The 115,343-nt window shown below is 57.7% G+C and carries 97 protein-coding genes (2 of these 97 cut by a window edge); 54 read left to right on the top strand and 43 right to left on the bottom strand.

Annotation, left to right across the window (positions count from 1 at the left end):
• From ACR0A2_RS15285 to paaZ, 5 genes are all read left to right on the top strand, one after another.
• Positions 1–358, top strand: the end of a protein-coding gene (locus tag ACR0A2_RS15285) for a TRAP transporter substrate-binding protein (RefSeq protein WP_480835888.1). The gene continues 662 nt to the left of window position 1, outside the view; only the last 358 of its 1,020 coding nucleotides appear in the window; the start codon falls outside the window, past its left edge; it ends in the stop codon at positions 356–358.
• A gap of 57 nt (positions 359–415) precedes the next feature.
• On the top strand, positions 416–919 hold the full coding sequence (locus ACR0A2_RS15280) for a TRAP transporter small permease (protein ID WP_152460571.1): 504 nt from the start codon (positions 416–418) through the stop codon (positions 917–919).
• Positions 919–2,271, top strand: a complete 1,353-nt coding sequence (locus tag ACR0A2_RS15275; RefSeq protein ID WP_171118134.1) for a TRAP transporter large permease — start codon at positions 919–921, stop codon at positions 2,269–2,271. Before ACR0A2_RS15280 ends, ACR0A2_RS15275 begins: the two co-directional genes overlap by 1 nt.
• Positions 2,271–3,458 (top strand): cytochrome P450, encoded by a 1,188-nt coding sequence (locus tag ACR0A2_RS15270; protein ID WP_480835886.1) that lies wholly within the window; start codon positions 2,271–2,273, stop codon positions 3,456–3,458. The genes ACR0A2_RS15275 and ACR0A2_RS15270 overlap by 1 nt, the downstream gene beginning before the upstream one ends.
• A gap of 119 nt (positions 3,459–3,577) precedes the next feature.
• Entirely contained in the window at positions 3,578–5,608 is a 2,031-nt protein-coding gene (gene paaZ / locus ACR0A2_RS15265) for a phenylacetic acid degradation bifunctional protein PaaZ (protein WP_480835885.1), read from the top strand.
• A 327-nt stretch (positions 5,609–5,935) separates the two neighbouring features.
• Here paaZ and ACR0A2_RS15260 read toward each other — a convergent pair whose 3' ends face one another.
• On the bottom strand, positions 5,936–6,388 hold the full coding sequence (locus ACR0A2_RS15260; protein WP_171233299.1) for an Lrp/AsnC family transcriptional regulator: 453 nt from the start codon (positions 6,386–6,388) through the stop codon (positions 5,936–5,938).
• 115 nt (positions 6,389–6,503) lie between these two features.
• Here ACR0A2_RS15260 and ACR0A2_RS15255 point away from each other — a divergent pair, with 115 nt between their 5' ends.
• The 10 genes from ACR0A2_RS15255 to ACR0A2_RS15210 all read left to right on the top strand — a co-directional run bounded on the left by ACR0A2_RS15255 (position 6,504) and on the right by ACR0A2_RS15210 (position 21,588).
• The gene (locus ACR0A2_RS15255) at positions 6,504–7,703 is read left to right on the top strand and encodes a methionine gamma-lyase (protein WP_480835883.1); all 1,200 of its coding nucleotides are present in this window, start codon (positions 6,504–6,506) and stop codon (positions 7,701–7,703) included.
• Between the two features lie 14 nt (positions 7,704–7,717).
• A complete protein-coding gene (locus ACR0A2_RS15250) occupies positions 7,718–10,099 on the top strand; it encodes a 1-deoxy-D-xylulose-5-phosphate synthase N-terminal domain-containing protein (protein WP_480835881.1) in 2,382 nt (793 codons plus the stop codon).
• A 383-nt stretch (positions 10,100–10,482) separates the two neighbouring features.
• Complete coding sequence (locus tag ACR0A2_RS15245; protein ID WP_480835880.1) at positions 10,483–12,459, top strand: DEAD/DEAH box helicase; 1,977 nt, start codon at positions 10,483–10,485, stop codon at positions 12,457–12,459.
• Positions 12,460–12,644: 185 nt separating this feature from the next.
• Complete coding sequence (locus ACR0A2_RS15240) at positions 12,645–14,702, top strand: adenylate/guanylate cyclase domain-containing protein (protein ID WP_480835878.1); 2,058 nt, start codon at positions 12,645–12,647, stop codon at positions 14,700–14,702.
• A gap of 298 nt (positions 14,703–15,000) precedes the next feature.
• Positions 15,001–16,584 (top strand): ABC transporter substrate-binding protein, encoded by a 1,584-nt coding sequence (locus ACR0A2_RS15235; protein ID WP_480835877.1) that lies wholly within the window; start codon positions 15,001–15,003, stop codon positions 16,582–16,584.
• A gap of 68 nt (positions 16,585–16,652) precedes the next feature.
• Positions 16,653–17,747, top strand: a complete 1,095-nt coding sequence (locus ACR0A2_RS15230; protein WP_480835875.1) for a M24 family metallopeptidase — start codon at positions 16,653–16,655, stop codon at positions 17,745–17,747.
• Positions 17,747–18,754: an ABC transporter permease subunit gene (locus tag ACR0A2_RS15225; RefSeq protein ID WP_152460561.1), complete on the top strand. Its 1,008-nt coding sequence runs from the start codon at positions 17,747–17,749 to the stop codon at positions 18,752–18,754. Before ACR0A2_RS15230 ends, ACR0A2_RS15225 begins: the two co-directional genes overlap by 1 nt.
• Complete coding sequence (locus ACR0A2_RS15220; protein WP_480446922.1) at positions 18,754–19,656, top strand: ABC transporter permease subunit; 903 nt, start codon at positions 18,754–18,756, stop codon at positions 19,654–19,656. Before ACR0A2_RS15225 ends, ACR0A2_RS15220 begins: the two co-directional genes overlap by 1 nt.
• A gap of 4 nt (positions 19,657–19,660) precedes the next feature.
• On the top strand, positions 19,661–20,638 hold the full coding sequence (locus ACR0A2_RS15215) for an ABC transporter ATP-binding protein (protein ID WP_480835873.1): 978 nt from the start codon (positions 19,661–19,663) through the stop codon (positions 20,636–20,638).
• A complete protein-coding gene (locus ACR0A2_RS15210; RefSeq protein WP_224856341.1) occupies positions 20,635–21,588 on the top strand; it encodes an ABC transporter ATP-binding protein in 954 nt (317 codons plus the stop codon). The genes ACR0A2_RS15215 and ACR0A2_RS15210 overlap by 4 nt, the downstream gene beginning before the upstream one ends.
• A gap of 337 nt (positions 21,589–21,925) precedes the next feature.
• On the opposite strand, the gene ACR0A2_RS15205 is transcribed toward ACR0A2_RS15210, so the two are convergent.
• The gene (locus ACR0A2_RS15205) at positions 21,926–23,710 is read right to left on the bottom strand and encodes an ABC transporter ATP-binding protein (RefSeq protein ID WP_480835871.1); all 1,785 of its coding nucleotides are present in this window, start codon (positions 23,708–23,710) and stop codon (positions 21,926–21,928) included.
• A 429-nt stretch (positions 23,711–24,139) separates the two neighbouring features.
• Positions 24,140–25,078 carry a c-type cytochrome gene (locus tag ACR0A2_RS15200; RefSeq protein ID WP_480835869.1) on the bottom strand — a complete coding sequence of 313 codons (939 nt, stop codon included), beginning with the start codon at positions 25,076–25,078 and terminating at the stop codon, positions 24,140–24,142.
• 84 nt (positions 25,079–25,162) lie between these two features.
• Here ACR0A2_RS15200 and ACR0A2_RS15195 point away from each other — a divergent pair, with 84 nt between their 5' ends.
• The 3 genes from ACR0A2_RS15195 to ACR0A2_RS15185 are packed head-to-tail and all read left to right on the top strand — an operon-like array spanning position 25,163 to position 27,560.
• On the top strand, positions 25,163–25,699 hold the full coding sequence (locus tag ACR0A2_RS15195) for an RNA polymerase sigma factor (protein ID WP_171233357.1): 537 nt from the start codon (positions 25,163–25,165) through the stop codon (positions 25,697–25,699).
• Positions 25,696–26,433: a hypothetical protein gene (locus tag ACR0A2_RS15190; protein ID WP_480835868.1), complete on the top strand. Its 738-nt coding sequence runs from the start codon at positions 25,696–25,698 to the stop codon at positions 26,431–26,433. Before ACR0A2_RS15195 ends, ACR0A2_RS15190 begins: the two co-directional genes overlap by 4 nt.
• Before the next feature lie 38 nt (positions 26,434–26,471).
• Complete coding sequence (locus ACR0A2_RS15185) at positions 26,472–27,560, top strand: helix-turn-helix domain-containing protein (RefSeq protein ID WP_480835867.1); 1,089 nt, start codon at positions 26,472–26,474, stop codon at positions 27,558–27,560.
• On the opposite strand, the gene ACR0A2_RS15180 is transcribed toward ACR0A2_RS15185, so the two are convergent.
• A complete protein-coding gene (locus tag ACR0A2_RS15180; protein WP_480835865.1) occupies positions 27,533–28,423 on the bottom strand; it encodes a LysR substrate-binding domain-containing protein in 891 nt (296 codons plus the stop codon). The genes ACR0A2_RS15185 and ACR0A2_RS15180 overlap by 28 nt on opposite strands.
• A gap of 107 nt (positions 28,424–28,530) precedes the next feature.
• Here ACR0A2_RS15180 and ACR0A2_RS15175 point away from each other — a divergent pair, with 107 nt between their 5' ends.
• The gene (locus ACR0A2_RS15175; protein WP_480835864.1) at positions 28,531–29,532 is read left to right on the top strand and encodes a sterol desaturase family protein; all 1,002 of its coding nucleotides are present in this window, start codon (positions 28,531–28,533) and stop codon (positions 29,530–29,532) included.
• 72 nt (positions 29,533–29,604) lie between these two features.
• Here the strand turns inward: ACR0A2_RS15175 and ACR0A2_RS15170 are convergent, their stop codons facing one another.
• Together ACR0A2_RS15170 and ACR0A2_RS15165 are read right to left on the bottom strand one after the other, a co-directional pair.
• Complete coding sequence (locus tag ACR0A2_RS15170; RefSeq protein WP_480835862.1) at positions 29,605–30,909, bottom strand: UDP-glucose dehydrogenase family protein; 1,305 nt, start codon at positions 30,907–30,909, stop codon at positions 29,605–29,607.
• A gap of 373 nt (positions 30,910–31,282) precedes the next feature.
• Complete coding sequence (locus tag ACR0A2_RS15165) at positions 31,283–32,167, bottom strand: LysR substrate-binding domain-containing protein (RefSeq protein ID WP_480835861.1); 885 nt, start codon at positions 32,165–32,167, stop codon at positions 31,283–31,285.
• Between the two features lie 232 nt (positions 32,168–32,399).
• Between ACR0A2_RS15165 and ACR0A2_RS15160 the strand changes: the two genes are divergently transcribed.
• On the top strand, positions 32,400–33,755 hold the full coding sequence (locus ACR0A2_RS15160) for an MmgE/PrpD family protein (protein ID WP_480835859.1): 1,356 nt from the start codon (positions 32,400–32,402) through the stop codon (positions 33,753–33,755).
• A 191-nt stretch (positions 33,756–33,946) separates the two neighbouring features.
• On the opposite strand, the gene ACR0A2_RS15155 is transcribed toward ACR0A2_RS15160, so the two are convergent.
• From ACR0A2_RS15155 to xdhA, 9 genes are all read right to left on the bottom strand, one after another.
• Positions 33,947–34,684: a maleate cis-trans isomerase family protein gene (locus tag ACR0A2_RS15155; protein ID WP_480835858.1), complete on the bottom strand. Its 738-nt coding sequence runs from the start codon at positions 34,682–34,684 to the stop codon at positions 33,947–33,949.
• Positions 34,681–35,748 (bottom strand): pyridoxal phosphate-dependent aminotransferase, encoded by a 1,068-nt coding sequence (locus ACR0A2_RS15150; protein WP_480835857.1) that lies wholly within the window; start codon positions 35,746–35,748, stop codon positions 34,681–34,683. The genes ACR0A2_RS15155 and ACR0A2_RS15150 overlap by 4 nt, the downstream gene beginning before the upstream one ends.
• A complete protein-coding gene (locus ACR0A2_RS15145; RefSeq protein ID WP_480835855.1) occupies positions 35,745–37,409 on the bottom strand; it encodes a hydantoinase B/oxoprolinase family protein in 1,665 nt (554 codons plus the stop codon). The genes ACR0A2_RS15150 and ACR0A2_RS15145 overlap by 4 nt, the downstream gene beginning before the upstream one ends.
• Positions 37,409–39,505, bottom strand: coding sequence for a hydantoinase/oxoprolinase family protein (locus ACR0A2_RS15140; protein WP_480835854.1), 2,097 nt, complete (start codon positions 39,503–39,505; stop codon positions 37,409–37,411). The genes ACR0A2_RS15145 and ACR0A2_RS15140 overlap by 1 nt, the downstream gene beginning before the upstream one ends.
• A 325-nt stretch (positions 39,506–39,830) precedes the next feature.
• Positions 39,831–40,001, bottom strand: a complete 171-nt coding sequence (locus ACR0A2_RS15135) for a hypothetical protein (RefSeq protein ID WP_480835853.1) — start codon at positions 39,999–40,001, stop codon at positions 39,831–39,833.
• Positions 40,002–40,020: 19 nt separating this feature from the next.
• Positions 40,021–41,622 carry a xanthine/uracil/vitamin C permease gene (locus ACR0A2_RS15130; protein WP_480835851.1) on the bottom strand — a complete coding sequence of 534 codons (1,602 nt, stop codon included), beginning with the start codon at positions 41,620–41,622 and terminating at the stop codon, positions 40,021–40,023.
• Between the two features lie 43 nt (positions 41,623–41,665).
• Positions 41,666–42,544, bottom strand: coding sequence for a xanthine dehydrogenase accessory protein XdhC (gene xdhC / locus ACR0A2_RS15125; protein ID WP_480835850.1), 879 nt, complete (start codon positions 42,542–42,544; stop codon positions 41,666–41,668).
• Between the two features lie 3 nt (positions 42,545–42,547).
• Entirely contained in the window at positions 42,548–44,866 is a 2,319-nt protein-coding gene (gene xdhB, locus ACR0A2_RS15120; RefSeq protein WP_480835848.1) for a xanthine dehydrogenase molybdopterin binding subunit, read from the bottom strand.
• Between the two features lie 15 nt (positions 44,867–44,881).
• Complete coding sequence (gene xdhA / locus ACR0A2_RS15115) at positions 44,882–46,345, bottom strand: xanthine dehydrogenase small subunit (protein ID WP_480835847.1); 1,464 nt, start codon at positions 46,343–46,345, stop codon at positions 44,882–44,884.
• Between the two features lie 155 nt (positions 46,346–46,500).
• On the opposite strand from xdhA, the gene ACR0A2_RS15110 reads away from it, so the two are divergent.
• Positions 46,501–47,403, top strand: a complete 903-nt coding sequence (locus ACR0A2_RS15110; protein WP_152460540.1) for a LysR family transcriptional regulator — start codon at positions 46,501–46,503, stop codon at positions 47,401–47,403.
• Positions 47,404–47,457: 54 nt separating this feature from the next.
• On the opposite strand, the gene ACR0A2_RS15105 is transcribed toward ACR0A2_RS15110, so the two are convergent.
• Positions 47,458–48,690 carry a urate hydroxylase PuuD gene (locus tag ACR0A2_RS15105; protein WP_480835845.1) on the bottom strand — a complete coding sequence of 411 codons (1,233 nt, stop codon included), beginning with the start codon at positions 48,688–48,690 and terminating at the stop codon, positions 47,458–47,460.
• 101 nt (positions 48,691–48,791) lie between these two features.
• Here ACR0A2_RS15105 and ACR0A2_RS15100 point away from each other — a divergent pair, with 101 nt between their 5' ends.
• Positions 48,792–49,712, top strand: coding sequence for a LysR family transcriptional regulator (locus ACR0A2_RS15100; protein ID WP_152460538.1), 921 nt, complete (start codon positions 48,792–48,794; stop codon positions 49,710–49,712).
• A gap of 5 nt (positions 49,713–49,717) precedes the next feature.
• Here the strand turns inward: ACR0A2_RS15100 and uraH are convergent, their stop codons facing one another.
• Positions 49,718–50,071: a hydroxyisourate hydrolase gene (uraH, locus tag ACR0A2_RS15095; protein ID WP_480446942.1), complete on the bottom strand. Its 354-nt coding sequence runs from the start codon at positions 50,069–50,071 to the stop codon at positions 49,718–49,720.
• A 146-nt stretch (positions 50,072–50,217) separates the two neighbouring features.
• Between uraH and puuE the strand changes: the two genes are divergently transcribed.
• From puuE to ACR0A2_RS15080, 3 genes are read left to right on the top strand one after another with little or no spacing between them, the layout of a single operon-like run.
• Positions 50,218–51,630, top strand: a complete 1,413-nt coding sequence (gene puuE / locus ACR0A2_RS15090; RefSeq protein ID WP_480835948.1) for an allantoinase PuuE — start codon at positions 50,218–50,220, stop codon at positions 51,628–51,630.
• Positions 51,627–52,112: an ureidoglycolate lyase gene (locus ACR0A2_RS15085; protein ID WP_480835844.1), complete on the top strand. Its 486-nt coding sequence runs from the start codon at positions 51,627–51,629 to the stop codon at positions 52,110–52,112. The genes puuE and ACR0A2_RS15085 overlap by 4 nt, the downstream gene beginning before the upstream one ends.
• A gap of 53 nt (positions 52,113–52,165) precedes the next feature.
• Positions 52,166–53,590 carry a uracil-xanthine permease family protein gene (locus ACR0A2_RS15080; RefSeq protein ID WP_480835842.1) on the top strand — a complete coding sequence of 475 codons (1,425 nt, stop codon included), beginning with the start codon at positions 52,166–52,168 and terminating at the stop codon, positions 53,588–53,590.
• A gap of 166 nt (positions 53,591–53,756) precedes the next feature.
• Here ACR0A2_RS15080 and bhcD read toward each other — a convergent pair whose 3' ends face one another.
• The 4 genes from bhcD to bhcA all read right to left on the bottom strand — a co-directional run bounded on the left by bhcD (position 53,757) and on the right by bhcA (position 58,188).
• Positions 53,757–54,722: an iminosuccinate reductase BhcD gene (gene bhcD, locus ACR0A2_RS15075; RefSeq protein ID WP_480835840.1), complete on the bottom strand. Its 966-nt coding sequence runs from the start codon at positions 54,720–54,722 to the stop codon at positions 53,757–53,759.
• 116 nt (positions 54,723–54,838) lie between these two features.
• Positions 54,839–56,002 carry a 3-hydroxy-D-aspartate aldolase BhcC gene (gene bhcC / locus ACR0A2_RS15070; RefSeq protein ID WP_480835839.1) on the bottom strand — a complete coding sequence of 388 codons (1,164 nt, stop codon included), beginning with the start codon at positions 56,000–56,002 and terminating at the stop codon, positions 54,839–54,841.
• A 27-nt stretch (positions 56,003–56,029) separates the two neighbouring features.
• Positions 56,030–56,998 carry a beta-hydroxyaspartate dehydratase BhcB gene (gene bhcB / locus ACR0A2_RS15065; RefSeq protein ID WP_480835837.1) on the bottom strand — a complete coding sequence of 323 codons (969 nt, stop codon included), beginning with the start codon at positions 56,996–56,998 and terminating at the stop codon, positions 56,030–56,032.
• On the bottom strand, positions 56,998–58,188 hold the full coding sequence (gene bhcA, locus ACR0A2_RS15060; protein ID WP_171205826.1) for an L-aspartate--glyoxylate aminotransferase BhcA: 1,191 nt from the start codon (positions 58,186–58,188) through the stop codon (positions 56,998–57,000). Before bhcA ends, bhcB begins: the two co-directional genes overlap by 1 nt.
• Before the next feature lie 169 nt (positions 58,189–58,357).
• Between bhcA and bhcR the strand changes: the two genes are divergently transcribed.
• Positions 58,358–59,206 carry an HTH-type transcriptional regulator BhcR gene (gene bhcR / locus ACR0A2_RS15055; RefSeq protein ID WP_480835835.1) on the top strand — a complete coding sequence of 283 codons (849 nt, stop codon included), beginning with the start codon at positions 58,358–58,360 and terminating at the stop codon, positions 59,204–59,206.
• On the opposite strand, the gene ACR0A2_RS15050 is transcribed toward bhcR, so the two are convergent.
• From ACR0A2_RS15050 to ACR0A2_RS15030, 5 genes are all read right to left on the bottom strand, one after another.
• A complete protein-coding gene (locus tag ACR0A2_RS15050; protein ID WP_480835833.1) occupies positions 59,184–60,056 on the bottom strand; it encodes a bifunctional allantoicase/(S)-ureidoglycine aminohydrolase in 873 nt (290 codons plus the stop codon). The two genes, bhcR and ACR0A2_RS15050, sit on opposite strands and share 23 nt — an antisense overlap.
• Before the next feature lie 181 nt (positions 60,057–60,237).
• Positions 60,238–61,371 (bottom strand): N-acetylglucosamine-6-phosphate deacetylase, encoded by a 1,134-nt coding sequence (nagA, locus tag ACR0A2_RS15045; RefSeq protein ID WP_480835831.1) that lies wholly within the window; start codon positions 61,369–61,371, stop codon positions 60,238–60,240.
• Entirely contained in the window at positions 61,368–62,396 is a 1,029-nt protein-coding gene (locus tag ACR0A2_RS15040; protein WP_480835830.1) for an SIS domain-containing protein, read from the bottom strand. Before ACR0A2_RS15040 ends, nagA begins: the two co-directional genes overlap by 4 nt.
• Before the next feature lie 12 nt (positions 62,397–62,408).
• Positions 62,409–63,164 (bottom strand): GntR family transcriptional regulator, encoded by a 756-nt coding sequence (locus ACR0A2_RS15035; RefSeq protein WP_171169957.1) that lies wholly within the window; start codon positions 63,162–63,164, stop codon positions 62,409–62,411.
• Positions 63,151–64,038 carry a glucosamine kinase nucleotide-binding domain-containing protein gene (locus ACR0A2_RS15030; protein WP_480835828.1) on the bottom strand — a complete coding sequence of 296 codons (888 nt, stop codon included), beginning with the start codon at positions 64,036–64,038 and terminating at the stop codon, positions 63,151–63,153. Before ACR0A2_RS15030 ends, ACR0A2_RS15035 begins: the two co-directional genes overlap by 14 nt.
• 158 nt (positions 64,039–64,196) lie before the next feature.
• Between ACR0A2_RS15030 and ACR0A2_RS15025 the strand changes: the two genes are divergently transcribed.
• The 6 genes from ACR0A2_RS15025 (at position 64,197) to ACR0A2_RS15000 (ending at position 70,218) form a co-directional block, all read left to right on the top strand.
• On the top strand, positions 64,197–65,120 hold the full coding sequence (locus tag ACR0A2_RS15025) for an N-acetylmuramic acid 6-phosphate etherase (protein WP_480835827.1): 924 nt from the start codon (positions 64,197–64,199) through the stop codon (positions 65,118–65,120).
• The gene (locus ACR0A2_RS15020; protein WP_480835825.1) at positions 65,117–66,367 is read left to right on the top strand and encodes an ABC transporter substrate-binding protein; all 1,251 of its coding nucleotides are present in this window, start codon (positions 65,117–65,119) and stop codon (positions 66,365–66,367) included. The genes ACR0A2_RS15025 and ACR0A2_RS15020 overlap by 4 nt, the downstream gene beginning before the upstream one ends.
• Before the next feature lie 63 nt (positions 66,368–66,430).
• Complete coding sequence (locus tag ACR0A2_RS15015; RefSeq protein WP_171169949.1) at positions 66,431–67,345, top strand: carbohydrate ABC transporter permease; 915 nt, start codon at positions 66,431–66,433, stop codon at positions 67,343–67,345.
• Between the two features lie 10 nt (positions 67,346–67,355).
• A complete protein-coding gene (locus ACR0A2_RS15010; protein ID WP_480835824.1) occupies positions 67,356–68,195 on the top strand; it encodes a carbohydrate ABC transporter permease in 840 nt (279 codons plus the stop codon).
• Positions 68,192–69,226 carry a Gfo/Idh/MocA family protein gene (locus ACR0A2_RS15005; RefSeq protein WP_480835822.1) on the top strand — a complete coding sequence of 345 codons (1,035 nt, stop codon included), beginning with the start codon at positions 68,192–68,194 and terminating at the stop codon, positions 69,224–69,226. The genes ACR0A2_RS15010 and ACR0A2_RS15005 overlap by 4 nt, the downstream gene beginning before the upstream one ends.
• On the top strand, positions 69,223–70,218 hold the full coding sequence (locus tag ACR0A2_RS15000; RefSeq protein WP_480446959.1) for an ABC transporter ATP-binding protein: 996 nt from the start codon (positions 69,223–69,225) through the stop codon (positions 70,216–70,218). The genes ACR0A2_RS15005 and ACR0A2_RS15000 overlap by 4 nt, the downstream gene beginning before the upstream one ends.
• Before the next feature lie 59 nt (positions 70,219–70,277).
• Here the strand turns inward: ACR0A2_RS15000 and ACR0A2_RS14995 are convergent, their stop codons facing one another.
• Together ACR0A2_RS14995 and ACR0A2_RS14990 are read right to left on the bottom strand one after the other, a co-directional pair.
• On the bottom strand, positions 70,278–72,509 hold the full coding sequence (locus ACR0A2_RS14995) for a CHASE2 domain-containing protein (protein ID WP_480835821.1): 2,232 nt from the start codon (positions 72,507–72,509) through the stop codon (positions 70,278–70,280).
• Positions 72,510–72,566: 57 nt separating this feature from the next.
• Positions 72,567–73,538 (bottom strand): FecR family protein, encoded by a 972-nt coding sequence (locus ACR0A2_RS14990; RefSeq protein ID WP_480835820.1) that lies wholly within the window; start codon positions 73,536–73,538, stop codon positions 72,567–72,569.
• A 510-nt stretch (positions 73,539–74,048) separates the two neighbouring features.
• On the opposite strand from ACR0A2_RS14990, the gene ACR0A2_RS14985 reads away from it, so the two are divergent.
• The 8 genes from ACR0A2_RS14985 to ACR0A2_RS14950 all read left to right on the top strand — a co-directional run bounded on the left by ACR0A2_RS14985 (position 74,049) and on the right by ACR0A2_RS14950 (position 81,120).
• The gene (locus ACR0A2_RS14985) at positions 74,049–74,477 is read left to right on the top strand and encodes a hypothetical protein (RefSeq protein ID WP_152460518.1); all 429 of its coding nucleotides are present in this window, start codon (positions 74,049–74,051) and stop codon (positions 74,475–74,477) included.
• Positions 74,474–75,139 (top strand): MotA/TolQ/ExbB proton channel family protein, encoded by a 666-nt coding sequence (locus ACR0A2_RS14980; protein ID WP_480835818.1) that lies wholly within the window; start codon positions 74,474–74,476, stop codon positions 75,137–75,139. Before ACR0A2_RS14985 ends, ACR0A2_RS14980 begins: the two co-directional genes overlap by 4 nt.
• A gap of 31 nt (positions 75,140–75,170) precedes the next feature.
• Entirely contained in the window at positions 75,171–75,497 is a 327-nt protein-coding gene (locus ACR0A2_RS14975; RefSeq protein ID WP_480835816.1) for an ExbD/TolR family protein, read from the top strand.
• A 4-nt stretch (positions 75,498–75,501) separates the two neighbouring features.
• Positions 75,502–75,879, top strand: a complete 378-nt coding sequence (locus tag ACR0A2_RS14970) for an ExbD/TolR family protein (protein WP_480835815.1) — start codon at positions 75,502–75,504, stop codon at positions 75,877–75,879.
• Entirely contained in the window at positions 75,876–77,024 is a 1,149-nt protein-coding gene (locus ACR0A2_RS14965; protein WP_480835813.1) for an energy transducer TonB family protein, read from the top strand. The genes ACR0A2_RS14970 and ACR0A2_RS14965 overlap by 4 nt, the downstream gene beginning before the upstream one ends.
• Positions 77,025–77,259: 235 nt before the next feature.
• On the top strand, positions 77,260–79,146 hold the full coding sequence (locus tag ACR0A2_RS14960; RefSeq protein ID WP_480835812.1) for a DUF3604 domain-containing protein: 1,887 nt from the start codon (positions 77,260–77,262) through the stop codon (positions 79,144–79,146).
• Between the two features lie 157 nt (positions 79,147–79,303).
• Positions 79,304–80,134, top strand: coding sequence for a peptidyl-prolyl cis-trans isomerase (locus ACR0A2_RS14955; protein WP_480835810.1), 831 nt, complete (start codon positions 79,304–79,306; stop codon positions 80,132–80,134).
• Positions 80,131–81,120, top strand: coding sequence for a HupE/UreJ family protein (locus ACR0A2_RS14950; RefSeq protein ID WP_480835808.1), 990 nt, complete (start codon positions 80,131–80,133; stop codon positions 81,118–81,120). The genes ACR0A2_RS14955 and ACR0A2_RS14950 overlap by 4 nt, the downstream gene beginning before the upstream one ends.
• A 160-nt stretch (positions 81,121–81,280) precedes the next feature.
• Here the strand turns inward: ACR0A2_RS14950 and ACR0A2_RS14945 are convergent, their stop codons facing one another.
• A complete protein-coding gene (locus tag ACR0A2_RS14945) occupies positions 81,281–82,195 on the bottom strand; it encodes an AraC family transcriptional regulator (protein WP_480835806.1) in 915 nt (304 codons plus the stop codon).
• A gap of 90 nt (positions 82,196–82,285) precedes the next feature.
• On the opposite strand from ACR0A2_RS14945, the gene ACR0A2_RS14940 reads away from it, so the two are divergent.
• The 4 genes from ACR0A2_RS14940 to ACR0A2_RS14925 all read left to right on the top strand — a co-directional run bounded on the left by ACR0A2_RS14940 (position 82,286) and on the right by ACR0A2_RS14925 (position 86,193).
• Positions 82,286–82,507, top strand: a complete 222-nt coding sequence (locus tag ACR0A2_RS14940; protein WP_152460509.1) for a hypothetical protein — start codon at positions 82,286–82,288, stop codon at positions 82,505–82,507.
• Between the two features lie 4 nt (positions 82,508–82,511).
• A complete protein-coding gene (locus ACR0A2_RS14935) occupies positions 82,512–84,176 on the top strand; it encodes a sulfatase-like hydrolase/transferase (protein ID WP_480835804.1) in 1,665 nt (554 codons plus the stop codon).
• Positions 84,177–84,319: 143 nt separating this feature from the next.
• Positions 84,320–85,429, top strand: a complete 1,110-nt coding sequence (locus tag ACR0A2_RS14930) for an HlyD family secretion protein (protein ID WP_480835802.1) — start codon at positions 84,320–84,322, stop codon at positions 85,427–85,429.
• Positions 85,430–85,446: 17 nt separating this feature from the next.
• Entirely contained in the window at positions 85,447–86,193 is a 747-nt protein-coding gene (locus tag ACR0A2_RS14925) for an outer membrane protein (protein WP_480835800.1), read from the top strand.
• 258 nt (positions 86,194–86,451) lie between these two features.
• Here ACR0A2_RS14925 and ACR0A2_RS14920 read toward each other — a convergent pair whose 3' ends face one another.
• The 4 genes from ACR0A2_RS14920 to ACR0A2_RS14905 form a co-directional block, all read right to left on the bottom strand.
• Positions 86,452–87,522, bottom strand: coding sequence for a DUF2793 domain-containing protein (locus ACR0A2_RS14920; protein ID WP_480835798.1), 1,071 nt, complete (start codon positions 87,520–87,522; stop codon positions 86,452–86,454).
• A 170-nt stretch (positions 87,523–87,692) separates the two neighbouring features.
• Positions 87,693–89,132, bottom strand: coding sequence for a mannose-1-phosphate guanylyltransferase/mannose-6-phosphate isomerase (locus tag ACR0A2_RS14915; RefSeq protein ID WP_152460505.1), 1,440 nt, complete (start codon positions 89,130–89,132; stop codon positions 87,693–87,695).
• A gap of 69 nt (positions 89,133–89,201) precedes the next feature.
• A complete protein-coding gene (gene galU / locus ACR0A2_RS14910; RefSeq protein ID WP_152460504.1) occupies positions 89,202–90,095 on the bottom strand; it encodes a UTP--glucose-1-phosphate uridylyltransferase GalU in 894 nt (297 codons plus the stop codon).
• Between the two features lie 660 nt (positions 90,096–90,755).
• On the bottom strand, positions 90,756–91,991 hold the full coding sequence (locus ACR0A2_RS14905; RefSeq protein WP_480835946.1) for a lytic murein transglycosylase: 1,236 nt from the start codon (positions 91,989–91,991) through the stop codon (positions 90,756–90,758).
• 200 nt (positions 91,992–92,191) lie between these two features.
• On the opposite strand from ACR0A2_RS14905, the gene ACR0A2_RS14900 reads away from it, so the two are divergent.
• The 6 genes from ACR0A2_RS14900 to ACR0A2_RS14875 are packed head-to-tail and all read left to right on the top strand — an operon-like array spanning position 92,192 to position 98,709.
• Positions 92,192–93,136: a cytochrome ubiquinol oxidase subunit II family protein gene (locus ACR0A2_RS14900; RefSeq protein ID WP_254430180.1), complete on the top strand. Its 945-nt coding sequence runs from the start codon at positions 92,192–92,194 to the stop codon at positions 93,134–93,136.
• On the top strand, positions 93,133–95,223 hold the full coding sequence (locus tag ACR0A2_RS14895) for a cbb3-type cytochrome c oxidase subunit I (RefSeq protein WP_480835796.1): 2,091 nt from the start codon (positions 93,133–93,135) through the stop codon (positions 95,221–95,223). The genes ACR0A2_RS14900 and ACR0A2_RS14895 overlap by 4 nt, the downstream gene beginning before the upstream one ends.
• Positions 95,220–95,852, top strand: a complete 633-nt coding sequence (locus ACR0A2_RS14890; RefSeq protein WP_480835794.1) for a cytochrome c oxidase subunit 3 — start codon at positions 95,220–95,222, stop codon at positions 95,850–95,852. The genes ACR0A2_RS14895 and ACR0A2_RS14890 overlap by 4 nt, the downstream gene beginning before the upstream one ends.
• Positions 95,845–96,171, top strand: a complete 327-nt coding sequence (locus ACR0A2_RS14885) for a cytochrome o ubiquinol oxidase subunit IV (protein ID WP_224856200.1) — start codon at positions 95,845–95,847, stop codon at positions 96,169–96,171. Before ACR0A2_RS14890 ends, ACR0A2_RS14885 begins: the two co-directional genes overlap by 8 nt.
• A gap of 34 nt (positions 96,172–96,205) precedes the next feature.
• Entirely contained in the window at positions 96,206–97,189 is a 984-nt protein-coding gene (locus ACR0A2_RS14880; RefSeq protein WP_480835792.1) for an HlyD family secretion protein, read from the top strand.
• On the top strand, positions 97,186–98,709 hold the full coding sequence (locus ACR0A2_RS14875; protein ID WP_171331477.1) for a DHA2 family efflux MFS transporter permease subunit: 1,524 nt from the start codon (positions 97,186–97,188) through the stop codon (positions 98,707–98,709). Before ACR0A2_RS14880 ends, ACR0A2_RS14875 begins: the two co-directional genes overlap by 4 nt.
• On the opposite strand, the gene crcB is transcribed toward ACR0A2_RS14875, so the two are convergent.
• Positions 98,706–99,068, bottom strand: coding sequence for a fluoride efflux transporter CrcB (gene crcB, locus ACR0A2_RS14870; RefSeq protein WP_152460498.1), 363 nt, complete (start codon positions 99,066–99,068; stop codon positions 98,706–98,708). The two genes, ACR0A2_RS14875 and crcB, sit on opposite strands and share 4 nt — an antisense overlap.
• Complete coding sequence (locus ACR0A2_RS14865; RefSeq protein ID WP_480835790.1) at positions 99,065–99,433, bottom strand: fluoride efflux transporter FluC; 369 nt, start codon at positions 99,431–99,433, stop codon at positions 99,065–99,067. The genes crcB and ACR0A2_RS14865 overlap by 4 nt, the downstream gene beginning before the upstream one ends.
• Before the next feature lie 249 nt (positions 99,434–99,682).
• Between ACR0A2_RS14865 and ACR0A2_RS14860 the strand changes: the two genes are divergently transcribed.
• Positions 99,683–101,263, top strand: a complete 1,581-nt coding sequence (locus ACR0A2_RS14860; protein WP_480835789.1) for an FMN-binding glutamate synthase family protein — start codon at positions 99,683–99,685, stop codon at positions 101,261–101,263.
• A gap of 86 nt (positions 101,264–101,349) precedes the next feature.
• Here ACR0A2_RS14860 and ACR0A2_RS14855 read toward each other — a convergent pair whose 3' ends face one another.
• Genes ACR0A2_RS14855 through ACR0A2_RS14840 form a run of 4 tightly spaced genes read right to left on the bottom strand, consistent with a single transcriptional unit; the run spans position 101,350 to position 105,266 of the window.
• Entirely contained in the window at positions 101,350–102,006 is a 657-nt protein-coding gene (locus ACR0A2_RS14855) for an ABC-type transport auxiliary lipoprotein family protein (protein ID WP_171233239.1), read from the bottom strand.
• On the bottom strand, positions 102,003–103,319 hold the full coding sequence (locus tag ACR0A2_RS14850) for an MlaD family protein (protein ID WP_480619192.1): 1,317 nt from the start codon (positions 103,317–103,319) through the stop codon (positions 102,003–102,005). Before ACR0A2_RS14850 ends, ACR0A2_RS14855 begins: the two co-directional genes overlap by 4 nt.
• Positions 103,320–103,324: 5 nt before the next feature.
• Positions 103,325–104,140 (bottom strand): ABC transporter ATP-binding protein, encoded by an 816-nt coding sequence (locus ACR0A2_RS14845; RefSeq protein WP_480619194.1) that lies wholly within the window; start codon positions 104,138–104,140, stop codon positions 103,325–103,327.
• Between the two features lies 1 nt (position 104,141).
• Positions 104,142–105,266, bottom strand: coding sequence for an ABC transporter permease (locus ACR0A2_RS14840; protein ID WP_224856179.1), 1,125 nt, complete (start codon positions 105,264–105,266; stop codon positions 104,142–104,144).
• A gap of 261 nt (positions 105,267–105,527) precedes the next feature.
• Here ACR0A2_RS14840 and ACR0A2_RS14835 point away from each other — a divergent pair, with 261 nt between their 5' ends.
• From ACR0A2_RS14835 to ACR0A2_RS14825, 3 genes are all read left to right on the top strand, one after another.
• A complete protein-coding gene (locus ACR0A2_RS14835; RefSeq protein ID WP_480835787.1) occupies positions 105,528–107,060 on the top strand; it encodes an alkaline phosphatase family protein in 1,533 nt (510 codons plus the stop codon).
• A 158-nt stretch (positions 107,061–107,218) separates the two neighbouring features.
• The gene (locus ACR0A2_RS14830) at positions 107,219–109,084 is read left to right on the top strand and encodes a PAS-domain containing protein (RefSeq protein ID WP_480835944.1); all 1,866 of its coding nucleotides are present in this window, start codon (positions 107,219–107,221) and stop codon (positions 109,082–109,084) included.
• Entirely contained in the window at positions 109,084–109,785 is a 702-nt protein-coding gene (locus ACR0A2_RS14825; RefSeq protein ID WP_480835785.1) for a response regulator transcription factor, read from the top strand. The genes ACR0A2_RS14830 and ACR0A2_RS14825 overlap by 1 nt, the downstream gene beginning before the upstream one ends.
• A 142-nt stretch (positions 109,786–109,927) precedes the next feature.
• On the opposite strand, the gene ACR0A2_RS14820 is transcribed toward ACR0A2_RS14825, so the two are convergent.
• The 4 genes in view from ACR0A2_RS14820 to ACR0A2_RS14805 are tightly spaced (each overlapping or abutting the next) and all read right to left on the bottom strand, a layout consistent with a single transcriptional unit that may run on beyond the window.
• Positions 109,928–111,238, bottom strand: a complete 1,311-nt coding sequence (locus ACR0A2_RS14820; RefSeq protein ID WP_480835784.1) for an HlyD family type I secretion periplasmic adaptor subunit — start codon at positions 111,236–111,238, stop codon at positions 109,928–109,930.
• Positions 111,222–113,369, bottom strand: a complete 2,148-nt coding sequence (locus ACR0A2_RS14815) for a type I secretion system permease/ATPase (RefSeq protein ID WP_480835782.1) — start codon at positions 113,367–113,369, stop codon at positions 111,222–111,224. The genes ACR0A2_RS14820 and ACR0A2_RS14815 overlap by 17 nt, the downstream gene beginning before the upstream one ends.
• On the bottom strand, positions 113,366–114,709 hold the full coding sequence (locus tag ACR0A2_RS14810; protein WP_480835781.1) for a TolC family protein: 1,344 nt from the start codon (positions 114,707–114,709) through the stop codon (positions 113,366–113,368). Before ACR0A2_RS14810 ends, ACR0A2_RS14815 begins: the two co-directional genes overlap by 4 nt.
• Positions 114,696–115,343, bottom strand: the 3' portion of a protein-coding gene (locus ACR0A2_RS14805) for a SapC family protein (RefSeq protein WP_480835780.1). The gene runs 186 nt beyond the window's last position; 648 of the gene's 834 nt are visible here — the last part of the coding sequence; its start codon lies beyond the right edge, outside the window; its stop codon occupies positions 114,696–114,698. Before ACR0A2_RS14805 ends, ACR0A2_RS14810 begins: the two co-directional genes overlap by 14 nt.

Here is a 115,343-nt window from a genome sequence, read left to right as displayed (position 1 = left end):
GCAAAACGTATATGAAGTTCCGGGTGGCCTGTATCGCGGGTCATTTGCGTTCATCATGAACGAAGACACTTTTGCGGATCTTCCCGCCGATGTGCAGGCCGCTTTGGAAGAACAGGTCTTCGGCGAACCGCTGAGCCGCGAAATCGGTAAAATCTGGGATGAGATCGACGCGATCGGCCGTGAAGCGACCGAACAGACCGAGGGCAACGCGATCAATGCAGCCTCTGCTGAAGATCTGGAAAAGTTCAATGCGATCGCTGCCGATGTGCGCGCCAAGGTCATCGAAGAGGTCAATGGCACCGGTGTTGATGCGCAAGCCGCTTATGACATGATCGTTAACGAAATGGCTGCCCAGTAACGCAGCCGGGCTGGCGGGGTTGACCCGCCAGCCATCTTCACCCGTTGGGGGCCAATCATGCAATCTATCGTGACCTTCGCGCGTCGCGTCAGTATCATTCCGACGGTGCTGGCCTGTGTGGCGCTGTTCATCCTGATGGTGATGACCTTTTTTGACGTCATCCTGCGCTCAGTCTTCAATGCTCCGATCGAGGCGGCAACCGAACTGACGCGGATTCTGATGGCGATCCTTGTGTTCTCGGTTTTGCCGATGATTTCGGCCGGGAAGGGGCAAATCGCCGTTGACCTGACCGATGGAATTTTTTCCCGCCTGCGGCTGAGCAGGGCGCGCGATGCGATAGTCTATCTGGTGTCCGGCATCATGCTGATCTGGCCGATTCAGCGCGTTTGGGTTCTGGCTGAACGTGCGCGGGATTACGGGGATGTCACCGAATACCTGTCGATCCCCGTCTTCTATGTCGGCTGGTTCATCGCCGCCTTCACTGCAATAACGGCCGTTGCGATGGTCATCACCGGTCTTTTGCACATTTTTGCCCCCCAAACCTTGTCGGAGCACGCCTGATGACTGCCGCACTGATCGGTTTCGCCCTTGTCCTGGTTCTTGTGTTGGTACGTTTGCCCATCGTGTTTGCGATGGGCCTCGTGGGGACGCTTGGGTTCGCATATGAACGCGGTGGCAGCATCCTGTCCGAGCGCGGGCTGAAGGCCGCCATGTCGATGGTGGGTCGCCAGATTACGGATACGGCACAGGACTATGGCCTTTCGGTCGTGCCACTGTTCATCCTCATGGGTCTGTTCGTAAACAAGGGCGGGCTCGCGCGCGAATTATACGCGGTCTCAAACGCCTTCCTGGGCCACTTCCGAGGTGGTATCGCCATGGCGACGGTTGCCGCCTGCGGCGGCTTTTCGGCCATTTGCGGTTCCTCGCTGGCAACGGCAGCGACCATGTCCAAAGTCGCGATGCCCGAGATGCGCCGGTACCGCTACTCGGATGAGTTGTCGACCGCGTCGATTGCAGCGGGGGGCACGCTGGGTATCCTGATCCCACCGTCGGTCATTTTGGTGATCTACGGCCTGCTGACCGAAACATCGATCGGCAAACTCTTCGTTGCTGGCATCATCCCCGGTGTACTTGGTATCCTCTTCTATCTGTTCGCGGTGCGCTGGACTGTTTGGCGCAGGCCCGAGGCCGGCCCGGCCGGTGAACGCCACGGCTGGGGCGAACGCCTGTCGGCCCTGCGCTCGGTCTGGGCGGTGTTGCTGCTGTTCTTCCTGGTGATAGGCGGCTTGTACGGAGCGTTCGATTTCTACCCCCTGAACCTGACCTTCAGCCCGACCGAAGCCGCCGGTATGGGCGCGATGGGGGCATTCCTGATCGCATTGTCGCGCGGCGGGCTGACCCTTGGGTCGACCTTTGAAGTGCTGAAGGAAACCAGCTTCACCGCCGCAGCGCTGTTCTCGGTTCTGATCGGCGCGCAGATCTTCTCGAATTTCATCAACCTGGCCGGTCTGCCCGAAGCGTTGATCGCCCTCGTCACCGCATATGAGGTGGAGCCCTTCGTCGTGATCCTGATGATCCTCGGGATCTACATCATTCTGGGATGCGTCTTTGAATCGCTGTCGATGCTGTTGCTGACGGTTCCGATCTTTTTCCCACTGGTCACGTCATTGGGATATGATCCGATCTGGTTCGGCATCGTTGTCGTCGTCGTGACCGAGATCAGTTTGATCACGCCGCCCGTGGGTCTGAACGTGTTCATTCTCAAAGGCGTGGTCGGGGACGTATCGACCGGAACAATCTTCAAAGGGGTCACACCGTTCTGGGTGGCAGACATCTTCCGTCTGGCTCTGATCGTTCTGGTGCCTTGGCTGGTTCTGGTCCTTCCCGAACAAATGGGAGCGATGGGTCACTGATGTTTTCTCTGACTGCGCTTCCGGACGGGTTTCATGCGGATCCCTATCCAACCTACGCCGCGTTGCGCGAAGACACGCCCGTCTGCTGGCAGCCCGATGGTTCGGTGGTCCTGTCGCGGTATGACGACCTGGATCTGGTGTACCGGGATACCGAGCGTTTCATATCGGATAAAAAGGCGGTTTTCGGCCCCAAATACGGTGTCGACAGCCCGCTGTACGAACACCATACCACCAGCCTTGTGTTCAATGATCCGCCTCTGCATACCCGCGTCCGCAAGGTCATGGTCGGTGCGATGAACCCACGGGCGCTGGCGCAGATGGAACCGGGCCTGATTCAACTTGTCGATGGGCTGTTGGACGAGATGCAGGCCAAGGGCTCGGTAGAGTTGATCGAGGATTTCGCCGGTGCCATCCCGATCGAGATCATCGGCAACCTGCTTGGCATTCCCAGATCGGAACGTGGCCCTTTGCGGGATTGGTCTTTGGCTATTCTGGGCGCTTTGGAACCCCAATTGACGCCCGAGCAGGAAGAGTGGGGCAACCGGTCGGTATCTGATTTCAAGGACTATCTTCGGCATGTCATAGAAGATCGCCGGGCCAACCCCGGAGATCCTGCGACGGATGTCCTGACACGTTTGATGCAGGATGACACCGATGGTGGCTTGACCGAGGTCGAGCTGTACCAGAACTGTATCTTCATTCTGAATGCAGGGCACGAGACCACCACCAACCTGATCGGCAACGCATTGGAACTGTTGGAACGGCACCGCGACAAACGGGCCGAGCTTCTGGCCAATCCGGATCTGATCAACACGGCAATGGACGAGTTTCTGCGGCTGGAAAGCCCAAATCAGTTTGGCAATCGTCTGACCACCGAAGACGTAACGTTCCACGGTCAGACCATTCCGGCAGGTACGGACGTTCATCTGTGTATCGGCGCGGCCAATCGCGATCCGCGGCAGTTTGAACGACCTGATGAGGTTGTATTGGATCGGCGTCCCAACAAGCATCACGCGTTTGCCGGAGGTCCCCATACCTGCGTCGGCCTGACCCTGGCGCGTATGGAGGGTCGCGTGGCCGTCGGACGGTTTCTTGCGCGATTCCCGACCTATCGCATCACTGACGGCGCCGAACGGGGCGGCCGCATCCGGTTTCGGGGTTTCGCGCGACTGCCAGCTCAAGTCTGAGATGTTCGGTTTGGGTTGCCAATTCGCCAATTTATTGACCGACCGATCGGTTTATATTATGATTTCGTGAGACGGGCATATGGCCGCGCGAAGTTCACACAACAAATGAGGAGACGCTCATGACAATCCAACAGATTTCCAGCTTCGCGGCCGGTGAATGGGTTTCGCCCGGTGCGGGTGCCCGCAATATTACAAGCGCGGTCACCGGCGAGGTGATCGCCACGGCCGGCAATAGCGCGTTGGATGTGCAGGGGATGCTGGACTATGCGCGCAATGTCGGCGGGCCGGCGCTGCGGCAGATGACGTTCCACCAGCGGGCCAAGATGCTCAAGGCGTTGTCCGTTCATTTGGGTCAGCACAAACAGGCAATGTATGACCTGTCTTTCAGCACAGGTGCGACCCAGTCCGACCACTTGATCGACATAGACGGTGGTATCGGCACGATGTTCGTCTTCGCTTCGAAAGGTCGGCGCGAGATGCCGGACGGACATGTCTATCTGGACGGTGAGGTCGAGCAGTTGTCGCGCAATGGCACCTTCCTGGGGCAGCACATCTGTACCCCGTTGCACGGGGTGGCAGTTCACATCAACGCGTTCAACTTTCCTGTCTGGGGGATGCTGGAAAAGCTGGCTCCAACCCTTCTGGCAGGCGTTCCGGCCATCGTAAAGCCAGCAACGAACTCGTGCTACGTCACCGAACTATGCGTCCGGCTGATGCTGGATTCCGGCATTTTGCCTGCAGGCGCGTTGCAGCTGGTTTCGGGTGGTCTGGGCGATATGCTGGACCGTCTGACCATGCAGGACGTGGTCAGTTTCACCGGATCTGCGGAAACGGCGTCGAAACTGCGTTCCAACCCGGTGATTCTGGAGAATTCAGTTCGTTTCGTGGCCGAGCAGGATAGTCTGAACTGCTCGATCCTGGGCCCTGATGCCGAGCCTGGAACGCCGGAATTCGATCTTTTCGTCAAAGAAGTCCAGCGCGAGATGACCACGAAGGCCGGGCAGAAATGTACGGCGATCCGCCGGATCATTGCCCCAGAGCCTCAGGTGCAGGCGGTGATCGAAGCCCTGTCCGCGCGGTTGGCAAAAACGGTTATCGGCGACCCACGGCTGGAAACCACACGCATGGGCGCGCTGGTCTCGAACGGTCAGAAACGTGATGTTCTGGAAAAGGCGGCAATCATCGGGCAGGAAGCCGAGCGCGTTTTCGGCAACCCTGACGATTTTGAGGTTGATGGAGCAGATGCCGAGAAAGGCGCGTTCTTGCCGCCGATGTTGTACCACTGTGCCAATCCGGATGCGGCCCGACGCGTCCATGACACCGAGGCTTTTGGCCCGGTCAGCACGGTGATGGGGTATCGCGATCTTGACCATGCGATCGAACTGGCAAATCGCGGGCAGGGGTCGCTGGTGGCGTCGGTCATAACCCGTGACGCGGATGTGGCGCGGCACGTTGCCCTGGGGGCCGGGGCCTATCACGGGCGGCTGTATTTCAACAATCGCGACTCGATGAAGGAATCCACCGGCCACGGCTCTCCTCTGCCGCATATGGTTCACGGCGGCCCCGGACGCGCTGGTGGCGGCGAGGAGATGGGCGGTGTGCGTGGCGTGAAGCATTACATGCAGAGGACAGCCATTCAGGGATCGCCCGATCTGCTGACCGCGATCGGGAACAAATGGGTTCCCGGCGCGAACGAGGTCGAAGGGCCAGCCCATCCGTTCACGCGCCGGTTCCACGAGCTGGCGATTGGCGAGACCCTCCACACGGCGCCCCGTACAATCACGATGGAAGACATCGAACACTTTGCCAATTTCACCGGCGATACGTTCTATGCGCATATGGATCAGGCAGCGGCGGAACGGAACCCGTTCTTCCCGGGCCGTGTGGCCCATGGGTATCTGCTTTTGTCATTTGCAGCCGGATTGTTTGTTGAACCGAACGAAGGCCCGGTTCTGGCAAACACGGGTCTTGACGGGTTGCGATTCATGAAGCCCGTCGAGGCGGGTGATACCATCAAGGTGCGGTTGACGGTCAAGGCCAAGACCAAACGGAACGAGGAATACGGCGAAGTCCGCTGGCATGTCACTCTGACCCAGCAGGATGATGAAATGGTTGCGGAATATGAGCTTTTGACGATGGTCGCCTACTAGGCCCGGAACCCATTGAACTTGGCAGGTCAGCGTGTTCACGGTTCGAAAAAAACGAGCGGTGAACATGTCTGATCTTCGGGATGCGTGCCAGAATTCAGGGATGCAAACAGTGCTGGTTGCCTGCAAGGCACGCCAAGCGGCGCAATCGCGTCAAGATCATGATCGACGGGATCAACGGCTGGTGGCACGTCGCAACCCTGTGCGACCGAGGCTCAAAGGTCCTCACGCCCGCGTCGCCATCGACATCTGTTGGCTGTGACTCCTCATCCCAGCGCCCGTCAAACGTGCAGCTCAACCTGAGTTTGCAGATTGGCCGGGCGCGTTCCATCAGGGTGGAAAAACGGCGGTCTTCTTTACCGTTCCATAAACAAAGCTGGTGTCGATCGAAGCAATCCCACCGATCGGGTGAATTCTGTTTCGAATGAACTCTTCATATGCCTCGAGATCCGATACCAACACCCGCAACTGATAGTCCATCGCCCCGGTCAGCACGTGGCATTCAAGAACTTCGTCGATCATCCGAACGCGTTTTTCGAAATTCTGAACGTCCGTTTCATTGTGCCGCTCCAATCGGATCCGCACAAAAACGGTAATGCCTATGCCGTATGCGGCGGCGTCCACATCTGCGCTGTAACCCTTTATGATCCCGCGCGCTTCGAGGTTCTTGACCCGGCGCAGACAGGGCGACGGAGACAGGTTCACCTCGTCGGCAAGGTCCTGGTTCGTCATGCGCCCGTCCTTTTGCAGCGCCCGAATGATCTGTCTGTCTTTATCGTCCATTTCAACCTAAAACTTGGCAGAATCTGCCAATATGGATCGCAGCATTGGTACTATTTGCAAGCAAAAGCCCAAAGTAAAGGTGCAAACTGGCGCCAACTTGAAACAGGAGCTTGCAATGACTCGTTCAACCGGATTTGCCACCCGCGCCATTCACCACGCTTACAACCCTTTGGAAAATGACGGCGCCCTTACCCCACCGCTGCATTTGACGTCCACGTTTGCCTTTGAAACCGCAGAGGCTGGTGGAGAGATGTTTGCCGGTGAACGCGCAGGTCATATCTACAGCCGTATTTCGAACCCCACATGTGACCTTCTGGAACAACGCATTGCGGTGCTTGAAGGGGCCGAGGCTGGACTGGCCCTTTCCAGCGGCATGGGGGCGATCACGGCAGTGCTTTGGACCCTGCTGTCGCCAGGTGACGAAGTCATCGTGGACAAAACACTTTATGGCTGCACCTTCGCCTTCATGCGCCACGGACTGGCAAAATGGGGGGTCACGATCACCCATGTCGACATGACAGACCCTGAGAACCTGAAAGCTGCCGTTTCTGACAAAACCCGCGTTGTCTATTTCGAAACTCCGGCCAATCCGAACATGCGCCTGGTGGATATTGCCGCCAGCGCCGAGATCGCGCATTCGGTCGGCGCAACGGTTGTCGTCGACAACACCTATGCCAGCCCCTATCTGACCCGCCCGATCGAGCACGGGGCGGATATCGTTCTGCATTCTGCCACCAAATATCTCGGCGGGCATGGCGATCTGGTCGCTGGTCTGGTTGTCGGCACCGCCGAACAGATCGCTGAGATCCGCCTTGTTGGGATGAAGGATATGACCGGCGCGGTCATGGCCCCTTTCAACGCGATGCTGATCTTGCGTGGTCTGAAAACACTGAACCTGCGTCTGGATCGTCACTGCGCGTCCGCCAGGGTCGTCGCTGATTTCCTCGAGGCCCATCCCGCCGTCGGCGAGGTTTGTTTTCCCGGGCTGAAAAGCTTTGCCCAGCATGATGTCGCGCAGCGGCAAATGTCCCAACCCGGCGCGATGATAGCGTTTGAGGTCAAGTCCGGCCTGTCTGGTGGGATTGAATTCATGAACCGCCTGAACATGATCCAGCGCGCAGTGTCCCTGGGCGATGCGGAAACGCTGATCCAGCACCCTGCATCCATGACGCATTCGACCTATACCCCGGAAGAGCGGGCCGCGCATGGGATCAGCGATGGCCTGATCCGTCTGTCCGTCGGGCTGGAGGATGTCGAAGATATCCTTGCAGACCTAGAACAAGCTTTGCCCTACCCTGCTCGCAGCGCCGCCTGAACCCGGAGACCAACATGCACATCGATCCCACCCAACTGAAGATCGTCGAACAGCGCCTGTTGTGGTTGTCTCATTGGATGATCCACCATGCCAACCATGTCCGACCAAAGGTGGATGGGATCAAAATCGGTGGCCATCAGGCTTCGTCCGCTTCGATGGTATCGATCATGACCGCGCTCTATTTTTCGGCCCTGCGCCCTGAAGACCGGGTGGCTGTCAAACCCCATGCCTCGCCGGTTTTCCATGCGATGCAGTATCTCATGGGCAATCAAACGCGCGAGAAGATGGAAAATTTCCGTGGTTTTGGCGGTGTTCAAAGCTATCCCAGCCGGACCAAGGATATCGACGACGTTGATTTTTCCACCGGGTCTGTGGGTTTGGGTGTCGCGATCACCTCGTTTGCTTCGATCATTCAGGATTACATCAAGGCCAAAAGCTGGGGCTCGGATGCTCCGATTGGGCGGATGGTGGCCCTTGTAGGCGACGCCGAACTGGACGAAGGCAATGTGTACGAGGCTTTGCAGGAAGGCTGGAAGAACGACCTGCGCAATACGTGGTGGATTATTGATTACAACCGGCAATCCCTGGATGGCATCGTCCGCGAAGGGCTATTCGAACGGATTGAAAAGATCTTCGATGCGTTCGGTTGGGATGTCGTGCGCGTGAAATATGGGGTTCTGCAACGCGCGGCCTTTGAAGAACCGGGCGGCGATCGCCTGCGCGACTGGATCGATGCATGCCCCAATCAGGATTATTCGGCTTTGACCTTCATGGGTGGCGCAGTCTGGCGGCAGCGCCTGATGGACGATCTGGGGGATCAGGGGGACGTGACCGCTCTGATCGAACGGCGGACGGATGCAGAGCTGGCTGCCCTGATGGAAAACCTTGGCGGCAATTGCGTCGAGACCATGGCCCGGACATTTGCCGCCATCGATCATGATCGCCCGACCTGTTTCCTGGCCTACACCGTCAAAGGGTGGGGCACCCCCATCGCAGGCCACAAGGACAATCACGGCGGGCTGATGAACAACAGCCAGTTCGCCGCGTGGCAGTCGCATATGGGCGTGCCAGAAGGCGAGGAATGGGAGCCGCTTGCGACAGTGCAGGACCCAGCCGCATTCAAGAATTTTCTGGCCAAGGCACCGTTCTTTGCCAAGGGTCCGCGCCGCTATTTCGATGACAAGCTGGACGTGCCACGGATCGAGGTCGACACCAGCCGCGAAATCTCGACCCAGATGGCGTTTGGCAAGATCCTTGACGATCTGTCAAAAGGTGATGGCCCGTTGGCCGAACGCATCGTGACAACCTCTCCGGATGTCACCGGCACGACGAACCTTGGTCCTTGGGTGAACAGGCGCAAGCTGTTTGCCCGATCCACGCAAGCCGATGCCTTCATAGAACATCGGATCCCTTCGACGGCGAAATGGGAATTCACGCCGGAAGGGCAGCATATCGAGCTTGGAATCGCCGAAATGAACCTGATGCTGCTTCTGGGTGCGGCAGGTCTGTCGCATTCCCTGTTTGGCAAACGGTTGATCCCGGTCGGCACCGTCTATGACCCCTTTGTCAGTCGCGGCCTCGATGCGCTGAACTATGCCTGCTATCAGGATGCACGCTTTATTCTCGTTGGTACGCCGTCAGGCGTCACACTCGCACCCGAAGGCGGAGCGCATCAATCCGTTGGTACCCCCCTGATCGGCATGAGCCAGGACGGGCTGGCTGCATTTGAACCCGCCTTTGCTGATGAACTGGCGGTGATCATGGAATGGGCCTTCGACTATCTGCAACGCGACGGTGAAGGACAACCGGACGAGCGCACATGGCTGCGCGATGAAACCGGCGGTTCCGTCTATCTGCGTCTGACGACCAACCCGATTGAGCAGCCGGGCAAACGCGTGGATGACGAGTTTCGGCAGGGTGCCATTGACGGGGCTTATTGGTTGCGAAAACCGGGGCCCAATTGCGAAGTTGTAATCGCCTATCAAGGTGCTGTCGCGCCCGAGGCAATCAAGGCCGCCGGTATGATCGGCGAGGGCCGCCGCGATATCGGTGTTTTGGCCGTGACGTCCGCGGATCGGCTGAATGCCGGTTGGACGGCTGCACAACGCGCGCGGTCGCGCGGCAACCCCGCCGCACTATCCCACATCGAAACCCTGATGTCTGGCCTGCCGGCGCATTGCAATCTGGTCACCGTGATTGACGGGAATCCTGCAACATTGTCGTGGTTGGGCGCTGTGCGCGGTCATCAGACCATTCCGATGGGGGTCGAACATTTTGGCCAGACAGGAACGATCGGTGATCTCTATCGCCACCACTGCATTGATGCCGATGCCATCATCGAAAAAGTGAATGGTTTGACCCGTGGCAGAGTACTTCATCGGGCAACAGAGGCTTGAGATTGGGCCAACAAGATCAGGAACGATCCCGCTCGGGCTCTTGTTTGACCCATGTCGCATCGACGACGGCCATGTCATCGAAATGATCGGCGCGATTAAGCGTGCCCGGTGCCTGTCTCCGACGCCCAACGGCAGGCATTTGCAAGATGTTGAATTTTGTTCCCGCGTTGACCCACGCTTGACGCGGCCCGGCCCTGACGGTTGCGTCAGGGTCCGACCTGTCAGGGTGTTCCCTTTTGGGAAGCTTTTCGGCGAAAATGCCCGTTTTCCCGTCTATACAACCGGGATGGCAGCCGGTATGGGGCTGTCTTTACCCTTGGATGAACCGCTGATCGCAATTCCGCACAGCGCCTATCACCTGGCCGATACAAAGAACCACCACCGTGAAACAAACCATTGCAGATGCGCTAGTGCGCAAGGGCTATGATACATTGACCCAAGTTCAGCGAGCCGTCACCCAGCCCGAGCTGGAAGGGCGCGACATGCTGGTGTCGGCCCAGACCGGATCAGGGAAGACCATTGGGTTTGGTCTGGCGATAGCGCACAGGGTGCTGGGCGATGAAGAAACGCTCGGCAAACCCGAAGCGCCGTTGGCGCTGGTTGTCGCACCGACCCGCGAGCTGGCACTTCAGGTGAAACGGGAACTCGGCTGGTTGTATTCCGGAGCGGGAGCGTTTCTGGCCTCGTGCGTCGGGGGCATGGACATTCGGGATGAACGTCGCGCGTTGGCCCGAGGCGCTCATATCGTTGTGGCCACTCCGGGGCGACTTCGCGACCATATCAACCGAGGGTCAATCGATCTGACAGCTATCCGAGCGGTTGTCCTGGACGAAGCGGATGAAATGCTGGATCTGGGGTTCCGCGAGGATCTTGAGTTCATCCTTGATGAAACACCCGCGGATCGTCAGACCTTGTTGTTTTCTGCCACTGTGCCACGCGCGATTGCCAATCTGGCCAAGCGGTATCAGCGCGACGCGGAACGTGTGAGCACGGTCGGCGAACAGACCCAGCATGCGGATATCGAGTATCGGGCCATGACGGTGGCGCCGCGTGATGGTGAAAACGCGATAATCAATGTGCTGCGATATTACGAGGCCCCCAATGCCATCGTTTTCTGCAACACCCGAGCAATGGTTTCGCGCCTGACCGCGCGCCTGTCGAACCGGGGGTTTTCGGTCGTGGCCCTGTCCGGTGAGCTGACCCAGAGCGAACGATCCAACGCGTTGCAGGCCATGCGCGATGGACGGGCCCGGGTCTGCGTCGCAACTGATGTTGCGGCCCGCGGCATCGATCTGCCCAACCTTGATCTGGTGGTCCATGCCGAACTGCCCAACAGCCATGAAACACTGCTGCACCGGTCTGGCCGCACGGGTCGCGCTGGGCGCAAGGGCGTCAGTGCCCTGATCGTCGCGCCATCATCGCGCAAAAGGGCAGAGCGCATTTTGAAATTTGCCAAGCTGACAGCAGAATGGGGATCGGCCCCGTCTGCCGACGAGGTGAACGAGCGTGATCAGGCTCGGATGCTGGCATCAGAGGACTGGCAGGTCGAGATCACGGAAAGCGAACGCCCGTCTGTTGAAAAACTGATTGCTCGCTTCACGCCCGAACAAATTGCAGCCGCTTACCTGAGGCAATACAAACTGCGCCATTCCGCCCCGGAAGAGCTGTCGGCGATCGATCAGAACGCCCCAAAGCCACGCGCATCTTTTGGGCCAGGCGTCTGGTTTTCATTGTCCGAAGGACGCAATCAGAATGCGTCTCCCCGTCATATGCTGCCGATGATCTGCAAGGCGGGCGATCTGACAAAAGACGACATCGGTGCCATCCGGATTGCCGAGGACGTAACTTATTTCGAAATCAGTGAAGCCAGTGTCGACCGCTTTCTGACCGCCATTGGTCCAGAGATGAAAATCGAAGAAACCAAAGACCTTGTGCGGTTGGACAAAGCACCGGACCTGTCGTCAACCGGTCGGTCCGGTCTCAAAAGAAAGTTCAAAGGCAGACCTACGGGACACAAAAAGGAAAACTCTCCGGCTGAGCGGAAAGCCCACCGCCGCCAATCCAAGCCCGAGGTTCAGCCTGCCCAGACCGTGCCCGCGACCGAAACCCGCCGAGCGTCGGATGACGACGCAAAAAGCCAGTTCAGCGCTTCGGGCGCAAAACCGAAAAAGCGCAAACCCGGCAGCGTTGAACAAAAAAGAGGTCGCTCCAAACCAGCCGGAGACGCGCCGAAAGGTCCACCGCCGCCAAAGGGCAAGCCAAACAGCAAGAAGAATCGTGCACGCGCGGCGGCCGTCAAATCCGCCAAGGGTGGCAACGCAGTTCCAAAACGTCGCAAATCCGGACCCAAGGGCAGTTGATTTCCGCCACGGACAAGGTCTGTCCTCTGGGCATTGGCAAGTGACCAGGTGCCGTGGATTTCGGTCACGGCATACACATGTGCTTAACAGTTGCGTGATTTTTCGGGGTTGGAGCAAACTAAGCTTTGCGCTTCTTGCCATCTCAACCGAATACTGTGGTACAGGACATTCTTTTCGGGGTTTTCATGCGGTTCAGTGTCGGCATTGCTGTATCTATGCTGGTCGCCGTATCCATCGGCGTGTCGACCTTCGTTGTTCATTCGCTGTGGTGGACGACCGCGCGTGACAACAGCCGCATGCTTGCCGCTGAGATCAACAGCCAGATCGCAAACGCGGTCCGCATCGAAGTCGGGGCAACCCTCAGATCCGCCGAAGCCGCATGGTCGGCGGTGCGCACGATCTTTGTACAGAATGTCATCGCAACACGGCAGGCCGATAAACGAGAGTTCGTCTTTCTGTCTCAGTTGCAGGCGCAACCGAATATTTCCTGGATTTTCTTCGGTTGGCCGGACGGCAATTTTTTCGCGTCGCATCGTTTGGGCGACAGCGGGCTTGAGATGATAGAGATCGACAAGGACATCCGCGACCGGAACTTGCGGACCGATCGATACATTTTTATTCCCGGGGATATTCAGTTCGAAGAAAGGACCTTTGTTCCGACCTCCTATGATCCTCGCGATCATGCCTGGTTCAACAATTTTATGTCCCTGGACACGATGGGATGGATCGAAGCACGCGATCTTCCGGGCAGTGACAAGACCGTATACGCATTTGCGGGGCCGATCGATGTCAACCGGGCACGGCAGGGTGTTCTTGCGGTCGCAATCGAAACCGACCGTTTGTCACGCTTTCTGGCGACGCTCGAGCCCGGCGAATTCGGAGCCGCCTTTATTCTGGATGCCGATGGCAAAGTAATTGCTGTTCCCGATGCAAAAGCGGACGAAGTTACACCGGCGCGCATGGGCGAGGGTGAGCTGTACGAGGTTGCCAAGATCTCGGGGGAAAAACTGTTGGGCGACCCGGATGGCAATACTGCGGGCAGTTCGACGAAACGCGTGGTGATCGATGGCGTCCCCTATGCGGTGGCCCTGACACCTTTGGGCTTTTACGGGTGGCGCGTCGCTACGGTCATTCCGGAGGCGGCGTTTTTGTCGGGTATCAATGCAACCTTGATAGACCTGATCTATATCCTGATCGGGGTCGTGATCGTCTCAACCGCTCTGGCGATCTGGTTGATCCGTCGAATTGTGGCCAATCCTTTGGCGCGCATTGCCGAGGATCTGAGCAAGATCGAACGCTTTGACGTCGAACGCATTCCACGCCGGCCTTCAAAGCTGTCCGAGCTTGCCAATCTGTCTGCGGCAACGGCCAGCATGGCAGCAGGGTTGTCCGCGTTCCGAAAGTACGTGCCGACCGATCTTGTGAAGATGCTGGTCGCCGAGGGCATCAAAACGCAGCCCGGTGGCGACATGAAGCAGATATCCGTATTGTTTTGCGACGTGACCGGATTCACCGGGCTATCGGAAAAACTCGGCCCCAAAATCATCCAGTTGATGGAGCCTTTTTTCTCTGCGGCCGCAGCAGCCGTCGCGCGCCATGACGGGACGATCGACAAATTCATGGGTGACGCGGTCATGGCGATCTGGGGGGCACCGCGCAAGGATGCGCTCCATGCCGAAAATGCCTGCCGCGCGGCACTGGATCTTGTCGTGACCGTGGAAGATGCGGGCATCAAAGACGAGGCCGGAAATTCCCTGCGTGTCAGGATCGGGTTGAACAGCGGTGAAGCTCTGGTTGGCAACATTGGGTCAGAGCAGCGGTTGAACTACACGGCGATCGGTGACGTCGTGAATGTGGCCAGCCGATTGGAAGGGGCCAACAAGGAGTATGGCACGCGTATTCTGATCGGCCCCGAGACCCGGCGCGAAGCAGGCGACGCAATTGTCGTCCGAGAGCTGGACACGCTCGCGGTCTTTGGCCGGACCGAGGAACTGGTGGTCTATGAGCTGATTGCGATGGCCGACGGTTTTGAAGGTTCCCTTGATTGGATCGAGACCTACGAACAAGGTCTTGCGTATTATCGTTCCGGCCGGTTCGAGCAGGCGATAGATGCGTTTGAGGTCGCGGACAAAATACGGGGCGGGGACCCTGTGTCCGTCGCCATGAAGCTGCGCGCAACGAAACTTTTGACCAACCCTCCCTCGGGGGATTGGCGTGCGGTTACGCATACGGACAAGACGTGAGCGTGCAGGCCATGCGAGCATGCAATCCGCACCCGTGAACAGCAAGGTCTGAGGTCGCGGCAGGGCGTTTCGGGCCGTCGTATCGTTTGCGCAGCGAAGATGAGAGTGAGATCCGGAAATCAGGGTGCAATAGCAGAAAAAGCCTTCAAAGATATCCGCAGAAAGACACTGTTGACATTAGATTTTGTATTTTGGATACATTAGACAGAGGAATCGCGACGACCTGTGCTGTCACTGAATGCTCTGGCGACAAAGAGCCATGCGATTGTCTTTATAAGTCCTTTTCTGGGAGAAAATCATGAACCTCAAACTTCTGGCCGCAACCACTGCGATCGCCCTGACGGGTGCCGTGGCGCAGGCAAATACACTTGTATATTGTTCCGAAGGATCGCCTGAAGGGTTCGATCCTGCGCTGTACACCGCAGGGACGACCTTTGATGCGTCTTCTCATCCGATCTACAATCGGTTGCTTGAATTTGAAACGGGCACGACCAATGTGGTCCCCGGCCTGGCCGAAAGTGTCGAGGCCAGCGATGATGGTCTGGAATACACTTTCAAGCTGCGCCAGGGCGTCAAGTTCCACTCGAACGACGCGTTCACTCCGACCCGCGACTTCAACGCGGATGACGTGATTTTTACCTTCATGCGTCAGAAAGACGAAAACCACCCTTATCATCAAGTGTCAGGCGGAACCTGGGAATATTTTCAGGGTATGGGGATGCCTGATCTGGTCGATTCCATCGAAAAGATCGACGACTACACAGTGAAATTTACTCTGTCCAAGCCCGAAGCGCCATTTGTCGCCAATATGGCGATGGACTTTGCCTCGATCGTGTCGGCGGAATACGCTGCGGCAATGATGGAAGCCGGTACGCCGGAAAAACTGAATACGGCACCCATCGGCACCGGACCTTTCTCGTTCGTGGCTTATCAAAAAGACGCGGTGATCCGATACGCGGCCAATGATGCGTACTGGAAAGACCCGGCGCAGGTCGAAAACCTGATCTTTGCCATCACGCCGGATGCGTCTGTGCGCTATCAAAAGCTGAAAGCAGGCGAATGTCATGTGATGCCCTATCCGAACCCTGCCGACATTCAGGCAATGAAGGATGATCCGGACATCAACATGCTGGAACAAGAGGGCCTGAACGTTGGTTATCTGGCCTACAACACCACGATGGCGCCATTCGACAATCCGAAGGTGCGCAAAGCGCTGAACATGGCGATCGACAAGCAGGCGATCATCGACGTGGTCTTCCAGGGTTCGGGCCAGGTGGCCAAGAACCCGATCCCGCCAACCATGTGGGGCTACAACGACGCCATCGTGGACGATCCCTATGATCCCGAAGCGGCCAAGGCGATGCTTGAGGCCGAAGGTGTTTCGGACCTGTCGATGAAAATCTGGGCCATGCCCGTCCAGCGCCCCTACAACCCCAATGCCCGTCGCATGGCCGAATTGATCCAGGCGGATTTCGCCAAGATCGGTGTGGGCGTCGAAATCGTCTCGTACGAATGGGGTGAATACCTGTCTCGGTCGAAAGAACTGAACCGGGACGGTGCCGTTCTGCTGGGCTGGACCGGGGACAATGGCGACCCGGACAACTTCCTGGCGGTATTGCTGGGCTGTGACGGTGTCGAAGCCTCCAACCGGGCGCAATGGTGCCATCAGCCATTCGAAGACCTGATCCTGAAGGCCAAGCAAAGCACGGATCAGGCCGAGCGGACCAAACTGTATGAAGAAGCGCAGGTTGTGTTCAAAGAGCAGGCTCCGTGGGCAACCATCGCGCATTCGGTCGTTTACATGCCCATGAGCAACAAGGTGCAAGGTTATAAGGTGCACCCTCTGGGCGGTCACATCTTCTATGGTGTGAGCGTCGAATAAACCACCACTCACAAACCGGAGCCACCAGATTGGCGGCTCCGGCTTTCTTATTGAGGAGGTCGGGCAGAATGCCGGATTTGTCCGAATACCGCCAATTGGCAATGGAAATGTCAGTGGACGCAGTGGCCCTGGTGCCGGGTCCGAATTTCACCCGCGCATTGGGCAAATCCTTCATGAGCCACGAGCGCCCTTTTGTCGTGGTGATTCCGGCCCTGGGTGATCCGGCGGCGATCGTGCCCAATCTGGAACTCGCTTCATGGGATCTGGTCGGATTTGAGGGTGCCGTGTTCGACTGGCGCGATCAGACCGGCTATGACAGCGCCTTTTCCGCGCTGGCAGCGCATAGTCCTATCAGATCGTTGGCCGTCGAAGGTCAGGTGATGCGGTTTTTCGTGTCAGACGCGTTTACCCGCGCATTTCCGGATCTGCGGATTGTGGACGGCGAACGCGAAATCTCAGGCCTTCGCATCATCAAAACCGAAGAAGACATCGCCGCGCTGCAAGCGGCCATCGATATTTCGGAACGCGCGTTGGAGCGTGTGATTGCGGGTGTTCGCACAGGTCAGACCGAAAAACAGATCGAGCAGGCGCTGATACAGGTGCTTTTTGCGGAAGGCGCCGAGTCGTTGGCCTTTTCCCCCATCGTGGCTGCGGGGGACAACTCGGCACGACCGCACGGCAAGGCGCGCGCCGACTACCGGATCAAGGCAGGCGACGCCTTGCTGTTCGACTTTGGCGCTCGAAAACATGGTTTTGCGGCCGACATCACGCGAACTTTTTTCGTTCAGGACGTCCCGGACGAAGGCCGGGATGTCTACGACACGGTTTTGCGCGCCAACAAAGCCGGGTTCGAAGCCTGCCGCCCCGGCGTGACAGCGCATGACATCGACGATGCCGTCACAGGTGTGCTTGAGGCCTCGCCCTTTGCCGATCGTATCCGGACCAAGACAGGTCACGGTCTGGGCCGGGATGTGCATGAGGCGCCGTATATCATGCGCGGCAACAGCCAGAAAATCCTGCCGGGCATGGTCTGGACCAACGAACCCGGTCTGTATGCATTGGACAAGTTCGGCGTTCGCATAGAAGATGACGTCCTTGTCACCGGGGATGGCTGTCGGTCACTGACCCGCTTTCCCAAAGAACTTACAATCATAGGTCGCTGATGCTTGGCTATTTCCTCACCCGTCTTGGCCTGTTTGTTCCGACATTTCTGGGCGTGACGCTGATTTCGTTCATGTTCATCCGGGTGCTGCCCGGCGATCCGATCATCGTGATGGCCGGTGAACGCGGCATGACGGAAGAACGTTATCAGGAAATGGTCGAAAAGCTGGGTTTCGACAAACCGGTGTTGCAGCAGTATTGGGATTACCTCACCGGAGTGCTTCAAGGTGATCTGGGCGAAAGCTTTGTCACCAGGAAACCCGTATGGGATGAGTTCTTTTCGCTGTTCCCCGCAACGCTGGAGTTGTCGCTGTGCGCCATGATCTTTGCCGTTGCGCTGGGTCTGCCGGCAGGTGTGATCGCGGCGGTGAACCGAGGGAAGTTCTTTGACCGGGCGCTGATGTCCTCGGCGCTGGTCGGGTACTCGATGCCCATCTTCTGGTGGGCGCTGCTGTTGATCATCATATTCTCGGGCAATCTGGGCTGGACGCCGGTCTCGGGCCGCATCGACCTGTTGTATTACTTTCCCAGCGTCACGGGCTTCATGCTGATCGACAGCCTGTTGTCGGGTCAGGAAGGGGCATTCGGATCGGCCGTGCGCCATCTGATCCTGCCGACGATTGTGCTGGGAACGATTCCGCTGGCGGTCATCGCACGCCAGACCCGGTCGGCGATGCTGGAAGTGCTGGGCGAAGATTACATCCGCACCGCGCGCGCCAAGGGTTTGTCACCAACGCGGATCAATGGATTGCACGCGCTGCGAAACGCTTTGATTCCGGTTGTTACGGTGATCGGCCTGTCGGTGGGCACATTGCTGGCGGGGGCCATTCTGACCGAAACCATCTTCAGTTGGCCGGGCATAGGAAAGTGGATGGTCGACAGCATCTTTCGCCGTGACTACCCGGTTGTTCAGGGCGGATTGCTGATGATCGCGGTGATCGTGATGCTGGTGAACCTGCTGGTCGATGTCCTTTATGGCATCATCAACCCCAAAATTCGGAGGCGGTGATGGCCGAACTATCCTCAACCCCGCCCAGTACGGAAGACCGCCCCAGCGCCCTGCGCGAGTTCTGGTACTACTTCAGCGAAAACCGCGGCGCTGTCATCGGGCTTTGGGTTTTTGCAGCCTTTGTGTTTTGTGCCGCCTTTGCGCCCCTTCTGGCCCCCTATGACCCGACCGAGCAGTTCCGCGATCATATCCTGCAACCGCCTGCTTGGCAGGAGGGCGGAAGCTGGGCTTTCCCGTTGGGTACCGATCCGCTGGGTCGGGACATGCTGTCGCGCCTGATCATGGGCTCGCGCTATTCCTTCTTTGTCGGAATCGTCGTCGTCTGTGTGGCCGTATCGGGTGGCGTGATGATTGGCCTGCTGTCGGGCTTTGCTCCCAAATGGGTCGATACGCTGATCATGCGGGTGATGGATATCGTTCTGGCCTTTCCATCGCTGCTGTTGGCACTGGTGCTGGTGGCCATCCTTGGCCCGTCGCTGACCAACGCGATGATCGCCATCGCCATCGTTTTCCAACCCCACTACGTGCGCCTGACCCGCGCGTCGGTTCTGGCGGAACGTCAGAAGGATTATGTCACTTCGGCGCGCGTGGCCGGTGCTGGCAGGTCACGGCTGATGTTCATCACCGTGCTGCCCAATTGTCTGGCACCCATCATCGTACAGGCGGCGTTGTCCTTTTCGACAGCAATTCTGGATGCGGCTGCCCTGGGCTTTCTGGGCATGGGCGCGCAGCCGCCCACTCCGGAATGGGGCACCATGCTGGCCGAAGCGCGCGAATTCATACTGCGCGCCTGGTGGGTGGTTACTTTCCCCGGTCTGGCGATTCTTGTCACCGTTCTTGCCATCAACCTGATGGGTGATGGCCTGCGTGACGCGCTTGACCCGAAACTGAAACGGAGCTGATGGCATGAGCCTTTTGCAGATCCGCAACCTGACTGTTGAATTCGCCACGGCCTCGGGCAAGTTCCGCGCCGTGGACGGTGTAGATCTGTCGGTCGACAGGGGCGAGCTGCTGGCCATCGTCGGCGAAAGCGGCTCGGGCAAGTCGGTGTCGATGCTGGCGCTGATGGGGTTGTTGCCCTGGACCGCGACGATCACCGCTGACGAGATGCGCTTTGAGGGGGTGGATCTGGCCGGTCTTTCGGCCCGTGAGCGCCGCAAGATCATCGGCAAAGACATGGCAATGATCTTTCAGGAGCCGATGTCGTCGCTGAACCCCTGTTTCACGGTGGGATTCCAGATCAAAGAGGCCCTGCGCATCCATCTTGGTTTGAACCGCAAGGACCGCCACCAGCGCGCGATTGAACTGTTCGACCAGGTCGGCATCCCGGCTCCGGAAAGCCGCCTGAACACCTTTCCACACCAGATGTCAGGGGGCATGAACCAGCGCGTCATGATCGCGATGGCCATCGCCTGCAAGCCCAAGCTGCTGATTGCGGACGAACCGACCACCGCGCTGGATGTCACCATTCAGGCGCAGATACTCGACCTGCTGGTTCGGTTGCGGGACGAACACGATATGGGCCTTGTGCTGATCACTCATGACATGGGGGTGGTGGCCGAAACCGCCGAACGGGTTCAGGTGCAATATGCCGGACAAAAAGTCGAAGAGCAGCCCGTGCGCGACTTGTTCCGCACGCCGCGTCATCCCTATACATCCGCCCTGCTGAGCGCCTTGCCCGAGCGCGCGACCTCCAAGATCCTCCCGACGATTCCCGGCGTTGTGCCGGGCCAGTTCGATCGCCCCGCAGGGTGCTTGTTCAGCCCGCGATGCCGGTTTGCTGATGCAACTTGCGCCGAAATACCGCCGACACCTCATGCCGATGCCTTCGGCAAGGCACGTTGTCACCACGTTGAAAAAATTGCGGCCGGAGAATTGGCATGACCGACCCTATCGTTCAGGCGAAAGATCTGACCCGGTTTTACACGGTGAAGGGCGGGTTGCTGTCCAAGTCAGCGACGGTAAAGGCTCTTTCGGGGGTGGATTTCGAACTGAAACCGGGAAAGACTCTGGCCATCGTCGGAGAGTCCGGCTGTGGCAAGTCAACATTGGCGCGATTGGTCACGATGATTGAAGAGCCGACGTCGGGCAGGCTGACGATTGACGGTGTCGACATTACCCCGTCGCGGTGGAGCAAGATGCGGGAAACGGTGCAAATCGTGTTCCAGGATCCGTATGGATCGTTGAATCCACGTCAACGCATCGGCCAGATCTTGCAGGAACCGCTGATCATCAATCGCCCGGACATGTCCGCCGCAGACCGCGAGGCACAAGCGCGCGACATGATCGAGATGGTGGGATTGCGCCCCGAACATTATGATCGCTACCCACATATGTTCTCTGGCGGGCAGCGTCAGCGGATCGCCATTGCACGCGCGCTTATGCTGAATCCCAGGGTCCTGGTTCTGGATGAGCCGGTTTCGGCTCTGGATGTCTCGATCCAATCGCAGATCCTGAACCTGCTTGTGGATTTGCAGGAACGGCTTGACCTCGCCTATCTGTTCATTTCGCACGATCTTTCCGTGGTTCGGCATTTTGCCGACGACGTGATCGTGATGTATCTGGGGCGTGCTGTTGAAAAGGCACCCAAAGAACAGCTGTTTGCCGCGCCGCGCCACCCCTATTCCAAGGCGTTGCTGTCCACGACGCCCCGGGCCGACCCCACGGCCCGAAAAGAACGGATCAAGCTTGAGGGCGAACTGCCGTCGCCGATGAATATTCCAAAAGGTTGCGCCTTTGCGCAAAGATGTTGGCTGGCTACTGATCAGTGCAGGGCAACATTGCCTGAACTGGCCGGAGAAACGCATCAGGTCGCGTGTCTGTATCCGTTGTGATGCAAAAGGTTTCCGTGTTGGTGTGAGTGGGTGGCAAACAGGGCGGTCGCAATAGAAGCGACGTTGACTTCTTGTGGGAGAACCACCCCGCCAAGGCGCCGGCGTAGGCGACCAAGCCACATGTTTGTGTCGCTACCGACCAAGATCGCCATATTCGAATCCGCGCGCGAGATAGACCCGTTCGTTTCCCGGGATTGGGCCTGAGCTATCTACATTCCTAAAGCGGCTTGGGCCTGATGATTTCGATGCACGGACGCGCGTGATGAGAATACTCTGCCCCTCTTCCGGACAGGTCTTGCCCGGAGAAGGGAGCCATGTGCCAGACCGAATGCAGGGGTTATTCTGCCACTTCCGCCGAGGGTTCGTGTTTTTTGAATTGCTGATCGAACAGGTTGCGGAAGCTTCCGTTCTTTTTCATCAACTCGTCCAGATTGCCCTGTTCCACGATCGAGCCATCCTGAACCACGATAATCTTGTCCGCTTCCAGAACAGTCGAAAGTCGGTGCGCAATGACGACGACGGTCACGTCCTTTGTCAGGGTGTCCAAAGCCTTTTTGACAAGCGATTCCGATTCAGCGTCCAGCGCGCTTGTGGCCTCGTCCAAAAGCAGGATCTCGGAATTTCTCAGTATTGCGCGTGCAATCGCAATTCGCTGTTTCTGACCACCTGACAGGAAGGTTCCGTTTTCGCCGACTTGCGTTTCGTACCCCTCCGGCAGGTCCATGATGAACTCGTGCGCATGTGCGGCTTTGGCCGCGGCAATGACCTCTTCCTCGGTTGCGTCAGGGGCCGAGCAGCGCAGGTTGTCCATGATCGAGGTCGAAAACAGGAACGTATCCTGACCGACATAAGAGATTTTTTTTCGCAGGGACGCAAAACTGACCTCGCGCAGGTCCTGGCCATCAATCTCGACGCTGCCCTGATCGGGATCGTAGAACCGCATGATCAGCCCGAATATCGTAGACTTGCCACCGCCGGACTGACCGACCAGCGCGGTGGTCTTGCCGGCCTCGAACGTGACATTCATGTTTTCAATCACGGGTACGGCACCTTGATAGCCGAAAGTCACATCGCGCAACGTGATCTGGCCGGGGCCTTCGATCAGGTCATGGGCTTCGGGGCTTTCCACCATCGTGTCGTCCTGATCCAGCAGGCCGAACAACATGCTGATACCAACCATGCAGGTTTCGATCTGAACGCGCATTTTCGACAGCCGCTTGGCAGGTTCATAGGCCATCAGCAACGCCGTGATAAAGGACATCAACTGGCCTGCGCTGGGTTGTTCCGTACCTGCGATTCCCATTGTGCTGACCACTAGTACACCCGCCACGGCGAGGCCGGCCAGAAACTCCATGAGAGGGCTGGCAATGGACTGCAACTTGGCGATATCGTTCGACCGCTGTTCAACTTTCCGGATGGCGGTGTCCATGCGGTTGATCATCCGGTCTTCGAGCGAGAAGACCTTGATGACCTTGATCCCTGCCGAGGTCTCTTGCAGCACCCGAATGATTTCCGCCAGTGACTTGAATTCGGCCTGCATGATCGTGCGTACGCTCTTCAGCAGATAGCGAACACCCAACAGGGCAATCGGACCCACCACAAAGAACAAGATGGACAGAACGGGCTGTTGATACACCATGACAGCAACCAGCCCGACCAGAGTCAGAGCGTCTCGGACAAACCCGGTGACCAGCACATCGATCAGGTTTCTGGCTGCCTGCGCGCCATGGGTGGTGCGCATCAGAAGGTCCGACGATTCATTGGTCGAAAAGAACGCGACCCCATGTTTGAGCAGTTTGCGGTAAACCTTGTCCTGTTGTTCCGCCACGATCCGATTGCCTGCGCGGGCAAGGTAAATAGCCTGAATATAGGATGCGACCGCCTTGACCAGAAACAGGAGGACAACCCCCAGCGCAATCACATGTGCCCAACCCTGCAAGTCGGGGCTGGTCATGGCATCGACAATGTATTCCATCATATATGCGGAGCCGGCCGTGGTGACCGCCACGGCAATCATTGCCAGAACCGCAATACCATACAGCTTGCCTTGCGCGTAAAAGCTTTCACCTACAAGGCGGCCCATATAGCCTGATCGCCACTTGTTCCAGGCGCGCTTTATCATTGCGTTCTCCAAATCGTGAAACTGTGCGCACGCTCAGTTAACCTATATTTTGTCGGGCCTAAAGGACAGATGCCAAGCTGCGGCAGAGCGGCCCATCCCGACCATCTGAGCTGTACGCCCGCTAAATAATGGCTGGTTGACGATCGGACAAGAGTTGGAAAGCGCAAGGACAACCGCGATCTGCCCCTTTGTACGCGCGCAGACAGGGTTAGTGGCGCGACAGGATCCGCAAAAAACGCCTTAAAATACGGGCTGTTTTGCCACAAACGAGTCGTGTGTCCGGCATAGATCCGCTGACAGAAGGCTGTAATTCCTGACTTTGAACACGTGTTGATCCGAAACCAGACAGGGGACGAGCACAAGCATCGTATCCGATCCCGGGGCCGGTTGCGTGAAATCGAAATTCAGCAGGTCTCTTGGGTGTTGCCGTCACCCCTCTTCTTGCAAATACGCAAGAAGGTTAACAATATCGTCGTCCTTTTTCAGGCCGCGAAACTGCATTCGATTGCCCTGAAGATACCCTTTGGGATCCGACAGGAACGCGCTCAGGGTTTCATGGGTCCAGACGATGTCGGAACTTTCCAGCGCTGTCGAATACTTGAATCCCTCTGCCTGACCGGCCTTTGTGCCGAGAATGCCGTGCAGGGACGGGCCAACACCATGGCTGCCTTCTTTCAATTTGTGGCAGGCACTGCATTTGCGAAACACCTTTTTGCCGGCCGTCGCGTCCCCCTGAACAGCTGCGGCAGTAACAACCTCTGTCGCTTCCGATGCCGTCGCGGCCTGTTCTTCATCCGTGTGAAAGATCAGCCGGGCGGTAATCGGTACCGTTCGGGTGATGCCGGGCAGGCTTGCCAATTCCATAAGCTTGTCCACGCCGGCGTTCACACCGGCGTCTTCGGTGCTGAGAAACACCATGTCGTTTGTCGAAACAAGCACTGACGTCTCGGACAAGCGTGCGACGAACATTTCCGCGTCAAATTCAACTTCCGTGCCGGCCAGCGAAAGCACAGAAGCAGCATCTACAGTAGTGGTTTCACCCACGGCCAGCCCTGAAACCTTCGCTATGTCGAATTCGGCCGTCAGGCGCGCAGTGGGTGCTTGGCGGAATACAAATTCGATCATCCGTTCGTTGCGAATATCTATGTTGGTCTCGACCGAGGACAGGTCGATCTCGATTTCGGCCACGCCCTCCTGCGTCACGTGTCCGCTCAGGCTGGTGAAGCTGTTGACCTCGCCCACCGCGTTTTTCTTGATCGTTCCATAGGCCAGATGCGAGCGATCGGACTCCAGTGTCCAACCCGCTGCCCATATGGGTGTTGCAACAATTGCCGACGCAAACGTGACTGCCTTCAACAGAAGTTTCATTTCTTTCCTCCGCGGTTTATGTCAGTTTTGGCCCTGCGGGCCGGGTCCGTTTCTGACAAACACACACAGGTCGCGTTTTATTCGATGAGTGCCGAGATGACTTCCGAACAGGCCGTTCGTGACGCCGTACAGATGCACTCAAGACGCGTCTGGCGGTTTGCTCTGGCGTTGTCGGGGGCATCGGATGTGGCGGACGATCTGGTGCAGGCCACATGCCTGCGTGCGCTCGAGCGGCATCATCAGGTAACGTCGCATGATCGTCTGGACAGTTGGCTGATGACGATCTGCCGGTCAATCTGGTTGAACGAAGTGCGGTCTCGTTCCGTCCGGCGGGCACAGGCGCTGTCCGTGACCCCAGAATCGGAACTGGTCGCAACTTTGCCGGATTCAGAAACGAATATTTTTGCGGCTGAAGTGTTTACTCAAGTGATGCAGCTGCCAGAAGCGCAGCGGGAAACGGTCATGCTTGTGTTCGTCGAAGGGTACAGCTACCGCGAAACCGCTGCATTGCTGGACGTTCCCATCGGCACAATCATGAGCCGGCTATCGAATGCCCGGCGGAAACTGAAAATCGTGATGCAGTTTGAGGCGGCAGATGCCGCGCGACGGAGTGGCAAATGACGTTTTCCGACGAGACGCTGTTGGCGTATCTGGAAGGCACGCTGGATGAGGCTCAGAGCCGCGCCATCGAGGCCGCGGTTGAGGAGGATGTCGAGGTTGAACGCCGCCTGATGGCGCTGGATCCGTTTGCGCCTGTCGTTGGGCAGGTCTTTGAGAAACTGCCCACCGCGGCGCCGAAGGTCGATTTGCCGGAACCCGTGGCGCGAAACACCAATGGCGGGTTTCTGCGCCTTCTGGCCGTGGCCGCGGGCGTCGGGGTTGCAGCCGTTGCCCTGACATTCTGGGCGACGCGTCCGGCGGAACTGGGCTGGGCGCAGCAAGCGGCGATCTATCAGTCGCTTTATGTGCCCGAGACGATTGTCTCGCTGGACAGTTCCGAGGCATCGCTGGACAAGCAGTTCGCGATGGCCGAGGCAGCACTTGGCATGTCTCTGAACCGTGAAGCGCTGGACTCCCTGCCAGGGTTGGAGTTGAAGCGAGCACAGGTTCTTTCGTTCAAGGGAAAGCCTTTGGTTCAGGTCGTTTTCGCCGATGAGCAGGGTCAACCTTTTGCCTTCTGTGTTATCCGCCAGGGGCCGAACGCCCCGAAGGCAGAGGTCAAACAGGCCATTCTGAGCGGTTTGGCAACAGCGACCTGGGCACAGGATGGCTATGGTTACATGCTGCTGGGCAGCTCTCCGCAGACCGATTTGAGCAGCGAACTGGGTGTTCTGACCCGAACCTTTGCGGGCTGACGGAATACCCCTTGTGAACCAACGGGAATGCCCGAAGAATGCGGGGTATGACGTCGAAGAAACCCTTGCCCCGTCCTGAAGACGAGGCCGAAGATCTTGGCCCCGCCAGCATCTATGACGGCGATCCGTCCGAAGAGGACGACCTGTGGTTCTTGCCGCCGGATGAAGTCGAGGAAGACGAGGGTTTCTTCCTGCCCGGGCCGCGACGCGAACAGCGCCTGCTGTTCGATCCGCGTGATTGGCGGGCTGCGCAGTCCGACCTTTCTGCGGAACTTGCAGATCTGGCCCTGACTTTTGGCGCGCTGGATGAACGGTTGCGAGCGGGCCCCGAAGGCTGGACGCATCGCTTGGCATTGATGGAGACGTCCGATCTGGGGTGGTGGACCGGAGACCGGATCAGCGTGGATCGATTGGCTTTGTGGACCGGTTTGCGGATCGGCGCGACTCATGATGACGTGCAGGCCCTGTTCCGGGCCGGATGGGCCGTGCGACGCCTGAGTTCGGGCGCGCCGCCTGCTGCCGGCGGTTGGGAACGGGGGCTAACCGCGTTTCTTGACCGACTGGCTCAGGGGGCCGACGCGACCCCGGAATCCATCATTGATCTGGCCGAGGTCATGCAAAACGCCGAAGGGTTGCATCCTGTGACGCAGTCGGCAATTGCGTTTCACGCCTGGCGTGCGGTGTCACAAGGCATCGGACAGGACACGGAAGCAGCCGTCATAGCCGCGCGGCATGCGGCCTCCATGGGGCGTGGCGGTGCGCAGTTCATGCCCTTGGCTTTGTCCGGGCCGCGTGCGTTGCGCGGCTCGGGGGATCCGGCGGAAAAACTGAGCGCATGGATCGGCGGCGCGGGGCAGGCTGCCCTTGCGGCGTTGTTGCACCTGGACCGGATCAGCGCGTGGGAGGCGAAAGCCAAAGACGTCACGCAGGATCTGAGCGGCCGCACCCCACCGCGCCTGATCAGTGCATTGACGGCCTGGCCCATGGTATCCGCCCCCTTGGCAGAAGACCTGACCAAGGCTTCCCGCGCGGCGGTACAGCGCAATTTCGACCTGTTCGCGCAGCGGGGTCTGGTTCGCGAGGTCACCGGGCAGGGGCGTTACCGCGTCTGGACGGCGGCGCTGTAATCGATCAGCCAATCGCGAAACGTACGCGCGGCCGGGCGCAGCGCCGTGCGGGAGGGATAGACCAGATGATAGGCTTCCTGCCCCGGGCAGGAGAAGTCCGGCAGGCAGGGGACCAAACCCGACAGTTTCATAATGCGATCTGACGCGGGCGCGCGCGCCAAGGCAATGCCGCATCCGCTGGCGCAGAGCTCGGCCGCCATGACCGAATTGTCGGCAAAAAAATACCGTGCCTGGCCTGCTGGCAGCCGCTGGTGTTCGAACCAATGCGGCCAGCTTGCCCGATGGGTCGAAACTTCGATCAAGGTGAAGTCGAACAAATCCTTTGCCGTCTCGATCCGGGCAGCAATCTCGGGCGGGGCGATGGGATAGAGATGTTCGCGCATCAACTCGTCACTTTCCGAGCCGAACAGCGCGGGGTTTCCGAACACGATCTGAAGGTCAGTGAACCGATTGGCAAAATCCGACACGACATTGCCGGTCGAAAGCGAAAGGTTGATCTGAGGATGCGCCGCCTGAAAATCGGGAACACCCCCGGCCAGAATGCCATGTGCAAACAGCAGCACCGACTGCACGTAAAGCCTTTGCTCGCGGGTTTCACCGAACAGACCGGCGGTTGCCGTTTCCAGCATGAGCAAGGATTGCTGCACCGACGGCAGATAGGCGCGCCCGGTCTCGGTCAAAGTGACCGCATGCGCGTGACGGTGAAACAAGGGTGTGCCCAGTCTTGTCTCCAGCGCCTTGACCTGCTGGCTGACGGCGGCAGGCGTCATGTTCAACTGGGTCGCGGCGCGGGCAAAGCTTTCGGTTCGGGCCGCAGCCTCGAATACGCGCAGCCAGTTGAGGGAAGGGACGCGGGTGTTCATTCCGACAGGCTAAGCAGAACTTAGCCTCTCCGGCAAGACAATTAGGTCTGAGCTTTTGATCCCACGCCTTAGGCTTGTGATCAGTGAACAGATGAAATGAGCCTTCTATGTCAGACCCCGCCCTGCCGCCACGAGCCAAGCGCAAGATCTGGAATTACACGCCTCAGCTGCCGATTCAGACCGCGCCCTATTGGGATTGGCCGATGAAACCTCTGGCCGCGTTGAAATACCTGCTGCAAAGCTGGAATCCGCTTGCATTGCGGGCGCTGCTGCTGGTCTTTGCGGTCATCACCTGGACCTATCTGACGCCTTCACTGAGCAGGATCGAGACCTTCAGCTGGGATTGGGTTGCGGAAATCTGGTTCCGCAATTTCTGTATCCTTATGGTGGTCGCAGGCGGCTTGCACCTTGCCCTTTGGAGGTTCCGCACGCAGCAGGACGAATACCGCTATGACATGCGCCCGATGATGAAGGGCGCCAAGGTGTTCACATTCAAAAATCAGGTCTGGGACAACATGTTCTGGACCTTGGGCCCGGCGTTGACGTTCTGGACGTTCTGGGAATGCCTGATCCTGTATTCCTATGCCAATGGCTGGATCACGATGATCACGTTAGACGGCAACCCGATCTGGTTCATCGCCATGACCGTCTTTGTGCCGATCTGGGCCGGGTTCCATTTCTACTGGCTGCACAGGCTGCTGCATGTGGGTGTGCTTTATAGAAAAGTCCACGCTTGGCATCACCGCAACATCAATACCGGTCCTTGGTCGGGGCTTGCGATGCATCCGGTCGAAAGTTTCTTTCTGATGTTCGATACGATGATCTTTTTCCTGCTGCCGTCCCATCCGATCCACGCCATTTTCCTGCTGTTCCATCACGGCATCGGCGCTCCGACCTCTCATGCCGGGTTCGAGCATGTGAAGTTCGGCAACAAGGCCAAGTTTCAGGTCGGGGATTTCTTTCACCAGCTGCATCATCGGTTTTTTGACTGCAACTACGGCACCTGGGAAACCCCTTGGGATGAATGGTTCAACACGTTCCACGACGGCACCGATGAAGGCAATGACATGGTCAAGGAACGCCGCCGCAAGATCTGGGCCACCGAATAGCCCGTGAAGGCAGATCCCTGCCGGACCCAAGCGGGTCCGGTGGGCGCGTTTGATCCAACAGGTGGTGTGCGTTCAGCGTCCAACACCGACATAGGTTTCAAAGCCGGATTTCAGCGCCTGTGACTTTGAATAGATATTGCGCAGATCCACCATTCGGGCAGAGTTCATGGAACCGGCCAGCTCGGTCAGGTTCAACGCGCGGAACTCGTTCCACTCTGTCAGCAACACCACAACGTCAGCCCCTTGAACCGCTGCATAGGGATCGTCAAACCATTCGACCCCGGGCAATAATGCATCGCCTTCCGCTTTGCCCTGCGGATCGACGACGCGCACTTTGGCCCCTCCGCCGATCAAAGCGGGAATGATGGACAGTGATGGCGCGTCGCGCATGTCGTCCGTGTTGGGTTTGAAAGTGACACCCAGAACCGCCACTGTCTTGCCGTTAAGGCGGTCGTCGCAGGCGTCGCGGATTTTCTCGATCATCCGCTTCTTGACCTCGTCATTCACCCGAATGACGGTTTCCGTGATCTGCATCGGATATGCATGATCCTGCCCGATCCGCGCCAGCGCGGCGGTATCCTTCGGAAAACAAGAGCCACCATAGCCCGGCCCCGCGTGCAGGAATTTGTTGCCAATTCGTCCGTCCAGACCGATGCCGCGGGAAACTTCCTTGACATCCGCACCGACCTTTTCACACAGGCCCGCGATTTCATTGATGAAGGTGATCTTGGTCGCCAGAAACGCGTTGGCGGCGTATTTGATCATCTCGGCGCTTTCCAGATCGGTGGTCAGGATCGGGAAGTCACGCAGATAAAGCGGTCTGTAAATCTCGGCCATCACTTCGGCGGCGCGATCGTTTTCCACACCGACCACGACGCGATCGGGGCGCATGAAGTCATCTATTGCAGCGCCTTCGCGCAGAAATTCAGGGTTCGAGGCCACGTCGAATTCGGCTGTGGGGTTGGCGGCCGCAACGACCTCTTGAACTTTTCTGTTTGTTCCCACCGGCACGGTCGATTTGGTGACGATGACCGTGTAACCGGTAACCGCTTGGGCGATCTCTTCCGCCGCGGCCATCACATAGGTCAAATCCGCGTGGCCGTCCCCTCGTCGGGTCGGAGTTCCGACCGCGATGAAAACCGCATCGGCGCCATCAACTGCTGTTTTCAGATCGGTTGAAAAACTCAGGCGACCGGCAGCAACGTTTTTTGCCATCAGCACATCCAGGCCCGGTTCATAGATCGGCACTTCTCCGGCCTTGAGCATGTCGATCTTTTGTTCAGCCTTGTCGACGCAAATCACGTCATGACCAAAGTCCGAAAAGCATACACCGGACACTAAGCCAACATAACCGGTGCCGATCATTGCAATACGCATCCAAAAATCCTTTTTACCAATTACCACGGACGGCGTGGGCACAATCAAAGAAACTGACGCCGGTTTCAATGGCCGTCAGCAGTTGCGTGATGCATCCCATAGATTCTTGCGGATATTGAGGCAATAGAAGCGCAGATGGTGCAAAGCCCTTCGAAATCGCGATCATGTCGGCTTTGTTCAGCGGAACCGAGGATCAGGAAGAACCGGTTGGCGTCGAAACTCGGTTGCGCAGAGGGTGCTGTTGAGGGCTGGAAGAGCCCCTGCCTTGGGTATTGATGACACGCGGAAGTGATTGCGCGTTCTCGCCACCAACAAGCTGGCTGGCAAGGGAAAATAGGGGCCGCGTGACATGCCTCGGCAAATGACCGGTTGATCAGCCGTCCATTTCAGCGGCGGCTTGCAACAGCCAGTTCTGAAACAGGCGGACCGGTGGCGAAACCGGTTTTTCCTTGAGACGCATGAAATAGGTCCAGGGACTGTTCAGATCAAACCGGAAAGGCTCGATCAGCAGCCCCCGCTCGACATAGGACCGGGCCAGCGACCGGGGCAGGGCGACGCATCCCAGTGACTTGGCGGCCATTTCCATCGCCAGATTCGAGACATTCGTCCGCAACCCGCCCTTCTGGCTCAGATCGGACAACCCGAAATGCCGCGCCGCGTGCTCCCAATAGGAGGGGCGGCCCAAGATGTGGATCAGCGGTGCATTCTGCAATTGCTTGGGGTCGGTCAGCGGTGCGCCATCGACCAGAAAGTCGGGCGCACAGACCAAGGCCAGCTTTTCGACCCACAAACGTTGGGCGTCCGGCGACACATCGTCGACATGATTGATCGTCAGCGAGATGTCCGACACATTCGGTTCGACATCAGCCCAGACAGTACCATGAACCGTAAGATCAATATCGGGATGCACCGCGTTGAAACCACGGATCACATCCGGCAACCAGTTCTCGGCCAGACTGACCGGGCAAGATACCACCACTTTGCGGGTATGCGACCGCACGATGACCGATTGCGTGGCCGCGTTGATTTCCTGGAGGGCATGGCGCACCGACGGCAGATAGGCCTCGCCCACATCCGTCAACGACAGGGACCGGGGATGGCGCACGAACAGGGGGCGCTGCAAAAACTCTTCCAACGAGCGGACATGATTGCTGACGGCAGATTGGGTGCAGTTCAGCTCTTCGGCAGCAGCGGTAAAGCTCAGGTGCCGTGCCGCCGCTTCGAACGAGCGCAGAAAGGTCAAGTGTGGAAGATTCATCATGACGGGCGTTTCTCAGGCAAGGCACATCGCAAAGAATTAATAAGCCCAGGGCTTGCTGTCTTGCCCATGAGCGACTCACACGTATGGTTCTGCCTCGAAATGTGATCTGGTCCTAGTCACAAATAATCCGGGGCCATTGCCCCATGATTGTTTTCGTGCCGCTATGCGCAAACTCACATAGGCTTTTTCTTGTAACCGGAACCCGAAAGAAAAACCTCGACTGGACACCGTGACAGATACCTTTCAGACCGTTGCAGATTTTGCGCTGAATCGTGCTGCGCAGGATTTTCCCGACACTGCTCGCAAGGCCGCGGCGTTGATGCTGCTGGATACGCTGGGGATCACCATAGGATCGGGGCCGATGCAGGCCGGACGGATTGCGCGCGAGAGCGCGGCAGCGCTGTTTGGCGCGGGCGACCCGGGGCTGAGCGCGCGCATGCTTTTCGACGGTCGTCGCGTCAGCGTCGCGGGTGCGGCCTATGCAGCGGCCACACAGACCGACAATCTGGACGGACATGATGGATACAATCCGACCAAAGGCCACATCGGGGTTGTCGTCGTTCCCGCACTGGCGGCACTGGCTGAAACCGTTCAAGATTTTTCAGGCCCCGAAGCGCTGGCGGCGGTGATCGTTGGATACGAGGTCGCGGGACGCGCGGGAATTTCGTTGCACGACACCGTCAGCGATTATCACACATCCGGAGCTTGGAACGCGCTTGGCGTGGTGTCCGTGGCGGCGCGTTTGCGCGGTTTGACGGCCGAACAGATGCGGCAGGCCATGGGGATTGCCGAATATCACGGCCCGCGCAGCCAGATGATGCGCGAGATCGCCAATCCCACCATGCTGCATGACGGTTCGGGCTGGGGTGCGTTGGTTGGCATTTCTTCAGCGGTATTGGCCGAGAAAGGCTTTACCGGGGCGCCGGCCATCACCATCGAAGCGGCAGACGTTGCCCCCCATTGGCAAGATCTGGGCGATTTCTGGCAAATGGAGCATCAATATGTCAAACCCTACCCGATCTGCCGTTGGGCCCACGCCGCAATTGATGCCACCCGTGCACTCATGCGTGAAAACGACCTGACTTACCGCGATATTGCCGCGATTCATGTAAACACGTTTCGGGAAAGCGCCTGCCTTTTCCAGGGCATGCCGGATGATACGTCCAAGGCGCAGTATTCGCTGCCATTTGCCGTCGCAACAATGGCTGCGCATGGCCGGATCGGAGTTGAGAACATCACCGGTGCGGGCCTGGCCGACCCGCTGGTCGCCTCGATCGTCGAGCGTATCTCGGTTTCAGAGGCCGCACGCCATTCCGACCGTTTCCCCGAAAGCCGGTTCGCCGATGTCAGCATCACTCTGACCGACGGGCGGATACTCGAGTCGGGCGACGTACATGCACGCGGCGGACCCGAGGCACCAATGGATGAGACCGAAGTGATCGACAAATTCATGGAATTTGCGACACCATCAATGGGTGCATCCCGTGCTGCCGCCATTCGTGATGCGGTTCTGGGGTTGGGCGCGCCAGGTTCGAAATTCTCAGACCTTGGCGCGTTGATCTACGCCCCCGCCGACCAGACGTAAAATCTGCCGAAGCTGCCGTATCAACGCATTCCGACCCGCACATCCGAACCCTTGATCCTGATGGCGGCGATGATGCAGGCCCTGCCGCCCGCTGCACAGGTTGAATTGGAGCTGGGAACAAGTCTGGGTGATCCAAGACCGGTTCGAGGTGAGCTTGCTCTTTTACACTGTCGCCCTGCGCCCTGATCCGGTCAGAGCAGGTCGAACAATCGCCCCGGCAGCGCGTCATGACGCGGCAGGTTCAGCGCCCGCATAAGGCAGAACATCATCGCCTGATTCGAGGTGACCACCGGCTTGCCCAGCGTTGCTTCAATCCGGTCGACCGCCTCGACCGAACGCATGTCGGTGCAGCTGAGAATTATGGCCTGTACCTGCGGGTGATCGGCCTGACAGGCCAGTTCATAGACGTAGTCCGGGGTCAGCTCTCCCTGACCGTAATTGCCCAGCTTTCGGCCCACATCGGCGCATCGAACGGTCTCGATTCCGTTCTGGGCCATGAAATCCATCGCCTGAGCGTTTATTTCGCCCAGATAGGGCGAGGAAAAGCCGACCTTTGTGGCCCCCAGTGCCTTGATTGCGGCGATCAATGATCCGGCTGCGGTCAGCGACAGCGCACCGGATTCCGATTTGATCTGTTGCGCCAGCTCAGCGTCGAAAGACGGCCCATGGGTCAGGGTGGCCGAGGTGCAGCCGTACAGCACCACATCGGGCCGCACTCCCGAGATCATCCGCAGATCGTGGCTGATATCCGAAGCGCCCAAACCTGCCATTTGATCCGAGCCGGGAATTTCGTCCACGTCATAACCGCCCATGCGCTGGAAATGGATGGTGGTGTTTGGCGGTCGCAGCATCTCCATATCCGGTTCCAGATTGGTGTTGGTGAAGGGCACCAGAACACCGATCTTGGCGGCTGTGCGAGTCTCGGTCATGTCAGCGCTCCTTTCAAGACGTCGCGGGCCTTGTCCATCACCTTGGGCGCACAGATCGTGGCGCGCAAACAATCCGACAAACCATAGCCGCCCATGCCGCGCATCATCAGGCCCTCCGCCCGCAGGGCCGTGTCGGCGCGCTGTGCCTGCGCGGTCGAGGCAAAGCGGATCAGCACGAAATTGGTGTGGCTTTCCGGTACGCTCAGGCCCAGTTCGCGGCATTCCTGCGCAAACCGGTCCCGAATTTCGGCTGTCCGTGCGACCACGTTGCGCATATGGGCCTGATCCCGCATCGCCGCCGCCGCCGCTGCCTGCGAGGCAATCGAGATATTGTTGGGATTCAAAAGCTTGCGGACCTCACCCGAGATTTCGCTTGGGAAACAGCCCCAGCCGGCCCGCGCCCCCGCCAGCCCGTAGGCCTTGGAACATGTACGCGTGATCACGGTGTCGCCCCGATCCACCAGCGCAAAGATCTGCGCGGGATCGTTCGTGGCATCGGCAAATTCCGCATAGGCCTGGTCCACCACCAGCAATGTATCGCCAGGCAGATCCGATCGCAGGCGGACAATTTCGTCATTCGGGATCAGCGTGCCGGTGGGGTTGCCCGGATTGCAGACGAACACGATGCGGGTGGCAGGTGTGACAGCGGCCAGAAGCGTGTCCACCGATACGGTCAAATCGACCTCGGGTGCTGCCACATATTCGGCCTGTGCCTGAGCTGTGGCCGAGGCGACAAAGGCATAGCCATATTGTGTGCCCAGCACCTGATCGCCCGGCCCGGCAAAGGCGCGGATCAGGCAGCCAATCAGTTCCATCGAGCCCGCCCCACATAAAATGCGCGCGGGGTCGAGCCCGTGCACCTCGGCAATGGCCGAGCGCATTTCGGCCCATTCCGGATCGGGATAAAGGGCCAGATCCGCCAGCGCTGCCTGCCCGGCCGCAACGGCGGCGGGGCTTGCGGGAAAGGCGCTTTCGTTCTGCGCCAGTGAAACCGTGTCTGCGCCGTTCGGATCAGCCAGCGCATAAGCGGCCATGGCGCCAACGTAAGGAACCGGTCGGATCATGCGTCACCCCCGTAAATCCTGGCGCCTTGCGCACTTACCAACCCGCGTTTGATGTCCAGTGCCAGCGCATCCGGGTCGCGTTCGGCAGGGTCGCCAAAGCCGCCGCCGCCCGGTGTATCGAAGATCAGGTAATCACCGTGTTCCACCCGCAATTCTCCTTTACCCGGAATATCGTTTGCACCGTCCCTGAAACGGATGCGACCGGGGGCGCCGGGTTTGCCGCCCATACGGCCAAGCGCCGGGTATTTCAGCCGTTCGACCGACAGGAACACGATAAAGGGCGCCCCGTTGGACGAGGTCATCTCGATCCGTTGCCCCAGCCCGCCGCGATACTTGCCCGCGCCGCCGGAATCTGGGCGCAGTTCGCGCCGCCAGATCGTCACGGGTGCGACGCTTTCGGTGATCTCGACCTGACTGCCGAACACGCCCGACGGATAGGCCGTGGCCGACAGACCATCGGCATGAGGTCGCGCGCCGGTTCCGCCATTGTGCACGGGTTCCACCGCGAATTCGCGACCGCCGTCACGGGCCACTTCGGGTGCGTGGCGCATGGGCAAGTCGAACATGCAACTTGCGCCTTCGGCCGGGACCGCATCGGGCAGGGCCTGATGCAGGCAGCCCAGAACCAGATCGGGCGTGACCTGACCCAGGGTATGCCGCATCGCAACCGGCACCGGGCGCTGCGCGTTCAGGATGCAGCCCTTTGGCCCGTCAACGGTAAACGGCTCCAGCGATCCCGCATTGTTGGGAATGTCCGCGCCGACAATGCAGCGCAAGGCAAACACCGTATAGGCGGTGGCATAGTTCAGCGGCACGTTGATGCCCTTGCGCGAACAGCCCGAAGTGCCTGAGAAATCCACATGCATGCCGTCCTTTCTTACGGTCAGGGTCGCGTGCAACTCCAGCTCATTCTCATAGCCGTCCATCTTCAGAACATTCTTGTAGACACCTTCGGGCACGTCGGCGATGGCCTCCAGCGTGCCGCGGCGCGACGTGTCGATGATGTACGAGCTGAGCGTCCCTAGATCGTCGAGGCCAAATTCCTCCATCATCGACAGCAGCCTTGCAACCCCGGCTTCGCAACAGGCGATCAGTGCATAGATGTCGCCATCATTGGCGATGGGTTCGCGGCTGTTGGCGCGGATGATGTCCAGCAGCAAAGCGTTGGGAGTGCCCTGTTCAACCAGCTTGCAGGGCGGGATCAGCAGGCCCTCGTCATAGATGTCGGAACCTTCGGGGCCCATGCCCAACCCACCCAGATCAACAAGATGCGAGGTGCAGGAGGTAAAGCCCACCACCTTGCCATCCTTGAATGCGGGCATCATCAGCAGAAAATCGTTCAGGTGCCCCGAGGCAAGCCATGGGTCGTTCGTCATGTAGATGTCGCCCGGCTTCATGGTCTGAACCGGGAAAGCCCGGCGCAGGTGCTGCACCGCCTCGGCCATGGTGTTGATGTGCCCCGGCGTGCCGGTCACGGCCTGCGCCAGCATCCGGCCATCGGCGTCAAATATCCCGGCAGAGATGTCGCCGCATTCGCGTACGATCGGGCTGAAGGCGGCGCGGATCAGGGTTTGGCCCTGTTCTTCGACCACGGCCAGCAGACGATTCCACATAACCTGCAATCGGGCGGGCGAAAGATCGTGTGAAAGATCGGACGACATCATGCGCCTCCTTTCTGGTCCTGTACAAGGACGAGGTTTTCCATGGCATCCACATGCGCCGAGAAGTCGGCGGACACGAGCGTGGTTGTCTGCGGCTCGGTGATCAATGCGGGGCCGTGAACATGATCGCCGGGCTTCAGATCCGCTCGGGCAACGAAGGCCGCTGGTTTCGATACTCCGTCCACGTCACAGGTTATCGGACGGGTTTCCGGCGCCGAGATTGTCTTCAACCGTGGCGTTTCAGGAACCGCCGGCACGCCGCTGTCGCAGGTCGCGACACGCACCGCCCAATTGAGAATCTCGATCTGCATCCCCGGCACCGGGCGCGAGAATTGCTTGCGGTATTCCTGTTCGAATGCAGCGGTCAGCGGCTCGATATCTTCGGCGGTCAAGGGGCGGTCGGGAAGGGTGATCTCGATCTCGTGCCCTTGTCCGTTGTAGCGCATGAAGGCAGTGCGCAGCGTCTGGGTCGGGACATCGCCGGCCCCTTGGAAGACGACCTCTCTTGCCTCGGAAATCATGGTTTCGAACAGCGTGTTGATCCCGTTCATGTCCATGCTGCCCAGCAACGTATAACGCGAGCGGACGATCTCGAAAGACACCGGCGCGAACAGGAAGCCGACGGCCGATCCGACACCGGGATCGGGCGGGATCACGATGCGGCTGACCCCGGCGGATCGCGCGACCCGGCTGGCGTGCAATGGCCCGTTGCCCCCAAACGCTATCATTGTTCGTGGGCCAAGGTCCTTGCCGGATTCCACCGCATGCATCCGACCCGCGCTGGCCATGCTTTCGTCGACGATACGGCTGACGCCATCGGCGGCGCCTACGGCATCCAGATCCAGCTTTGACCCGATCACCCGGCTCAGCGCTCGTTTCGAAGCGTCGGGATCAAGCTGAATATGCCCCTCGGCAAACGTGTCCGGTACGATATATCCCAGTGCAATATCACTGTCAGTCACCGTGGGGTCGGTTCCGCCGCGCATGAAGGCGACGGGGCCGGGCTCGGATCCTGCTGATTTTGGCCCCACGGTCAGCCGTCCCAACCGGTCAACCCCGGCAATCGAACCGCCGCCGGCGCCGATCTCGATCATTTCGATGACCGGTATACGCACCGGCATTCCGGACCCTTTGATGAACCGTGCGGCGCGGGCAATCTCGAACTGGCGCGAGGTCTGGGGACGGGCGTTGTCGATCAGGCACAGTTTGGCGGTGGTGCCGCCGACGTCGAAGGACAGAACCTGATCCAGACCGGCGCGGGCGGCGACGCGGGCGGCCAGAATGGCACCGCCGGCAGGGCCGGATTCCACCAGCCGGATCGGAAACCGCGCGGCGGTTCGCATGGTGCACATTCCACCACCCGCTGTCATCATCAGGATCGGACAGGTGACGCCCTGGGCCTCGAATTGCCGGACAAACCGGGCCAGATACGTTGCCATCAGAGGCTGGATATAGGCGTTGGCGACTGTCGTGCACAGCCGGTCGAATTCGCGCGCTTCGGGGCTGACATCCGACGAAATCGAGACGGTCAGATCGGGGCGCCTGTCCACCAGCGTATCGCGCAGCCTGCGCTCGTGCTCGGGGTTTGCATATGCGTGCATCAGGCAGATGGCGATGGCTTCCGCTCCGCTGGCGTCGATGTCCTTCAACAACGCGTCGATGGCTGTGTCTTCCAGCGGTATCAATACCTTGCCATCCGCCGATACGCGCTCGCGGACTGTCAGCGCGCGCTCACGCGGCACCAGCAGATCAGGTTTTTCCAGATTGATGTCATATTGCGAATAGCGCCGCTCGTAGGCGATTTCCAGAATGTCCCTGAAGCCTTCGGTGGTCACGGTTGCCACGACCGCACCGCGTTTTTCGATGAGCGCGTTGGTGGCCAGCGTGGTGCCGTGAATGAAACCGGTGACTTCGCTCAGACGGTGCCCTGTCTGTTGCATTACGCGCGCTGCGCCTTGCATGGCTCCGTCGGCGGGGTTGTGATGTGTAGTCAGGGTTTTGGTCGAGGCAAGTATCGTCTCTTCGCCAGAGACAAGAACCGTATCCGTGAACGTGCCGCCAATATCGATGGCCAGGCGCAGCGCTTGAGTTGTCATGAGGTTATCCGAAAAATCCGTAGTCACAGCATGATGCATATGAGCCAGAGGCCCTGAGATCAGGCTGGGATCACAAGGTCACAGCCGGTGGCACGGCGGTCCATGGGATTTGGAAAACAACTCTTCATAAGCAGGCATTCTTGTTCATGCCAGCTTGCCCCGACAAGCCGGAAAGCGACACAAAAGCCTGCAAACGACAAAATTCGCCACGCTTGGCCGATTGCGGGGCTTGCGGGTGAGGGTCTTGACCCCGCGCACATCACCTGTGGTCGTCTGTTTTGTGTGACCCAGCCGATGCAGCACCTGTGTTCGTGATGGAAGATGCTCAGGCGACGCAGATGCGTGGTTCGCAAGGGCGATCCTCTGCAACACCTGTGCGAACCAAATGCCCTGCCCGCAGATAGGCAAGAGAAAGATCAGCGAGCGACCGCAGGGCAAACTCTGCCTCTTGAACGGCCACGATTGAACGGGAAGGGATGGTTTTTGGGGCAGCCATGCGACTGCCCCGTTGCCGATCAGGCCTGTTGAGCGGGTGAGTCGTCATCGATGAGGTCGGGCTCGTCCGGTACGATGATACGATGCTCAAGATCCTCTTTGGAGGCGAACACCGGGTAGACGTACAGGAACGCACCGATGATCAGATATCCGATGGTTATCCCGTCGAACTGAGGCATCTGTAGCGTGTAGGAATGGATGATGCCGATCGAAGACATCAGCCCACCTGCGACAGCAAACGCGCCGGCCATCCGAAAGCGCCCGTCAATCACATCGGCCACGATGGCACCCCAGACCAGACCGGTGATGATCGCCCCCTGGCTCAGGGCAAGGTGCCCCTCGTAATGAGCCCCTTCCATCAGAAGGGCCGAGGTCAGATTGGGATCTCCCAAGGATGGCAGCCCTTCGACACCGCTGCTGCGCAGCGCGTTCATCAAAGATCCCCATTTGACCATCAGGAAGGCGGAGATATGGGGCAGGATCGCAAAGGATACCGCAGCCATGTGCATCGGTTTTACAGCCCAGGCCGTGTTGGTGATCAGGCTGACTGATACAAAGACCAGTACCGGTGCGGCTGCGGCGATCGGGATCAGCCCCGCGAGGAAGGACAGGAACCCCAGAAAGGCGGCGGCGGCAATTACAAAGGCCACACCTACAATATACCCCGCATGGGCATCCAGCCGTTTATAGGCCGGATGGCCGATGTAAACGGTTGTCGGGAATGGCGAACCAAACAGAGCGCCCAGCATCGTGCCCGCGCCGTCCGTCACCTGGCAGAGCCCGACAGGGTAATGGTCGCCTGCCGCTTCGGCGGATTCCACGTTGTTCATCGTTTCGATGAAGTTGTAGATCTGCACGGGGATCAGCACCAGGAACAGCTCAGGGTTGGCGAACAGGTATTGCACACCGGCGATCAGGTCACCGAAATACGGGATCGGTGGGTAGAACCCGATGCCGCTGACATCAATTTTGGACTCGCCAAGTAGAATGGCGATCACGGTACCGGCAGCAATCGCGACAAGGCCGGCCGGAACATTGCCCGGCAGGCGGAAACGGCCGATCAACCCCCAGAGGATGAACAGCAGCGACGTAAAGCCAATGATGGGGTTCTCGAACACTTCGGCCAGCGGCACAGAGCCGATGAAGACCAGGGCAATGCCGCACAGCGTCCCCAGCATCCCCGCACGTGGCGTGATCCGCTTGAGATACGGTCCAACCACGGCGCCCAGAGCCGCGACGATGCCGCCCATGAACCCGGCGCCGATGCCCACTTGCCAGGCAAGCATTGGATCATTTGTCGCCCAATAGATGGGTCCGATCACCCCGAACAGGTAGACGAACATAACTGGCGTCGAGATGCCGTAGGGCAACGCGGTTACGTCTTTGCCCTGCGCGTTTGCTGCCCATTTGGCGAGGTAAGTGTAGACGGTTACACCGGCCAAAATCGCGATGGCGGCGCCGGGAACGATGCGGCCAAAGACGATGTCCGCAGGCATTTGAAACACGAATTGGCAGACCCCGGACAGGATCAGCAAGTTGACAAGGTTGTCGGTAAACAGCGCCCAGAAAGCGCTGAAATCGCTGCGGGTAAACAGCTTGTATTCATAGGTCCTCCCGTCCATGACGGTCTCCTCCTCTGATGTGACCGGTTTGGCCCGACAGGTGTCAGGCCGATCTCCCTTTCCGGTCGTGATGATGGCCCCGCAGGGGTGCCTGGTTTGCCCCGGTCAGGGCGGTCGCGGCAGTTTCAGAGGTCAATTCAGCCATCACTTCGGCCGCCACGAAGGCGGCGATGACGCTGGGCCGCTTGTCGCAGCTACCGCTAGCCCCGATGGGGCATTTCAATTGTTCGACGGACTGTCCGTCACAGTGTTTCTGCGCCCAGTTCCTGAGCTTTATCCGCTTTGTGGCGGAACCGATCATCCCTACATAAGCGGCATCCTTTCGTTCCAGCGCGGCGGTCGTCAGCAGGAAATCCAGCCCGTGATCATGGGTCAGAACGACAAAGGCGCTGCCTGCGGGCGCGCGCCAGATTTCGGCTTCGGGAATCGCGCTGACCCGGGTTTCGACATCAGCGGCGCAAAGCGCGATCTCTTCGGGTCTGGTATCGACGAGGATGCAGCGCACCGGCAGATGTTGAAACTGATTGGCCAAGGCACGCCCCACGTGGCCCGCCCCCATGACATAGACATGAGGCAAAGCATCTTCGTTCCGGGCCGCGCGTTCCGTCGCGGCCCATTTGTCGGACGCACGCATACGGGACAGGTTCAGTTCGACCCGTCCGCCGCAGCATTGCCCGATCTCGGGGCCAAGTGGCACGTCCAGTTCCTGATGCAACGCACCGTCACGCAGCATGTCCCGCGCGGCGTTGATGGCGAGGAATTCCAATTGTCCACCGCCTATGGTTCCCCACAACGCCCCGGGCGCGACGAACATTTCTGTCCCCTCATTGCGCGGCGAAGACCCGCGGACTCGGGTCAACGCAACGCGGATCACGCTATGCTGCGCGGACAGAAATTCGTTCAGAGAACCCGGGGCAACCATGGCTCAGGACCCGGCTTGCAGCCGCGCGACTGCCATCAGCACACGTTCGGGCGTGGCTGGCGCGTCAAGGCGGGGGCATTCCCGGTAATCAGCGACCGAGGCAACGGCCATCGACAGGGCCTCGAACACCGAAATTCCCAGCATGAACGGCGGCTCACCGACGGCCTTGGAGCGTTTGATGGTCAGCTCGCGGTTTTCCGACCAATCGGCAAGGTTCACGTTGAAGATGCGCGGGCGGTCTGACGCCAGCGGGATCTTGTATGTCGACGGGGCATGGGTGCGCAGGCGGCCGGCATCGTCCCACCAAAGCTCTTCAGTGGTCAGCCATCCCATACCTTGAATGAATGCGCCTTCGACCTGACCTTTGTCCAGCACAGGGTTCAACGAACGTCCGACGTCGTGCAGCAGATCCGTCCGATCCACGCGGTATTCACCGGTCAGTGTGTCAATCGTGACTTCTGAACAGGACGCGCCATAGGCAAAGTAATAGAACGGGCGGCCTTGTCCTTTGGCCCGGTCCCAGTGGATTTTTGGCGTCTTGTAGAACCCGGCCGCCGACAGTTGCACACGTGCCAGATAGGCCTGTTTGATGAATGCATCGAAGGCCAGGACGTCTTGGCCGATATGCACCTGATTGGCGTGGAAGGACACTTCCTCTGGCGAGACGTTCCAGGTCTCGGATGCGAACTTCACCAGACGTTCCTTGATCTGTTCGACCGCGTTCAACGCCGCCATGCCATTCAGGTCGGTCCCGCTGGACGCCGCAGTGGCCGAGGTGTTGGGAACTTTTTCAGTCGTCGTCTTGGTGATCTTGATCCGGTTGAAATCGACCTGGAAGGCCTCGGCCACGACCTGAGCAACCTTGGTGTTCAGACCCTGGCCCATTTCGGTGCCACCATGGTTCAGGTGGATCGACCCGTCGTTATAGACATGCACCAGCGCACCGGCCTGATTGTACCAAGTCGCGGTAAAGGAAATGCCGAACTTGACCGGTGTCAGCGCGATGCCTTTTTTCAGAACCGGCGATGTCCTGTTGAACGCGATGATGTCCTGACGGCGCTGGCGGTATTCCGAAGTCTCTTCCAGCTCTCCGACCAGCCGGTCGAGAATGCAGTCTTCGACCTCTTGGTGGTACGGGGTCACGTTGCGGTCCGTGGTGCCATAGAAATTGGCCTTGCGCACATCCAACGGATCCTGCCCCGTGGCATAGGCGATTTCTTCGATCATCCGTTCCGCCGCGATCACGCCCTGCGGGCCGCCAAACCCACGAAACGCGGTATTCGATACGGTGTTGGTTTTCATCGGTCGACTGTTCAGACGCACATTCGGATAGAAATAGGCGTTGTCCGCGTGAAAAAGCGCCCGGTCGGTCACGGGGCCGGACAGGTCTGCCGAAAAGCCGCAGCGCGCGGCAAAGCTGGCTTCGACCGCCTGAATGCGGCCATCGTCGTCAAAGGCGACATCATAGTCGATCAAGAAGTCGTGGCGTTTGCCGGTTGCGGTCATGTCCTGATCCCGGTCGGGGCGGATTTTGACGGCGCGGTTCCACTTTTTTGCAGCCATGGCCGCCACTGCGCAGAACAGGTTCATCTGGCTTTCCTTGCCGCCAAATCCCCCACCCATGCGACGGACGTTGACCACAACCGCATTGGACGGCACCCCAAGGACATGCGCCACCATATGCTGCGCCTCGGACGGGTGCTGGGTCGAGCAATGCACCACCACATCGTCGTCTTCGCCCGGAATCGCAAAGGCGATGTGACCTTCAAGGTACATGTGGTCCTGACCGCCGACGCTCATGCGGCCTTTGATCCGGTTGGGCGCGGCCGCCTGAGCCGGTGCCACGTCTCCCCGCTCCAGCTTGAGGGGCGCTGTGACATGCGGGTATCCTGCTTTCTGCGCGGTGATCGGGTCCAGCGCGTGGGGCAGGGTTTCGTATTCGATCTTTGCCCGTTCCGCAGCGCGGCGCGCGATGTCGCGGGTCTCGGCAATCACGGCAAACAACGGCTGGCCGTGGAATTGTATGGCGTCGGTCGGGAAAACCGGTTCGTCGTTCAGGTGGGTCGGGCTTATATCATTGGCCCCCGGCACGTCATCAGCGGTCAGCACGCCGACCACGCCGGGCATTGCCAGAACGTCGCTGAAATCGATACCCAGAAGCTTGGCGTGCGCGACGCCGGAAACGCCGAGATACGCGTGCAGCGCGCCTTGTGGCAGCGCAATGTCATCCGTGTAGTCGGCCTGCCCTGTGACGTGCTTGACCGCGCTGTCATGGTTTACATTGGTGTGAGCCGATCCAATGATGGAAACGTTGTCTTTCATGTTGTCGTCTCCTGATCAGGCACAAGCCAGTTGAACGGGGGTGTCGGTTTCACGGTCGTTTTCAAGGAAGAACCGGCGCAGCAGGTTTTGGGCGGTCAGCATCCGATAGTCCGACGATGCGCGCCAATCCGTGAGAGGCGCGAAATCCTCGGTTAGCGCTTCAGCGGCGGCTTCGAAACTTTCGCGTGCCCAGGGTTGGCCGGTCAGCGCCGCCTCGGCTGTCGATGCGCGTTTAGGCGTGGCGGCCATGCCCCCGAATGCGATGCGCACATTGCTGATGATCCCGTCTGTGACGCTCATGTGCAGTCCGGCGGCCACGGAAGAAATATCCTCGTCTCGACGCTTGGAAATCTTGTAAGCCGCATCCAGATCATTGCGTCGGGGCAGGGGCACGCGGATGCTTTCGACGAATTCGTCGGGCCGGCGGTCCTGCTTGCCATAGTCGATGAAGAAGTCAGCCAGAGGCAGGGTTCGGCGTTCGGAACCTCGTCGCAGAGTGATTTGCGCGCCAAGCGCGATGAGAACCGGGGGCGTGTCCCCGATGGGTGAGCCGTTGGCGATGTTTCCACCGACGGTTCCCACATTCCGCACCTGCCACCCTGCGATGCGATCCCAGTAGGAGGACAGGTGTGGCAGGTGTTCAGACAGAAGGTCCTGGCAATCGGTGTAGCTGGCGCCAGCACCGATCAAGAGGAGAGACCCCTGTCTTTCGACTGTTTTCAAGTCTTCGAGATGACCGGTGAAGATGGCGGGGCCAATGTCGCGCAGGAACTTGGTCACCCACAGGCCCACATCGGTGGCTCCGGCCACGATCGTGGCATTTGGATAAGCTTGCAGGCATTCGGCAAGATCATCGACGCTGGATGGCAGAATGCTCAGGTTGTTCTTGGGTCCGGAGACCACGCGCCGCCCGTCCTTCAGGGCCGCCAGACGCGCGGTCATGGTTTCGCGTTCGGTGTTCAGATGATCAGAGGCCGGGGTGCCGTAGCGGCTGACGGCAATGGCCGCTCGGATGATCGGCTCATACCCGGTGCAGCGGCACAGGTTGCCCTGCAATGCGGTTTCAACCTGTACTTCGGTCGGTTCCGGAGTTTGCATCCAAAGCGCATAGAGGGCCATGACGAAGCCCGGTGTGCAGAACCCGCACTGGCTGCCGTGATGATCGACCATGGCTTGTTGAACCGGGTGCAGCCGACCTTGAGGCCCGGACAAATGTTCAACCGTCACGACATGACAGCCGTCTACAGAGGCAAGAAACCGGATACAGGCATTGACCGGAGCATAGTGCAGGCCCGTGCGCCCAAGCCGTCCGACAAGCACGGTGCACGCGCCGCAGTCGCCTTCGGCGCAGCCTTCTTTCGTTCCTGTCAGTCGGCGCTCCAGGCGCAGGAAATCAAGAAGTGTCTGGCCTGCGGACACGTCTGGGACGGAGACATCCTTGCCATTGAGGACAAATTGGATGTGGGTGCGATGTGTCATGGAACTCTCCCTCTGCCCCTGCCTTCCGGAGGGTGGTCAGTGGAACCATAGGAGCAAAGATTGAGGTGGAAAATCGCTGCAAACGGCAAATACTTTCAACAGATCGTTGAAAAAGATAGGGCTATACCGCATTCTTTCGCTGCTGGGAGGATCCAATGTCTTACATCGAAAGTCTGCGTGTTTTTGTCCGAGTGATGGAGCTGGGCAGCATCACCTCTGGCGGGCGTGATCTTCGGCTGACCCCGGCGGTGGCCAGCAAACGGTTGAAAGAGCTTGAAAACCATCTGGGTGTGCGGCTGTTCAACCGAACCACCCGGTCGATGACACCAACCGAAGTGGGGACGGTTTTCTACGATGAAGCCAAGGCGGTCCTGCTGGCGCTTGATCACGCCGAAGCGCGTGTCGCCAGCTTTTCCGACGCGCCTCGGGGGGCGATCCGCATCACCGCGCCTTTGGGTGTCGGGCGCAGAATCGTTGCGCCTCTGGTGCCGGAATTTTCTGACCGCTACCCGGAAACAGAGATTCGCATGCGTCTGTCCGATCGCAAGGTGGACATTCTGGCCGACGGTCTGGATATCGCCTTTTTCATTGGTGAACCCGGCGATTCAACCATGAAACTGCGGAAGTTCGCGGATTGTGATCGTGTTCTGTGCGCTTCGCCCGATTACCTGTCGCGGTTTGGGACACCCAAAACACCGGATGATTTGTTGCACATGCCCCATAACTGCCTGTTGCTGCGTTATCCAAGGTCTCCGGAATACTATTGGACTCTTCGCACTGACATGGGGCCGCGAAAGCTTGAAGTTGGCGGCAAATACGACGCGGATGATGGTGATGTTCTGACCGACTGGGCCTTGGCCGGTCGTGGGATCGTCAACAAGCCGCGCTTTGACGTGCGGGAGTTTCTCGAGGATGGGCGGCTGGTCGAGGTCCTGCCCGAGACGCCCCCCTTGCCAACGATTTTCGGGTGTCTTTATCCGCACAAAAAGCTGCAAGATCCCAAGGTGCGCCTGTTCGTCGAACATATCGCGCAGCATAGCAAACGCTTTTTCGCATAAGGAAAAACCGGGCATCACGGCCCGGTTCGCTGTCATGGTTTCGCGCGCAGGCGACTATTGGTTTCTGGCTTCACGCACCCATGCGATGATGGTTTGGCGTGCCTCGTCATCCATTTGCACTGCCGTTGGCGGCGGCATTGCGTGGCTGATCCCGGCTTGCAGATAGATCTGGTCAGCATGTTGGGCGACATCTCCGGGTGTCTCAAGATAAACCTTTTTCGGGGCCCATTTCATGGTGCCGTACACCGGCTCGCGGGCGTGGCACATCGAGCAATTGCCCAAGACCGTGTCATAGGCATCTTCGAAGCCCGCGGCGGACGCATATTTCTGCTCGTATGGTGTCAGCTCGCGCGCTTCGGCGTCTTCCCATGTTTCGGTGTTTCTCACCGAAGACAGCCAGGCGATCACGACCATTAGCAGAACCGTCACGCCCCAGGTCCAGTGCGGGCCTTTCCCGGTTGCGTGCATCGTGTTGAAATAGTGACGGATGGTGACGCCCGTCAGAAAGATCAGGCTGGCGATGATCCAGGAATACTCGGTGCCGAAAGCAAGCGGATAGTGGTTCGACAACATCAGGAACACGACCGGCAAAGTCAGATAGTTGTTATGCGTGGATCGTACCTTGGCGATCTTGCCGTATTTGGCATCAGGTGTCCGACCGGCCTTGAGGTCTTCGACCACGATCCGTTGGTTTGGCATGATCTGAAAGAACACGTTGGCCGTCATGATCGTCGCAGTGAAGGCGCCAAGATGCAAAAGCGCGGCACGACCGGTGAAGATCTGGTTGTAACCCCAGGACATGATCACCAGGATCACGAACAACAGCAGCATCAGAACGGTGGGGTGATCGCTCAGCTTCGATTTGCACATCTGGTCGTAGAGAAGCCAACCAATGGTCAGCGATCCGCCGGAAATCAGAATCCCCTGCCACAGCGCCAGGTCCACTTTGGTCGGATCAAGCAGGAACAGCTCTCCACCAACCCAGTATATGATCATGAGCAACGCCGCACCTGACAGCCAGGTCGTGTAACTCTGCCATTTGTGCCAGGTCAGGTGCTCGGGCATGCGCGAGGGCGCAACCAGGTATTTGACGGTGTGGTAGAAGCCGCCGCCATGTACTTCCCATTCTTCGCCGTAGGCCCCGTCCGGCAGGGCTGGGTTCGGCTTTAGCATGAGGTCCAGCGCGATAAAGTAGAATGACGCCCCAATCCACGCCATCGCGGTGATCACATGCAGCCAGCGGACGGAAAAAGCGATCCACTCCCACATCACGGCCAAGTCATACATGGCTTTGCTCCTAAGATTCTTTGCTTCCGGTTACTCTATGCGAGTGCGTTTTGTTCTGGTATTGCTGGTAAAGACCAAGCAGTATCAAAAAATGCAAAAAAATGTCCTACCTTGATAACATCAGAACCTTTGTCCGGGTCTATGAATTGGGCAGCATGTCCGCCGCGGGCCGTGATCTGAGGGTTTCGCCAGCCGTCACGTCGGCGCGTATATCGCAATTGGAAGAGCATCTTGGCGTGCGTTTGTTCCAACGCACGACACGCAGCCTGACGCCCACCGAGCAGGGAAAATCTTTCTATCGTGGCGCGGCAGAGATCCTAGAAGCAGTCGAAAGTGCCGAAGCCCAGATCGTCAATCTTACCGAAAACCTGAAAGGGTCACTCTATGTCGCGGCGCCTTTGGGGGTCGGGCGTCGGTTGATTGCGCCGCAGGTCCCGAAGTTTCTTGCCGAGTACCCCGAGGTGAACGTTCGGTTAAGGCTTACCGACCGAAAGGTTGATCTGACAACCGAAGGTCTGGACCTGGCATTTTTTCTTGGTCAGCCAGAGGACAGCAACCTGCGTATTCGCAAGATCGCGGATGTCGAAAGAGTGCTTTGTGCATCCCCGAAATACATCAAAAAGCGCGGGATGCCCGAAAGCGGGGACGCGTTGATCGCTGATGAGCACGAATGTCTCAATTTGCGGTTCCCGGGCGCGACCGAGTTTCAATGGCTCTTGAGGACCGATACGGGGCCAAAACGGTTCCGGGTTTCCGGGCGCTACGAGTCAGACGATGGCGACGTGCTGACAGACTGGGCCCTTGGCGGACATGGTATCGCGTTGAAGCCGATTTTTGAGATCGCTCAACATCTCAAGGCCGGGACACTGGTTCCGGTGGCGGAAAAGACGCCGCCAGAACCGATTCAGATGGCATGTCTGTTTACGCACCGCCGTATGCAGGACCCCAAAACGCGGCTTTTCATGGAGTTCATAATCGAACGCATCGGGTCGTCGATTGCGGCGGCAAATACGGCCCGGTAGGTTGCTCAGCTGCCGCGATAGGTCGAGTACCCGAAGGGCGAAAGCAGCAGAGGCACGTGGTAATGCGAATGTTCGGACATTCCAAACCGGATCGGGATGACGTTCAGAAAGCGCGGGTTTTCAGGTGGTGTGCCGCAGGCATCAAGGTAATCCCCGGCATGGAAGACAAGTTCGTATTCACCTGTTGAAAACTCTGCTTCGGGCAGAATTTGTTCGTCGGTCCTGCCGTCGTCATTGGTGACCAGAGTTTTCAGCAACTGGCGGTCTGCACCTTCAATGCGGAACAGTTCGATTTTCAATCCTTCGGCGGGGCACCCCCGGGCCGTATCCAGAACATGTGTTGTAAGGTAACCGGTCATTTGCGCTACTCCTCAAGTTATACAGTTACTAGTCTGATTTCGCATCCAGGAGCAAAGGCAGTCTGTGGGAAGCTGCTTTCTGCATTTTTTGAAAAACATCTTTGATTATCTGGGGTATTGATCAATTCAAGAAGAAGGAAACCGATGTGAAGCCTTATCCACGAGACATGACCGGTTACGGTGGGCAAGTTCCCAAAGCAAACTGGCCGAACGACGCCAAAATCGCCATTCAGATCGTGCTGAATTACGAAGAGGGCGGTGAAAACAACGTTCTGCACGGCGATGCCGCATCCGAAGCGTTTCTGTCCGAGATCACCGGAGCCGCCCCTTGGCCGGGGCAACGGCACTGGAACATGGAATCGATCTATGAATACGGCAGCCGCGCGGGGTTCTGGCGCGTGCATCGCCTTTTGCAGGATCTGCCTGTTACCGTCTACGGCGTTGCAACCGCTTTGGCGCGTGCACCTGCTCAAGTTGCGGCGATGAAGCATGCCGGGTGGGAGATCGCCAGCCACGGTTTGAAGTGGATTGAACACAAGGACATGGGCGCAGAAGAAGAACGTTCCCAGATCCGCGAAGCAATCCGCCTGCACACAGAGGTTACAGGTCAGCCGCCCCGTGGTTGGTATACGGGCCGCTGTTCGATGAATACGGTCGAACTGGCCGCCAGGGAAGGCGACTTTGCCTATATCGCCGACAGCTACGCCGACGATCTGCCATATTGGATCAAGGCAGGGGGCAAGGATCAACTGATAATGCCCTATACACTGGACTGCAACGATATGCGCTTTGCAATCCAGGCTGGGTTCACCAATGGGGAACAATTCGACAGCTATCTGAAAGACAGCTTTGACATGCTCTATGCCGAGGGTGAGGCGGGCGCGCCCAAGATGCTCTCGATTGGGTTGCACTGCCGTCTGATCGGTCGCCCGGGTCGCGCCATGGCGCTGAAACGCGCACTTGATTATTTCAGAAACCACGACGGTGTCTGGTTCGCAACGCGCGAGCAGATTGCCGACCACTGGGCCAGGGAACACCCACCGGTGCAACGGCTGACCCCGTCCGAAATGGATCGACCAACCTTCGTGTTGGAATTCGGCGGCGTGTTCGAGCATAGCCCGTGGATTGCCGAAGGTGCGTATGAACTGGAACTGGGCCCGACGCATGACAATGCCGCTGGTGTCCACAACGCGCTGGCGCGTGTGTTCCGTTCCGCCTTGCCCGAGCTGCGCCTTGGCGTTCTGACAGCCCACCCGGACCTGGCGGGCAAACTGGCCGCCGCCGGCCGCCTGACCAAAGAAAGCACTGCGGAACAGGCCGGTGCGGGACTGGACATGCTGACCGATGAAGAACGCGCCACATTCACGGCGTTGAACGAAGCCTACACGACCAAGTTCGGCTTTCCTTTCATCATTGCCGTCAAAGACAACACCAAGGCCAGCATTCTGGAAGCCTTTCGCCGTCGCATCGACAATGACCGCGACAGCGAATTTGCCGAAGCCTGCCATCAGGTCGAGCGCATTGCCGAATTGCGCCTGATCGAGAAGTTCGCGCAATGACGGCTGCCTTGAAACTCCGCCCCTTGACGTCAGAGGCATTTGCACCTTTCGGCGATGTCATCGAAGCGGCTGGCCAGGTGGATAAGCTTATTAATCAGGGTAAATGCGCCCGCTATCACGACCGGGCCGTGTTGGATTTCCACGATGGGCGCGCGGGTATCAGCGTGTTTCAGTCCGAAGCCTTCAGCCTGCCGATCAAGTTGGAAATGGTTGAACGCCATCCGGATGGCAGCCAAGCCTTTTTGCCTTTGTCGGACAAGCCATTTGTCGTGGTTGTGGCCCCGGATGAAAACGGAACACCCGGGCGGCCCATCGCCTTCAAAACAGCGCCCGGACAGGGTGTGAATTACCATCGCAACACCTGGCATGGCGTTCTGACCCCGCTTCATGCGCCCGGGCTTTTTGCGGTGGTCGACCGAATTGGAGCCGGGCCCAACCTCGAAGAGCATTGGTTCGAGGAGGCTTTTGAAGTCACAGAATGAGGCGCGTTGCCGGAAGAGGAGCCGGCTGCGAACCTCAAGGGAGGAAAGACCAAATGTCAGATGCATCCATCGGAACGCCGGAACAACTCCGCGATCCGAATTATACTCCGCCGCTGTTGAAGGCGGTGCCGCTTGGAATTCAGCATGTGCTGGCGATGTTCGTGTCCAACGTCACGCCAGCCATTATCGTTTGCGGCGCGGCCGGTTTCGGCTTTGGCTCGAACAGCCCCGATTTCCCGCAGATGATCTACATGATCCAGATGTCGATGTTCTTCGCGGGCGTCGCCACGTTGTTTCAGTCCATTGGTGTGGGTCCTGTTGGTGCCCGGTTGCCCATCGTGCAGGGGACTTCGTTTGCCTTCATCCCGATCATGATCCCGCTGGTGGTTGGAAAGGGCGTCGACGCCATTGCCGTTCTGATGGGCGGTATCGTTGTCGGTGGCTTGTTTCACGCCTGCCTCGGGTTGTTCATAGGGCGCATTCGCTTTGCTCTCCCGCCGCTGGTTACGGGCCTTGTGGTGACCATGATCGGCCTGGCCCTTGTCAAAGTCGGCATTCAATATGCCGCCGGCGGTGTGCCCGCCATAGGCACCGAGGAATATGGCTCGGGTCTGAACTGGTTCATGGCCGGAACCGTAATCGTGGTCACGCTTGGCCTGAAATTCTTTGCCCGGGGCATGTTGTCGGTGTCGGCGGTTCTGATCGGACTGCTGGTCGGATACGCCGTGGCCTTCCTGCTTGGCCAGGTGAATCTGGGCAACGTCGGCAACGCGGCATCCTTTGCTCTGCCGAACCCCTTGCATTTTGGCCTTGAATTTTCGGTCGCGGCCATCATCGGTTTCTGTGCAATGTCCTTTGTTTCTGCCGTTGAAACCGTTGGGGACGTATCCGGTATCACCAAAGGGGGCGCTGGCCGAGAAGCCACCGACAAGGAAATACAGGGCGCGACCTATGCCGATGGTCTTGGTACTGCGATTTCTGGCCTGTTTGGTGCGCTGCCCAACACGTCGTTCAGCCAGAATGTCGGGTTGATTGCCATGACCGGAGTCATGAGCCGCATGGTCGTGACCATCGGCGCGCTTTTCCTGATCGTTTGCGGGCTTATTCCCAAGATCGGGGCGATAATCTCGTCCATTCCGATCGAGGTTCTTGGCGGTGGCGTGATAGTGATGTTCGGCATGGTTGTTGCCGCAGGGGTTTCGATGCTGTCGGACGTGAACTGGAACCGGCGCAACATGGTGATTTTTGCAATCGCCTTGAGTCTTGGGCTGGGTTTGCAGCTGGAACCCAACGCGTTGCAATACTTGCCCGGCACATTGAAGGTTCTGGCGACATCAGGAATCCTGCCCGCCGCCGTCATCGCTATTGTATTGAATCTGGTGCTTCCCGAAGAACTTTCCGACGAAGCGACGGAAGAGGTATCGGGCGGCATGGCCGGTCATGGTCTTGGGTCCATCGAGCAAGACGACCACGTCTGATGCGTTCGACCTGATACACTGATCGTCCTGGAGAAAACATGAGGCGGCGCGCCTAGGCGCGCCGCCTTTCATTTTTTGGTCACCATTTAATAGGGATCTGCTGTCAAAAGCTCTCCGCCAAAAAGGACCGCTGAGACAATGCCCAAAAAGGTGTCGCCGTCTGGCTTCAGAAATCGACCTCGATCGCGACCCCTTTCCGAACGGCGAGGTCAACCACGGACGCGGCGACCGCAAGATCTTGCAGGCCCACCCCCGTGCCATCGAACAGCGTGATCTGATTGTCCGATATCCGGCCCGGATCGGTGCCGTTGATGACCGCGCCAAGCTGCGCCACATCGCTTTCTTGGATCAGGCCTTCGGCCACCGCGTGCTGCGCTTCGCCGATGCTGACGGATTGCGCGACTTCGTCCGTGAACACGCTTGCCCTGGCCAGAAGGGCGGCTTCGACTTCCTGTTTTCCTTTTGTGTCCGTGCCCATGCAGGCGATATGAGCTCCGGCGCTGACATGGTTCGCCATCAGCGAGGGCGCAAATGCCGAAGTGATCGAAATGATCACATCCGCCTCAGTCATTTCGTCAAGCTCTACCGCCTGGAACGGAACACCGGCTTCATTGGCGACCTTCTCGATATTCGGCAGCATTTCGGGGTGATAGTTCCAGCCTATGACCTTTTCAAAGGCGCGCTGCTCCAGTGCCGCGCGAAGCTGAAAGGCTGCCTGGTGGCCAGCACCTATCATGCCTATGACCTTGGCGTCGCTACGTGCGAGATGCTTGATCGATACCGATGATGCTGCCGCCGTTCGAAGGGCCGTCAGAAGGTTGCCGCCGACCATCGCAGATGGCTTGCCCGTGTCGGGGTCGAAAAGAAAAACGGTGGACTGGTGGTTGATCAGCCCGCGTTTTTCCAGATTGTTCGGCCAATAGCCGCCCGCCTTCAGTCCCAACGTCAGGCCGGCGCGGTCAAACCCCCCTTTGAAGCCGTACAGTGCATCTTCGTGCCCGATGGCTTCACGCACGACAGGGAAGTTGTAGGCGTCGCCGGACGCCATTGCGGCAAAGACCTGTTCGACCGCGTCAAAAGCCGCTTGTCGGGTCATAAGGTCAGCGATCTCACGCTCGGGTACGATCAGCATTTCATTCTCCAATCAAACATTCGTGCGCCCGCGTGCCACCGCCGGAAGGAGAGCATACACGCGGGCGGCTGTCTGGCTGCTTCCGAGCCAGCCCTCCCAAACACGGCAAATTCGGATCAATAAGCGCGTCCGCGGGCGGATACGGGCCAGACGGTCTCGACCTTGCCGTTGCGAACGCCGACATACCAATCATGTACATTTGCGGTTGGGTCGCAGTGCCCCGGAACCAGCCTGAGCTTGTCGTTGACCTTCAGCACGCCGTTCGGGTCCATGACGACGCCGTGTTCGTCCGAACATTTGATGTACTCCACATCATCTCGGCCGAAGATAACGGGCAGACCGCTGTCCACTGATTGCGCCTTGAGGCCCGCATCGACGATCGCCTTGTCCGTCTTGGCGTGGCTCATGACGCTAGTCAGGATGAAGAATGCGTTTTCCCACTCGCCCTGATCGATCCGGTTGCCGTCCTTGTCCAGGATCCGGCCGTAATCCGCGTCCATGAAGGCGTAGGACCCGCATTGCAGTTCGTTGTACACGCCCGAGTTGGATTCGAAGTAGTATGAGCCGGTGCCGCCGCCCGAAACCAATTCGCATTCGATGCCTTCGGCTTTGAGGCCTTCAACCGCGTCCTTTACCATCGCAATTGCGGTGTCGAGCTTTTCCTTGCGCGCCTCATAGCTGTCGAGATGCTGCATTGCGCCCTGATAGGCCTGAATTCCGGTGAATTTCAGGTTCTCGGCTGCTTCGACCGCTTTGGCGATTTCGATCACGTCGGGTGTTGTCGTCACACCGCACCGGCCAGCGCCGCAGTCGATTTCGACGAAGACCTCCAACTGTGTTCCGTGATCCACTGCCGCGCCAGAAAGATCCGCGACATTGTCCAGATCATCGACACAGACGATGATGCGGCTGCCCAGCTTTGGCAGGCTGGCAAGACGGTCGATCTTGGCGGGGTCGCGTACCTGGTTCGACACCAGAACGTCCTTGATGCCGCCGCGCACGAACACTTCGGCCTCTGAAACTTTCTGGCAGCAGACGCCAACGGCGCCTCCGATCTTCTCCTGCAACTTGGCCACGTCTACCGATTTGTGCATTTTTCCATGCACGCGGTGGCGCATGCCGTGCGCCTTGGCATAGTCGCCCATCTTCTTGATGTTGCGCTCAAGCGCTTCGAGATCCAGCACAAGAGAGGGGGTCTGGATATCTGCTTCATCCATTCCGGGCTTGGCCGGAATGTCAAAGCCTACTTCGAATTCGTCGAGATTGGTCGTATCTTTCATTTCCGTATTCCTATGTCGGGATTGATGTCACGCGTTCAGCCAGGGCAGCCTGTCCAGATCGACATTGCCCCCGGTTATGATCAGGCCGACACGCTTGCCTTTGAATGCGTTCGGGTTCTTCAGGATCGTGGCCAGCGGGACGGCCGAAGATGGCTCCATCACGATCCGAAGGTGTTTCCACGTCAGCTTCATCGCATCGATGATCTCTTGCTCTGAGGCCGTGTAGATTTCAGAGACATGGTTCGACACGAAATGCCAGGTCAGCTCTTTCAGTGGAACCAGCAGCCCGTCGGCAATCGTCTTGGGTGCGTCATCCGCGATGATGTGGCCGGCCTTGAAGCTGCGATAGGCATCGTCGGCCTGTTCCGGTTCCGCCGCGATGATCGCGGTTTCCGGGGCGAGCGTCGACAGGGTCAGACAGGTGCCGGACACCATGCCGCCCCCGCCGATAGGTGCGACAACTGCGTCTAGTCCATCGGTCTGTTCGATGAACTCGCGCGAACAGGTGCCTTGCCCGGCAATCACCCGCGGATCGTTGTAGGGGTGGACGAAATCCCCGCCCGTGGCGGCCTGAACCTCGGCAAAGGTTGCTTCGCGCGACGAGGTAGAGGGCTCACATTCCGTGATCTTCCCACCATAGCGCCGCACCGTGTCTTTTTTGGCCTGTGGCGCTGTGCGCGGCATGACGACGTTGCACGGTATGCCGCGCTTCATTGCCGCATAGGACAGGCACGATGCGTGGTTGCCGGAAGAATGGGTTGCGACGCCTTTCCTGGCCTGTTCGTCATCAAGGCCAAACACGGCGTTTGCAGCGCCGCGAACCTTGAAGGCGCCCGGTTCCTGAAAGTTTTCACATTTGAAGAACAGCTGTGCACCGCTCAGCTCGTTCAGAAAGTCCGAAGTACGTACCTGTGTGCGGCGGATGAAAGGTTCAATCCGATCATGTGCCGCCAGCATGTCCTCGTAGGTCGGGATATACATGTTGCAGTCCTTCATCATGCGGCGTCCTTTTGAACGGCGCCCGAATGACCGCGATAGTATTCCTGCGCAGCCGCCACGCCCGAGCCCAACTGGATGTTCAGGCCCAGGTCGACCATGCACATTTCAGCAGTGGCAATCCCGGACAGGGCCATGACATCCGTCAGGCTTCCCAGATGCCCGATGCGGAATACCTTGCCCGCGACTTCGCCAAGGCCGACACCGAAGGCAACGCCGTATTTTTCGGCCGCGTGCGTGACAATATCGGTGGCGTTGAGACCGTTTGGCGTGCGGATCGCGCTGACGGTGTCAGAGTATACCGATGGGTCCGCCGCGCACAGGTCCAGCCCCCAGGCGCCCACGGCGGCACGTACGCCTTCGGCAATACGGTGATGCCGGGCAAAGACGTTTTCCAAACCTTCACCCAGCAGCATGTCACAGGCCTGATTGAGGCCATTCATCAAGCCAACCGCAGGTGTGTAGGGGTATGCGCTGTTGGCATAGCCTTTCGCCATGTCGTGCACGTCAAAGAAGGTGCGGGGCAGGGTCCCTGTGCTGGTCGCGTCCATTGCCCGCTGGCTGAACCCGACGATGGCAAGGCCCGCAGGCAACATGAATCCTTTCTGCGAGCCCGTGACGGCCACATCAACGCCCCATTCGTCAAAACGGAAATCCATGGATCCGATCGATGAAACACCATCGACGAACAGCATTGCGGGGTGCCCGGCAGCATTCAGAGCCTTGCGTACAGCGGCAATATCCGATTTCACACCGGTCGCCGTTTCGTTGTGCGTGGCAAGAACAGCCTTGATTTCGTGGCTTGTGTCGGCGGTCAGGATCTCTTCGTAACGATCGGCTGGCAGACCTTCGCCCCAAGGGGTTTCGACGATCTCGACGTTCAGACCGTGGCGCTGGCACATATCGATCCAGCGATGGCTGAACATGCCGTTGCGCGCCGCCAGAACCTTGTCACCGGCCGACAGGGTGTTGGTCAGCGCGGTCTCCCAGCCTCCTGTTCCGGTCGACGGGAAGATGAAGACTTCGGCGCTGTTGCTTTTCAGGACTTTCTGAACACCCGCGCGCGCTGGATGTAGGATTTGCCCGAACAGTGGCGAACGGTGGTCGATCGTAGGCATATCGCAGGCCTTGCGCAGGCTTTCCGGGATGTTGGTCGGGCCCGGAATGAAAACGGGATTTTGAAAGCTCATGGGTGGTCTCCTTCCGTCGTTGACCACACAATAAGTTCTAGCCGCTCTGCCCGATATATTTTTGAAAAAGACTTTCAAAACACCACGTTTTGAATTTAATTTATAATTGTCAGTGTGTTATATTTTTCATATCATGAATTAGTCTTTCACGAATGATCAAAGGGTTTTTATGGATTCTCAAGACAATACTCGCGAAGTCCGCAGAAAAGCCCGTGGAAGACCACGGGGGTGGGACGACAAGACAGCGCAAAACACGATCAAATCTCTGGACCGTGCGATGGAAGTTTTTGAGTATTTGAGTGAAGCGCAGGGCAAGGCGTTAACCGCGCTGTCCGACGAAATGGGCCAGTCGCCCGCCACGGTTTACCGAATTCTCGTTACACTAGAGGGCAGGGGACTTGTCGAGTTCGATCATGACGAGCAGGTCTGGCACATCGGTCCTCGTGCGTTCGTAATCGGTTCGCGCTTCCTGCGTCGCACCAGCCTTGTGGACCGGGCCCGACCTGTGATGCGAAAGCTGATGGAGGCCACCGGCGAGACCGCAAACCTTGGGGTCGAAAAAGAAGGAATGGTGCTGTTCCTGAGCCAGGTGGAAACCCATGCCAGCATCCGGGCGTTTTTCCCTCCGGGCACGCTGTCTCCGATGCACGCATCGGGCATCGGGAAAGCTTTGTTGGCATATATGGATGAAGATCGGCTGGACCGGCTGTTGGCCAAGACGGAACTGCAGGCCTTCACGGATCGGTCGATTACCAGCCCGGACGCGCTGAAAGAAGATCTTGCCATGGTCAGGGCACAGGGCTTCTCGATAGACAACGAAGAAAAAAACGCGGGTATGCGATGTATCGCTGCGCCTGTTTTCGATATCAACCGAGAGGCTGTAGCCGGGATTTCGGTATCCGGACCGACAAGCCGCGTCAGCGAAGCCGAAATCGCGCGCCTAAGCCGCCCCGTCATCGAGGCGGCGCGTCAGTTAACTCTGGCCATCGGCGGGACTATTTCTGCGCCGCTGTCCTGAGGCGCCGGTGCTGCGGATAAGCCGCTGGCCCCGGCCGCAATGCCATATGACGGTTCACGTCTTTGTACAGCAGGTAACGGAATTTACCTGGCCCGCCTGCATAGCAGGCCTGCGGGCAGAACGCGCGCAACCACATGTAATCGCCGGCCTCGACCTCTACCCAGTCATTGTTCAGCCTGTAGACGGCCTTTCCCTCAAGAACATACAGACCATGTTCCATCACATGTGTTTCAAGGAAAGGAATGACGGCGCCGGGCTCGAAAGTCACCACGGTCACGTGCATATCGTGCCGCAGGTCACTTGGATCCACAAAGCGCGTCGTGGCCCATTTGCCGTCGGTTCCGGGCATCGGCGTTGGCGTGATCTCATTTTCGTTGAGAACCAGAACGTCCGGGCGGTCAAGCCCTTCCACCGCTTCATAAGCCTTTCGAATCCAATGGAAGCGCAGGGTCTCACCGCCTCGGTTTCGTAAAGTCCAGTTGCATTCAGCGGGCAGGTAGGCATAGCCGCCGGGTGTCAGCTCGTAAGTCGCGCCGTCGGCCGTCAAGGTCGCTGTACCTTCGACCACGAACAAAACGCCTTCGGCTTCGGGATCGGTCTCTGGCCGGTCAGAGCCACCGCCGGGCTGAACCTCCATGATGTATTGCGAAAAGGTTTCAGCAAAGCCGCTGAGCGGGCGGGATATCACCCATAAGCGGGCGTCGTCCCAAAACGGCAGAAAACTGGTCACGATATCCCGCATCGTTCCCTTTGGGATCACTGCATAAGCGTCAGTAAATACGGCGCGGTCAGTCAGCAATTGCTCCTGACTAGGGTGCCCACCGTGTGGAGAATAATACTTGGCGGTCATGCATGCTCCTGAAAAATGTCATATGCCTGAAATATGCGCCGAAGGATCGGGGCGGACCACCCGCAAAAAGTTGACAGCTCTATTCGTGAAGATTTGAAAAATCAGAATTCGGCCGCCAACAAACGCATGCAGCATTGGCATCGCGCGCGCTGCGCAGTCGGTCGGATCAACGATGATTGGGTCAGGGTTGCACCGGTCTGACCCCGGACAGATCCGGGGAAATCCGTATCATCAGCGACAGGTCAGGTTTCATTCCTGTGCTTTTACCGGAAATCATCCCAAGCGGAACGCTTGTTGCTGCGGCGAGTGCATCCTGAACGGGGAGCTCGGCTTGTTCCGTCAGAACCCGCACCGCTTTTGTCAGGCACAAGTCTGCCCCGGCCAGAGTGCCATCCTCCAAAGTCAGCCTGCCGTTTTCCCGCCGGATGCGGCGTCCCTCCAACTGAAGCTCGGTCAGTGACGTTCCGGCGACCGCCATCGCATCGCTGACAAGGAAAATCCGCCCTGGTCCGCGCTTGGCGGCCCAGGCAATCCGCATCGTATCGGGATGAACGTGGATGCCATCCGCGATCAAGCCCGCCGATAGCGATCCGCAGGATAGCGCCGCGCCGACCAGTCCCGGTTCACGGCTGCCAAGCTGGCTCATTGCATTGAACAGATGCGTTGCGCACTGCGCCCCGGCCCTTGAAAACGCCAGGCAGGTTTCAAAAGGCGCGTCCGTATGCCCCAGAGAAACGATGACCCCCGCGCGCTTCAATGCTTCAACCTGTTGCAGAGTTGTGCTTTCGGGCGCCAGCGTGACCATCAATGCAGGCAGGTGTTTTGCAGCGTCGATCAGAATCTCCAGATCGGTTTGCTGCATCGGGCGGATCAGGGCGGCATCATGTGCACCCTTGCGTCGCACAGACAGGTGCGGACCTTCCAGATGCAGGCCCGCAATGCCGGGAACACCCGTCTGAACGGCCTTGATGGCGGCATCAATCGCGGCCCGGGTTTTCTCGGCCGTGTCCGTGATCAGGGTTGGCAGGATGCGAGTGGCACCCAGCGCGCGATGAGCGCTGGCGATTTGGGTCAGCGTGTGAACCGATGGATCGTCGTTGAACATCACGCCCCCGCCGCCGTTCACCTGCAAGTCCGCATAGCCGGGGCTGAGGATGTCGCCATGCAGATCCTCGATCTGGTCGTCCTGCGCGATCTGGGCCGCAGGTAGCAACGCATCCAGCACACCGTTTCTGAACCGTGCGGCGTATCCTTCACGCAATTCAGTGCCATCGAAGATCGGGCCACCCGCAAAAGTAACAGTAGAGCTGGTCATACCGTTTCCGTCACTTTTTTCAGATGGCGTGGTGTGTCCGGGTCGATCCCGCGTTGTGTGGCCACCTTCTCCACCATTCCATAGAACGCAGCGATTGTCGGTATCGGGTCCGTCATCCAATGCGACGTCCGGACATGGAGCAGTTCTGTGGCGTGTTTCACGCGGCCGGTTGTGGCGAAAACAACAGCGCCTTTGGACGCCAGTGCGTCCGCAACTTCGGCCAGATTGTCCTCTGCGGCATCCCCGGACGACAGGGCAAGCACGGGAAAGCCCTGATCCACGATGGAAACCGGGCCGTGCAGAACCTCGGCCGCCGAATAGCTTTCTGCGTGGATCTGGCAGGTTTCCTTGAATTTCAACGCGGCTTCGTTGGAGATTGCCAAAGACAGGCCCCGGCCCAAGGTAAACAAAGACCGACCGTCCACCGCGTCTGCCACGGCGCTCCAGTCGCAGGCGATTGCGGTCGACAAACTGTCCGGCAGCCCATGGATTGCGCGCAACAGGTGATCATCGCGCTTCACCTGCGCAATCAGCCACAGCCCGGCGACCAGAGACGTCACGAACGTCTTTGTCGCCGCCACGCTCAGTTCGGGGCCCGCATGAATGGGCAGTGTTGCCGCAGCCGCCTCGGCCAGGGCAGAGGCAGGGTTGTTTGTGATCGCGACCGAGTAAGCCCCGCCGGATGTGAGCGACTGCGTGAGCTGCACGATATCCGGGCTCTGACCGGATTGTGAGACTGAGATGCAGATTGCATCCTCGCACCGCATGTCGACCCCGTAGATGGATTTCACCGACGGTCCGACCGAAGCCATCGGCAAACCAAGCAGCAGTTCCGAGGCGTATTTCAGAAAACTGCACGCATGATCCGAGGATCCGCGCGCCACCGAGATCAGGAACCGCGGGTCGCGGGCCCGGATCTCGGTGGCGGTTTGCGCGATCAAATCTGCACCTTCGGTCAGAAGGCGGTCTACGGCGTCGGGAATCTCATCGATCTCGCGCCGCATCTGAGTGGTTGTGTCAGGCATTTTCCCAGGCTTTCAATTTGACAGGCGCAGCTCGGCCACAAAGTCATAGGCGTCACCGCGGTAGATCGAGCGGGTCAATTCAGCGACCCGCCCGCTTTGCAGATATGAGGTGCGTTGAATCCGAAGCCCAGCCGTACCTTCCGCAACATCCAAAAGCTCTGCTTCGGGCGGTTCGAGGTTGATGGCCGAGATTTTCTGGATCGCGCGCACCGGTCGCAGACCAGATTGTTCAAGAACAGAGTAAAGCGACCCCGTCACTTCGGTGGGGTTCGGCAGGATATCGAGCGGAAGGGCCGCTTTTTCCAATGCCATCGGGCGTCCTCCTGCCTCTCGCAGGCGGTAGATACGCGCGACCTGTTCATTTGCCGACAAGCCCAATGCCATCATTTCTTCCGGGGATGGCAGGAAAATCCCGCGCTCCAGCCATGTCGAGGTCGTCTTGAGCCCGCGTCGCTCCATGTCTTCGGTGAACGATGTCAGATGGGACAGTGATTGTTCAACCTTCGCCACGGGTTCGCGAACAAAAGACCCAGACCCCTGTCTTTGTTCGATTGCACCTTTGCGCACCAGTTCATGAATGGCCTTGCGCACGGTCACACGGGACAGGTCGGTGATCTCGGCGATTTCTCTTTCAGGGGGCAGCGAACTGTTGGGAGGCAGGATGCCGTCCTTGATCCCTTGTTCAAGGCGTTGACGGAGCTGTACATAGCGCGGGCCCGAGCTGTGCCCCAACCATCCTTCGGGCCGCAGGAAATCAGCTATGTTCATGTTCGATTTCCTCCAGATACGCCTGTGCCAATGCAAGTGCGCCGGACAGTGGATCGCCTGCGGGCTCGACCAGAGCAGATTGCATGTCCGTGGGCAGGTGCGGCGCGTAAAGAGGGCCAATTCCGCCGGTCAGACAAACGGGCAGGCCAACGTTCCAGCCCATTTTCTTCATCACGTCGATCAGATAGCCCGCACCGTCCCGCAGGATGGATACGGCCAAGTCGTCCCCGCGATTGGAAAGCTCGGTCACAAGCGGGGCGAGGGCGCCAAAGTCCGATGGCGTCATGTCAGCGGCGGCCCGTACAATTCCTGCGGCATCGCCAAATCGAGACAGCAGATCCTGCGCCAATGCCGAAGGGCCGGTCGTGCCGTCCGTTTGCTCCAGCGTCTTGGCCAGCGCCCGTTTGCCAACCCATTGCGCGGAAGCCTGATCGCCCAGAACAGGGCCCCACCCGCCGGCAAACTTCATCGTGCCACCCCTTTGCATGGCGACAAAAGAACCGGTGCCGCAATGTGCAACAAACCCGTCCATCGCCCCCAATGCGCCACGCAAAGCTGCTGCGCGATCATCTTCGATCCGGACGTGCCGAAATGGCAATGCCGTCGCAAGTTTCCGGGCAATCGCGTCACCTGTTATCCCGGCCAAGCCCAGATAGGCGGGTGCTTGCGCAAGCTCCTCGGGCGAACGGCCCGTCTGAACGGCCAGAGCTTCCAGACCGCGCCACAGCTCGATGCAGGCGGCCTCGAAATCAGTGGATACGTTTGCCGCGCCGACTTCGACCTTGTGTGTTTTGCCATCAACAAAAGCGGCGACGCGGCAGCGCGTTCCACCCCCGTCGGCGGCCAGGAACATGGGTTTTGATGACTTTGCCATGTACAGACCTTTATAATACCTTTCGCGTGTTTTGAAGTCCTAATTGTGACCAAATTGGCGAATTTCACGCTATATTGGCCAAAAATATAGGAAAAAATAAATGGTAGACTAATGGTATTTAAAAGGTATGATATCGAGAGTTCTTGGGGGAGAATCACTTGATTACGCCGGCGACAGAACAATTGCATCAGGACGCGCATGGGCTTGATACCCGTCCGCTGGCCGAAGTGGCCGGCCTGCTGGCGCGGTCGCAGGTGTCTGCGGCGACGGCAGTGCTTGATGCGCTTGGTCCGATTTGTTGCGGGGCGATCGCCATGGCCCAGACGATCCGGTCGGGTGGCAAGCTTCGATATCTTGCGGCGGGGTCTTCCGGGCTCATGGCGGCCTCGGACGCGCTGGAGCTTGGCGGAACCTTTTCCATCCCGTCGCGGCAGATCCGCATTCATATGGCGGGTGGAATGCCGACCACGGCAGACATGCCGGGGGATGTAGAGGACGCTGTTGATGGGCTGGCGCAAGAGCTGTCGGATATGGTCGCCAATGATACGCTCATCGCGGTCTCGGCCAGCGGCACCACGCCTTATACCGTCGCCGCCGCAAAACTGGCGCGCGACAGGGGGACGCCCGTGATCGGGATTGCAAACAACGCGGGCTCGCAATTGTTGCAACTGGCGGACCATGCCGTTCTGCTTGCGACCCCTCCGGAATTGATCTCTGGCTCAACCCGGATGGGGGCCGGCACTGCGCAGAAAATAGCCCTCAATACGTTGTCGACGCTGATGGCCATTGAGCTTGGGCATATTCAGGACGGCATGATGATCAATCTGCGGGCGGACAATGACAAACTGCGCGCACGCGCCAACGGAATCGTGTGCCAGCTTACCGGCGTATCACCTGAACGTGCTGATGATGCCCTGAGGGCTGCGGATGGGAACCTGAAGTGCGCGGCACTTGTCGCCGCAGGTGCCGCATCGGCAGAGAATGCACAAAAGCGACTGGCTGAAACGAATGGCCGTCTGCGTCATGCGATGAACCGGCTGAATGAAGATAACGAACATAGCAACCTGGGAGAAACCAAATGAAACGCAAAGTTCTGAGCCTGGCTCTGATGAGCACGGCGCTGGTCACAAGCGCCTATGCGCAAGACGCCACGCTGACGATCGAAAGCTGGCGCAACGATGATCTCGCTCTCTGGCAGGAAAAGATCATCCCTGCATTCGAGGCGGCCAATCCAGGTATCAAAGTTGTTTTCTCGCCTTCAGCCCCGGCGGAGTACAACGCGGTTCTGAACTCGAAGCTGGAAGCCGGATCCGCCGGTGATCTGATCACCTGCCGCCCGTTCGATGCTTCTCTGGCGCTGTACGAAGCGGGTCATCTGACCGACCTGTCCGATCTGGATGCGATGGACAATTTCTCGGACGTAGCCAAATCGGCGTGGCAGACAGACGATGGGTCGGCCAGCTTTTGTGTTCCGATGGCATCGGTGATCCACGGTTTCATCTACAACAAGGATGCGTTCAACGAACTGGGTCTGGAGGTTCCGGCCACCGAGGCAGAATTCTTTGAAGTGTTGGACAAGATCAAGGAAGACGGCACCTATATTCCGATGGCAATGGGCACCAATGACCAGTGGGAAGCCGCAACGATGGGCTATAACAATATCGGCCCGAACTACTGGAAAGGTGAAGAAGGCCGTCTGGCATTGATCCGGGGCGAGCAGAAACTGACCGACCCTCAGTGGGTCGCGCCCTTTGCCACTTTGGCGAAATGGGCCGATTATCTGGGTGACGGATATGAGGCGCAGACCTATCCCGACAGCCAGAACCTGTTCACTTTGGGCCGCGCTGCAATTTACCCGGCGGGCAGCTGGGAGATTGCAGGTTTCAACACGCAGGCAGATTTTGAGATGGGCGCCTTCAAGCCGCCGGTCCAAAATGCAGGTGACACCTGCTATATCTCGGACCATACAGATATCGGCATCGGTCTGAACGCTGCCAGTGAAAACCAAGAGGCTGCCCGCACGTTCCTGGCCTGGGTCGCAAGCCCGGAATTCGCCAGCATTTTCGGCAATGCGGTTCCCGGTTTCTTCCCTTTGTCCAATACTCCGGTTGAACTGGAAGATCCCCTTGCCAAGGAAATCGTCGGATGGCGGGATGAGTGCGAGAGCACCATCCGTTCGACCTATCAGATCCTGTCACGTGGCACGCCCAACCTCGAAAACGAGACCTGGGGTGCATCCGTTGCAGCCATCAAGGGCACCGAAAGCCCCGAGGCTTTGGGCAAGAAACTGCAAGACGGGCTGGCCAGCTGGTACGCACCGCATCAGTAAGACCTGAACCACCTTCACCGGACGCGGCCCGTCGCGTCCGGCACCTTTTCCCCGGAGATCCCCATGCAGACCCGCCGCATACGCTGGCACATCGCCGTTTTTCTTGCACCTGCGGTGCTGGTTTACACGGCGGTGATGATCCTGCCCTTGTTCAACACGCTCCGCCTTGCGCTGTTTACCGAAGTCGATCAGGCGCGTGTGTATGTGGGGTTGGAGAATTTCCGAACCTTGTTCCTTGATCCGCTCTGGTCCGCGCAATTCTGGAATGCGCTGGGCAACAACTTCTGGTTCTTCCTGATCCACATGCTGGTGCAGAACCCCATCGGCATCGCTTTGGCCGCGATCCTGTCACACCCGAGGCTGCGCTTTGCCGCACTCTACCGGTCGGCCATTTTCATTCCGACGATCCTGAGCTTCGTGATCGTGGGTTTTGCCTGGAAACTGATCCTGTCTCCGCTTTGGGGGATTGCGCCCTCGATGTTGGACGCGGTTGGCTTGAAATCCCTGTTCGCGCCTTGGCTGGGCAAGGAAGAATACGCGCTGACAACTCTGGCGCTTGTCTCGGTCTGGCAATTCGTCGGCATCCCGATGATGCTGATTTATGCGGCCCTTCTGTCGATCCCCGAAGAAATTCTTGAAGCCGGAGAGATCGACGGGATCACCGGAGCTTCGGCTTTCTGGAAAATAAAACTGCCGCTGATCCTGCCCTCGATCGGGATCATCTCGATCCTCACATTCGTGGGCAATTTCAACGCGTTTGACCTGATCTATGTCTCTCAGGGCGCGCTGGCGGGGCCGGATTTTTCGACCGACATCCTGGGCACTTTCATGTACCGCACGTTCTTTGGCTTCCAGCTGCAACTGGGTGATCCGTATATGGGGTCCGCCATTGCCGGCGCCATGTTCGCCATCATCCTTGTGGGTGTCTGCATTTACCTTTTCGGCATCCAGACCCGGATGCGCCGGTATCAGCTGTGAGGGCTCTGCAATGAACAAGGCACGCTCGAATCCACTGAACACCGCCGCAATGCATGGTGCGCTGATCCTTTACACCTTGATCGCGCTGTTCCCGGTTTTCGTAATCATCATCAACAGCTTCAAAACGCGCCGGGCCATCTTTCGCGAGCCGCTTGCCTTGCCTGATGCCGAAAGCTTTTCCTTGATCGGCTACCAGACGGTGATGAAGCAGGGGGATTTCTTTCTCTACTTTCAGAACTCGCTGATCGTCACCGTGGTTTCACTGGCCTTTATCCTGCTGTTCGGCGCCATGGCCGCCTTTGCCCTCAGTGAATACCGGTTCAAGGGCAACATGTTGATGGGGCTCTATCTGGCGCTTGGGATCATGATTCCGATCCGCATCGGCACCGTGGCGATCCTGGAGATGATGGTCGCCACAGGGCTTGTGAACACGCTCTGGGCCCTGATCTTCGTCTACACGGCACAGGGTTTGCCGCTGGCGGTGTTCATCCTGTCCGAGTTCATGCGCCAGGTCAGTGATGACCTGAAGAATGCAGGGCGCATCGATGGGCTTTCGGAATACACGATCTTTTTCCGGTTGGTGCTGCCTCTGGTCCGGCCTGCCATGGCAACCGTCGCCGTGTTCAACATGATCCCGATCTGGAACGATCTCTGGTTCCCCTTGATCCTGGCACCCGCTGAAGAGACCAAAACCCTGACGTTGGGCAGCCAGGTCTTCATCGGCCAGTTCGTCACCGACTGGAACGCGGTTCTGTCCGCGCTCAGCATGGCGATCCTGCCGGTTCTGGTGCTCTACATGATCTTCTCGCGCCAGTTGATCCGCGGTATCACCTCAGGAGCTGTCAAATGACCCGAGTTCTGATCGCTGGTCTTGGCAACATGGGCCTGAGCCATGCCTTGGCCCATCATCGCCACCCCGACGCACGGATCGTGGGGCTGGTCAACCGCACAGGTCATGTAGACCATCCCGACCTGTCAGGCTATCCGGCCTATTCGGATTTTCAGGCGGCACTGGCCGAGACAAACCCCGATCTGGTCGTCGTCGCAACCTATTCCGACAGCCACGCAGATTTTGCCTGCGCCGCAATGGAAGCAGGTGCGCATGTCTTTGTTGAAAAACCACTGGCCACGACGGTTGCGGACGCCAGACGCGTGGTCGCAAAAGCAGTGGAAACCGGCCGGAAACTGGTTATCGGATATATTCTGCAGCACCACCCGTCATGGATGCGACTGATCTCGGAGGCGCGTGATCTCGGCGGGCCGTATGTCTTCCGTCTGAACCTGAACCAGCAAAGCAGCGGGGCCGAATGGGAAACCCACAAGGCCTTGATGCAGACGACGTCCCCAATCGTCGATTGTGGCGTGCATTACGTCGATGTGATGTGCCAGATCACCGATTCCGATCCCGTCCGCGTGCATGGCATGGGCCTGCGCCTGAGCGATGAGATTGCCGAAGACATGTATAACTACGGCCAGTTCCAAGTGATTTTCCAAGACGGCTCGGTCGGCTGGTACGAGGCCGGCTGGGGCCCGATGATGTCCGAGACCGCCTTTTTCGTGAAAGATATCGTGTCACCCAACGGATCGGTTTCAATCACGGATGGCAACAAGGGCGCATCCGCGGATATCGACGGCCACACCAAGGTTGGCGGCCTTCTGGTCCACCGCCCTGACGGCGACCGGACAATCGAAATGCCGGATGAGCCCGGCCATCAGCAACTCTGCGATGCCGAGCAAGCCTATATGCTGCGCGCCATCGCCGAAGATATCGATCTGACCCGCCACATGAACGATGCCGTGCAATCGCTGGCCATCTGTCTGGCCGCTGATGAAAGCATCCGTACCGGCCAACCCATATCGCTGAAAGAGACACGCACATGACCGCCCTGACGCTGCAAAACGTGAATAAATCCTTCGGCACCGTCGAGGTCCTAAAGGATATCAACATCGACGTTGACGAGGGCGAATTCGTTGTCTTCGTAGGCCCCTCGGGCTGTGGCAAATCCACCCTTCTGCGTGTCATCGCGGGGCTCGAGGATGTGACGTCGGGCGAAGTGCGCATCGGCGGAGAGCTCATGAATCTCACCCCGCCTTCGAAACGCGGTATCGCGATGGTGTTCCAGAGTTACGCTCTCTATCCCCACTTGAACGTGCGCAAGAACATGTCATTGGCGCTGAAACAGGAGGGCCAGAGCAGGCAGATCATCGACGAGCGTGTCGAAAGGGCAAGCAAGATGCTGAACCTTGAACCTTACCTTGACCGGTATCCTTCCGAACTGTCCGGTGGTCAGCGCCAGCGCGTCGCCATCGGTCGTGCCATCGTCCGGGAACCAAAGCTGTTTCTGTTCGACGAGCCTCTGTCCAATCTCGATGCGGCCCTGCGTATGAATACACGGTTGGAAATTGCGAACCTGCACCGGCAGCTTGACGCTTCGATGATCTACGTGACCCATGACCAGACCGAGGCAATGACTCTTGCCGATAAAATCGTCGTTCTGCGCGACGGGCGTGTGGAACAGGTCGGCAGCCCGATGGAGCTTTACAACAATCCCGCGAACCAGTTCGTGGCCGGTTTTCTTGGGGCGCCTTCGATGAATTTCTTTCCTGCCAGCATGATCGGCGAAAGCGCAGACATTACAACGGGTATCCGGCCGGAAGACCTGTTTTTGTCTGACGACGGTCCGGTGGTCGCAAACGTCACCCATGTCGAGCATTTGGGCGGTGATACCAACGTGATTGCCATGATGCAGGATCACCAGATCACCGCGCGCCTGTTCGGGCAGCATCAGGTTGAAGCCGGTCAGAGCATCCGATTTGGATATTCCCCAGGCAGGGTCTATCGCTTCGACGCACAGGGTGCGCGTCTCGCGTGACACGGACTGACGCAGGGCTTTGGGGGCCGTAGTCAGCCGAGTTTTCCATGCAGCGCCGCCTAAACACCACCGGCTATTCTGGTGTTTCGGGTGAACATGACAGGCCCGGATGATGAAACTGCGCGGAAATCGGCCGCGCGACCCGCCAAAGCGCGATAGAACTGGCGCAATCCGGGTTCGATATCTGCGGCAAGTTCTTCGCAATGCTGACACATGCGCAGGATGTCGCCCTGCGGTTTTCGGGTTCTCAATGCTGCGATCAACTTACCGTGCCGTGCAACGAGTTCCTGGAACGCGTCCGTCTTTCGCAAAGCTGAATCTCCAACCAGAACAAAAACGGGCTCTGGGTTGGCTTTGCCTTTCAGGTCAACATGGCCTGCCTGCAAAAACGCCAGGTCATCGCGCCCGGCTTGATACACCGCGTCAGAGACGACAATGTCATACTCGACCGTTCGACAACATTGTTCGATCCGTGCCGAAACATTCACGACATCTCCGATAACCGTATAGTTGAACCGTTTTTGCGATCCGATGTTGCCGACGCAGGCCTGTCCCGTGGCGATTCCGGTTGCCAGCGCTATCGGCTTTCGGTTCCGCATGATCTCGGATGCATTGAACTGTGCCAGAGCACGCCGCATCCTGAGTGCGGCAAGCCCTGCGCGGCATGGATGGTCCGCGACGGGTAAAGGCGCGTTCCAGAAGGCCATGATGGCGTCACCGATGAACTTGTCGATCGTGCCACGCTCATGCAGGATCTGATCTCCAAGCTTGGAAAACAGCGCGTTCAGCAAGGATACAAGTTCCGTTGCCGACGCGGACTCGGACAGAGCGGTAAATCCCCGGATATCCGAAAACATCACGGTGATTTCCTGACTTTCTCCGCCCAATTGCAGCTGGTGGCCCGAATTCTCCATTTCATCAAGGATTTCCGGGGCCACGTAGTGTGAAAAGACTTTTCGAATCTGGCGCTTTTCGCGCTCGGTCGAAACAAACAGATACCCCGCCAGCAGACCGAAATTTGCGATGCCTCCAATCAGGGGAAAAGTGGCATCGAACAGGATGGATTGGTTCTGAAAAACCAGCCAGCTGATGGCCAGAACGGCTGCGGCGGCTATGCCACCGGCGATGAAGGATGCGATGGCACCAAAACTGGACATGACGGCAATCACCACAAGCCCCAGAAACGCAAAGGCAAGCAGTTCCTGTGCTGCGGTCACGTCAGACCGGCTGAGCATATCACCGGTCAGAATCTGTTCGATCATCTGGGCATGAATAGAAACACCGGGGACGCTTTCGCCAAGTGCTGTCTGGTGAATATCGAACAAACCGGCAGCGGAGGTTCCGATCAGGATAATTCTTCCTTCGATTTCGGATCGCAGCCCGGGGTCTTCAGTACCTTCCAGGACATCCCTGGCTGAAATGTAAAGGTCGGGGCTGTCCCGCCGGTACTTCAGCCAAAGCTCGCCATTCTCGGTTGTCGGTAAACGGTATCCGGCGATTTCGACGGCCAGCATGATGCCAGCCTCGTCAGGCGCGCCTTCCACGAAAATGCTGGTCTCACCCAGGGCGACCCTGAGGGCTTCGACGGCAAGGCTTGGCAGCGGACCGTCCGGACCGTTCCAGAGAACCGGCGCCCGTCTTACGATGCCGGTTCCTCCGATGGGCGAGACATTGACCCCGCCGACACCCGCCGCCGCCCGATCCAATGGTGGCGCGATCGGCGTCCAATGCGGAACCGAGATCAGCCCCTCGGCGGGGCTTTCCCCGAATTCAATGATTCCGGCCTTGGCCGCAATGGGCTCACCTTTGGCCGACAATCGCGCGGCCACGCCCAGCACCACGGGCCAGTAGGCCATTTCCATCCCAAGCAAGACATCGTTGTCCAGCTTTTCGGCATGGCGTTCCACAGTCAGTACGCCCGCCAGCGATGGATCATTCAGAAGGCGAGACGGCGAATACCGGTCAGGTTCAGCAAACAGCATGTCGAACGCAATCGTCGCGGCGCCGTAGTCACCCAGATTTTGAACCAACTGCGCAACCAAAGTGCGGGGCCAGGGCCATTGTCCAAAGCTGGCAAGCGAGACCTCATCGATATCCACGACGCGCACGGGGAGTTCGGGATTGAACTCCCGCGGGGATAATCTTTGCAAAACGTCGAAATAGATCAGGCGTGTCATTCGAACCGGGTACGGATCCCACGCCCGGATGAAGCAACCCAAAAGGATCAGACCCAGCCCCACGAGGCGGAAGGCCCATCGCCCGTTCCTGGATTTCCGCACCTTGTCGCTCACACCATCCTCCAGACAAATGGAACTGGAACTGCGTGTTCAACAGCAATTCCCGAGCAATTACGGATCAGTTTCTTCCCGCTCTGGTTCGTCCCGATCGGGCTCCTCAGGTTCCGGTTCCTCCCGTTCGGGTTCCTCATGTTCAGGTTCTTCCGGTTCAGGTTCTTCCTGCTCCGGTTCTTCTCTGTCGGGCTCTTCCTGCTCTGGTTCTTCGCGTTCGGGTTCTGCATGGTCCGGCTCTTCTCTTTCCGGTTCATTGTTCGCGGAAGGCGAAGGGCCAGTGACCGTATTCTGCGCTTCGCGTTGCTGAGGAGGGTCCCCACGGGCTTCCGACCGGTCTGTCTCGATGCGCCGTATGGGCGCTCCATCACCTGAGCACCCTTCAACGCGTACCTGCAAAGGGGGCAGCAGCCCTTCCTGGGATTGAACGAATGGAAACCCGCTTTTCAGCGCTTGTTCGTATTGTGCCTGATCGGCAGGCCGTCCTACTCCTCCGTCTCCGCTTGTTGCGAACATGCTACATTGACGCCCCGAAGATCTGCACGCGCCCTGACTGCCGCACATGCGGACCGTACCTTGCAGGACAAGCATCGCGCTTTGTTTTTCCGACACGATCCACATGTCGAAGGTGGTTCCGCGAACGGCCATTGTCGCCGACGGAGTCCTGATCGAGTAGGCTCTCTTTCGGCTTTTTCCGGAAATAAACCGAAAACTGCCACCCAAAGCCTGAACGGCAAAGCTCTTGGCTTTGCGGTTATTTCGCAACATGGACACATCCAGAACCATGCGTGCGTTGGGGCCAATGGCAATCTTGGTGTCATCCACAAAAACGATTTGGATTACGCCAGTCTGATCAGTGCTGAGCGCGTCGCCGGACGCAACCTGCATTCCTGAATAAACGGGTTGTGCTTTTCCCGCGCGAACGACTTGGGCGCCTTGTTTGACGCTGATGATTTTTCCAATGTTGGCGATCGTCTGCGACGGTATGGTCACGACGACGCAAAGAACCAGAATAATCTTTAACAACGACAAACTCGCACCCCTTCCCCCAACGGGTTTTGACGCACGGAAACCGCGCGGTGCTCGACGCTTGCCTCTTAAAAAACACATTATTATCATTCATATGCATTAAAAACGTAGACAAATATGCATTATTTTACGCGCTCTTAGCAAGAATTATGTGAAATCGACGTTCCAAATCCGCTTTGGGGGCGCTTCTGTGCAGCTTTGATCGGGCGCAGTTTCTAACCTTTTGTTGCGGGCCAAGCACCTGTTTGGAAAACAGTGCGACTTTTCAAATTAGATCCGACATCAACTTGCTGGTTGTCCGGATGCGCGGAACAGCTTTGTGCACAGTTGAAATTCTGATTGCGCACCGTATGTCTTGCCGTGAACGTACGTATATCAACACGCGCTGACGACCCTTTTACTTTGCCACCCTTCGCGGCTCTTTAATGTAACATGTCCCTCGGGTAGAAACGCAGATGGGCAAGCTGACGGTCGCTGCCCGATTGTTCCAGCGCTGCAACACGGAGTCTGTTCATGCTGTTTCGTCGCATTATGGTCGCGGCCATGTTTTCTGGCTGTTTGCTGTCCACAGCGTCTGCACAATCCGATTCCGCTGCACGGCTCTTTGTGGAGCTGAACTCGGCCGAGGATGTCGCCAGCGCGTGCAGGTTGACGTTTCTGGTCAAGAATGAAACCGGGCAGCCGATCGACGGTGCCGTGTTCGAAACCGTCATTTTCGACACCGAAGGTGGTGTTTTGAACCTTTCTCTGTTCGATTTTCGCGATCTGCCCGCCGACCGGCCCCGGGTGCGCCAGTTCGACCTTCCCAACAGAACATGTGACACAGTTGGACAAGCCTTGATTAACGGCGCGAACTCCTGCGTCGTGGATGGTACCGAAAGTGACATATGCGACAGCACCCTCACGCTGAGCAGCAGGGTGGAAATGGAGTTGTTGGGATGAGTCCTATAGCCGCACTTCGTGAGATTTTTGACCTCGGCGGGCCGGTGGTGGCGATATTGATCGCCATGTCGGTTTTGACGCTGGCTGTCACCCTCTACAAACTCTGGCAATTTGCAGCCTGCGGTGTCGGGCGGCACAAGGTGCTGTCTGAAGCTCTGGCGGCCTGGGATGCAGGAGATCACAGTGCCGCGCGCGCAAGGCTGGCGGACAGTAGCAGCTATCTTGCCCCTATTGTGGGCGCGGCGATGAACGCATCTGGCGTTGCGGGGGCCGATGACCGGCTGGATGCCGAAGCGGGTTTGGCGCTTGCCGGGCTGGAACGTGGGTTTCGCTTGCTGGACACCGTGGCGCAGTTGGCGCCTTTGCTTGGTCTTTTTGGTACGGTTCTGGGTATGATCAGTGCATTCCAAAGCTTGCAAACCGCCGGATCATCGGTTGATCCGTCACTTTTGGCCGGCGGGATCTGGGTGGCCCTGATCACCACGGCTGTGGGGCTGGCTGTTGCGATGCCAACGTCGATGGTTTTATCCTGGCTTGAAAGCCGAACCGCACGCGAGCGTGTTTTTGCGGACAAGGCTTTGCGTACGGTTCTGGTTCCCGGTCATTCCATCCAAAGCACAGAGGCGGCGGCACAGGTCCCGGTTGCCCCAGAACATGCGTAACACTGCGCCTTTTGTGCGGCGGCGCATGTCGATGACACCCCTTATCGACGTGATCTTTCTGCTTTTGCTGTTTTTCATGCTGTCCTCAACGTTTTCGCGATTCAGCGAGATCGAGTTGAGCAGCGCCGCCACAGGCGGGAATGCCGACGCTACGCCACCCGAACGCCTTTTCGTGCAACTTGGCCCCACACGCGTTGTCCTGAACGGTCAACCGCTGTCGCTTGAGGAACTGTTCGATCAGGTCCAAACCGGTCAGGTGCTGGTAAGCCTTGATCCCGGGACAACCGCGCAACGTCTTGTGGACCTGCTTGTCCCTTTGCGCGGGCGCGAAGGTTTGACAGTCAGGGTGTTGGAGTGAGGCAATGATCCGTTACATCCGTGCCGGTCGAAATCGCGATTCCACCATTCCGCTGATCAACGTCGTCTTTCTGATCCTGATCTTTTTTCTGATTGCGGGTACGATTGCACCGCCATTGGATCCCGATCTGGATCTGGTGAATACAGCGGATCTTGACGGCCGCGAGCCGCCGGATGCGCTTGTTCTTCATCGGGACGGGACATTGAGTTTTCGGGGCAATCCGATCGAGGCAGAAGCTTTCATGGCCGCGCATGACTCGGGGCCCGTGCGGATCGTTCCGGACAGGAATGCGCCGGCCTCTCGATTGATGGAGATCACCAGCAATTTGCGCCGGTTGGGTGCGCCAACCGTTTTTCTGGTGACCGAACAGGCCCTCGAATGATCAGGCGGTCCGTTTTTGTTGCAATCATTGCAATTTCGATTTCCGTACTGGTGCATCTGATCGGCCTGATTGCCACGGTGCCAGAGTTGTCAGATCCGGCTTCCGATGAACCCGGTACCGACACGATCGAACTCAGCAACGCGTTCGAAGAGTTGGCCGATACCACGATCGAACCCGTGCCGCCCGCGCCGGATGAACCGCCAACCCCTCCGGTGGAACCGCCAACCCAGCCGCAGGAGGCAGAAGTTCCGACAAGTGATGCCCGCGTGGCCTCGCCGAATCCGCAAGAGACGTTCACGCCCGATACCGGGGATTCAACGATTATCCAGCCGAGGGCGCCGGATGAGGTTGTCGTGGACCCTGTAGACCAGAACCTGGAGGACGAAGGCGAAGCCGCCGAAGCTGAAGGCGCTGTGTCGGCAAGGCCCGAAGCGTTGGCCGAAACACCCGAGGTGCCGAAGGAAGAGGCGGTTGCTCCGGTTGAGCCTTCTTCTGCCGAAGAACCGGTGTCCGAGGAACAGCAACAGATTGCCGCGTTACCGGTCGAGGTGGCTCCTATTGTTCCGGAAAACACGTCCCCACTTGAACCTGTAATACCAGAAGAAGCGTCGGAACCTCTGGATGACGACGCCGAACTGACCGTACCCGATGCAAGCGTGGACGGATCCGAACAGGCCGTGGCCACGTCATTGCGGCCTCGCCTTCCAGACCGACGCCCGCAACCCACCCTGCGGGGTGCGTTGGATCCGTCAAGCAACTTTGATGCTCTGAGATTTCCGGAACAGACGATTGAATCACCTCTGGCGACGTATCAAAGAGAGGGTGTCGACGCCTTCCGACAAAACCGGGGCGGCACCCGTTCAGGCGGGCGGGGGCCGGGAAATTCGGACACCACGAACTATGCGGGTCAGGTTCTTGTTCATCTGAACAGGGCGCCAATCGTTTACGTTGCCGGTCGTGGCTATGCGCGGGTGTTTTTCCAGATTGACCCGGATGGTTCATTGGCTTGGGTTGATGTCGTCGAAAGCTCTGGCTCGCCGGAAATAGAGCGCGCAGCCAAAGAACAGGTTCGAACCGCCGCACCTTTCCCGCGCCCGCCTGGGGGCGTCAGCCGGAAGCTTTCATTTTACTATCAGATAAGATGATCCGACGGGTCTTGTCAGGTGAACACGATTAGCGATCACCCTGAGGGCTTTCGCCGAATTCCCTGATTGCGCGGGTTTGCAGCTCTCAGATTAAAAAAACCCTTTGGCCAATAGAATGTGATATGAGAAAATGGGAATATAATAATGGCGCGATGAAATTCGCCCTCACAGCTGAGTATTCCTGAACTGGGAGGTCACTTTGTTTCGGAAATCTGCTTGCATAATCTCACTCGTATTGGTCCCTGCTGTTGTTGGTGCCGACGCCGTACCCAGCGAAGATGCTGCCGAGGGATTGTTTTCTGATCAGCCCTATTCCCCCTACGCCCAACGCACATTTCCTGAACGCCCACTATGGGGAGACACTCACCTTCACACCGGGCTTTCGCTGGATGCGGGTGCTTTCGGGAACACCTTGCTGCCGGATGAGGCGTGGCGTTTCGCCAAGGGTGAGCAGGTCATTTCTTCAACAGGTCAGCCTGTAAGACTGTCACGACCATTGGATTGGATGGTTCTCACGGATCACACGGACCTGATGGGGTTCGCGCCGGATTTGCAGGCTGGCAAGCCGGGCGTTCTTTCTGATCCCAAAGGACTGGAGTGGTACGAGGGGTACAAGGCCGGCGGGGAAGAAGCCGGTAAAGCGGCTTTCGACATCATCACCAATTTTTCGCAAATGACACTGCCGGAAATCCTGCTGGAATCCTACAGCCCCGGTGCCGATGCGTTTGCCTTTACCTGGGAAAGCATCGTTCTGGCGGCAGAGCGGCACAATGACCCCGGCACCTTTACCGCTTTCATCGGTTTTGAATGGACCTCGGTACCGAAAGGGTTCAACTTGCACCGCAATGTCATGCTGCGCGATGGGCCAATCAGGGCGCTTCAAATGGTGCCGCCGGTCACGCAACCGCCCTACGGTGATACGGATCCAAAGGCGCTTTATGCCTGGCTTGAAGAGTATCAGGAAAAAACGGGGGGGCGTGCAGTTGCCTTTGCCCATAACGGGAACCTGTCGAATGGGTGGATGTTCCCAACCGAAGACACCTATCACGGCGGCAAGGTTGACGAGGAATATGTCGCGGCCCGCGCAAAATGGGAACCCCATTACGAAGTCACCCAGATAAAGGGCGACGGTGAAGCGCATCCTTTCCTGAGCCCGGATGATGAGTTTGCCGATTACGAGAACTGGGACGTCGGCAATCTGGACATAACCGAGTTGAAAACCGATGACATGCTGGCCGGAGAGTACGCCCGAGAGGCATTGAAACGCGGGTTGATGCTGGAAGAAAAGTTTGGCGTGAATCCCTATAAATTCGGCATGGGGGGTGCGACGGACAGCCATACGTCTCTGGCTACGGCCGAAGAAGACAATTTCTTTGGAAAATCCGTCAGCGTCGAGCCCTCAGCTTCGCGTATCAAACATCCGTTCATAGCCAATGACCTTGGTGAAATTCCCGGCGATTTGCTTGTCGCCTCCGGATACACGGCCGTCTGGGCTACCGAGAATACACGCGCGGCGATCTTTGACGCGTTCAAGCGCCGCGAAACCTATGCAACGACCGGGCCAAGGATCGGCCTGCGGTTCTTTGGCGGATGGGATTTCAGTGAAGCAGATGTTGAAACCCGTTTCTTGGCCAATGTTGGCTATACCAAAGGCGTGCCAATGGGTTCGGACCTGCGCCCGCGCGAGGGTGAGGCTGCGCCAAGCTTCCTGATCGCCGCTTTGCGCGACCCGGTTGGTGCCAATCTGGACCGTGTTCAGGTGATAAAGGGATGGCTTGATTCTGAAGGTGCCTTGCAGGAAAAGGTCTACGACGTCGCATGGTCGGATAACCGCGAGGTCGATCAAAACGGCAAAGTCCCTGCGGTTGGAAACACGGTGGACGTGGAGACTGCCAGCTGGACCAACACAATCGGAACGGCCGAACTTGTCACCGTATGGTCAGACCCGGATTTCGATCCGAATGCGCGTGCGTTTTACTACGTCCGCGCCATCGAAATTCCAACGCCGCGTTGGATCCTGTACGACAAGTTGAGATACGGTATCGAATTGCCCGAGGATGCAGTGCTTACGCATCAGGAACGCGCCTATTCGTCCCCGATCTGGTACACCCCGGCAGAGTGATCCGTTCTGCGATTGGAACACAAGCCGAGTCAATGACCTTACCTCGGTGCGTCCTCCGCGTTACTGTAACACGCGGAGGGCATCGTCATGCAAAACCCGACCCGATGACGCCAACATTTGAACAAACAATCTGGCCACGTTTCACGCAGGAGGCTTGATGCGAGTACTGAAAGAACCTTTGCTCCATTTTTTTTTGATTGGGGCGGCAATTTTTGTTTGGTTCCATATTGCAGCACCGGAAAGCGAGAGCGTTGAAGATTTTGAGAAAATAACACTCGACGAGAATGACGTTGCGCTTTTGTCCGCTCGTTTCGAAGCGCAATGGAAACGCCCTCCAAGCGATGCGGAACTGAAGGCTTTGGTCGACGCATCCATTCGTGAAGAGGTTCTGGTCAGGGAGGCAAGGCAACTTGGTCTGGATCGCGGAGATCCCTTGATAAGGACCCGGCTGAGTCAAAAAATGGATTATCTGACCGAAGCCATTGCCACTTCCATCGTTCCGAATGACGAAGATCTGGAGGTTTTTCTTCAGGAAAACGCGGAACGCTATGCAACGCCTGTTTTGGTGGCTTTTAATCAGGTCTTTCTTGGAGAGGAGCCCGGAGAGGCCGAAATCGAGAAAGCCCTGGCCAGCCTGCGCGCCAAGCAGGACATTTCCGATCTGGGCGGTTCGACCTTGCTGCCGGCGTCAATGCCTTTGTCCGCGACGCGGGTTGTCGAGTCGGTCTTTGGAGGAGGGTTTTCGAAAAGCATCACAGAGGTCGAAACAGGTCAGTGGACGGGTCCGATCCGGTCAGGTTACGGTATCCACCTTGTCGAGGTCGTTGCTGTCGAGCCCAGCCGAACACCGCCACTTGCTGAAATTCACAATACGGTGCTGCGGGACTGGCGCCGCGAGATGAGTGAAGATCTGGCGCAAGCGCAATATCAGTCTCTGGCCGAAAAATACGAGATTGTGGCCCCCGATCTTTCAGGCCCGGCCAAATGAGAGCTTTGATCTGCTTCCTGTTTGCGCTGCTGTTTGTGTGGCCTGCAAATTTCGCTGCTGCGCACGCGCTTGATCCGGGATATCTGGAAATTCGTCAAATTGCCTCTGACACTTGGAGCGTTCATTGGCGAAAGCCCGACGTGAATGGCCAACCGATGGCGATTGACGCAGTTTTGCCAGATGGCTGCACACCGGCGCGTGGCCCGGATCCCATTTCCGACGGTCGAGGGTGGGTTTCGTCCTGGGTCGTCGAATGCCAGGCGGGTATCGCGGGCCAACCCATTGCCATTGAGGGCCTTGAGACTCAGAGAAACGACGTGCTGGCGCGTATGCATCCCGTTGATGCTCAACCTACTACGCTTCGTTTTACACCGGATATCAATGTCCAAATCATACCTTCTGAACAGTCGACATGGTCAGTGTTTGCCGCATATTCCCGGTTGGGGTTTGAACACATATTGGAAGGTTGGGATCACCTTCTGTTTGTCTTCGCGCTGTTTGTTCTGGTCCGCGATCCATGGAAACTTGTCGGAGCAGTAACTGCGTTCACACTTGCGCATTCAATAACCCTGGCGCTGGCAACGATGGGCGTTTTGAATGTTCCCGGACCACCGGTCGAGGCCGTTATCGCACTGTCCATCGTTTTTCTGGCGACGGAGATCGTCAAAGGCGGCGAAGGACGGTTCCGGCTTTCAAAACAGAAACCATGGATCGTTTGCTTCGGGTTCGGGCTTTTGCACGGCCTTGGTTTTGCAGGGGCATTGGCTGATATCGGGTTGCCTCCTGACGATATTCCCGCGGCATTGCTGGCCTTCAACCTCGGTGTCGAAGCCGGGCAGCTGAGTTTTATTGCTGCCTTGGCTCTTCTGATGGCGACCTGGCGGCTGATCGCGCTTCCGGTTGGCAAACATGCCACTGTCTTGACCGCGTATGGGATCGGCTCAGTGTCAATGTACTGGCTGATAGAACGCGTAAGCGGTTTTTGAACTGCAGCAAAGTTGCGAGTTGAGCAAGATTTTGTGAATCATGACGGCGCATGTGCCTGAAATGGAATGCGGCCCGAGCCTGACCTGCTGAGCTTTTGCGCCGTTTCGGATTTGCTTCGATGAAAGGCCATGGTCATAAACAGCACAAAGCCAAGTGTTTTCAATCGACAGTGGCCGATGGCAATTCGCCGAAACACTTTTTGTAATCTTGTGAGAACTGCCCGATATGCCAAAAGCCATATCGGTTTGCGGCGTCAGAAATTGACAGATCTTTGCCTTGCTCTGCAAGCAGGCTTCGAACCCTGTTAAGGCGGAGCCTTGTGTAATAGGCCTTTGGGCCGATACCGAATTTTTCGTTGAACGCGCGTTCCAATGTGCGCAATGACACACTGATATCCCCGCAGATCTCGCTGATGGGGACGTTTTCGTCCGGGGTCGCCGTCATCCGATCAATGGCCGCAGCAAGTGCCAGAGCTTTTCGGTTTATCCGCGGCTCCCTGCGATCCGCCCCGCCCCCCAAAGCGATCCGCAGTATCTCTTCGATCAAATGGGTTTCGCCCTGTTCTGACGAATTTGGGTTCGCCAACAAAGTCTGAATGTCGTTCAAAAGCGCAGCCGAGCGATCAGGTGGCGTTGCAGGCAACAAAAATGCCCCGAATTCTGTATCAGAGACTGCGATCCCCATCTTCTCGCCTATTTTCACCGCATTCTCAGTTTCAACGGTCATCGTATATCCGCCGAACCCGCTGTCGCTGATACAGTCGAACTCATCGCCGCTGCCGAAGGACAGAAACGGTGGCGTTTCGATGCTGGTACCGTTCCAGTCCGTCAGTCTTGAATGGGTAGGGATGCCAAATGTGATGTGCCCCTTTGGAGACGCGCCGATCTGGTGCACACGCCGCGAGAAACCAAACTTCATAACGGAAATCAGTGGGCCGGATCTGACCTTGAAACCCGCCTGCATTTCGCCATCTTCGATCTGACGGAAATCCATATCCCATTTGGATATTGCGGCGATTTGGTTCGGATCACGGAAAGTGGCCGCAAAAAACCGGGGCGCTTTGGGCGGGGCCAAGTCTGGTTTTGTCGATTTTTTGATGCGGTGCAAAATATCTCCCCTGTAGTTTGCATGAAAAGCTTAGTCGAAACATAGGAATATGTTCAAATGAAATTGCCAGATCCGCTTGCCGCGCCCAAACGTGGTCGCCCTCCGCTTCCGAAAGCAGAAGTGCGGTCGGAACGGATCGTGACCCTTCTTACACCCTCACAGCGTCACAGGCTTACGCGTCTTGCGGATTTGACCGGTCAGACACTTTCCAGTGTCGCCCACGATCTTATCGCACAGGGTCTGGAGCGAGAAGAAAACCCAAGGAAAAAGGAAACCTAAAGAAATGGATCTAAAGTTGTTTTTGCTGGGTTCTCTGGCGATCAGCGCACCTGCCTACGCGCAGGATGCACCCATTGCGCATGATTCCGAGTTTTATATCCTACAGGCCCAGAACAAGGTTGCCTGGGAACAGGACGATACAGCCGTTGATCAGGCTCTCGCGGCATTTCGAGACGAGAACGGTGGCAACCCCCCGAACATCATCAGTATTTTGGTCGATGACATCGGTTTTGGGGATATGGGTATCCCGGAATTGAACGCGGTACGCGGTATCAGCACCCCGAACATCAACGATTTTTCCGACGAAGCGATGCGCATGGTGCGCATGTATACCGAGCCATCCTGCACCCCGACACGTGTGGCCCAGACGACTGGTCGTCTGCCGGTTCGGATCGGAATGGGTGATACGACCGTCGACATCGCCGGTTTCGGTTTGCCCGGAGAAGAAGTGACGCTTGCCGAGGTTCTGAAGGCCGAAGGATATGCAACCTCGCATGTCGGAAAGTGGCACATGGGTGACATTGCCGAGAGTTGGGCAATGAACCAGGGGTTCGACTATGCGCAGCACGCCGTTCATCAACAGGGCCAGTTGACGATTTTCAATGACGATGCAATCCGCGAGCAGGTTTCGGTTGGTATCGCAGATTTTGTCGACGATTACACGATCGACGACTGGTTCCGCCCCGATGCATCGGCCATGGCCACGGTGATCGAAGGAAATGCCGGCGGACCTGTTCGTGAGATCCGAATGGAGCCGGGTGAGCGTTGGAACGCAGCCAAATATGATGAGATGAACCAAGCATTTCAGGACAAAACCCTGAGTGAACTGGAACGCTTGGCCGGCGGTACTGAGCCTTTCTTCCTACAGTATTGGCCGATGATCCCGCTGGACAACACGCGGGCTGGGCGTGACGGGCCGGAAAGCGTCAATGGAGGTCTGTACGCCGACAAACTGCAAGAGCTGGATACATATTTGGGCGAAATCTTTACGCGCATGGACGAGCTTGGCGTGGCAGAAAATACGATTGTGGTGTTGATGGGCGACAACGGCCATTTCACCAAGTATTCACCGGCATCCGGTTTTACGCCAATGGTCTTTCGCGGAGGCAAAGGCGATACGACCGAGGGCGGGGTTCGCGTGGACGCTTTCATAAGGTGGCCGGGTCTGATTGAACCAGACAGCATGATCAACAACATTATTCATGTGTCTGATCTTTATACGACGCTGGCTAGATTCGGCGGCGCGGTTCAGCATATTCCCCGAGACCGGTTGATTGATGGCGTGGATCAATCTGCCTCGATCCTGTTTCAAGATGAAAGCAAAGGTCGGCGTGATCACGTGATCATCTATTCGGTGAGTACCCCAAAGGCGGTCGTCAAGGACAAGCTGAAGCTCAACCTGCCCGGGCCGGGTCAAAACGCGATTATTGCAGATTTCTTTGATGTGATGCGCGACACGCATGAAAAGTACCCGGTTTCGACCGAAGTTGGTGCTTGGGGCGGGCAGGAGTTCGTCCGCATTCTGGGACGCCACATGGCGAGAAAAGAGCTTTTCCCCGACACTGGCCCCGCCACAGGTACGCCGTATGAAGGAATTGAAAACCTGCGGCCGGAAACGCAACAGGCAGTCGAGGCTTTCATGGTCAAACGATCTGCGGCGCAACAATGAAACAAGGCCGCGCGCGTCAACAGAAATGCGCGGCCGCGAAATCGACACGCAAATAGGGCAAGCATTGGCGTACTTCTTAGCCGCATCCGAAACCAATATTGCGCCCCGCTGGTATCAGCAGCTTTGCGCAATGGAGTAAACATATGCTTATTGTCTTAGGTCTCTATTTCGGAGTGATCTGGGTGGTGTTTTCCAAGCTGGAGCTGCTTCCATGGAACCGGTTCTGGAAATCTGTCGTCTATGGGGGTGCCGCAATCATTGCTCTGGTTGTAATCGGTGCCCTCAACCACACCACACCGACAGGGCCTGTTTCGGTGCAGGGCGTTGCCACCAACATTGCCCCCAATGTGTCAGGTACTGTTGTTGACGTTTCGGTTCGCCCCAACGAGCGGGTTGCGAAAGGGGATCCGCTGTTCCGGATTGACGATACACCCTTTCGGATCGAAGTCGCCCGGCTGACAGCCAGTCTTGAAACTGCGCGTTCTGCGGCAGATCAGTTACAGTCCGACCTGGCAGCGGCGGAAGCCGACATTGAATCCCTCTCCGCGCAATTGACCTTTGGCGTCCAGCGCCGTGACGACATTGTCGATCTTGAGAAGCGGGGGGCATCGACGACCTTCCAGTTGCAGGAAGCCGTGTCTGCCATCGATCAATTGTCCGCAAGCCTGCGCGCGGCCGAGGCGCGCAAAGCCGGTCTGGAGCGGCGGATTGCCGCCAAGATCGACGGCATTGATGCCGGCGTGGTCGAGGCTGAGCAGGCTTTGGCGCAGGCCTTTTGGAATTTGGAGCAAACAGTCGTGCGCGCGCCGGAAGACGGCTTTGTCACCGCCGTTTCTCTGCGTCCCGGAAATCGTGTATCTATCGCACAGGGGGCGATCTCTTTTGTTGTCCCCGATGACCGCCATCTGATCGCAAGTTTGCCCCAATCAAGTCGCATGAACGTTTCCGTCGGCGACCAGATCCGCCTTGCGCTGCGAATCCAGCCGGGCGGCGAAATAACTGGGACCGTCATATCGTTGCCCGTAGGAACGGCAGAGGGCGTTGTTGACTCGCGCACGGGCCTTCCTTCACTGCGCGATCTGGCTGGCGTGTCCAGCTATCCGGTGCTGATCGAAGTTCCGGACCAGATCAATATCGAAGATTTTCCATTCGGGACTTCTGGCACGGCACTGGTAATTACGGACAAGGCGGGCGCAATCGGTGTGTTGGCTGAAATCCTGTTTTGGATCACCAAAAAGCTGAATTACATCTGAAATATTGGAGGGACGAGATGAAAACAGAACTGGCAATGAAAGGCGCGGGTTTGGCCTTGGTTGCGGCGTTTGGCACAACCGCTTCCGCGCAGCAAAGCGATTGGTCCTATGAAGCGACGATTTACCTTTTCATGCCTGAAACGGAAACGTCTATCGAAACCCCGTCTGGGACATTGGACGGCACGTTGAGTTTCTCTGACGCTCTGAGCAACCTGGATTTCGCCTTTATGGGCGCGTTTGCGGCATCCAATGGGCGTTGGAGCCTGCTGGCGGACTACAATTATACAAATTTATCCTTCAGCAACAGTGGTGCCGATCCGTCTGGATCCACTCTCGATACATCATTCACCACCCAGTTCCTCAGTGGGTACGTGGCCTATCGGGTCTATGAAGATCCTTCCGTTCAACTGGACATTGCCGGTGGTTTCAGATGGTTCAGCACCGAAACCAATTTCACACTAACGTCCGGTTCGGCACCTGGGCGCACGACCGTTGTTGACGACGATTGGGTAGACCCGGTCATTGGCGCAAGAATACGTTACGTTTTTTCCGACAAATGGACGGGAACCGGGTTCATTGATTATGGTGGCTTCCGCAGTGACAGCGAAACGTGGCAGGTTCTGTTGACGGCAGATTATGCCATCAATGACAGATGGGTGATCCGTGGCGGATATCGCTATATCGCCTTCGACCATGAGATCAGCGGCAATGATTTCGAGTTCCATCAATCCGGGCCGGTGATCGGGGCGACCTACCGATTCTGATTGATTGTAAACGAATATTGTCTTCGGCTTCGACTTGGCACGAGAAGTCGGACGGGCAGATCGCGCATGTTTGGTCGGTGCAAACCTCCTTATTACAAGTTGTTTGCTGCGTTCCGCGAGCAGGAGTTCCAGCAACCATCCTGCTTTTCGGCGTGATGAAGGGCTGCAAATCTGGTGGCGCGGGTAAAAGCGGAGCGGGTCGCAACCGATCTGCTGCCGGATTGGCCGCCTGATCCGGTATCCAGGCGGCCCTGCCTGTCAGAACCAGCGACCAATTGCTGTGACGGATGGCGCCAAGGCTGCCGCATCCGAGATCGCCGAGAAGACAATGAATGTCGATTGGGACGACGAAGGTGTATCAAACCCGGTAAAACGGGTTGCAACGCCTCCGGTACCGTTCAGGTTCGGGGGCGTCGAAAAGTCAGCCGGAAAATCCCAGGTAATTGGGCCGCTTTTGAAAAGAGCACCCTCAGCAGTCGTGCAAGCCACGGGCGCAAGCATGGCCGTACAGATCTGAGTGCCGTCGGCAAACCGCACATAATCTCCGTTGGCGTTGCTGCCGCGCTCAATGACAGCGCCGGTCGGAACACCCGCGTTTTCCGTCACTGTTCCAAGAAGGTTTCCAGGGCCGTATCCATAGTCGGCGCGCATCAGTCGGCCCGAAGTCGTATCGCTGGCATCGGCCTGAACAGCTGCGCCCGACACGGTTCCGGCCACAGGATCAAAGGTCATCGCTTCAGTCCAGTTGCCGCCGTCAGGAGACACTTTGATGGAAAATCCGGTTGTGCCAGACAGTCCCATTTCCGCGTGACCCGTCCAGTTCGATTGGAACAACAGCGACGCGTTATCACCTGCGCTGGCTTTGTTGATCTTCAGCTGATGCCCGCCGCCTTCGTGGCTCAGCAAGGTCGCCGGGCTGCGAACGGACAAACGGTTTGTACTGTCTGAATTGGCCGCAACCCCGACTCCGTCCAGGTTCTGAGTACTGACAGGCAGGGGGGCCCAGGCTGTTCCTGTCCAGTATTTCAGATCTCCGGCCGCTTCATCCCAAGCGCGCCAGCCAATGTCGGGGGTCACGAAATGCCAGGCGTTGTCCAGCCAGGCGGCAAGTTCACCGGCATGTCCTGTCCAGTCCCCGGTCGGGTTGGCTCCAAGGGCATGAACTTCGCCTTGCTCGGGGACAACAGGAGGTGTCCCGGAATCTGTTGACCGTACCGAGAGTTGCACGACCAGATCGAGCTGTCTCAGGGCTTCGTTGTGGGTAACGTGTTTTTGCGCTTGTGCCGGTTGCAGCAAAGGCAGGTTCAATCGGGGGGATGTTTGTGACACGGGGGGTCCTCCTGTGGCGTCGGTCCGAAGCTTCGGTTGCGCGCTACCCTGCCGCAAAGCGCGTCAATCCTGTCTGACCGGGCCGACCGCCCAGGGAAGATTTTGGTAAGATTCTGATGTCTGCGGGGAACCCGCCGATGGATGTTCCCGTGCAGAGCAGTGCCCGAAACTCAATCGCGGGCGTAGATGTCGTCGTATCGGATGATGTCGTCTTCACCCAGATAGGTGCCAGTCTGAACTTCGATCAAAACCATGGGAACTTTCCCGGGGTTTTCCATTCGGTGTGTCGCTCCCAGTGGGATATAGACGGATTGGTTTTCGGTTACCAAACGTTCCTGATCATCGATGGTGACCTTGGCCGTGCCTTCAACCACGATCCAATGCTCGGAACGATGATGGTGAGATTGCAGGCTGAGCGACGCGCCAGGATGCACATGGATGCGTTTGACCTGAAACCTGTCTCCGATCACAAGGCTTTCGAACCAGCCCCACGGACGATGATCCACCGGCAGGGATTCTGCCTGCTTCGCCCCCTTGGCCTTTAGCGCTGCAACGGCCTGTTTCACGTCCTGGGCCTTGTCCATGCTCGCGACCAGAACCGCATCGGGCATCGCAATGGCGATTACGTTTTCAAGACCCATTGCCACGACTTCCTGCGCCGGCGACTCGGACCGTATCAGCGCATTGCGGCAGTCGATTGCTGTTACTTCTCCGTTGGTCGCCACACCGTCTTCATCGGGGTTCGACAGCTCTTGAACCGCGGTCCAGCTTCCGACATCGGACCAGCCAGCGGAATAAGGCACCACGCTCAGGTTCAGGGCTTTTTCCATCACTGCATAGTCTATTGAAATGTCTTCCACACCCGCCCATGCCGCTGGGTCCAGTCGAAGAAATCCCAAATCCGTTTTTGCCTCGGCAACGGCCTTTTGAACCAGCGGGATCAGTTCGCTCGCGTGCTGTTCAAAAGCTGCCAGGATATCGCGAACTGCAAACAGGAAGATCCCCGAGTTCCAAAGATAGCTGCCATCCGACAGCATCGCCTCGGCCGTTTTGCGGTCAGGTTTTTCCACAAAACGATCCAATGGGACAGCCTCATGGGTCGTATCCGGCGGATGGCGGAGTTTGAGATAGCCGTATCCGGTTTCCGGGTGCGTCGGAGTGATGCCGAAAGTTACCAGATCGCGCCGTTCACTTATTGCCCGTACGCCTTCGGCAACGGCTTGATGAAAGGCGTCCATGTCCGGAACCACGTGATCAGACGGCGCCACCAGCATGATGCCATCGGGATCTCGCGCCGCCAGATACAAGGCTGCGGCAAGAACAGCGGGGGCGGTGTTTCGACCTTCGGGCTCGATCAGAATTGGCCCGGGGTCAATTCCGACGGCCATCAATTGTTCCGGGACAATAAAGCGAAAAGCCTCGTTGGTCAGAACAAGTGGCTTTGCATACGGGGCCTGCGAAGGGCCGAGCATCCGTTCCGCGCAATTCTGCAACAGGCTTGTTTCGCCGACCAGAGGAACGAATTGCTTGGGATAGCTTTTGCGTGACAGGGGCCACAAACGTGTTCCCGAACCTCCGCAAAGAATGACGGGGTAGACTGTATTGGTCATGCACGTGCCTTCGAATTGCGGGTGACTGACAGTATTGCCATGTTTTTAGTCAAGTAAAACAATCTGTGGCTACTGAGCAGCTTTCCCCGTGGCGACAATGTCATTCAGATATTGGCTCAGATCATCGCGCAGGTCTTCGCGGGCAAGAGCAAAAGCAACGGTGGCTTGCAGAAAGCCTGATTTTGAACCGCAATCAAAACGCTGACCGTCGAATTTATAGCCGTAGGCCGGCACTCCCGCGGCAATGTCCTGGGCGATGGCGTCGGTCAGCTGGATTTCGCCGCCGCTTCCGGCTTTTTTTGCGTTGAGGTTGTTCAAAACGGACGGCCGAAGCACATACCGACCGATGACCGCCAGATTGGATGGTGCTTCCGATGGGTCAGGCTTTTCAACCATTCCTCGGGTAGGGACGACAGACCCGATATTGTCGCCAACATCGAGCACGCCGTAGGAACTTGTCTTTTCTTTTGGAACTTCCATCGCCGCGACCATGTTGCCACCGGTGTCTTCGTAGGCCTCGATCATCTGTTGCAGACAGGGTTTGTCGGCGGCGATGACGTCGTCAGGCAGCATGACGGCAAATGGTTCATCGCCGATCAGCCGTCGGGCGCACCAGACCGCGTGTCCCAGCCCCAGAGCTTTGTGCTGGCGGATATAAGCTATCGCGCCGCTTTCCATATTCGTTTTGTTCAGCACATCCAGAAGTTTGTTTTTGCCTTTGGCTTTCAGCTCCTGCTCCAGCACCAGGTTGTGGTCGAAATAATCTTCCAGCGCGGATTTGCCGCGTGACGTTACAAAAATAAACTCCTTGATCCCGGCGGCACGGGCCTCGTCAATTGCGTATTGCACCAATGGACGATCCACCAGCGTCATGATCTCTTTCGGAACGGATTTGGTTGCTGGCAAAAAACGCGTTCCCATGCCCGCTACTGGAAAAACCGCTTTGGTAACTTTGCGTGTCATGGTGCCTCTCAATTATCAAGTTTTGCCAGCAGAGCAGGAAATGTCCGGAATGTCCTCATAGGCTGCAATACCCTGTCAATCAATGATGCCTGATGGATCAGGCTGCTATCAGTCAAATCGTGCCACCTTGCCAAGAAGGAGTCAAAAGCCCGGTCTGATGCGGTATCAATACAATACTTGTGCACAAGGTGCTTGGATCATTGGCTGACTGCACGGCTTAGAGCGGGACACATCACCGCCGGTCCATTACGAAAAATTCATAGGCTTGTTCTTCGCGGCTTGTCTTGCAGCTCATGGCGTTCCCTGAACCGACCCGACCGGGTTGCCGCGCCGCGTATCATGTTATTTTTGCGTGGTTTTCCGACGCGGAAAACCGCAACCCGCCCAAAGTCGCCCACAACCCTCTTTTCGGAAGCAAACGGCTTGAAGGACAAGCCGCGTCAAAGGGTGCAGACGGACAGAGTATCTTCCTTGGCAAAAGGGCGGCTGACCGCCTTGTTCAACGCATCCGAGTTTTTGATTTGCCCTTTCAAATTCTGTTCTCGAATGGGCAACAATTGTCACGCGGTTCCATAGATAGGTTCTGGGAACGCCTGATTGTTGCACATTGGATCGATGAGCAGGCCGGATGTCAGAGTCGGCTGGACACCTTGGTTTGCCTCACGGGGCCAGGCTTGTTTTCATCAGCGCATCCGGAAAGCAGGTCTGTTCGATGCCCACGGTCTCTTGCCATCGACCTATCGAACGACGCGTTTTGAACCCCGGCAGTCCATCGACTCCTCCGACATCATGTCCTTTTTGTTCCAACGCCTGCTGCATCTTGGCAATATCGGATCTGTACAGCCCGCCGACCTTTCCCCAAGCGCCATTGAAATCGCCGATTCCGTATTGAATACGATCGCCAACATGGCCGACAAACAAGGCATACAGGTCGCTTTTGTTGTATTCCTTTAGAACGTAGAAGTTTGGCGTAACCAGAAAAGCCGGACCATGTCGTCCTGCGGGCATCATCAAATACCCGTCACCACGCAGCTCATGGGCCGGAAAGGGGTTGCCCGAGACGCGACGTACCCCCATCTCAACCCAGTCCTGAATAGGTCGCCCCTGATCAGGGCCTTCCAAAGCGCAAGAGACATTTTGGGGTACGAAAACCTCGAATCCCCAGTCCCGTGCAGGAACCCAGCCGTGCTTCATGAGGTAGTTTCCGATTGAAGCAATCGTATCTTCGGGTGACCCCCAAATATCAGCCGCCCCGTCGCCGTTGCCGTCGACAGCATAAGACCAGTAGTTGGACGGCATGAACTGAGGCTGACCCAAAGCGCCAGCCCAACTGCTTTTCATTTGCCGGGCGGGCTGGTGCCCTGCCTCTGCGATTTGCAGGGCGGCAACAAGTTCGGTTGTGAAATAGTCTGCACGGGTGCTCATAAAGGCCTTGGTCGACAGTACCCTGAAAGCATCATGCCGGATCGGAACCTGTCCGTATCCGCTCTCTCTTCCCCAGATCGCCAGAATAATGCGGGCAGGAACGCCGGTTTCGGCTTCGACCGCCGCCAGAGTTGCGGTATGGCGCCGTGCTATTCTACGTCCTGCCGATGTTGCGCCTTGTACCGACCCCAGATTGAAATAGCGACCGGGTGAGCCAAACTCGGCCTGTTTCTGGACCTTGGGAGTTATGCGCGTGCTTCCCGGTGGCACCAGATCCGGCAATTTCCAGTCAAGGGTCACGTCAGAGAGGGCTTGTTGCATCGTCTCGCGTGTCACACCTTTGGCCTTTGCCCGGGGCCAAACGGTTTCCTGCAACCACGACTGAAACTGGCGTTCGATCGCCGCACGATCCTGCGCCAACGAGGGCTGAAAGAGCAGGATCAACCCGAAGGAGAATACCAGAATACGCATCTTCATTTTGTCTGTCCCGGTTGGGATTGCAAGTCAATGGGAAGATACCGCGCATCCTTGGTTCTATATACCCGAAGTTGAATCGGGTTAGACTTGGGCAATTTGTGGTTTGAAAAACTCTTGAGAAAATTCACGCACTTGTCGATAGTCGAATGATATTTTGTTTGAGGAAAGGGCAGTCAGTTGTGGCACAAGTAAAAATGCCCAATCAAGTCCCTCGGCTCGCGATGGCGTTGATCCTGTTTGTGTCGATGCCGCAAATGGTTGCCGCCAGCGACAGTTTTATGGATCCGCAAGGACCTATTGCCGCCATCCAGAAAACGCATCTGCTGCGGGCGACCGCATTGATCATGGTGGCTGTTATCCCTGTGCTGATACTGGTGCCGTTGATCGCGTTTCGTTATCGCCGCCGAAGGAACAGCCACGCAGCTTACCGACCGGATTGGGATTTTTCCGCGAAACTGGAATTCCTCATGTGGGGTGTGCCCGTTGTGATTGTGGCGCTCCTGTCGTTCTATCTTTGGAAGGCCACCCATCGGCTTGATCCGTACGCGTCGGCGTTTGGTGAAGATCCGGCCTTGCGCGTGCAGGTTGTCGGGCTGGATTGGAAGTGGCTGTTCATCTATCCCGATCTTGGTATCGCCAGTGTGGGCGAGTTCGGCATTCCCACCAAAAGGCAAGTGGCCATGACTCTGACCACCGATACCGTCATGCAATCCTTCATGATCCCTGCGCTGGCAGGCCAGATTTACGCGATGCCGGGAATGACCACGCAACTGCATCTGGTCGCGGACGTCCCCGAGGTCATGCAAGGCGAGAACACGCAGTACAACGGGCGGGGTTTTACCAAACAGAAATTTCGTACCGTTGCCATGCACAGTGATGAATTTGAAAGCTGGGCCCGGGAAGTGCGCGAAATTGGTATCCGACTGGACCCGGAAACGTATCAGATGCTTGCGATGCGGACAGACAGGGATGAGGTGCAGGCGGCGCTGGGCACCGACAAGATGCCAAAGGACGCGCTGTACTTCACGATGGAACAAGATTTGTTTCAAACGATCCTGCACCGCTATCACAGCGGCAAAGCGCTGCCGGTGGATCAACAGCCGGGAACGGCATCCTTCGGGCAGGAGGTGCAGCAATGACGCCGTCCTATTCAGGCTTCCTCGGCCGCCTCGACTGGGATGCGCTTCCGATCACAGGATTGATCCAGAACCCGAACGCGAATGAGATCGTTGCCAACGCCGCCGCCGCAATCGTCTTGGTTGGCGTTTTCGTCGTGGTCGGCCTGCTCAGCTGGTTTCGGTTGTGGACGCCCCTTTGGCGCGATTGGCTGACCAGTGTGGATCACAAGAAGATAGGGATCATGTATGTCGTCTTTGCCATCGTCATGCTGGCGCGCGGCGTGTTGGAAGGCGTTGTCATGCGCGCGCAGCAGGCCGCCGGCCCGGGCGACGGGTTCCTGGAAGCCGAACATTTCGCCGAGCTGTTCAGCACCCATGGCACGATCATGATTTTCTTTGTCGCGGTGCCCTTTGTCTTTGGCATCGCGAACTATGTCGTTCCGCTGATGATCGGGGCGCGCGATGTGGCGTTCCCACGCTTGAACCAGATCAGTCTGGGCCTGACGGTGTCCTCCGGCATGATGCTTATGGTTTCGCTGGTCGTAGGGCGGTTCTCGACCGGTGGCTGGACGGCCTACCCACCGTATACCGGGGCCGCCTTCAATCCGGGCGTTGGGCCGGACTACTGGATCTGGGCGATCGTTGTATCGGGTGTCGGCACGACGCTTACCGGTATCAATTTTGCCGTTACGATCTACAAGATGCGCGCGCCGGGCATGACCTTCATGCGGTTGCCGATGTATTGCTGGACCATCATATGCAGTTCGATCCTGATCGTCTTCGCCATGCCGCCGTTGGGCGTCGCGGCGCTTTTGCTGGCCGCAGACCGCTATTTGGACTTCCACTTTTTCACCAATGATCTCGGCGGCAACATGATGAACTATGCCAATCTGTTCTGGCTGTTCGGCCACCCCGAGGTTTACCTGCTGGTTCTGCCTGCCTACGGCATCTACTCCGAAGTTTTTGCGACTTTTTCGGCCAAGAGGCTCTACGGCTACAACTCGCTGGTCATCGCCACGATGTCGATCGCGGTTCTGTCGTTTACCGTCTGGCTGCACCACTTCTTCACCATGGGGCAGAGCGCCCTGATAAACGCCGTTTTTGGTATCGCAACCATGCTGATCGCCATTCCCACCGGTGTAAAAGTCTATGACTGGATGGCGACTTTGTGGCGGGGGCGCATCCGGTTCTCGGTGCCGATGCTGTACGGATTGGCATTTTTGATGTTGTTCGTGATTGGCGGCCTGAGCGGGGTGATCCTGGCCAATCCGACCGTGGATTATCAGGTGCACAATACATTGTTCCTGGTGGCCCACTTCCACAACGTACTGTTGCCGGGTGTGCTGTTTGGACTGTTGGCCGCCTATAACTACTGGTTTCCAAAGGCTTTCGGCTTTCGCCTGAACGAATTCTGGGGCCGTGTGACCGTCGCCCTCTGGACGATAGGTTTTTTGCTGACCTTCATGCCGCTTTATTTCGTCGGGCTGATGGGGATGCCGCGCCGTTCTTTCAGCTATGATGACCCATCTTTCCATCCCTTCATGATGGTGGCGATCGTCGGGGCGCTGGTGATTACCTGCGCGTTGCTCTCGGTTCTGATCCAACTTTGGGTCAGCATTCGCGACCGCGAAAAGACCCGCGTTCCCGTTGGAGATCCATGGGATGGGCGGACGTTGGAATGGTCTATACCGTCGCCGCCGCCGCCGTACAACTTTGCGATCATCCCAACCGTTACGGACCGGGATGATTTTGCGGCAGCAAAGGAAAAGGGGGCAGCCTACCCAACGCCCGACGCCTATGAAGATATCGATTTGCCGCGCAATACAGGCATTGGCTTCGTTCTGTGTGTCATGAGTGGTATCTGGATGTTCGCGCTGGTCTGGTGGATCTGGTGGTTGGCTGCATTGATGACGGTTCTGATGATCCTGGCGGTGATCATTTGGACGTTCGACGACAGTACCGAGCTGACCATACCTGCGGAAGAAGTGCGCAAGGATCACGAAGCCTGGCTCGCACTGGTTCACGGTGAAAAGGCGGTGGATCGCGATTTCGAGACGTCTCCGGAAAATCGCGGCCTCGCCCGCCCCGATCTGGAGGCGGTGACATGAAGCGCGCGCCCACCCACAGCTATCCGGGTATCAATCTGGGGGAACGTCACGCGAGTGCTCACAAGGCGACCGAGGTCGTCACCTTCGGGTTCTGGGTCTTTTTGATGAGCGACCTGGTCTATTTCGGCCTGATGTTTGCGATTTACATCACGATGATCGATGCACAGGCCGGTGGTCCCGGCCCGCACGAGCTGTTTGATCTCAAAAGCGTCTTTGCGCAGACGCTCATCCTGTTGACAAGCAGCCTGACGGTTGGCCTTGCCATGCTGGCGCTGAAATACAATCTGTCGCGCGCTCGCATTGTCTTGTGGTTTGGCGTCACGCTTTTTCTGGGCATCAGCTTCCTGGTGCTGGAGGTGCGTGATTTCATGGCCATGGCGGAACAAGGTGGCATTCCGCAGCGCAGCGGTTTCTTGTCGGCCTTCTTCGGACTTGTTCCGCTGCATGGTCTGCACGTCGTCGCAGGGTGCCTGTGGCTGATCGTTCTGGGTATTCAGCTGCGCGTGAAAGGGATGACGGACGTCATTATCTCGCGTGTGGTTCGGTTGGCCCTGTTCTGGCATTTTCTGGACCTGATCTGGATCGGGATCATCACCATCGTTTATTTCGGAGGTCTGACCTATGGATAAACGCTCTGAAATGCACCGTCGCGAGCGTCGGCGCTATGTGATCGGATACGGTGGTTCGCTGCTGTTGACTTTTGCGACCTTCGGCGTGGCCCATCTGTTTGGGATCGAAACCCCCGGTGTTTACCTGACAATTGGATTGCTGGGTCTGGCCCAACTTGTTCTGCAACTTGTTTATTTCCTGCACATCGATCGCCGGCGCAGCAGTCGTGAAGACCTGCATCTGGTTCTGTTTTCCACGATGGTTCTGTTGATCATGATTTTTGGAACGGTCTGGGTGCTGGGCAATCTGGCAATACGAATGCACATGCATGTGATGTGATGCTCATGGGTCGTGTGCAGAAAGGGATACGAAAATGAAGCCACTCAAAATCGCAGCCGTGGCTTTGATACTTGCAGCAATTACAGTCGGTCTTGTTCTGTTCTGGAGGCACGAAGAGCGCTACCCGTCCACTCAGGATGCATATCTGGGCGCGAACATCATTTATGTCGCTGCGCAGGTGACAGGGCAGGTGGCCGATGTACATGTGATAGAAAACCAGCCCGTGAAAAACGGCGATCTGCTTTTCACGATCGACGACACTCAATTCAAGGCTTCGGTGGATGCAGCTAAAGCCAATCTGGACAGTGCGATACAACAGGCCAAATCCTATTCCACACAGATTGCGGCGGCAGAGGCTTCGGTGGACAGCGCCCAATCGGCCTACGATACTGCATTGAAGAGTTTTGAACGTGCGAAAGCCCTGTTTGCATCAGGCGATGTCGCACAGGCATCGCTGGATCAGACGGCCTCGGATTTCGCTCAAGCCTCTGCTAGGTTGACGACGAGCCAGTCCAGCCTTTTGGCACTGAAAAGTGGGTTGCAGGCGAAACAGGATGATATCCTGTCTGCGCGTGCACAGCTTGAAATAGCGGAAACCAACCTTGCCTGGACCAAGATCCATGCCGCGGCCGACGGATGGATCGCCAATCTGACCCTTCGCCCCGGATCCTCGGTGTCCGCCAATGCCCCGCAATTTTCGATTGTCGAGTCGTCCGATTGGTGGGTGGACGCGAACTTCAAAGAAACCGCATTGACGCGCATTCGTCCGGGGCAGCCAGTCACGATACTTGTCGATATGCTCCCTGGGACGACGCTTACAGGTAAGGTGGCGTCAATCGGGCGAGGGTCCGGGGACACGTTTTCCTTGTTGCCCTCGGAAAACGCGAGCGGGAATTGGGTCAAGGTCACCCGGCGATTTCCGGTTCGGATCGAGCTTGACCCGACCGATGCGCCCTTGCGTGTCGGAGGCAGCAGCAAAGTTGTCATAGATACAACAGGTCCGGTGGACGGCAAATGACCCCTGCGGCGTCCGGCCATGTGAACATGGTGATCGTGATCGCCGTTGTTCTCAGCGCCATTCTGGAAGTCTTGGACAGTACGATTGTCAATGTGGCGTTGCCGCATATCCAGGCCGCATTCGGGGCGACGACCGATCAGGCGACATGGATTCTGACCAGCTATATCGTTTCCGCGGTGGTCATCATGCCGTTGACAGGGTTCGTCGCCCGACGCGTGGGCCGACGACGGTTGATTCTGACGGCGGTGACTGGTTTTGCCGTCATGTCGATGATGTGCGGCATGTCCTGGAGCCTTGAGGTCATCGTTGCCTTTCGGCTGGCTCAGGGCATGTTCGGCGCTTTCCTGATCCCTTTGTCCCAGTCCATTCTGTTCGATGCCTTCCCGCGGGAAAAGCGCGGACAGGCAATGGCCATTTTCGGTCTGGGCGTCGTGGTAGCGCCGGTACTGGGGCCAACGGTCGGTGCAATCCTGACCGAATATTTTTCCTGGCGGATGGTCTTCTTTGTCAATGTTCCCGTGGCGGCCCTTGCGCTGCTTCTGCTGGCCGGAGAATTGCCGGAGGACAAAACCGAGGAGGTTCAGATCGATTGGAAAGGCCTTGCTCTGCTGGCTCTTGGAATCGGGTGCCTTCAATTCGTTCTGGATCAAGGCGAGACACTGGACTGGATGTCGTCCCGCGTCATCCAGGTGGCCGTGATCGCTGCAATTCTCGGGGCGTTTGGTTTCATTTTTCACGCGTTGACCTCTCGCAATTCGGTTGTGGACCTGCGTCTGTTCGCAGATCGAAACTTTGCCCTGTGCAATCTGATCATCGCGGGTTTTGCCGTGTCTCTGTTCGGGGGCATCGCGATTTTGCCGACGCTTGTTCAAAGCCTGCTGGATTTCCCAGTTATCGCGTCGGGCCATCTGTTCATTCCGCGTGGCCTGACCGCAGGGCTGTCCATGGTTCTGACCGGCGCCGTGCTGGTGAACCGCTTTGATCCGCGCCTGCTGGCGGGCATCGGTCTGTTGCTGACGGCGATCGGGAATTTCATGATGGGTGCCATCAACCTCAATGCCGGTTTTTGGGAGCTCGCGTGGCCGGGGGCCATCAGCGGCCTCGGGATGGGTCTCGTGTTCGTGCCCATGTCGATACTGGCTTTCGAGAGCATCAGTAAAGGCCGGCAGGACGAAGCCTCCGGTCTGTTCAACGTGACAAGGCAATTGGGATCGTCGGTTGGCATCTCGCTGGTCGGCACCTGGGTTGTACGCGGGTTGCAGACCAATACGGCGGTGCTCAGCCAGAATGTGACGCCGTACAACCCCGCAGCCCAGGCGTATCTGAGCCCGCTTGGCCTTGCGCCGGACAGCGCTGAAGGTGCTGTCATTCTGGGCCAAGAAATCATGAAGCAGGCCGAGATGATTTCCTATTTGACCGTATTCAACAATCTGGGTCTGCTTGCCTTAGCGACAATTCCATTGCTTTTCTTTTGTCGCGCTCCGAAGCCCGGGTCACATGTTGCTGCTCATGTGCATTAGCGCGTCAAGGTCAGCCCAAGCCACAGGGCGAACCAGCACAGCGCCAGGCTGATCAGGATATTGCCAGCTGCCAGAACCAGAGTGCGCTCGCGCCGAAGTTCAAGAGATTGATAGGCAAAGCTGGAAAACGTGGTGAACCCGCCGCAGAATCCAAAGACCAGCCGTCTTTGATCCTCGGGGATGTCGACAGGGCCGCCCAGATAGCCGATCCAGATCCCCAGCAGCAGGCTGCCCAATACATTGACGATCAACGTCGAAAAGGGCAAATCGTGCCGCACTTTCAAAGCCAGCCAATGACGTAGGACCGCCCCCAGGCCTCCGCCCAGTCCGAACATCGCATGAAGATAGAGGTCATTCATGACGGTGGCCTCTCGGAATGAAAATGGTTGCCCAGTTTCTCTCCGACCAGCGCAGCGCCAATGCCGAAAGCGATTTCCAACCCGACGGCAAGCGGCACGGCCCAAAGATCACTTTCGGCAATACGTTCCAGATCAGCTACGAAAGACGAAAAGGTGGACAACCCACCACAAAACCCGACCGCGCCCAGATGCAGCACATGCGCGTGCACCTTGTGACGTATTGAATACAGCCACCCCAAGACGAAACAGGCCGCCACGTTGATGCCCAAGGTCGACGTGAGGAAACTGAGGCCGGGGATTTCCAGCGCGAAAACTTCGCGCAACAACGATCCCAGCGCCCCTCCGGCAAAGACGGCGAGAAACATAAGGCTCTTTCGGTCGCGCCGGTGTTGGGAATGCGTCTTTGTCAAGTGAATGCCTGTCGCCTTCTGGTATACGTGGCATATCCACTGGCGACACCCTGTTCAACTGTTGAGCCACCGTAACGCACTTTCACGTTTTCGTCTTTGGGCGGATAAATTCCCTCGAAAGCTTGCAATTAAAAATCAATCTGTTTCACGTTGAGTGCTGTTGGAACGCGCAACTGCCGGTCGGAAACACGAGGAGACAGGAACATGATTGTACGCAGGATCTACTATTTTCTGAGCTATGTCTGCCTGCCGCTCGTGTTGCTGTTGGGGTTCTTCTGGCCGCCCGTACATTGGCTTTTGGTCATCTTGGTGCCCTACGCGGTCATCGGCCTTTATGATGTTTTGACTACCAAGCACAATGTTCTGAACAACTATCCGGTTCTGGGGCATTTCCGGTACATGCTTGAATTCGTCAGCCCGGAAATTCGACAGTATTTCGTTGAAACCAACGAAAGCGGCCGACCTTACAACCGGATCGTACGCGGGCTGGTCTATTCCCGCGCCAAGGGCCAGATGGATACGCAGGCCTTCGGAACGCAATACGACATAAACGAGGTTGGATATCACCGCGCAAATCATTCGCTTGCGCCCAAACATGTGGACAAAAGCGAAGATCGCGTCATGTTGGGCGGGCCACAATGCACGAAGCCGTACAGCGCCTCGCGTCTCAATGTTTCTGCCATGAGCTTCGGCGCGCTGAGCGCCAACGCCATCCGCGCGCTGAACGGCGGGGCAAAGGACGGAGGCTTTGCCCACAATACCGGTGAAGGCGGGTTGTCTCCTCACCATCTGGTCGAAGGCGGCGACATCATCTGGCAGATTGGGACGGGCTATTTTGGATGTCGAACGCCGGAAGGCGGGTTTGACAAGGACAAGTTTGCCGAAAGGGCCACAAAGGATGTGGTCAAGGCAATCGAAATCAAATTGTCCCAAGGTGCCAAACCTGCGCATGGGGGCGTTCTTCCCGCTGCCAAGGTCGATGCCGAAATTGCCGAAATCCGCGGGGTGCCCGAGCATCAGGATGTGATTTCCCCCCCAACTCACAGTGCCTTTGAAGGGCCTTCGGGGTTGATGCATTTTGTTCAGCATCTGCGCGAAATGTCCGGCGGCAAACCTGTCGGCTTCAAATTGTGTATTGGCAACCCGTCCGAGTTCATGTCGATCTGCAAGGCCATGCTCGAGACAGGGATTTTGCCGGACTTCATCACCATCGATGGATCAGAAGGGGGTACAGGCGCGGCGCCGGTCGAGTTCACCAACCGTCTGGGCATGCCCCTGAACGAGGCGCTGATTTTTGCAAACAATTGCCTGCGTGGCGTTGGGCTGCGCGACAAGATCCGGATCATTTGTGCGGGCAAAGTGGCGACCGGATACGACATGGTCGAGAAATTCGCGCTTGGTGCGGATATGTGCAATGCGGCACGGGCGATGATGTTTGCGGTGGGCTGCATTCAGGCCTTGCATTGCAACACCAACCGTTGTCCGTCCGGGGTCGCCACCCAGGATCCAGTTCGCGGGCGGGCGGTGAACATCCCGCAAAAGCGGCGGCGCGTTCACCGGTATCACGACGCAACACTGGAAAGTTTCCGCGAACTCTTGGGTGCGATGGGAAAGGAAAAAGTGTCCGAGCTGCATCCGCGCGACATTTTGCGGCGCACGGCGGACGAGCATGAGCGCACCTATGGCGAGCTTTACACCTATCTGGAGGATGGTGCGCTGCTGGCAGATGTGGTTCCCGAGGAATTCGCGGCGGATTGGGAACGCGCTTCGGCATCTCGTTTCTGAGACCCGATCCGTTACTAGCAACCGTTCACCCAGAACAGGCGTGGGCGAACTGCGCCCGCGCTCACCGTTTGGACATGTGGATTAACTCAACTGGGGTTCGATCTGGGATTGTTGGCCACATGCGAGTTGATCCTGCGAATGCTCCATTCAACGGAATCCCGCATCGCGCGCCCCAAGGCCAAATCAAATGCTTTGATCAGATCTGATGTCTGGTCGCTTGCGGCAACGACATTTTCCTGAAACGAATTCGAAGCGATGATCTTGTCGTCGTATTCATCGATGACCTTGATGTTCATGCGCACTTCGATACGGATTTTGTCTCCGTTCTCGGGATCCGCGACAACGATGCCCTGAAACTCGCGCAGGTCCGGTGCAATCACGTAATCAGCGCGCAATCCAACCGTTGACCGTCCGACGGCAGCGACTTTGCCAGAGTTCTCAAAGCTTTCGATCAACAGCGTCTGAACGATCAGGGGTGCGCGATCCACCCATCGCGCCCGTGGCAAATACTGAACCTGAAACGGGGTGGGCTGAATGGCGATCTGATCCGTGTTCACTGCGGCGGTTGCCGTTGGTTCTTCAACAACGATCTGTTTCTGTATTCGCGGCAGCGCCGACGAAAACGTGCTTTTGGGTGTCAACAGATATAAATCGTTGGGTTTCGCGGCTTGTTTCAAAGTGCCCAACCCGGCACATCCACCGACCAATGCAAACGTCAGAATTGCAATTGCAGGCTTGATCATTGACGGAACTCCGATGCTTGGGTGCCCAGCAGAAACCGCGCAGGATCACGTTCGACCTTGTCCACCAGACGGTCGAGGCTGATTACCAGGCGTTGGGATTCTTCGACGAAGCGGATAAATTGCGGCAGACCCACGCGCAGGAAGTCTGACACCTGCCGGCGGTTGGTCTGCACGATGCCGTCAATTGTCCCCAACAGCTCTGAGGCAGAGTTCGACGCGCTCAGGACATCGTCTGAAATCTGATCGATCTTACCGGTGATGTTCGAGACTGTTTCGGTGACCTGGTTGGCCGCCTTCCGGATATCTTCCGCAACGGGCGCCACGTCTTCTTTCATGACGCGGTTGGCTGATTCAAAGGCCGTTTCCGCCGAAGACAGCGCACCTTTGGCCGTGTCCATTGCAGATGTGATCGAACCAAGTGTCGTGTTGGCGTTCAACACGGTCTCGTTCACGATCCCCAAAGTGACGCTGCCTTCATCCGACAAGAGGGTCAACCGTTCGGCCAGTTGCGACCCGCGTTCGATGAAAGGTCGAACGTCTTGCTGCAAAATGCGGTCTGCCGTTTCGATCGTCGTTTTCACTTCGTCCAGCGCAGCCCTGGCTGACTCGGACGCGGACTTGACCGAATTGAGCGTGTCCGTGCCGGTCTTGAGGGTCGTATCCGCCGTTTCGATCAAAGGGTCCAGACGTTTTGAAAATTCACCAATATCCTTGGCTGCACTGCCAATGTCGCTGGCCACGGATTCAAAGCTTGTCAATGTTTTGTCCAGCCGGCCGGTTGCCGAGGCAAGGTTGTCCAGAATGCTGCTCACGGCTTGCCGGTTCTTGTCGTCGACGACCTTGTTCAGGCTTTCCAGAAGTGTAACGGCCTCGTCCAGCACTTTTGGTGCGCCTTCAAACAATGACTGGATGGTGCTGCGCTTGCTTTTGATCACGCTGTCTTGCGGCAGCCTTTTGGCAGTCGGTGACCCGCCGGTAAGTTCAACGTAACCGACGCCGGTGACACCCAGCGATTGAAGCTGGGCGATCGTTTCTTCGGTGATCGGAATATCTGCATCCACTTCTATTCGCACGCGAACCTTGGAGGGATCGTCCTCGTCCAGGTTCAGAGAGATCACCTGCCCAACAGGAAGGCCGTTGAAATTCACCCCGCCCGCCGCCGAAAGCCCCGAGACGTTATCGAACAATACATCGAAATAAGCGTATTGGCGGGTCACTTCGAATTTCGCCAACCACAGGAAAAAGCCGAAAACGCCCAACAGCCCCGCAAGGGTGAACGCGCCGATCAGGATGTAATTTGCTCTGGTTTCCATCGCCTTTACCTGTCCTGACCCTTCTGTTGCGCCGCGCGGGCGCGGGGGCCTGTGAAATATTCCTGCACCCAAGGATGATCCACTTTGGTCATATCCTCAATCGGACCTTCAACCAGCACGCGTTTTTCTGCAAGCACTGCAATTCGGTCACAGATGGCGTAAAGGCTGTCCAGATCATGGGTGACCATGAAAACAGTCAACCCAAGTGCCTGCTGCAATTCGCCGATCAGTTCATCATATGCAGCCGCGCCAATCGGGTCCAATCCGGCGGTCGGCTCATCCAGAAAAACGATTTCGGGATCAAGCGCCAGCGCCCGTGCCAGGGCGGCGCGCTTTCGCATGCCGCCCGACAGTTCCGATGGAAACTTGCCGCAACTCAGCTGGGGCAGACCCACAAGGCTGATCTTCAACGCCCCCAGCGATTCCATCAGTTTTTCACTGATGCCCGTATGTTCTCGAAGTGGGGCCATCACGTTTTGCAATACGGTCAGCGATGAAAACAGCGCGCCGTCCTGAAAGGCCACGCCCCAGTGGCGTTCGATCCTGCGGCGATCTTCTTCAGGGCCGTTTAAGACATCCACGCCCAGCACTTCGATACTGCCGGCGGCTGGTTTGTTCAGACCCACAATCGTACGAAGCAAAACGGATTTTCCGGTTCCGGACCCGCCAACGATGCCCAGAACCTCGCCGCGCCAGACATCAAGGTTCAGATCGTCATGAACCACTTGGGTTCCGAATTGGTTCCTGAGACCGCGAACGCGGATCACGGCGTCACGCTGCGCTGCGGTCTGTTCCGTTTCGTGTTGCGTGCCATCATTCATGTCAGATTCCGATTTCGGAAAAGAAAATCGAAAACAATGCGTCGATTGCAATCACCATGAAAATGGATTGCACAACCGATGCGGTTGTACGCTGCCCCACGCTCTGGGCCGACCCTTTGACCTGCAAGGCCTGCCAGCATGCGATGACCCCGATGACCAGCGCAAAGAACGGTGCCTTGATCAGCCCAACCGCAAGTTGCCAGACATCGGTGTTTTCCTTCAAACGGGTGACAAACATGCCAGGGCTTACGCCCAGATCAATCCAGCTCATCAGGGCGCCGCCGAACAGGCCGGCCATATCTGCGACAAAGCCAAGAATGGGCAGCATGATCAGCAACGCCAAAACACGTGGAATGACAAGAACCTCGATCGGGTCAAGGCCCAGCGTCCGCATGGCGTCGATCTCTTCCTGTACTTTCATCGAACCGATCGAGGCCGTGAATGCCGAACCCGAGCGGCCGGCAACAATAATCGCGGTCAGCAAAATTCCCAGCTCTCGCAGAACCGAGATCGAAATCAGTTCGACCACAAAGATCTCGGCCCCGAACTGTTTCAATTGTGTCGCACCCTGAAAGGCCAGCACGACACCGATCAGAAAACCCATCAGGGCCACGATGGGAAGGGCTTTGACCCCGGTTTCCTCCATATGAGTGACAAGGGCCGCTTTGCGCAGACGCCACGGCATGACCAGGGTCCGAAACAAGCGGTGCAGGGTAAGGCCCAGAAATTCGAGGATCGACAGGGTATCCTTCCAGGCACCGAATGTGCCCTGACCCACATGAGCGACCCAATCCAGAAAACCGCGAGGGTCCTCAAGCTTGCCGGGTTTGTCCGGGATGCTGCGTGTCACCGTGTCTATCAGTGTCGCATGTGCGGGTTTCACGCCTTGAAACTCCAGCGTGGCACCGTTTGACGTGAACCTCCGGCCTAGGTCCGCAACCAGCCAGGCTCCGCCCGTATCCAGTGCTTCGATACCGGACAGGTCAAAAACGACCTTGCCCCCGCAAGGTTGGACCGCAGCAAAATCACGCTCCACGGTTTGCAGGGATTGTGTGAGCAACTCACCAGAAATGCGCACTTGATTGCCGCTGGCGTCGCGCTCTGATGTGATCGTTGGCTGCGTCATGGTGCCATGTGAAGTAAAACATTCAATGCCTGCAATGACTTTGTGCCCTTTGACCCGGTTTTTGCCGCAAAGGATGGCCTTGGCGTCACGCCGTACCATGAGCAGTAGCAAGCATAACTGGAGACTTGGGCGTTACTTTTCGCGGCTCAAGTCAGGCAGGAAAAGAAAACGCAGGGCTGTTCGACTAATCGGTTGCGCGAAAAACGGAAGCGGGACACATTCCGCTGCGGAACCCTGGGTGCGGAATTCGGAGAAGTCGGTATGCATCACGCCAAGAACGTTCTGTTCATCATCATCGATCAATTGAGAGCAGATTGCCTCAACGGCGCTCTGGCCGAGCACGTGCAGCTACCGAACCTGCGGGCTTTCATGGACGAGGCGGTAAGTTTTACGCGCCACTTCTCTGTCACCAATCCCTGTGGGCCATCCCGCGCATCGATTTTGACCGGCCAATACGCGATGAACCACCGTTCCGTGCGAAATGGTACCCCACTGCGTCATGATACGCCGAACATCGCCACGGAAATGCGAAAGGCGGGTTATATGCCGATGCTGTTCGGGTACACCGATACGTCTGCCGATCCCCGGGTCCATGATCCCAACGACCCCGTGCTCAAATCTTACGAACAATCGATGAACGGGTTCCTTGAAGTTGTCGAAATGCGCCTGGAAGAGTCATACCCTTGGCGATCATATTTGATGAAAAATGGTTATACGTTCGATACATATTGGGATGTCTACAAACCTGTCTCACCGGATGGTCAGACGCCCAAGCTGAACGACCCGGTCATGTATCGGGCAGAACACAGCGACACAGCCTTCCTGACCGATGCGTTTCTGGACGGGATTGCACCTCATCAAGGCAAGGGATGGTTTGCTCATCTGACTTACATCCGTCCACATCCTCCTTTGGTTGCGCCTGCCCCGTATAACGACATGTACGATCCGGCGGAAATCCCTCTGCCGAAACGCCTGCCGAGCGAAGCCGCTGAGAAGGCGCTGCATCCGTTTTTCGGGCCAAAGCTGGACGCCTACACGGCAGAAAAGTTTGTTCATGGCTTTGCTGACGTTGAGCCAACGGATGAAAACATTCGCACTTTGCGTGCCGTTTATCTGGGATTGGCGACCGAGGTCGATCACCATATCGGGCGCGTTGTTCAGTATCTCAAGGATAGCGGGCAATACGACGATACCATGCTGGTCATTACGGCTGATCATGGCGAAATGTTGGGCGACAGGTACAGCTGGGGCAAAATGACTGTGTACGACGCTGCCTATCACACACCGTTGATGATACGCCTTCCGGGGAACGAGGCCATGGCCGGCGCGAAAGTGACCGTTCCTACCGAGTCGATTGATGTCACGCCGACTATCCTTGATTGGATTGGGCAGACTGTCCCAAACGCCATGGATGGCAGGTCTTTGCTGCCCTTGTTGCACGGCGACGTTCCCGATGACTGGCGCAGCTATTCCTTCAGCGAGCTGGATTTCTCGGAACCCGAAGAACCGACCCTCTGGCAACGGCGGTTGGGAACGGGCAACAGTGATTCCTGTCTGGGAATATTGCGGGACGAACGATTCACGTTGATCGAATTTGCAGCTGACCTGCCGCCGATCCTGTTTGATCACCAGGGACAGGGAGAATTCGAAAACCTTGCGGAAAACCCCGCGTTTGCGGCTGATCTTGCCCGGTTGGGCAGACAGATGCTGCGCCATCGGATGCGAAACATGGATCATACCTTGTCGTTGCACTCCATCACGTCCGAAGGCGCGAAGTCCCGTTCCAGATATTAGGATCACGGCACGCTTTCGCGCTCTTTTCAGTTGGATCAGGCAAGTTGCATGAGACGTTTTGTCGTTCATCAATTCCACTACCGGCGCATCAATTCTGATGGTACCCATGGGGCGTGGAGAAGACGAACCTGGACATCACCGAACAGCGCATAAAGGCGATGACGACTGCCGGACTGAATCTCATCGGTCAGGCACTTTCGATCTATGACAGCAACCTGAAACTGGTGCTCAGCAATCGTCGGTTCAAGGAAATGTTCGACCTGCCGGACGAGCTGGTCGAGCGCGGAGCCTTGTTTCGGGATACCATCCATTTTCTCGCCAGCCGTGGCGAATACGGTGACGAAGAAAGTGTGGAAGAAATGGTGAACCTGCGGGTCGAGCAGGCCTTGGCTTTCGAGCCTCATTACATGGAACGCGTAAGGCCCAACGGGCAGGTTATCTCGATAGAAGGCGCGCCGTTGCCACAGGGCGGATGGGTTGCGGTCTACACTGACATTACCGGCACCCGGCGTGCCGAAAACCTGCTGCGGGCGCGATCAGAAGAGCTGTCGGAACAATTGCTCGGCCACGCCGAAGAACTGTCTGCAACCAACCGAAAGCTTGCGGCCACGATCAAGGCATTGGAAGAGGCCAAACGCGAGCTGACCGAAATCGAAGCCCGCACACGCATGATGACCGAAATGATGCCGGCTCATATCGCGCATTTGGACAGCACTGGTCGATATGACTACTCCAACCGCCGTTTGAGCGCGGTCCTGCCCGGACGTCCGTCCGAGATTCTTGGGCTTCACATATCCGAAGCGCTTGGTGCCGCCGCGTATCGGCGGGTCGAAACGCATCTGGCAAAAGCCTATGACGGAGAAACCTCCGTATTCGAGTTCAACGAGGATCAGGATTCCCGCCGCATCCGCGTTTCATTCACGCCGGATGACGCCGGTGGCGTCTATGTAATGTCGGTTGATATCACCGAAGAAACGCAGGCGCGCGTCGTTTTACAGCAAACGCGCCGCCGGGCTATGGCCGCCCAGATGACCAATGGATTGGCGCATGACTTCTCCAACTTGCTGACGATCATCCTTGGGATGCAGTCCAAACTGAACAAGATGGACCTGTCGGATGAAGCACATGAGCTGGTTGCCGCGACACAGCAAACGGCGCGTCGGGGTGGGCAGTTGCTGAACCGGATTGCGGACATGACCGGGAACCGAACGCCACAACCTCAGGCCACGGACATGAAGGCGCTGTTGGAAGACCTGAGAATATTGGCCTCGCCTTCCTTGCCGCGCGGCGTCGGTTTGTCGGTGGTCAACACTTTGCCGGACCGGGCTTTGATGTTGGACCCGGGAATGGTGCAGGATGCGTTGCTGAACCTGGTGCTGAATGCGCGGGATGCCTGCGGCAGTTCGGGCCAGATTACAATCAGCGCGCATACCATCGGAGAAATCTGGGTTGAAATCACCGTATCGGACACTGGCCCGGGCTTTACACCAGAGGCGCTGGAAAAGGCGCTGAACCCGTTCTTTACCACCAAGGGAAGCGACGGGTCGGGGCTTGGACTGCCCATGGTGTATGACACTGTCAAGCTGGCCGGGGGCGATCTGAACCTCAAGAACACGCCATCAGGCGCATCCGTCGTTTTGCGGTTGCCCTATCGGCCAGCTCCGCCCGTGCAAGACGGTCTGGTACTTCTGGTCGAAGACAGCGAAGATTTGCGGGGGCAGTTTCGGGATATGCTGGTAGAGCTGGGCATCGCCGTCATCGAGGCCAATTCGGTAGATGAGGCACTGGCGTTGATAAACAGCGTTGAAGACATTTCTCTTGTCCTGTCCGATATCCGTCTCGAAGGAAGTGGTACAGGTCTGGATATTTTGCGGCAGGTGAAGCCGGGATTGCCATGTATCCTTATGACATCGCTGCCCAGTTCGGACCCGTTGTACCAGCGCGCCCTTGCCTTGGCCCCGGTGTTGCGTAAACCGTTTTCGCAGGCTCAATTGTCAGCCCTGATCCAAACCGAGGCCGCCTGATGACGCAACCGCTGGTTACCATCCTCGACGACGAACCCGAAATCCGGCGCATCCTGACGGACGCTCTTGAGGATGCCGGTTTCCGTACGCAGAGTTTTTCCCGTGCGCGAGAGTTCGAGGCTGCGCTCAATCGTGTGACGCCCGATGTCTGTCTGGTCGACCTGTCATTGCCGGATACGGATGGGCTGGCATTGGTTCATCGTCTGGCGTTGGAACAAGGCGCGGCCGTGATCATCATTTCGGGGCGCGCGCAGGTGCAGGACCGTGTTACGGGGCTGGAACTTGGGGCAGACGATTATATTACAAAACCGTTTGACCCTGCGGAAGTCGTGGCGCGGATCAGGGCAAGATTGAGAACACCTCGCACTCAGACCTCTCATTCGGACACGGCGGAATTCAACGGCTGGACCGCACATTTTGATCGATACGTCCTTGAAAGTGAATCAGGTGACGAAACGCCGTTCAGCCATGCAGAGGGGGAAGTCCTGCGGCTGTTTCTGGAAAGCCCCAAGCGGCTGATCAGCAGGGGGCAAATGCAGGAGTCCCTGGGCGGCGCAGCCGGAGACAGTTTTGACAGGGCGATGGATGTTCGGATTTCCAGACTGCGTACCAAGCTGCGAGAGGATCCCAAGAACCCGCGGTTGATCAAGACGATCTACGGGGCGGGGTATATATTCTTGGGTGATGTCGGTTGGAAGTAGACGCAGATCCAACCGGCCGAGACTTGGTCAGATGAGTTGTTTTCCATGTCTGTTTGACCCTTTCAAGCCTTCCGTGCTGAAGCTGCTGACACCATGATTTCCGTATCGAAAGTGACACGTCTGTCCCCAATTGCCCCATCGCTCATTCGCGCAATGCCTGATCCTTTATCTTCACAACCGGTTGCAGAATATAGTCCAGCACTGTTTTGCGGCCAGACAGAATGTCCACTTCGGCGATCATTCCAGGTATGATTTCGACCGCTATGCCATTCCCATCAAGCATGGTGCTTTTGGTTCGGATCTCGACCACAAAGACCTCTTCGTCATTCCGCTCTGATCGTGTGACCGTGTCTGCACCGATGCGGATGATTTCGCCATCCAGCGCCCCGTATCTTGCGAAATCATAAGCCGTGATTTTGACCTTCACTGGCTGACCAGCGTGCAGAAACGCAATGTCCTCAGGCTTTACATAGGCTTCAACCAGCAATGTGTCGTCCAGCGGTACGATTTCAACAAGGTCCTCTCCACTGCGAGCAAGACCGCCGATGGTTGAGCGATGAATCCGGTTTACAATGCCGCGTACCGGTGACCGAACCTGTGCCCTTGACGCCCGGTCGCGCAAAGCGGGCAGGGCGGGTTGCAAGGCAGCCAGCTCGGCAGTGGCAAGCGCCAGGTCCGTCAGCGCGGCGCTGCGAAACCGGCTTCGCACCGCTTGAATTCGATCGTCGATTTCGTCCAGGCCCGTTTGCAATCTGTTGGTTACAGCTTCTGCCCGCACCTTGCGACCGCGCCATTCGGCTTCACTTCGCCGCAACGCAAGCAATGTTGTTGCAGGCTCCATTTGACGCTCGACCAGCGGCGCCATGATGGCTCTTTCTTCGGCCAGGACCAGCAGGGTTTCTTCTGCCGTCACTTGATCGACCAGGCCTTCCTCAAACTCTCGCTGTTTTTGCTGACGCTGACGCTCCAGGATGGCTATTTCTGCCTCCAACTCAGCCTGCCGGCCTTGGTACAGTGCAGTTTCGGATTGCACGACGGTAGGCGCGCCGTTGATCAGTTGAACATCGAAATCCAGTTGTGTCCCATCAATTTCGGACCGAAGACGTTGGATGCGCGCCATCAGCCCGAACGCGCGTTGCTGTTCCTGACTGAGCTGACTGTCAATTTGGGTTGTTTCCAGTTCCATCAGCAGTGAACCTTTTTCGACCAGTTGGCCTTCGCGTACGTGCAATGACTGCAATACGCCGGGCTCGGTGGCTTCGATCAGCTGGATGTCTCCGGAAGGCACGATCCGGCCGTCCACGCGCGTGACATCGTCCAGTTCGGTCAGATGCGCCCACAATAGCGCGGCGATCAGGCAGAGCAGAATCACCAAAAGCAGCAAGGAACTCCGAGCAGGAGAGCGTCCCTGCATCTCGCGCGCCAGGGTGGCCAGATCAGGATGCTGCGACATTCAGGTGCCTCCCTGTCCGACGAACATGTTGCGTCAGCATGCTTTTGGGGCCATCCGCCGCGATTTTCCCGTGTTCAAGGATGATGACTCTGTCAACAAGCTCCAACAGGCTGGTTCTGTGTGTAATGACAACCATGGTGGACTCTGCCGTGCATTCTTTCAGACGTTGGATAACCTGGGCTTCGGTTTTGACATCCATCGCGCTTGTTGGTTCATCCAGCAGGAGAACCGGCGGACGGCCTATGAGTGCCCTTGCCAGGGCAATGGCTTGCCGCTGTCCGCCAGAGAGGCCTTCGCCGCGTTCCGCGAGTTGAAGATCATAACCCCCGGGATGGTTGGCCACGAAATCCTCAACCCCGGCGGCGCGGCCTGCTTCGATCAGTTCGTGATCTTTTGGCCGGATTGTGCCGCTTGCGATATTGTCCCGGACTGATCCGGAAAAGAGCCATATATCCTGCAGGACGGATCCGATATTGCGTCGCAGATCGCCAGGATCGATCTGGCGGATATCAAGGCCTTCGAATGTGACAGATCCTACACGCGGCGCGTACAATCCAAGCAAAAGACGTGCGATGGTGCTTTTCCCGCAGCCAATCTGACCCAGGATCGCCACCTTTTCACCCGGTTTGATCGTGAATGAAACGCCTTGCAGGGTATCTTCCCCCTGATCAGGGTAGGAAAAATACACGTTGTTGAAGGCGATCGCCCCTTTGAAATGGGGCCGGTTCACCCATGTTCGGCCTTGTGGGCGTTCGCTTTCCGCCATCATCAACGCGTTGAGGTTTCGGTATGCACTTCGGGCTTGGTTAAGCCTTGTCAAGGTCTGCGCCAGCTGCCCTAAAGGCGCCAGCGCCCGCCCTGTCAGCATCACCGAGGCAACCAAAGCGCCCATGCTGGTCTGACCGTCCGTGATCAGAAAAACACCGTAAAATACGATCAACACCTGTGCCGCTTGTTGCGTAAAACCGGTGAGGTTGAGAGCAAATTGTGTAACGGCCCGGCTCTGAGCACCGTGCGAGGATTGCCGTTCTATCGCCTGCTCCCATCGGGAACGCATTTGCCGGCCCGCGGCCGTTGTCTTTATTGTTTCAAGGCCCGAGACAGCTTCTACGAGGACCGATTGTTTGGATTGCCCGTCAGACAGGCTCTTTTCTGCCATGCGGGACAGAAGCGGCTGTACGGCCAAACCTGTCAGCAGAACCACAGGCACGGCCAGAGCCGGGACCAATGCCAGTTGTCCGCCGACCAGGTAAATCACAAACACGAACAACCAGATGAACGGCAGATCCACGACGGCAACAAGCGTTGCGGACGTGAAGAACTCGCGCAGGGTCTCGAACTCACGGATGGTACTGGTCATGGCGCCGGTGGAACCCGCGCGTGACTTCATCTGGATGTTCAGAACGTGGTCGAAAATTCGCCGCCCCATGAACAAGTCGGCTTTTTGCCCGGCCTTGTCGATGAACGCTGCTCGCAGCAATTTCAGCGCGAAATCAAATAGCAGCGCCAAGGCCACGCCCGCCGTCAAGGCTATGAGCGATTCGGTTGCCTCATTTGGCAACACGCGATCATAGACAACCATGATAAAAACTGAGGTCGACAAGCCAAGAAGGTTTGCCAGTGCCGCAGCAAGAGCAACCTGTATGTAAGTCCATCGATTGGCGGACAGCGCCGCGCGAAACCAATGACCTCGGTAAGCCGTGTGACCGGTGTCCAATTCATCTGTATGATTTCGCCGAAACAAGACCGCGAAACCGGTGTATGATTTGGCCAGCTGTGCTTCTGAAACTTCACCGATTCCTTCACCAAGTTCCGGGTCATAGACCAGCAAGGCACCGTTTTTTGCGCGGCCATGGTACACAACCGCCTTGTTTTCGGTCATCAGCAACAAGGCCGGAGCCAATGCTTCGTCAAAACTCGCGATGCGCCGCGCGCCATAGCCCGCCTGTAGACCTGTGTTTTCCGCCACCGAGAGGATGTCACGAACAGTCAGATCCCCGTCCGAACCGGTCTGCGACGCCTGGATCGTTGCAAGGGTCAGAGGGCGTTCAAGCGTCGCGGCGATATTCAGAATGCAGGCTTCGTAGCATGTCAAACGGGCGCGATCCGGCATTGATTTCAACGTGCTCATTTCACCTCGTTCCAATTGCCAAGCGAAAGTCCGAGCAGGTCCAGAATGTCTCCGGTAAGGCTCAGTGCCGCGTAGTTGGTCAGAAAATAACTCTGTTCGGCCAGAATCAGGCGTTCTTGCGCATTTACGTAATCGCGTTGAGCGTCCAGAATTTCGATCAGGCTGCGACGCCCAATCGAGAACTGTGCGCGGGATGCAGTAACACTGTCGGCATTGGCAGTTGCCGCAATACGGGCCGCGCGCAGCCGTTCTGCGCCTGCTTTTTGATCGGATCGAATAAAGCCCAGTTCCCGCATGATTTCGCGAACCAATTGCTCTCTCGCGAACTCCGCTTCTTTCACTTTGGCTTCTGCTGCTGCGATGGCGGCGCGGCGTTGGCCGGTGCTGTCAAGCTCGTAGTTGAAAGAAAGATCCACGCCAAAATTTGCGTCCCGAGTGTCATCCTGGTTGGCAAATGCGGCGACCCGAACGTTCGGTTTGCGCCGTGCCTGCGCGGCCGACCATTCGGCTTTGGCTGCCAGCAAGCGGGCATCCGCCCTGCGGATCTGAGGGCTGTTCATTACGATCTGGGCATCACTTCTATTCAGCGGTGGAGCTGGTACAGGAGGGGGCAATGAGCCGGGAAAAGTCCCGAACACTTCTCGAAACCGCGCTTCGGCCCGATCAGTTCGTGATCGTGCGTCAGCCAGTCTTGTGCGTGCATCTGCCATTCTGGACTGCGCGGTCAGAACATCTGCATTTGAACCGGCGCCGCCCGCTGTGCGGTCCGAAATCTGACGCACCAGTTCTTCATGAACCGAGACATTGTCAGCCGCGATGCGGAGTAACTTTCTTTGATCAATGACAAGCACATAGGTCTCGATGGCGGCCAGCGCCGTGGCCGATGCCGTCTGGATCTGATCGCCCCGTGTTTCCAGAACACGAGCCCGGGCTGCCGTCAGATCCCCCGAGGCAGCCCCACCGTCATAAACCAATTGTGAAATTCTCAGATAGGGTGAAACATCTGCAATGTCCGATTCGACCCGTTCGGACCGTGCATTTATTCCCAACGAAATCTGCGGAAGAAAGGCGCCTTCCGCTGCATCTTGATTGGCTGATGCGATATCCATCCTGGTATTGCTTTGCGCCAATGTCGGGCTTGTCTCTACCGCCTGGCGCACGCGTTGCCCGAATGCACTACTGCTGAGCTTTAACGATGGCTTTACTGCCCCGGCACCGGTGGTCCCGGGTGCAAAAGACACTGCCACTAGAGTCAAATCAGGAGGGGGCGTGCAGGCGGACAACGGTATTGCGAGCAGAGCGAACGCAACCCAGGACAAAACTGCTTTACAGGAACGCATGATGACCCTCCTGCCTGCAATGGTCCATGGCTTCTTCTTTCTGTTGCGCCGCAACCAACGCGTCCAAGAACCCTGAAACACCGGTGGTCTGTTGTGTCAGAGAAGTATCAGCTTCCCGATGCGCGCGGGCATGTGCGTGTGTCAGCCAGATACTGTGGGTCAGCGAAATCTGATGAGCGTGAATCAGTCGCAAACCCCCATTCGAAGTAAGCAGTGACAAGTGCGCGCGGGGAATTTTCTCCGGGGCGTTCTGCGTGACGCCAAAATGCCCGCTCGGAAACTCAACTCCCTGAAAAGTGGTGAGCGGACCAAACAATCCCATGTCCGCAAGAACACGACACAGATGAGTTGTGTATTTCATCGACTCTTTCAGGGCGCGAAAGAAAGCTGCGACTTTTTTCAGCTCCGGCGCAAGTTGACCTGATTTGTCGAAGAATACCTCGTCTTCCGGATTGTCAGTGATAAGCTCCGCCGTTTCGTCGACAAGCAATTCGTCACGGCCGTCACCATCCGGTTCAATCAGTCGTGGCCGGAACGGCGCACAGCGCAAGACGCTTGGCACATAAGTCGCGAGCCATTTGCCATGTGCTGACACAAATGGCGTAGGCTGGTCTGATTGCATGGACAATACAGC

Source organism: Ruegeria sp. H8 (assembly GCF_056532905.1).
Note: the sequence above shows the minus strand (reverse complement) of the source record. Positions and strands in the feature narration are given on the sequence as shown.

Bases quoted from the DNA above. Each gene is read 5' to 3' on its own strand.
- ACR0A2_RS14930 (WP_480835802.1), top strand. From the start codon at position 84,320: ATGCTTATTGTCTTAGGTCTCTATTTCGGAGTGATCTGGGTGGTGTTT.
- ACR0A2_RS15040 (WP_480835830.1), bottom strand. From the start codon at position 62,396: ATGCCTGACACAACCACTCAGATGCGGCGCGAGATCGATGAGATTCCC.
- ACR0A2_RS15015 (WP_171169949.1), top strand. From the start codon at position 66,431: ATGCAGACCCGCCGCATACGCTGGCACATCGCCGTTTTTCTTGCACCT.
- bhcC (WP_480835839.1), bottom strand. From the start codon at position 56,002: ATGAAAGATACGACCAATCTCGACGAATTCGAAGTAGGCTTTGACATT.
- ACR0A2_RS15150 (WP_480835857.1), bottom strand. From the start codon at position 35,748: ATGATCCGACCGGTTCCTTACGTTGGCGCCATGGCCGCTTATGCGCTG.
- ACR0A2_RS15035 (WP_171169957.1), bottom strand. From the start codon at position 63,164: ATGAACATAGCTGATTTCCTGCGGCCCGAAGGATGGTTGGGGCACAGC.
- xdhB (WP_480835848.1), bottom strand. From the start codon at position 44,866: ATGAAAGACAACGTTTCCATCATTGGATCGGCTCACACCAATGTAAAC.
- ACR0A2_RS15140 (WP_480835854.1), bottom strand. From the start codon at position 39,505: ATGACAACTCAAGCGCTGCGCCTGGCCATCGATATTGGCGGCACGTTC.
- ACR0A2_RS15190 (WP_480835868.1), top strand. From the start codon at position 25,696: ATGACGTTTTCCGACGAGACGCTGTTGGCGTATCTGGAAGGCACGCTG.
- ACR0A2_RS14895 (WP_480835796.1), top strand. From the start codon at position 93,133: ATGACGCCGTCCTATTCAGGCTTCCTCGGCCGCCTCGACTGGGATGCG.
- ACR0A2_RS15180 (WP_480835865.1), bottom strand. From the start codon at position 28,423: ATGAACACCCGCGTCCCTTCCCTCAACTGGCTGCGCGTATTCGAGGCT.
- ACR0A2_RS14980 (WP_480835818.1), top strand. From the start codon at position 74,474: ATGAGTCCTATAGCCGCACTTCGTGAGATTTTTGACCTCGGCGGGCCG.
- ACR0A2_RS14955 (WP_480835810.1), top strand. From the start codon at position 79,304: ATGCGAGTACTGAAAGAACCTTTGCTCCATTTTTTTTTGATTGGGGCG.
- ACR0A2_RS15050 (WP_480835833.1), bottom strand. From the start codon at position 60,056: ATGACCGCCAAGTATTATTCTCCACACGGTGGGCACCCTAGTCAGGAG.
- ACR0A2_RS14965 (WP_480835813.1), top strand. From the start codon at position 75,876: ATGATCAGGCGGTCCGTTTTTGTTGCAATCATTGCAATTTCGATTTCC.
- ACR0A2_RS14825 (WP_480835785.1), top strand. From the start codon at position 109,084: ATGACGCAACCGCTGGTTACCATCCTCGACGACGAACCCGAAATCCGG.
- ACR0A2_RS14835 (WP_480835787.1), top strand. From the start codon at position 105,528: ATGCATCACGCCAAGAACGTTCTGTTCATCATCATCGATCAATTGAGA.
- ACR0A2_RS15165 (WP_480835861.1), bottom strand. From the start codon at position 32,167: ATGAATCTTCCACACTTGACCTTTCTGCGCTCGTTCGAAGCGGCGGCA.
- ACR0A2_RS14890 (WP_480835794.1), top strand. From the start codon at position 95,220: ATGAAGCGCGCGCCCACCCACAGCTATCCGGGTATCAATCTGGGGGAA.
- ACR0A2_RS15145 (WP_480835855.1), bottom strand. From the start codon at position 37,409: ATGTCGTCCGATCTTTCACACGATCTTTCGCCCGCCCGATTGCAGGTT.
- ACR0A2_RS15270 (WP_480835886.1), top strand. From the start codon at position 2,271: ATGTTTTCTCTGACTGCGCTTCCGGACGGGTTTCATGCGGATCCCTAT.
- galU (WP_152460504.1), bottom strand. From the start codon at position 90,095: ATGACACGCAAAGTTACCAAAGCGGTTTTTCCAGTAGCGGGCATGGGA.
- ACR0A2_RS15080 (WP_480835842.1), top strand. From the start codon at position 52,166: ATGTCAGATGCATCCATCGGAACGCCGGAACAACTCCGCGATCCGAAT.
- ACR0A2_RS15110 (WP_152460540.1), top strand. From the start codon at position 46,501: ATGTCTTACATCGAAAGTCTGCGTGTTTTTGTCCGAGTGATGGAGCTG.
- ACR0A2_RS15185 (WP_480835867.1), top strand. From the start codon at position 26,472: ATGCGGGGTATGACGTCGAAGAAACCCTTGCCCCGTCCTGAAGACGAG.
- ACR0A2_RS15030 (WP_480835828.1), bottom strand. From the start codon at position 64,038: ATGGCAAAGTCATCAAAACCCATGTTCCTGGCCGCCGACGGGGGTGGA.
- ACR0A2_RS14885 (WP_224856200.1), top strand. From the start codon at position 95,845: ATGGATAAACGCTCTGAAATGCACCGTCGCGAGCGTCGGCGCTATGTG.
- ACR0A2_RS15280 (WP_152460571.1), top strand. From the start codon at position 416: ATGCAATCTATCGTGACCTTCGCGCGTCGCGTCAGTATCATTCCGACG.
- ACR0A2_RS14860 (WP_480835789.1), top strand. From the start codon at position 99,683: ATGATTGTACGCAGGATCTACTATTTTCTGAGCTATGTCTGCCTGCCG.
- ACR0A2_RS15200 (WP_480835869.1), bottom strand. From the start codon at position 25,078: ATGAAACTTCTGTTGAAGGCAGTCACGTTTGCGTCGGCAATTGTTGCA.
- ACR0A2_RS15155 (WP_480835858.1), bottom strand. From the start codon at position 34,684: ATGACCGAGACTCGCACAGCCGCCAAGATCGGTGTTCTGGTGCCCTTC.
- ACR0A2_RS14970 (WP_480835815.1), top strand. From the start codon at position 75,502: ATGATCCGTTACATCCGTGCCGGTCGAAATCGCGATTCCACCATTCCG.
- ACR0A2_RS14905 (WP_480835946.1), bottom strand. From the start codon at position 91,991: ATGCGTATTCTGGTATTCTCCTTCGGGTTGATCCTGCTCTTTCAGCCC.
- ACR0A2_RS15195 (WP_171233357.1), top strand. From the start codon at position 25,163: ATGAGTGCCGAGATGACTTCCGAACAGGCCGTTCGTGACGCCGTACAG.
- ACR0A2_RS14815 (WP_480835782.1), bottom strand. From the start codon at position 113,369: ATGAGCACGTTGAAATCAATGCCGGATCGCGCCCGTTTGACATGCTAC.
- ACR0A2_RS15250 (WP_480835881.1), top strand. From the start codon at position 7,718: ATGCACATCGATCCCACCCAACTGAAGATCGTCGAACAGCGCCTGTTG.
- ACR0A2_RS15255 (WP_480835883.1), top strand. From the start codon at position 6,504: ATGACTCGTTCAACCGGATTTGCCACCCGCGCCATTCACCACGCTTAC.
- ACR0A2_RS15170 (WP_480835862.1), bottom strand. From the start codon at position 30,909: ATGCGTATTGCAATGATCGGCACCGGTTATGTTGGCTTAGTGTCCGGT.
- ACR0A2_RS15135 (WP_480835853.1), bottom strand. From the start codon at position 40,001: ATGGCTGCCCCAAAAACCATCCCTTCCCGTTCAATCGTGGCCGTTCAA.
- paaZ (WP_480835885.1), top strand. From the start codon at position 3,578: ATGACAATCCAACAGATTTCCAGCTTCGCGGCCGGTGAATGGGTTTCG.
- ACR0A2_RS15205 (WP_480835871.1), bottom strand. From the start codon at position 23,710: ATGATAAAGCGCGCCTGGAACAAGTGGCGATCAGGCTATATGGGCCGC.
- ACR0A2_RS14830 (WP_480835944.1), top strand. From the start codon at position 107,219: ATGACGACTGCCGGACTGAATCTCATCGGTCAGGCACTTTCGATCTAT.
- ACR0A2_RS14975 (WP_480835816.1), top strand. From the start codon at position 75,171: ATGACACCCCTTATCGACGTGATCTTTCTGCTTTTGCTGTTTTTCATG.
- ACR0A2_RS15225 (WP_152460561.1), top strand. From the start codon at position 17,747: ATGCTTGGCTATTTCCTCACCCGTCTTGGCCTGTTTGTTCCGACATTT.
- xdhA (WP_480835847.1), bottom strand. From the start codon at position 46,345: ATGACACATCGCACCCACATCCAATTTGTCCTCAATGGCAAGGATGTC.
- ACR0A2_RS14875 (WP_171331477.1), top strand. From the start codon at position 97,186: ATGACCCCTGCGGCGTCCGGCCATGTGAACATGGTGATCGTGATCGCC.
- ACR0A2_RS15260 (WP_171233299.1), bottom strand. From the start codon at position 6,388: ATGGACGATAAAGACAGACAGATCATTCGGGCGCTGCAAAAGGACGGG.
- ACR0A2_RS15100 (WP_152460538.1), top strand. From the start codon at position 48,792: ATGTCCTACCTTGATAACATCAGAACCTTTGTCCGGGTCTATGAATTG.
- ACR0A2_RS14915 (WP_152460505.1), bottom strand. From the start codon at position 89,132: ATGACCAATACAGTCTACCCCGTCATTCTTTGCGGAGGTTCGGGAACA.
- ACR0A2_RS15210 (WP_224856341.1), top strand. From the start codon at position 20,635: ATGACCGACCCTATCGTTCAGGCGAAAGATCTGACCCGGTTTTACACG.
- ACR0A2_RS14810 (WP_480835781.1), bottom strand. From the start codon at position 114,709: ATGCGTTCCTGTAAAGCAGTTTTGTCCTGGGTTGCGTTCGCTCTGCTC.
- ACR0A2_RS14950 (WP_480835808.1), top strand. From the start codon at position 80,131: ATGAGAGCTTTGATCTGCTTCCTGTTTGCGCTGCTGTTTGTGTGGCCT.
- ACR0A2_RS15215 (WP_480835873.1), top strand. From the start codon at position 19,661: ATGAGCCTTTTGCAGATCCGCAACCTGACTGTTGAATTCGCCACGGCC.
- ACR0A2_RS14850 (WP_480619192.1), bottom strand. From the start codon at position 103,319: ATGGAAACCAGAGCAAATTACATCCTGATCGGCGCGTTCACCCTTGCG.
- nagA (WP_480835831.1), bottom strand. From the start codon at position 61,371: ATGACCAGCTCTACTGTTACTTTTGCGGGTGGCCCGATCTTCGATGGC.
- ACR0A2_RS15240 (WP_480835878.1), top strand. From the start codon at position 12,645: ATGCGGTTCAGTGTCGGCATTGCTGTATCTATGCTGGTCGCCGTATCC.
- ACR0A2_RS15175 (WP_480835864.1), top strand. From the start codon at position 28,531: ATGTCAGACCCCGCCCTGCCGCCACGAGCCAAGCGCAAGATCTGGAAT.
- ACR0A2_RS15020 (WP_480835825.1), top strand. From the start codon at position 65,117: ATGAAACGCAAAGTTCTGAGCCTGGCTCTGATGAGCACGGCGCTGGTC.
- ACR0A2_RS15235 (WP_480835877.1), top strand. From the start codon at position 15,001: ATGAACCTCAAACTTCTGGCCGCAACCACTGCGATCGCCCTGACGGGT.
- ACR0A2_RS14865 (WP_480835790.1), bottom strand. From the start codon at position 99,433: ATGTTTCTCGCCGTCTTTGCCGGAGGGGCGCTGGGATCGTTGTTGCGC.
- ACR0A2_RS15010 (WP_480835824.1), top strand. From the start codon at position 67,356: ATGAACAAGGCACGCTCGAATCCACTGAACACCGCCGCAATGCATGGT.
- ACR0A2_RS15220 (WP_480446922.1), top strand. From the start codon at position 18,754: ATGGCCGAACTATCCTCAACCCCGCCCAGTACGGAAGACCGCCCCAGC.
- bhcD (WP_480835840.1), bottom strand. From the start codon at position 54,722: ATGCTGATCGTACCCGAGCGTGAGATCGCTGACCTTATGACCCGACAA.
- ACR0A2_RS15000 (WP_480446959.1), top strand. From the start codon at position 69,223: ATGACCGCCCTGACGCTGCAAAACGTGAATAAATCCTTCGGCACCGTC.
- ACR0A2_RS15005 (WP_480835822.1), top strand. From the start codon at position 68,192: ATGACCCGAGTTCTGATCGCTGGTCTTGGCAACATGGGCCTGAGCCAT.
- ACR0A2_RS15275 (WP_171118134.1), top strand. From the start codon at position 919: ATGACTGCCGCACTGATCGGTTTCGCCCTTGTCCTGGTTCTTGTGTTG.
- uraH (WP_480446942.1), bottom strand. From the start codon at position 50,071: ATGACCGGTTACCTTACAACACATGTTCTGGATACGGCCCGGGGGTGC.
- ACR0A2_RS14985 (WP_152460518.1), top strand. From the start codon at position 74,049: ATGCTGTTTCGTCGCATTATGGTCGCGGCCATGTTTTCTGGCTGTTTG.
- ACR0A2_RS14900 (WP_254430180.1), top strand. From the start codon at position 92,192: ATGCCCAATCAAGTCCCTCGGCTCGCGATGGCGTTGATCCTGTTTGTG.
- ACR0A2_RS14845 (WP_480619194.1), bottom strand. From the start codon at position 104,140: ATGAATGATGGCACGCAACACGAAACGGAACAGACCGCAGCGCAGCGT.
- ACR0A2_RS15085 (WP_480835844.1), top strand. From the start codon at position 51,627: ATGACGGCTGCCTTGAAACTCCGCCCCTTGACGTCAGAGGCATTTGCA.
- bhcB (WP_480835837.1), bottom strand. From the start codon at position 56,998: ATGAAGGACTGCAACATGTATATCCCGACCTACGAGGACATGCTGGCG.
- xdhC (WP_480835850.1), bottom strand. From the start codon at position 42,544: ATGGTTGCCCCGGGTTCTCTGAACGAATTTCTGTCCGCGCAGCATAGC.
- ACR0A2_RS14820 (WP_480835784.1), bottom strand. From the start codon at position 111,238: ATGTCGCAGCATCCTGATCTGGCCACCCTGGCGCGCGAGATGCAGGGA.
- ACR0A2_RS15105 (WP_480835845.1), bottom strand. From the start codon at position 48,690: ATGTATGACTTGGCCGTGATGTGGGAGTGGATCGCTTTTTCCGTCCGC.
- bhcA (WP_171205826.1), bottom strand. From the start codon at position 58,188: ATGAGCTTTCAAAATCCCGTTTTCATTCCGGGCCCGACCAACATCCCG.
- ACR0A2_RS14840 (WP_224856179.1), bottom strand. From the start codon at position 105,266: ATGACGCAGCCAACGATCACATCAGAGCGCGACGCCAGCGGCAATCAA.
- ACR0A2_RS14855 (WP_171233239.1), bottom strand. From the start codon at position 102,006: ATGATCAAGCCTGCAATTGCAATTCTGACGTTTGCATTGGTCGGTGGA.
- crcB (WP_152460498.1), bottom strand. From the start codon at position 99,068: ATGAATGACCTCTATCTTCATGCGATGTTCGGACTGGGCGGAGGCCTG.
- bhcR (WP_480835835.1), top strand. From the start codon at position 58,358: ATGGATTCTCAAGACAATACTCGCGAAGTCCGCAGAAAAGCCCGTGGA.
- ACR0A2_RS15230 (WP_480835875.1), top strand. From the start codon at position 16,653: ATGCCGGATTTGTCCGAATACCGCCAATTGGCAATGGAAATGTCAGTG.
- ACR0A2_RS14925 (WP_480835800.1), top strand. From the start codon at position 85,447: ATGAAAACAGAACTGGCAATGAAAGGCGCGGGTTTGGCCTTGGTTGCG.
- ACR0A2_RS14935 (WP_480835804.1), top strand. From the start codon at position 82,512: ATGGATCTAAAGTTGTTTTTGCTGGGTTCTCTGGCGATCAGCGCACCT.
- ACR0A2_RS14880 (WP_480835792.1), top strand. From the start codon at position 96,206: ATGAAGCCACTCAAAATCGCAGCCGTGGCTTTGATACTTGCAGCAATT.
- ACR0A2_RS14940 (WP_152460509.1), top strand. From the start codon at position 82,286: ATGAAATTGCCAGATCCGCTTGCCGCGCCCAAACGTGGTCGCCCTCCG.
- ACR0A2_RS15130 (WP_480835851.1), bottom strand. From the start codon at position 41,622: ATGGACGGGAGGACCTATGAATACAAGCTGTTTACCCGCAGCGATTTC.